The organism is Paraburkholderia lebeckiae, from assembly GCF_050436325.1.
In the GTDB taxonomy this organism is placed as follows: domain Bacteria; phylum Pseudomonadota; class Gammaproteobacteria; order Burkholderiales; family Burkholderiaceae; genus Paraburkholderia; species Paraburkholderia tuberum.
In genome coordinates this window covers 2,041,574-2,155,749 of sequence record NZ_JBNDLZ010000002.1, presented here as the reverse complement: position 1 = coordinate 2,155,749, position 114,176 = coordinate 2,041,574, and the positions used below count along the sequence as shown (strand labels likewise).

Sequence of the window (114,176 nt, the reverse complement as noted above, 5' to 3'; positions counted from 1 at the left end):
GGCCAGCAGCCCGGTTTCGAATGTGCCGAAACCGTATTGGCGGATGATCAGCGGCGCCCACAAGCCGAGCGTATAAAGTCCCGCCGAGGTGCCGAAATAGATCAGCGCGAGCGCGAGCACGCGCGGATCGCGCAACGCGCTGAGCGCGCCGGCCGTGTGGCCCGCGTGCGCGTGCCGGGCGTCGGCTTCGAGCTTCAGCTTCGCGATCAGCCAGTCGCGTTCTTCGGGCTGCAACCATTCGGCTTGCGCGGGTTTGTCGGTCAGATACTTGAGCACGAAGAAGCCGAGGATGATCGCGGGCAAGGCTTCCAGTATGTATAGCAATTGCCAGTCGGCAAGTCCGGCAATGGGTGGCAGCTTCATGATCGCGCCGGAAATCGGCGAGCCGATCGCAGTCGAGATCGGCGCGGCGGCCATGAACCATGCCGCCGCGACCGCACGCTGCCGCGCCGGAAACCACAGGCTCAGGTACAGGATGATGCCGGGAAAGAAGCCCGCTTCCGCGACGCCGAGAATGAAGCGCAGCGCGTAGAAACTGGTCGGCCCGACGACGAACGCCGACGCGAGCGACACGAGCCCCCACGACACCATCACGCGAGCAATCCAGAGCCGCGCGCCGACCTTGTGCAGAATCAGGTTCGACGGCACTTCGAACAGAAAATAGCCGATGAAAAAGAGCCCGCCGCCGAGACCGAACGCGGTCGGCGAAAGACCAATCGCCTTGTTCATCGACAACGCGGCAAAACCCACATTCACGCGATCGAGAAAGCTCACGAAGTACAACAGCATGACGAACGGGATGATCCGCAGCATCAGCTTGCGGGACACCCGGCTTTCGAGTTCCGAAGTCATTGTCTCCTCCTGCGGCGCGCGGCTGTTGACCGCGCGCGAGCCTCGCGCCGGCCGACGTTGGGCCGAGCTAATCGAGTCAAGGTTGTGTGCCGGCCACGTCGTGGCCGGGGCGTAGACCGCGCGCCTGAGTTGCGCGCGGTTCCGCTCAGTCCGGTTCAGTTCGCGCGAAGCCGGCGCTCAAGCCGCGTTCGCCGCGGGCGTCGCCGCCTGCTCGATGAACTCGCACACGGCCGCCGTCACCTGCGCGGTCGTGGCCGTGCCGCCGAGGTCGCGCGTGTGCAGCGCTTTGTTCGCGGTCACCGCTTCGACGGCCTGCATCACGCGCCAAGCCGCGTCGAATTCGCCGAGGTTTTCGAGCAGCATCACGACCGACCAGAACGTGCCGACCGGATTCGCGAGCCCCTTGCCCATGATGTCGAACGCGGAGCCGTGGATCGGCTCGAACATCGACGGATAGCGGCGCTCCGGATCGATGTTGCCGGTCGGCGCGATGCCGAGGCTGCCGGCGAGCGCGGCCGCGAGGTCGCTGAGAATATCGGCGTGCAGATTGGTGGCGACGATCGTGTCGAGCGTCGCGGGACGATTCACCATGCGCGCGGTCGCCGCGTCGACGAGTTCCTTGTCCCACGTGACGTCCGGAAACTCCTTCGAGATTTCGAGCGCGATCTCGTCCCACATCACCATCGCGTGACGCTGCGCGTTGCTCTTCGTGATCACGGTCAACAGCTTGCGCGGACGCGACTGCGCGAGGCGGAACGCGAAGCGCATGATGCGCTCGACGCCGGCGCGCGTCAGAATCGACACGTCGGTCGCGGCTTCGATCGGATGGCCCTGATGCACGCGGCCGCCGACGCCCGAATATTCACCCTCCGAATTTTCGCGGACGATCACCCAGTTCAGATCCTCGGGCTTGCAGTACTTCAGCGGTGCGTCGATGCCGGGCAGGATGCGCGTCGGGCGCACGTTCGCGTATTGGTCGAAGCCCTGGCAGATCTTCAGTCGCAGACCCCACAGCGTGATGTGATCGGGAATGTCCTTGTCGCCCGCCGAGCCGAACAGGATCGCATCTTTGTTGCGGATCGCGTCGAGCCCGTTGGCCGGCATCATCACGCCGTGCTGGCGGTAGTGGTCGCCGCCCCAGTCGAAGTTCTCGAACTCGAACATGAAGGCGCGCGTGGTCTTCGCGAGCGCCTCGAGCACCTGCGCGCCGGCCGGCACGACCTCCTTGCCGATGCCGTCGCCGGGGATGGTTGCGATGCGATAGGTCTTCATGTCTCCGTCCTGTGCTTGATGAATGGCGTGTGTGGACTCTAGCGCGATCCCACGGGTAAAAACCGGTGCTAAACTCAAAGCATCTTTAACTTGCATTCACAAATGCGAAGGCGCGGAAAAGACGATGCGCGACACCGTCCAGCCAGCCGATCTGGGCTTTTTCTCGACGCTTGCCGCGAGCGGCAGCCTCAGCGCGGCCGCGCGCGAACTGGGGCTGACCGCGGCAGCCGTCAGCAAGCGCCTCACCCAGATGGAGCAGCGCGCGGGCGTCGCGCTCGTGAACCGCACGACGCGCCGCATGATGCTGACGCCCGAAGGCGAGCTATACCTCGACCGCGCGCGGCGGATTCTCGACGAGATCGACGAACTGGCCGAACTGCTCGGCTCGGCGAAGAAGACACCGAAGGGTTTGCTGCGCGTGAACGCGACGCTCGGCTTCGGGCGCAGCCATATCGGGCCGGCGATCTCGCGCTTCGTCGCGCGGTATCCGCAGGTGTCGGTTCAACTACAGTTGTCGGTCACGCCCCCGCCGCTTACCGACGACAGCTTCGACGTCTGCATTCGCTTCGGCGAGCCGCCCGATACGCGCGTGGTCGCGCGCCGGCTTGCGCCGAACCGGCGTCTGCTGTGCGCGGCGCCGTCGTATCTCGCGGCGCACGGCATGCCGCTCACGGCGCACGATCTGACGCGCCACAACTGCATCGGCATTCGTCAGGGCGACGAAGCGTATGGCGTGTGGCGGCTGACCTCGGGACGCGGCGCCGCGCGCAAGACCGAGGCGGTGCGGATCAAGGGCACGCTGACCACCAACGACGGCGAGATCGCCGTCAAATGGGCGCTCGAAGGACACGGCATCCTGATGCGCGCGGAATGGGACATCCGGCAGTATCTGGCGGAGGGTTCGCTCGTCCAGTTGCTGCCCGATCACGACACACCGAATGCGGATATCTTCGCGGTGTATTCGCCGCGGCATCAGATGTCGAATCGTATTCGCGCGTTTGTCGAGTTCATTGCGCGGGAGTTGGGGGGTGAGGTGGGGGCGGGGGCGTAGTGCTGCACAGCGATTGTGCGCACCCGTGATGTCATCAAAGAGCGAGCAGCACATCGGCCCAATTTTGCCTCGCTTTCCGAGTCGTCTGATTGAGCATGGTTCCGTCTTCGCCGGAGCTGACGGTGTCACGAACGTTACCTCGAGTCACCTGTCTTCTCGCTTCCGTCGTCACCCCGGAGTGAACGCCTTTTCGATCACGGGCGTAGAGATGACCGCACAACACGAACAGGTTCGCCTCTCTTTTGCCAGGGTCAAGCAGGAGTACATCGTTCAAAATGCCAGAGGCGGCAGCAACGGCGTAGTTACTGGAATCTTCGACATCAGGGCCAACCGACCTGTGTCCCAATGACAGTGTCAGCCAGATCTTTTCAAGGCACATCACTGACTATCGAATAAAACCCCCTGATATCGTAAAGTTGAGGAAATAGAGACCGCCTCCCTCCCATTAGTCACCAAGGCCGGACCTGACCAAACCGGGTAACGATGCCGAGACCAGACCCCGCGCTGTACCGCAGCTCGACAACCCCGATGACGCGGCGGCGCAGGCGTCTTCTGATCGTCGGCGCGATCGTGCTCATCGCCGCATTCGGCTGGATGCTCGCGCTCGTGCTCGAGCCCGCGTTCCAGCGCACGATCGTCATCACCTCGGGGGCGGACGGTGGCATCTATCGCGGCTTTGCCGATCGCTACGCGCCGCTGCTCAAGCGTGAAGGCATCAAGCTCGACATCCGTAGCTCGTCGGGCTCGGTCGAAAACTACCAGCGGCTCGCGGACCCGGACAGCGCCTATCAGGTCGGCTTCATCCAGTCGGGCACGACCAGTCCGAAGGACACCGACAATCTGCAAACCATCGCCGCCGTGTCGTACGAACCGATCTGGGTGTTCTATCGCGGCGATGCGACGATCGACCGGCTGTCGCAACTGCGCGGCAAGCGCATTTCGATGGGCGTGCCAGGCAGCGGGTTGCTCAACGTCTCGCAGATGCTGCTCGGCTATAGCGGCGTCACGAGTCAGAACTCGACGCTGCTGCAGATGGACGCGAACGCCGCATACCAGGGGCTCGAAAGCGGTCAGGTCGACGCGGCGTTCTTCATTGGCCGGCCCGACGCCGACATGCAGCACACGCTGCTCACCAGCAACCTGAATCTGATGAGCTTCGCGCAGGCCGATGCACTGGCGCAAAAATTCCCGTCGCTGTCGAAGATCACCTTACCGCGTGCCTCGACGAGCGTCGCCGACGATCTGCCGCGCAGCGACATCACGCTGCTCGCGGCGACGGCGCTGCTCGTATCGAAGGACACGCTGCATCCGGCGCTCGTCTATCTGCTGCTCGACGCGGCGCGCACGGTGCACGGCGGCGAGGACTACTTCACGCCGCTCGGCACGTTCCCCAATCTGAACACCGAAGAATTCCCGATCTCCGACGAAAGCGTGCGGTACTTCAAATCGGGCCGGCCGTTTCTGTATCGCTACCTGCCGTTCTGGCTCGCGAGTCTGATCGAACGTCGGCTGCTGATTCTGGTGCCGTTCCTCGCGCTGCTGATCGGCCTCGCGCAGGCGCTGCCGCGCATGCTCGAAACGCGTATGAAGAAACGCCTGTTCGTGTGGTACCGCGCGATCAAGGCGCTCGAGGACGAAGTGTGGAAGAACGCCGAGCCGTCTCGCGCGCAAATCGCGCAATGGAGTGAGGAGATTGAAAGCATCGACGCGAACGCTAGCCAGATCCGAATTCCGTACCGCTACTTTCAGGATGTTTACGCGCTGAAGCAGGCGATCGGCGTCGTGCGCGACCGGATCGCGCATGTCGCGCAGAAAGTGCAGAGGTAGAGACGGCGGTCGCTTAGCCCTGTGCGTTTCGCGGGTATTCACCACCGCGCGACCCGTTGTTTTTCCGCACGGTCTCACCGCATGGTCGCTTGCCGCAGCGCAAGAAAAAAATCTCTGTGAAATCAGTCGAACGATAGGTCGATTCAATTGGCGCGCTCGCGATTCGCATCCTGTAATGGACTCCTACCCCGCGTACCGTCCATCCAGCCTGCCGTCCTACCCGGAGAGACCATGTCCCAGCCTGAGCCGAATGTAGACGAAGTGGTCCGAAGCATCGCCGAGGAAACCGACACGCCGGCAGAAACGGTGTCGCGCATGTACGCCGATACGCTCGCCGAATTCCGGAACGAGGCGCGCGTGTTCGACTACGTGCCGCTGTTCGCCGCGAAGAAGGTCCGCAACGAGTTGCGTCACAAGCAACATCGCCGGCACTGACTCGCGGCATGCGGTGATGCATCGGCTCACCGCACTGTCGCACGCGTCGTGGCTCCAGATTTTGCGAGCACGGTGGAGCTAACAATCGCGTCGCAAATTTTTTATGCTGGCGGTTCCACAGCTTTCCAAAGGAACCGTCCAGATGTCCGCCCCGCTGCAGATTCGCGCCGTCACCCGTGACGATTTCGATGCATGGCTCCCGCTATGGGACGCCTACAACGCGTTTTATGGCCGCTCGGGCGAGACCGCGTTGCCGCGCGAGATCACGCAAATCACGTGGAATCGCTTTTTCGACGGCTACGAGCCGATGCATGCATTCGTCGCGGAACGCGCCGGGCAGTTGCAGGGCATCGTGCATTTTCTCTATCACCGTCATACGACGATGGCGGGGCCGATCTGCTATCTGCAGGACCTATACACGCTCGATAGCGAGCGCGGCAAGGGTGTCGGCCGTGCGCTGATCGAGGCCGTCTATGCGCGCGCAAAAGCCGACGGTGCGCAACGCGTCTACTGGCAGACGCACGAGACGAATCACACCGCGATGCAGCTCTATGACAAGGTCGCGGATAAGTCCGGCTTCGTGGTATATCGCAAAGCGCTCTAACGCACAGCGCTTCATCGGAGAGGCCTATCAACGGCGAAAGGCGCAGCACCGTCATGCGACGCAAAAACGTCATCCGATCGACGCACGGCACTGGCTACTATTGGCCGTCGACGCCACGCATCACAGCTGGCGCGCGAAGCGTCGGCTGCCGTAAAGCCGCGAGGCCTGCCGGCCTCGGCGGAACCCGTAACCGGTGTCGCGCGCGCCGCTTCGAGCGGCGCCGATGCGACCGTCACGTCTCCTTCGGAACTCACCGATGACCGACCACGATCCTCACCTGCCGCCGAAACTGGACAACCCCGATTCAATCGATAACACCAACGACGCCCCCGACGATCCCGAACGCCGGCGCGTCCTAACCGGTCTCGCGGCGGTCGGCCTCGGCCTTGCGCTGACCGGCTGCAAAACAGGCGAGGGACTCGCGGGCAACGGGCCGCCGCGCAGCGCCGCCGACTTGCGGCTCGACGCTGCGCTGCACGATCAGGTGAAGAACATCGTGGTGATCTACGCGGAGAATCGCAGCTTCGCGAACCTGTACGGCAACTACCCGGGCGTCCAGCATCCGCTCGACGCGGTCACCGCCGAGCAATACCTCCAGCTCGACCGCGATGGCAAGACGCCGCTGCCGCGGCTGCCGGCGATCTGGGGCGGGCTCGTGCCGCAGGCGCAGGAAGTGGACGGCAAGCGCTACATGATCGGCGAAAACGATCTCGATCATCTGCACAACCGGCCGTTCCGCATCGTCGATGCGCACGGCGCGCCGCTGCCGACCGGCGTGATCACGCGCGACCTCATCCATCGCTTCTATCAGAACCAGATGCAGATCAACGCGGGGCGCAACAACCAGTTCGCCGCGTGGGGCGATTCGGGCGGCCTTGTGATGGGGCACTACCGCAATTCCGCCGACACGCTGCGTCTGTGGAATCTCGCGCAGCAGTACACCCTGTGCGACAACTTCTTCATGGCCGCCTTCGGCGGCTCGTGGCTGAACCATATCTTCCTGATCTCGGCGCAGGCGCCCTACTATCCGGACATCCACACCAGTCCGGCGCAGAAGATGGTGTCGGTCGTGGAAGGCGACGATCCGACCGGCACCCGTTTGAAGCTCGCGCCCAATTCGCCTGCGTCGGCGCTCGACGGTCCGCCGAAGTTCGTCAATGACGGCGCTTTCACCGCCGACGGCTACGCAGTCAACACGATGGCGCCGCCGTATCAGCCGAGCAGCGTGCGTCCGGCCGAAGGCGGCGACCCGGCTTTCGCGGATCCGTCGAACCCGCGGGTGATGCCGCCGCAGAATTACGCGACGATCGGCGACCGGCTGACCGGCAAGGGCATCGACTGGGCGTGGTACAGCGGCGCGTGGCAATTCGCGCTCGATCATCGCGATACCGGGTCGATGCCCGACTTCCAGTACCACCATCAGCCGTTTAACTACTTCGCCAATTACGCGCCGGGCACCGCCGCGCGCCGCCGCTATCTGCGCGACGGCGGCATGGGCAACGACGCGTCGACCAATCGCCTGATTGCCGACATCGACGCGGGACGTTTGCCGACCGTGACGTTCTATAAACCGCAGGGCGACCTGAATATGCACGCGGGCTATGCGGACGTCGCCTCGGGCGACCGTCACATCGCGACGCTGATCGAGCACATCCAGCGCGGCCCGCAATGGGAGAACACAGTCGTGATCGTCACCGTCGACGAGAACGGCGGTTGGTGGGACCACGTCGCGCCGCCGATCGGCGATCGCTGGGGGCCGGGTTCGCGCGTTCCCGCGCTCGTGATCTCGCCGCTGGCGAAGAAGGGTTATGTCGATCACACGGTGTACGACACGAATTCGATTCTGCGTTTCATTAGCCGTGTGCATGGACTCGCGCCGCTCGATGGCGTGGTCGCCCGCGACAACGCTTTCGCAAGCAACGGACTCGCGCCGCTCGGCGATCTGACCGCTTCGCTCGATCTCGCTTGAGCGCCTCCCGGCTGCGTTGATTTGCCGCGGCTCGCGGTCTGCATGTGGTCGTTACTGCATGCATATCGCGTACCCCGCGGCGCGGGAGCATGCCACCGTACCCCGCCACACTTTTTGGCGACTTGATTTTCCATTCGCATGTCATGCCTTTGTCTTGCATAAAGCGCCGCGCCGCCTAGACTGGTAAAGCGCTTCGCAATTTATGAACGGAACTGATATGCGACTGACCATCCTGATTAACGGTTCCGATCCCACCGTAAGCCATGATTACGCTGTGCTCTGGCTCGATACCGATGAACATCGGTGGTCGAGAGAAGCGCATCAAGGGATCGACTTGCCCCCATGGGGCGAACTGCGCGACGAAAACGGCGTGACCACGCTGTGCGCACCGAGCGCCGACGCGCCGCTCTGTACGTTGCGCGGTCTGCACGTCGATCGCAAGGAGCGAGTGAGCGCCGCGCAAGGGGCCGCTGCATGGACCGCGCTGCGAACACGCAAGGCGACTAGCGGCTTCTGGCGTTTGCAGGCGGTGGATCGTCAAAAAGTGCGCGCTGAAAACAGCGTGTTCGGTAATTAAGTTCTGGCGCGATTCGTCGCGCTTCTCTTTTCCGGTCGAAACTTCCGGCTCATTGCGCGAGCCCTGTTCGGACGCGTAAATCTGTTCGTGCGCAATCGAACATAACGTGCCGCGATAGCGCACGCCTTAAGACCTTCTTAAGATTGCGTGCGTAGATTCGGAAGTCCACGCATTCGGGTCGCTGCAAAGCGGCCCATTTTTTTGTCCGGCGCACGCCGCCTCTGCCGTTTCAAATTCCCTTCCTTCGATTCGCATTTCGCAGCCGCTCGATGCGGGCCACGACGCTATACTTGCGTCCCCGTTCATCGAACCACCAACACATGAAGAAGTGGCTTGCCTGTCTGTTACTCGCCGTCGCCGCTCATGCGAGCGCGGCGCCTTCCTGCGCCGGATTCACGCCGAATGCGCAATGGCCCGTCCTCACCAATCAGAAGATGGCGCCAAAAACGCGCCTGCTTTGTTATAGCGATTTCGCGGTGCTGCATTCGGGTATCACGCACGGTCCGCTGTGGTCTGCCGAGCATCTGACGCGTGAGCACATCGAAGAAGCGAAGGACATGGTGCGCACCAACAAGTTCTTCGAAGACGCGCGTCTTCCCGAAGGCGAAGGCGCGACACTCGCCGACTACAAACGCAGCGGCTTCGATCGCGGTCATATGAGTCCGGCGGGTAATCGGTGGAACGACGAGGCGATGGCGCAATCGTTCTCGCTCGCGAACATCGTGCCGCAAAATCGTCAGAACAACCAACGATTGTGGGCACGCATCGAAACAGCCGTGCGCAAGTTCGCACTCGCCTACGACGACACGTACGTCGTCACCGGACCGCTGTTCACCGGCCAGCAATTGCAGACGATCGGACCGACGCGCGTGTTCGTGCCCACCCAGTTGTACAAGGTCGTCTACGTGCCGTCGCGTCAACTGGCTTTCGCAGTCGTGGTTGATAATGTAGCGACCAACCGCTACGACATCCGCACGATTCACGAACTCGAAGCGATGTCGGGCATCCGCTTTCCGGGCATTCCGGACAACCTCAAGGACCAGCGGCCAGGAGGACTGAAAGGTGTTTAAGCCCTATTCGAACGATGACGACGTACTCAACATTCAAGGCGATGCGCTCACGCTCAGCAATGGCACGACGCGTGTCGTGCTGAACGGCACGCTCGAATTGACGCGCGATCAACGCGGACTGAAGGCGGCGCTCGCGCTGAAGGAAGCGCTCGATGCGATCGTCGCGAGCCTGCAGGCGCAGAAGGATTTACCGGCAAAGGTGCAGGACGAGCCGGATGCTAAAGCGGGTACCGTGCAGAACCCGTTTCAATAACGGATTCGGCGGCGTTGCATTTGCGCAACCTCGCAGATCGCAAGTTTTACTCATGTCGGTCACGCAAACCTTTGCGTGACCGACAGTTTTCTAATCTCGCGCCAATAGAGCGGATCGCCTCCTCTCTGTCACATAATGTACATAGAGAAACCTTAGCGTGCGAGGTTTCCTCATACATCGACTGGCGTCGCCATGCATGCTGCGTTCTCGAGATTTCGCCGTTCTTCCGCACAGGGTAATCCGCGCACTGCCGGAGACTTGTGCCAGGAAGTTCCATCCGTAGACGTTGAAGATCCCAACTCCGTGGTCATGGAGATCTTCTCGGCGCGCCGCGACATGCAGAGTCTCGCTGTCATCGATGACCAGCGTCCCATCGGCCTGATCAACCGCGATATCTTCATGTCGCAAATGAGCAAGCCGTTCCATCGAGAGCTTTACGACAAGAAGAGTTGCATCGCGTTCATGGACAAGGAACCGCTCATCGTCGACGCCGACGTGAGCATCGAAGCGCTGACGTTCAGGACCGTCGAGGCCGGAGAAAAAGCGCTGGTCGATGGTTTCATCGTGACGCGTGACGGACTCTTCTCGGGTCTCGGCAGTGGTCTGCAGCTTATCAGTGCGGTCGCGGAAATGCAGGCGGAGAAGAACCGCCAGATCATGCAGAGTATCGAGTACGCCAGCGTGATACAGCGCGCCATGTTGCGTGCTTCCAGCGAGACCCTGTCGATGAAGCTGCGCGACGCGGCGATGGTCTGGGAACCTCGCGACGTCGTCGGCGGCGACTTCTATCATTTCGCGGCCTTTCCGAACGGCTGGTTTGGCGCTGTTGCCGATTGCACCGGACATGGCGTGCCGGGCGCCTTCATGACCTTGCTTGCTTCGGCGTCACTGTCGAAGGCGCTCGAACAGATCGGTCCGCGCGACCCCGCCGCGCTACTGGCGGCCGTCAATCGAAACGTCAAGGGCTTGCTTGGGCAAGTGAACAGTGCCGACGAAGGAACCCAATCCAACGACGGTCTGGATACCGCATTCTTCTGGTTCGACGCCACGGAGAGCATGCTGCATTTTGCCGGCGCGAGGATCGCTCTGCACATCCTGTCGCCCGATGCCGCGGAGTTCGAAACGATCGGCGCCGACCGCATGGGTGTCGGTTATGTGGACAGTCGCGCCGACTATGCGTGGACCTTGCGCTCGAATCCGGTCACGGCGGGTAGCCTGCTGTTCATCTATACCGACGGCCTCGCCGATCAGATCGGCGGCCCGCGCAACATTTCTTTCGGCCGGCGCCGTGCGCTCGACCTGATACTCGAAAACCGCGCCGAAACCCCGGCGACGATTTGCGAGCGCGTCCGGCTCGCGCTCGCGGAGTGGCAAGGCAAGCAACCGCGCCGTGATGACGTCACGCTTTTCTGTGCCCGCATTTAACGAATTCCCAGAATGTCCCAACTACTAGAACAAGACAGCGCCTTTTTCGAACTCGCGCAGCGGCGCAACGTGCTCTTCTATCACAAGGGCTACTTCTCCCATAACATCGTCGCGTCGATGGGCGAAGTCGTGAAACTGCAGCTCGAAGTCGCCGGCGTCAGCGGTCCTACTCGCCGCAAACTCTTCTCGTCCTTTATCGAACTGGCACAGAACATCGTTCATTACTCGTCGAACGCGCTGGAGCCCGGTGGCGAACGGGCAGGCGAGATACGCGAGGGCGCGGTCTGCATCTCCAGGCACAGCGAACATCACGTAATGTTGTGCGTCAATCCCATCGCGACCGCCGAAGTCGAGGACCTGCGAAGCAGGTTGGAGCCTCTGCGCAACATGTCACTCGAAGAAATCAAGCAAGCGTACAAGGTTTCATTGCGCACCGATGCTCCGAAAGACAGCAAGGGCGCCGGGCTCGGTTTCCTGACGATGGCGCGCGATGCGAGCGCGCCGCTTGAATTCGCTTTTCATCCGCGTGCCGACGAACCGGGCACCACGCTGTTTTGCCTCATGGCCATCATCTGAGCAGGAAGGCACACGAACAATGGAAAACCTACACATCCCCGCGACGACGACGTCGCCCGAAGTCGATTTTCGCTTCGACCAACACGCGTTGTCGATCAGGGGAGAGTCCTACCCCGAAAACGCAGCCGCCTTTTACGCGCCGATCATCGAGCAGATGCGCAAATACCTCGCCGCGAACGCCGGGGCCGAGATCACTATCGACGTCGCGCTGACGTACTTCAATAGCTCGAGTACGAAAATGCTGTTCAGCATCTTCGACGCGCTCGATCAGGCGGCGGAATCGGGAACCCGCGTGTCGATGAACTGGTATCGCGACGAGGAAGACGAGACCATTGCCGAATTCGGCGAAGAACTGAAAGCCGATTTCCGCGCGATCGAGTTCACCGATCGTCCCATTGCGCAGCAGGGAAAGTAAAGTGCGTTCGACCTCTTCCCTTGACGTGTCCTCGGGCGGCGCACCCGATCTGTTCCAGAACGAGAGCACCGCGCTGGCAAAGGCTCGGGCCATGCATTCGATCATCGATGCGGACCCCGCGCAGTATCGCCAGTCGTTGGGCGAACTCATCGAGCACTTCCAGCGCCTGATGCGCGAGACACGGCGCCTGATCGGCCACAGCGACCGGGCTGAACGCGAGATGCAGGTGCTGGCCCAGCAGTTGGCGTATCGCGCATCGCACGACGCGTTGACGGGCGTACTTAACCGCAGTGCCGTGATCGAACGGACCACCAAGATCTTGCGCATCAGTAGCGCGGTGATGATCATCCTCGACATCGACGAATTCAAGCGGATCAACGACGAGTACGGCCACCCGACCGGAGACGCGGTCATTTCGGGGGTCGTCGATTGTCTGCGCAGAATCGTCGGGGAACAAGGCTTCATCGGCCGAGTGGGCGGTGAGGAGTTCACCGTGCTGCTGCCCGGTCATGAACCGGCCAGCGGTGCCATTCTTGCCGAGCGCATGCGAGAAGCCATCAGTGACTCGCTGGTCGTTCCATCCGTCGAGCGCCGCATCACGGCCAGCTTTGGCGTCAGCATCAACGAAGTTGGAACCTGTTTCGACACCGCATATGGCCTCGCCGATGCGGCTCTGTACCGCGCCAAGCGAAGCGGGCGCAACCGCGTGGAATTTGCCGATCGATAGGTGGATAAGCAGACCCATAGCGCGCCGTTACAGGCAGATCCGGAGCGCCCTAAGGCAAGTCATGCAGCCACCTAAACATTCACTATCCGGGCGGGTCGGTGTTCGCCCGCGCCGGGTTGACGGAAAGGGAAGGGCCTTGGGACAGGAAGCAACGCGCAAAGCCGGTACTGTCATAGCCGTACTTGCCATTCTCGCTGTCATTGCGACGAGTACCTTCCTCGCAATCCGCCAGAGCAGCGAGCAGGACAGTTCGCTTCGGACGATCCAGGCTTCCGGGCGGCTGCGCCACGACCTCGACCAGGTTCAGCAAGTCATGCTCGATGAGCATGCGACGCTCTACACCTCGATCGCAACGGTGCCGCTCTACAAACGCGCCGCTTATAGCTTTCCGATGCTGGAACTGCTCGCGTTGACGCGCGACGCGCGCGAGAGCTGCAGCGAGAATCACGAATGCATATCGAGGCTGTCGGATCTGGACGACATGATCGGCAGACTTAGCGAGCTGAGCTTTGGTCTTGCGCGCAAGATCGCGGAACAACCCGGCAGTGTGGCAGTGGGCGACCCCAGACTCGAACAAATCGACGCCTATTTCTATAGCGTTCTCGAGCGGGTCGTCGACGTACGACTCGCGGCCGACGCCAAGGTCGCTTTAGTCGTCAGCCAATCCTCGTTGGATGGGAAGTGGTTTACGCGCATGCTGTTGAGCTGCGGCGTCGCTTCGGCCTTGTTGCTGCTTTCGCTGATTCACTGGAACGGGCGCATCGGAGCGCATCTTCGTCGTTCGCTCACAAGACTCGAGCATCAAGCCAGATACGACGCACTGACCGATCTGCCGAATCGGGTGCTGCTCGGCGAACATCTTTCAGAGTCGCTCGTACGCGCGGCAGCGACAGGTCAGAACGTTTCCGTCCTGTTCCTCGATCTCGATCGTTTCAAGGACGTCAACGATTCGCTCGGACACCGCATTGGCGATTTGTTGCTACAGGCCGTGGCGCGAAGGCTTCAGCGTCTGCTGCGCGCGACGGATTTCGTCGCGCGTTACGGGGGCGATGAATTCGTCATCGTCGCGGAACGGGCCGACGCGAAGCAACTCACCGAAATGCTGGACACGCTGATTCACGAGATGAGCGAGCCGTATCGCATCGGCGAGCACGAGCTTTATCTCGAAGCAAGCATCGGCGTCAGTACTTTTCCACAAGACGGCGCCCAGCCGGAACTGCTCACGCGAAATGCCGATGCCGCGTTGTACGTGGCGAAATCGCGCGGGAGAAACGGCTATCAATTCTACGAACCGGAACTGAGCCGGGCGGCCGCCGAGAAGTTACGGCTCACGACGCGACTGCGGCGCGCCGCGAAAGCCAATGAGTTGTATCTGGCGTATCAGCCGCAAATCGACATGAAAAGCGGATGCATCGTCGGTGCCGAGGCACTTTTGCGGTGGCACGACGACGAACTCGGTGAAGTCTCGCCGGCCGTCTTCATCCCGCTTGCCGAAGAAACCGGTCTGATCCAGAGCATCGGCACGTGGGTATTGCGGCAAGCGTGTCTGCAGGCGAGCGCATGGGTACGCTCGGGGCTTCCGCCCGTGCGCATATCGGTCAATGTTTCGCCACTTCAACTCGAACGCGCGGACCTTCCAGGCGTAGTGCACTCGGCACTCGACGATGCCCATTGGCCCGCCGAACTGCTGGAGCTCGAAGTCACCGAGGGCACGTTGATGCGCAACGCTGAAGAAGCGCAACGGGCTTTTGCCGAACTGCGCGAACTCGGTGTGTCCATCGCTATCGACGACTTCGGCACGGGTTATTCGAGCCTCAGCTATCTGAAACGCTTTAGCGTCGACCGCATCAAGATCGATCGCGCCTTCGTTTGCGAAATCGGCAGAGACAAGGAACTCGAAGCTCTGTCGCTTGCCATCATCGCGATTGCTGAAACGCTGAGCTTCGATGTCGTCGCTGAAGGGGTCGAGCTCGAGGTCCAGCGCGAGTTTCTGGTCCGTCACGGATGCACGGTGGCCCAGGGGTTCCTGTTTAGCCCAGCGGTCTCGCCGGAAGCTTTAGCGCAATTGCTCGGCAAGACCGCGGTCGCGTCTTCATTGAGCCTGGCGCCTTTGCGGGGATTCGCATTGTGAGTCGCAATGTATCCGCGCTGACGCACTACTTACGTTTTGTCACCAGCGCAGCGTCAACTCCTGTATTCCGCCCTACGTTAAACCGGCAGCGCTGAAATGATTCAGCCGCGACAAACGAATCCACCGATTCAATCAGGAGTCACATCATGAAGACGCTTTTCGCCGCTGTTGCTTCCGCACTGCTCGTGTCGAGCGCATTTGCTCAAACGGCCGCACCGTCTGCCGCACAACCCGCGCAAACCACGCAGCTGCCGACCGCCGGCCAGGCGAATCTGAAGGCGAGCACCGCGGTACAAGCCGGCGCGACGGACGACAGCGCGACCGCAACGAAAGCGCCCGCCGAAGGCGCTACGCAAAAGCACGTGAAAAAGACTTCCACCCATACGAAGAAGGTCCACAAATCCACGGGCAAACACACCGTGGAAACGAGCGCCGCGAAGACTAAAACGCAAAGTGCGAAGGAGGCCAGCACTGCCCCGGCGAAAGCCGACGGCGCACAAGCCGACACGACCAAAACGCAATAACGCGTGATCGGTTTCGGGGCTGACCGGCCATGCAGGTGCTGTTCAAATAGAAGTTGATCGAAGCCGGACTGTGCCGTTCAGGGAGGGCGAGTCTTACGACTCGCCTTTTTTTCTATGCGGCGTGTCATTCCCCGTCGTATCTTTTTGCCGACAGACGCGCGAATTTTTGCACCGTCTTTACTCGCGGACGACTACTCTCGAATTGTTCCAATTCACCGTCGCGTCGCACGAACGCCGCATCACATGGCTCTTACCCAATCGCTCGACAAGCTATCGCCGCAACCTGCCAGCAAGCGGGTTCAACACAGCACCGTCATTCCGTTTCCGTCGGCGCGCGCGCTTCTACTCGTGACGCTGACGCACGCTCACTTGCGCGCACTGCTTCATTCGCCGCTCGGCGTCTACGTAGTCAACACGGAAACCGTGCGCGAAGAAGACCGCGTGCAACTCGACATCGCGCGCGAAGATCTCCACTTCACGTTGCACATGCTGCTCACCACGTTGCCCGCCGCGACGATCGGTCCATTGAAACGTCGCGTCAGCCACCCGAGCGCGCGTTAAATGCGCTCGACGAGAGACTGTTCACGCAGCATGTCGGCATCGACGATTTCGATCTCCGCATAGCGCAGCTTCAACGCGCCCTGCGTCTCGAAGTGCTTGAGCACCTGATTGATCGTCTGCCGCGACAACGCGAGCATCATCGCCAGGTCTTCCTGCGGGACCTTCAGCACGCAGCGCAATGCGCCGGGTTCGCCATAGCCGCCCGCCATCAGCAACAGGCGCCGCGCGACACGCGGTGCGGCCGGCAATAGCGCGGCTTCCTCGATCGCCTCGAACGCAGCGCGTGGTTTCGCGCCGCGTTCGAGCAGCCCGGCAAGCTCCTTCGATGAAAAACGCGCTGTCATGGACGGTATCCGTGGACGATCGTTGCTGATTGTCGGCTACCCGATGGTTTGAAAATCCGCTGCCCTCGATTATGCTGACTTTGACACAGGAGCGGCCCTGATGAGAACGCTGACGCAGCAACTGACGCAATACGCGGCCTACCATCGCGACCGGCGCAATATCGCCACGCACTTCGTCGGCATTCCGATGATCGTGCTCGCGCTCGCGGTGTTGCTGAGCCGCCCGTCGTTTGGCGCCGGGATGTTCCCGGTCACGTTGTCGCCCGCGTGGTTGCTGTTCGTGGCGGCGACCGTCTACTACCTCGCGCTCGACGTGCCGCTCGGCGTGCTGATGGCCTGCGTCTCGGCGCTCTGCGTCGCGTTCGGCAAGTGGATCGCCGTGCAAACGACGCTCGCGTGGCTCGCGACCGGCATTGGGCTGTTCGTGGTCGGCTGGGTGTTCCAGTTTGTAGGCCACGTGGCCTACGAACATCGCAAGCCGGCATTCGTCGACGACGTGATCGGCCTGTTGATCGGCCCGCTATTCGTGCTCGCCGAAGCGCTGTTCGGTGTCGGCTGGCGTCCCGAGCTGCGCGACGCGATCGAGGCACAGGTAGGCCCGACGCGCATCGCTGAGCGAGCGCCGTAGTTCAGTTCGACGCGAACCGAACGAAGCGCACGCTGTGCAGCGCCGTCAGCGCGACGGCGATCCAGATCGGGACATAGGTCGCGAGTTGCGCGACGCTCAGCGTTTCGCGCAGCAGCGTGATCGACACGAACACGAGCAGCACCGGCTCGACGTAGCCGAGGATGCCGAACAACGCGACCGGCAGCAGTCGGCTCGCCTTCAGATACGAAGCGAGCGCGAGCGTGCTCAACGCACCGAGGCCCGGCAATAGCAGACACCACATTTCGGCGCGTCCGGCGATTGCTTGCAGCGAGCCGCCGCGGAGAATGCACACGGCGGCCACCGGCAGCAGCAATGCCATTTCGACGGTGAACATCGCAAGCGAATCCTGATTGATCTGACGACGCAGCACGAAATAAGGCGGATAACCGAGCGCGACGACGAGCGTCGGCCACGAGAACGCGCCCGTCACCCACAGCTCGTGGGCGACGCCAGCCGCCGCGCACGCGACCGCGAGCCACTGCAACGCGTCGAGCCGCTCGCGATAGTGGAAGCGCCCGACCAGCACCATCACGAGCGGCAGCAGGAAATAGCCGAGCGACACTTCGAGCATGCGCCCATGCAGCGGCGCCCACAGAAACAGCCATAGCTGCGCGCCCAGCAAGCCCGCGGCCACGATCATCGCGGCACCGAGCTTCGGCTGCGTCATCATTTGGACAACCAGCGCGCGCAGAATCGGCAGGCGCTTGCGCAGCGCGACGAGCAGCAGCGCGCCAGGCACGGTCCACACGATGCGCCACGCGAAGATGTCGAGGCCCGACAGCGGTTTCAGCAGCGTCGCGTAAGCGGACAGCAATGCGAACATCGCCGACGCGCCGACCGACAATGCGATCCCGCGCCTGAAGTCGTTGTGATTCATTGCGCGGTCGGGGATCGGTGTGACGCGTGGGCTTGCGGCGCGCGACGCAGGCTCGCGGCGTTCGTTGTAGTCATGAATATGATGTCTCGTGAGCAGGCGGCCACGCGGGCAAAGCGGCAGACGCTGCGTTGTTGTTCTGAAGCGGCGGTGCAAAACCGTAGGAAAACGGGCATTCTAGACGGGTTATTCGCCGACGGGATTGCGCTTTTTCGTCAGTCGGCTGCAATTAGTCGTGCGCGTCGCGCGTCGATGCACTAGAACATAACTTCGTGCGCCGCGGCCGGCGAAGCCATTTCCGGTTCGTCCTCGCCTCGCGCGAATCTTGCTACCCAAGATTTGCACGCTGTGGCCGCACCACTCGCGACAACGACGTCTACAGCGGCACGCAACGAGCAGCACCCACGAGCCGGGTCGGCGAATGCAGCCTCGAGCGCAGTCTGTCAGGCCGCCACGAATCACCGCCCGCGCATCTCGCCCACGGCATGCCTCAACTGCGTTTCATCGCGCATGCCACCGCCCGGCAGCAATCCCGCTCATCGAATGTGACTACTGGAGCCAGCATGACCCAGCCAGCCCTATCGCTCAGCAACTCGCCTTCCGAACTGCGTCGCGCCTTCGCCGCCGACGTGTACGCCGGCCTCACCCATACGCCGCAAAAAGAGCTGCCGTCGAAGTATCTGTACGACGAGGTCGGTTCCGCACTTTTTGAAGTGATTACCGTATTACCCGAATATGGCGTCACGCGCGCCGAAGAACGTCTGCTCGCGAAGCACGCGGCCGATATCGTCGAGCATTTGCCGCATGACGTAACGGTCGCCGAACTCGGCAGCGGCAGCGGCCGTAAAACGAGGCGCATTCTCGAGGCGCTGTGTAAAAAACGCCCTACTTCCTACTGCCCGATTGAAATTTCGCGCAGCGCGTTGCAGTTGTGCCGGCGCGAACTCGGTGACATCGAGCGGATTTCGATCGTCGGTTATGAGCGCGACTATCTGGCCGGTCTCGCCGAAGTGAGCCGGCAGCGCGCGCCCGGCGACCGCTTGCTCGTGCTGTTTCTCGGCAGCACGATCGGCAACTTCGGCAGGCTCGCGGCGACGCGCTTTCTGCGCGAGATCCGCAACATGCTCGCGCCCGGCGACGCGCTGCTGCTCGGCACCGATCTGATCAAACCCACGCCGGTGCTGGTCGCAGCCTACGACGACGCGATCGGCGTAACCGCGTCATTCAATCTGAACCTGCTCGCGCGGATCAACCGCGAACTCGACGGCGACTTTCCGCTCGATGAATTCGAGCACGTGGCGCGCTTCAATCCGGACGCGCGCAGCATCGAGATGCATCTGCGCGCGAAGCGCGATATCACCGCTCACGTGCGCGCCGCAAAGCTGACGGTGTCGCTGAAGGAAGGCGAGACGATCTGGACCGAAAGCAGCCACAAGTATCGCGCGGAAGAATTGCCCGCGATCGTCGATGGCGCCGGCTTCGTGTGCAGCCATCAATGGATCGAGGATGAGTGGGGATTCGCGGAGAGTTTATTGGTGGCCCGGTAGGCGCTGACCACGCGGCAAATAACGACCGATAAAGGCATAAACGAAAAAGCGGCGCGCCCTCCTCTGGTCGGCGCGCCGCTTTTTTAACTCGCGCGGCTCGAGCTCAATGCTGCTCGAAGCGGTCGTAACGCCTGTCCGTGGGGCGCTCCTCGCCTCTCACTTCGGTCACGCGCGCCGCCGGCGGTCCGTGACGCAGCCACGACAACATCCGGTCGATCTGATTGGCCGGTCCCTGCAACATCGCCTCGACCGAACCGTCGTCGCGATTCGCGACCCATCCCTTGATGCCGAGCGCGTGCGCCTGGCGCACCGTCGCAAGCCGAAAGCCAACGCCCTGCACGGTGCCGCGCACCCGCGCGTAGTACGTTTCGATCCGCTCATCCAGATCCGGGGCCATGCCGCTACCTCCTTTTAATGCCTGACAGTCTTTCAAGCCGGCATTCTAGTCGCGTCGCGGCGAGCGTGCTGGAGAACGCCCATCCTTTGCGCGCGCCACGTACAATCCGTCGACCGTCACGCAGGAAATGGAAACAGAATGACCGAACAGCATCGCGATCTCGTGCTCGTGACCGGCGCGTCCGGCTTCGTCGGCTCGTCGGTGGCGCGCATCGCGCAGAGCAAGGGCTTTCGCGTACGAGTGCTGGTGCGCGCAACGAGTCCGCGCAAGAACGTCGAATCGCTCGACGCGGAAATCGTCGTCGGCGACATGCGCGACGAAGCATCGATGCGCAACGCGCTGCGCGGCGTGCGCTATCTGCTGCACGTGGCCGCCGATTATCGGCTGTGGGCGCCGGACCCCGGCGAGATCGAGCGCGCGAATCTCGAAGGCACCGAGGCGACGATGCGCGCGGCGTTGAAGGAAGGTGTGGAACGCATCGTGTATACGAGCAGCGTCGCCACGCTGAAGGTGACGAGCTCCGGCCAGTCCGCCGACGAAACCTCGCCGCTTCGGGCCGACCAGGCGATCGGCGTCTACAAGCGCAGCAAGGTGCTCGCCGAGCGCGCGGTCGAGCGCATGATCGCCGAGGACGGTCTGCCCGCGGTGATCGTCAATCCATCGACGCCGATCGGCCCGCGCGACGTGAAACCGACGCCCACCGGACGCATCATTCTGGAGGCGGCGCTCGGCAAGATTCCCGCATTCGTCGATACGGGGCTGAACCTCGTGCACGTCGACGACGTCGCCGCCGGTCATTTCCTTGCGCTCGAACGCGGCAAGATCGGCGAGCGCTATATTCTGGGCGGCGAAAATCTGCCCTTGCAGCAGATGCTCGCCGATATCGCGGCGTTGACAGGCCGCAAGGCACCAACACTGAGCCTGCCGCGCTGGCCGTTGTATCCGCTCGCGATGGGCGCGGAAGCGGTCGCCAAATTCACGAAGCGCGAACCTTTCGTCACCGTCGACGGACTGAAGATGTCGAAGAACAAGATGTATTTCGCGTCGGCGAAGGCGGAACGCGAGCTGGGGTATCGGGCGCGGCCTTATCGCGAGGGGCTCGCCGATGCGCTCGAATGGTTCCGGCAGGCGGGGTATCTGAAGCGGTGATCAAGGGATAAGTGAAGGGCTGAACAGCGGCCGTAAGCATTTTGTTACAAGTCCCGCGCCGGCGACGGGTCCAAGCCCGCGCGCAGCAGGTAAAATCGCGGGTCCTACCTGAGAAACCTCGCATGAATCTTCACGAACAGCTCGGCGCGCTGGAAATGGGCGTCGACCAGCTCATTCAGGCTGTCGTGGCCACGCAGGCCGAGAACACTCCCGAGACAAGCGCTGACGCTGCGGCATCGCCCGCAGCGGTGGAGCATGCCGCGCACGAAGCAGCGGCGCAAGCGGCAGCGGAACAGCACGCGAGCACCGAAGCAAACGCAGAAGCAAACGCAGAAACGAACGCCGAAGCGATCGATAAGCCGGCCGCCCCGCAATTCCAGCCGACGCTCGAAATCAACCGCCCCGCGCGCGACGAAATCACGATGACGATCGGCAACCAGACCGTCGCGCTACGCCCGGACCAGATCAGCCGGCTGATCGAGGAACTGTCGAACGCACGGGCGTCGATGACGCCGGAGCAGCCGCAAGGCATCCCGCCGGGCTGGCAATTCGTCTCGACGAAGAATCCGATGATGGCCGTGCAGAAGCAGTCGAACGGCGACCGCTTGCTGGTGATGCGCCACACCGGCCACGGCTGGGTGCCGTTCACGTTCTCGCCGGACATCGTGATCCAGATGTACATGATGCTGACGAACGCGTGATGAAACGCGCTACGTAGAAAAAGCGGCCTGGAGCCGCTTTTTTTACGTCTGCCTTCTGCATCCGACGAGCGCTTCGGCCATCGCCAGACATCAGCGCTCCTGCACTGGTGCCTGCACGCGCGCCTTCCACTGCCCACCCTTGCCACGCCAGTAGCGCACCGCCGATGCGAACGTTGCGCCGACATAGAACAGCGCCACGAGCGGCAGAAACGGCGCCCACAGCGGTGAGCGCCGGTAGTAGACGAGCATCGGCGCATACGCGCAGCACATCGCCGCCCACGCGATCCAGGCCGGCCAGCCGAGCGGCCCGAGGATCAACGCCGCGACCGGCGGCAACAGATAGATGATCGCCATGCCGACGAGCGTGCCCGCGAGCAGTAGCGGCGAGTAGCGCAGCTGCGTGAACGCGGTGCGCGCGATCATGTTCCAGATGTCGCGCCAGCTGTCGTAGGGACGCAGCGAGACGCTCTTCGCCGCCACATCGAGCCGGATCGGATGACGTCCGGTGCCACGATGCTTGACGCGCGCGGCAAGACTGCAATCGTCGATCAGCTCGGCGCGAATCGATTCGATGCCGCCCGCTTCCTCCAGCGCCGCGCGGCGCACCAGCATGCAGCCGCCCGCCGCGGCCGCGGTGCGGTTGCGTGGATTGTTGACCCACGCGAACGGATACAGCTTCGCGAAGAAGAACACGAAGGCCGGAATCAGCGCCTTTTCCCAGAGCGAATCGCAGCGCAGCCGGACCATCAGCGAGACGAGGTCGCGCTTTTCGGCATCCGCGCGCGCGACGAGCTGCGTCAACGCCTCGGCGGGATGGCCGATGTCGGCATCGGTCAGCAACAGGAATTCGGCCGGCAGATCGAGCGTGCGCACCGCCTCGACGCCCTGCGACTGCGCCCACACCTTGCCGGACCAGCCCGCGGGCAACGGCTTCGCGCTCAGCACGGTGAGGCGTTCCGGACATTGCAGCCGCAGCGCTGCGGCACGCGCGGCGTCGGCGGTGCCGTCGGTGCTGTGATCGTCGACGACGATCACGTGGAACGCGCCTGCATAGTCCTGCGTGAGCAGCGACGTGACCGCCTCGGCGATCACGTCGACTTCATTGCGCGCCGGTACGACGGCCGCGACGGCCGGCCATGCGTCGCGTGCCGCGATGGCCAGCGGCGCGGCTGGGCGCGCGCGCCAGAAGCCGCCACGCGCGAATAGCAGCACGCACCAGATCAGCAGGGAAACACACGAAAGAATGAACAGGACCGCCGCCATTAAGCATTACCCTCGATTGAGCGCGCCGCCATGCCGACGCGTCTGGATAGTCGCATTTTCAGGGTGCGCGCCGCCACCACGCACCAGTCGAACAGATTGAGGACCGGGCGCGCGCGGAACACATCGTAATCCGCGCGCTCGATGCGCTCGAGAAACCGAAAGCCTGCATGCACCGCGCCGCACAGCTCGATGCCGAGCCGCCCCGGCATGCGCAGCGCGAGCGGTGCGCCGCGGACCAGCGTGGCGCGCACGAACGCGATTTCATACGCCATCAGCGCGCGCCACGCATCGTCGACGACACCATCGGCAATCTGCGCCTCGGTCACGCCGAAGCGGCGCAAATCGGCTTGCGGCAGGTACATGTGCTGTCGTTGCCAGTCGGCGGCGACGTCGAGCCAGAAGCTGATCAGCTGCGACGCCGTGCAGATCGCGTCGGCGTCGGCAAGATTGTGCGGCGTCGCCGCGCCAACCAGATGCAGCAGCAGATGCCCGACCGGATGCGCCGAGCGGCGGCAATAGTCGACGAGCGCGGCGCGATCCGCATAGCGATTGGTATCGATGTCCTGCGCGCAGCCCTCGAGCAGATCGTAGAACGGTTCGAGCGGCAGCTCGTATTGCGCGATCACGCCAGCGAGCTTGCCGAACAACAGCGCATGCACGGGCGCGGTGCGCCGTTGCGCGATCGCTTCGAGCCCGGCGCGGAAATCGGCCAGCCGGGCATGCCGCTCGGCGGCGCTCCACTGGCCTTCGGCGGAGATATCGGCCGCAGTGCGCACGACCTGATAGATAATACCGACAGGCGCGCGTAGGGCCTTAGGCAGCAACACGCTCGCGATCGGAAAGTTTTCGTGCTGATCGACGTCCATCCAGCGAGCCTCGAAACTATTCTGTAATGCAGCGCGATGTCCGCGCCGCGGCAAGGATCGGTAGTTTAAGGGTTCCGCCGTGACGGTGCAGTGTGCGGTCATGGTCGGGCGCGTTACGAGGCAATCCCGCGCTGGCTCCTTACATCTTCGTAACGCTCGCCGCCCCGGTCGTCCGCGCGGCCCAGCGGCTGCGGCAAGCGGCCAACACACGGGCCACAGCAAAAAGCAAAGTGGCCCCGATAGCGTTAGAATGCGCGTTTGGTTTTGCTGTACCGGCCGGTCGCCGGGGCTCAAGACGTCAACTAATCAAGATGGGCGCGGCGATAAAGTCGGTTTCACGACTTCTTCGAAACCCGCGTTAGTCGGAGTTCGCCAACTTATGCGAGTCATCCTTGCTCAGCCGCGCGGCTTTTGTGCGGGCGTTGTCCGCGCAATCGAAATCGTCGATCGTGCGTTACAGCAACACGGCGCACCGGTGTATGTCCGCCACGAGATTGTCCATAACCGTCACGTGGTCGACAATCTGCGCCAGAAGGGCGCGCGTTTCGTCGAGGAACTCGATGAAGTGCCGCAAGGTGCCGTCGCGATATTCAGCGCGCATGGTGTTGCGCAAACCGTCGAACGTGATGCCGAAGCGCGCGGCCTCGACGTGCTCGACGCGACCTGCCCGCTCGTGACCAAGGTGCACGTACAGGGTCGTCAGTACGTGGCCGCCGGCCGCACGCTGATCCTGATCGGCCACGCCGGCCATCCCGAAGTGGAAGGCACGATCGGCCAGATTCCCGGCCGGGTGTTGCTCGTGCAGAGCGAGGCAGAAGTCGCGAAACTCGAGTTGCCGGTCGATGCGCCGCTCGCCTACGTGACGCAAACCACGTTGTCGGTCGATGACACGCGCGGCATCATCGACGCGCTGCTACGCCGCTTTACCGACATGGTCGGTCCCGACACGCGCGACATCTGCTATGCAACGCAGAACCGCCAGGCGGCGGTGCGCGAGTTGAGCAAAGAGGTCGACGTGCTGCTGGTGGTAGGCGCGACCAACAGCTCGAACTCGAACCGGCTACGCGAAATCGGCAGCGAGAGCGGCGTGGCGAGCTACCTCGTCGCCGACGGCTCCGAAGTGAAGCCCGAATGGTTCGCCAACGTGCACACGGTCGGCATCACGGCCGGCGCGTCGGCGCCCGAAGAAATGGTCGAAAACGTAATCGATGCGCTACGCGCATGGGGGCCCGTCGATGTCACGACGATGGCGGGCCGTGAAGAAAAAGTCGAATTCAAGTTGCCATCGAAGCTGATGCAACCACTCGCTGCACGCGAAGTTTAAGGAGGACGCCTTGTCTATTCCGCTGCTACAGAAAGTCCGCGTCGGCGCATACATCATGCGCCAGCATCTCTCCGGCAACAAACGCTATCCGCTCGCCCTGATGCTGGAGCCGCTGTTTCGCTGCAATCTCGCCTGCAATGGCTGCGGCAAGATCGACTATCCGGATCCGATTCTGAACCAGCGTCTGTCGCTGGAAGAATGCCTGCAGGCCGTCGACGAATGCGGTGCGCCGGTCGTGTCGATCGCGGGTGGCGAGCCGCTGCTGCACAAGGAAATGCCGCAGATCGTCAAGGGCATCATGGCGCGCAAGAAGTTCGTGTACCTGTGCACGAACGCGCTGCTGATGGAAAAGAAGATGGACGACTACGAGCCAAATCCGTACTTCGTGTGGTCGGTTCATCTTGACGGCGACAAGGAAGCGCACGATCACTCGGTGTCGCAGGAAGGCGTGTACGAGAAGGCCGTGGCCGCGATCCGCGAAGCGAAGCGCCGCGGCTTCCGCGTGAACATCAACTGCACGCTGTTCAACGACGCGCAGCCGGAACGCGTGGCGAAGTTCTTCGACACGTTGGGCCCGATGGGCGTCGACGGCATCACGGTATCGCCGGGTTATGCGTATGAGCGGGCGCCGGATCAGCAGCACTTCCTGAACCGCGACAAGACCAAGCAACTGTTCCGCGAAATCTTCAAGCGCGGCAACAACGGCAAGAACTGGTCGTTCAGCCAGTCGGCGATGTTCCTCGACTTCCTCGCGGGCAACCAGACCTACGAATGCACGCCGTGGGGCAACCCGGCGCGTACCGTGTTCGGCTGGCAAAAACCGTGCTATCTGGTCGGCGAAGGCTACGTGAAGACCTTCAAGGAACTGATGGAAACCACGGACTGGGACAAGTACGGCACCGGCAACTACGAGAAGTGCGCGGACTGCATGGTCCATTGCGGTTTCGAAGCGACAGCCGTGATGGACACGGTTGCGCATCCGCTGAAGGCGCTGAAGGTCAGCATGCGCGGCCCGAAAACCACGGGCGCGTTCGCGCAGGACATTCCGCTCGACAAGCAGCGTCCCGCCGAGTACGTGTTCTCGCGTCACGTCGAGATCAAGCTCGAAGAAATCACGCGCGCCGGCAAGGGCAAGAAGGTGGAGACCGCGACGGCCGCGCACTGAGGCGTTCGACAGGAGAGCGGCCGCGCGCCGCCTCTGTATTGCGCATGATCGTTAAGCGCAAGCAGCTCGAAAAAAGAGCGCGGTGGCCAATCAAGGCCACCGCGCTTTTCTTTTACCGATTAAAACCTCCGTCGACCGACCCGCTTACGCGCCGCGCGCATTATGCGCAGTCAGGAATTTGATCAGCCCGTCGATGCCGCCTTTGGCGATCTGGTCGGCGAACTGCGTCTGATACACCTGGATCAGCCACGCGCCCATCATGTTGATGTCGTAGATCTTCCAGCCCGACGGCCCCTTGGTGAGCCGGTAGTCGATCGCGTCATCGCCGCCGTTGCTGATCACGTGCGATTGCACGACGATGTCGGTCGCGCCGCCTTCGCTGACCGGCGCAAACTGGAACTTCACGTCCTGGTCGCGCAGTTGTGACAGCGATGCGGCATAGGTACGCGTGAGCAGCAGCGTAAACTGCTCGTACAGTTGTTTCTGCTGCTCCGGCGTCGCGGTCGCCCACGGCTTGCCTACCGCGATACGTGTGGTGCGCTGAAAGTCGGTGGCGGGCAGGAAGTGCGTCTGGACGACCTGGGTGATCTTCGCCATGTCGCCGCCCCGCGCCTGCGGGTCAGCCTTCATTGCGCTCACCGTGCCCTGGACTGCACTTTTTACCACCGCGTCGGGTGCGCTCTGCGCAAACGCCGCCGTGGACACCACGGCCGCAGCCACAAAAGCAGTCAGATATCGTTTCATACGCTTGTCACGACTCGAAAGAAGTAGCGCCGACGGGCCGCAGCCCCGCGGCTAAAGAGGGGTACACCAGTATAGCGGGGATTACGTTCCCATCCGGACGAAGCCGTCAGGAGCCGTACTTGCTACCGAAGTCGGGCTTGCTTGCCCGGGCTCTGTATACTTATGCACCTTCGTCAAAAACAACATCCGTGATAAGGCCACGTCCGCCTACATGCTGAAGTCATCTATCGTCCGTCTCGTCGCGTATTCGGTGCGTCATCCGCTGAGGATCATCGCGCTGTCGATCGTGCTCGCTGTCCTGAGCGGCATATACGTCGCGCATAACTTCAAGATCAACACGGACATCAGCCGTCTCATCGAGACCGACAAGCAATGGGCGGCAGTCCAGAACGCGCTCGACGCCGCCTTCCCCGACCGTGGCGACACCGTGCTGGTGGTGGTCGAGGCGCGCGCGCCCGAATTCGCCGACGCCGCCGCCAACGCGCTGACCGCCGCGCTCAGAGCCGATCCGAAGGAGTTCACGTCGGTCTCGCAGCCCGCCGGCGGCCCGTTCTTCGAACACAACGGCCTGCTGTTTCCGTCCACCGACGAGGTGATGTCCACCACCTCGCAACTCGTGCAGTCGCGCCCGCTCGTCAATCAACTTGCGCATGATCCGAGCCTGACCGGTCTCGCCGGCACGCTGAATACGACCCTGCTGCTGCCGCTGCAACTCGGCCAGGTCAAACTCCCTGACATGAGCCGGCTGCTTGCGCAAAGCGCGAACACGCTCGATCGCGTGCTGGCCGGCCAGCCCGCCGCGTTCTCGTGGCGCGCGCTCGTCGATAAAAGCGCCGCCACCGATCCGGCGCGTTCGTTTGTCGTCGTGCATCCGGTCGTCAACTACGACGCGCTGGAGCCGGGCGCGAGCGCGTCGAGGGCGATTCGCGCAACCGCAGTCTCGCTGCATCTCCAGGAGCGCTACGGCGCGACGGTCCGCCTGACCGGCGAGCAGCCGCTCGCCGACGAGGAGTTCGCGTCAGTGCAGGACGGCGCGGTGCTGAACGGCATCGGCACTTTCATCGTCGTCCTGATCATTCTGTGGCTCGCGCTGCGCTCGGGCCGCATGATCGCGGCCGTGTTCATCACGCTGTTCGTCGGCCTCGCGATCACGGCTGCGCTCGGCCTGTTGATGGTCGGCGCGCTCAACATGATTTCGGTCGCGTTCATGGTGCTGTTCGTCGGGCTCGGCGTCGATTTCGGCGTGCAGTTCGGCGTCAAGTATCGCGAGGAGCGCAACCGCGACGACCGGCTGTCGGCCGCGCTGATGCACACCGCGCACAGCATCGGCGTGCCGCTCACGCTCGCGGCCGTGGCAGTCGCGCTGAGCTTCTTCTCGTTCCTGCCGACCGCTTATCGCGGCGTGTCGGAGCTTGGCCAGATCGCGGGCGTCGGCATGTTCGTCGCGTACTTCACCAACATGACCTTGCTGCCAGCGCTGCTGAAGCTCTTCAATCCGCCGGGCGAAGTCGCCTCGCCCGGTTTCAAGCAGCTCGAGCCCGTCGACGACTTCCTCGACCGCCATCGCAAGCCGGTGTTGATCGGCACGCTGCTCGTCGTGATCGGCGCGACACCGCTGCTCACGCACCTGCGTTTCGACTTCAATCCGCTGCATCTGAAGGACCCGCATACCGAGTCGTTGGCAACGTTGCTGTCGCTGAAGGATTCGCCCGAAGCCGCGGTGAACAACGTGCAGGCGCTGGCGCCGTCGCTTGCCGACGCCGACGCGATGGCCGAGCGACTGCGCAAGCTGCCGGAAGTGGGCCGCGTCAACACGCTGAGCACCTTCGTGCCGGCCGACCAGCAGCAGAAGATGATGCTGATCGCGAGCGCCGCGCAACAGCTGCTGCCGGCGCTGCAACAGCAGCCCGCGCCGCAAGCCACCGACGAGTTGCGCGTCGCCGCATTGAAGCGCGCGGCGAATCAGTTGTCGCTCGCGGCCGAGGACCATCCGGGCCCGGGCGCGGCGGACGCGCAGCACCTGTCCGCGACCTTGCAAAAGCTCGCCGCCGCCGACGTCGCCACGCGCGATCGCGCCGAAGTCGCGATGTCCGACACGCTGCGCATCGCCTTGAAGCAGCTTGAGAACCTTCTGCAGCCGACCGAAATAACCCAGCAGACCCTGCCGCCAGGCATCACCGCGATGTGGATCGGCAAGGGCGGTCATGCGCTCGTCGATATCGCGCCGAAGGTGCCCCCCGGCGTCGATCCAAACGACGACCAGATGCTCGCGCGCTTCGCGCACGCGGTGAAGAGGGCGGAGCCGGGCGCGATCGGCGGACCGATCTCGATCCTGCATTCGGCCAACACGATCATCAAGGCGTTCCTGCAGGCGGCCGTCTATGCGCTGCTGTCGATCGCCGTGCTGCTATGGATCGCGCTGCGCCGTGTCGGCGACGTGCTGCGCACGCTGGTGCCGCTGCTGGTGTCCGCGATCGTCACGCTCGAGCTGTGCGTGGTATTCGGCATGCCGCTGAACTTCGCGAACATCATCGCGCTGCCGCTGATGCTCGGCGTCGGCGTCGCGTTCAAGATCTACTTCGTGATGGCGTGGCGCCACGGCCAGACCGGCCTGTTGCAGTCGAGCCTCACGCATGCGGTGCTGTTCAGCGCCGCCACAACGGCCACCGCGTTTGGTAGCCTGTGGCTGTCGCACCATCCGGGCACGTCCAGCATGGGGAGGCTGCTCGTGCTATCGCTGTTCTGCACGCTGGTCGGCGCGGTGGTTTTCCAGCCGGTACTGATGGGCAAGCCGCGTCAACGTCGCGGGAAGCAAAAAGGAATATAAGCATGAAGCTGCGTAACACCGCGCTGGCGCTCACCGCCGCGGGTCTCATTTCCGGCTGCGCGACCGCTCCGGACCGCAAGCCGGGCGATCCGTTCGAGCCGGTGAACCGGGTGATCTTCAATTTCAACGATGGAGTCGATCGCTATATCGCGGTGCCGGTCGCGAAGGGCTACCAGAAAGTGACGCCGCAGCCGCTGCGCACCGCCGTCAGCAATTTCTTCTCGAATCTGGGCGACCTCACCAACGCCGCAAACGCGCTGCTGCAATTGAAGATCACCGATGCGACCGAAGACATCATGCGCTTCGCGTTCAACTCGGTGTTTGGGATTGGCGGCCTGCTCGACTGGGCGACGCCGGCCGGTCTGCCCAAGCACCATCAGGACTTCGGTCTGACGCTCGGGCATTGGGGCATTCCGTCGGGTCCGTATCTGGTGCTGCCGCTGTTCGGGCCGAGCACGGTGCGCGACAGCATGGGGCTCGTCGTCGATGTGAAGTTCAATCCGCTGAACTATATCGAACCCGCGACCCGCAATCCGCTGTACGTGCTGCAGTTCGTGAGCACACGTTCGGATCTGCTCGGCGCGACCAGCCTTCTGGAGCAGGCCGCGCTCGACAAGTACTCGTTCGTTCGTGATGCCTATGTGCAGCAGCGCCTCGCGCGGCTGCGGGGCACGAGCAATAACCCTCCGCCGCTGCCGAACTACGACGATCACGGTGATACGGGCCCGGCTGCTGCCCCAGCGGCAGGCGCGCCGGCGGGCGGCCTGCCGAATTTCTCCGATCCGGGCGATGTGGGCGAGACGCCCAATGGCGCTTCGGGAGCGGGCGGCGCGGCCAAGGGCGCGCCCGGCGCGCTGCCGAATTACAACGATCCGGGTGAGTCCTCGCCGGCGCCCAATGGGGCTTCCGGCGGAGCGACCAGCGCGCCCAGCGGGGATCTGCCGAACTACACCGATCCGGGTGACAGTGGCGCGGGCGCTACCGCAGCCGTGCCTGCTGAGCCGGCGTCGGCCCCGCAATAGCGCTCCAGGAGATCTGGGAACCGGCCGCCGCGCCGGCCGTGTCCTGGCGCTTCAGTCCCGCACTACAAGGCACAGCGGACGCCTTCGATGGGTGCCCCGCGTGGAAGTACAGCCAAACGTCGCCCGACCGAGCCCGCGGGCATCGCTGCAACCCGCTCAGTGCAGGCTCTCGACCTCGCTGCGCTCCGCGACCCGATCTTCCTCGACCGCCGCGACTGGTGCCGTTTGCGGCACTGGCTTGGAGTTCGCGCGATAGTGAGCGAACTGCTCGTCCGCATAACGGATACGCGTGCGGCCATGTGGCACCGGATCGCCGTTTTCGTCGAGATTGACGAATACCATTTTCTCGACCGTCAGAATGCTCTTGCGTGTGATCTTGTTGCGCACTTCGCAGCGCAGCGTGATCGACGTGCGGCCGAAATGCGTGGCGGTCATGCCCAGTTCGATGATGTCGCCCTGGCGCGCCGAACTGACGAAGTTAATCTCTGACATGAACTTGGTCACGACGCGCTGATTGTCCAGCTGAGAGATCGCGTAGATCGCGGCTTCTTCGTCGATCCAGCGTAGCAGGCTGCCGCCGAACAATGTCCCGTTGGGATTCAGGTCTTCGGGCTTGACCCATTTTCTCGTGTGGAAATTCATTTGGTACTCCGTGTCTGCGGCTCCGGGGAGGGCGCGTCATGCGCCGGAACCTAAGGGTTAACACTAGCATACCAAAAGTAGGGTTTTCCCTGATATTTCAGAATTGCATAATTAATCGTGCTGATAGTCTTGGGGCCCACGATGGACCACCGCTAGTGGTCAACCGCTTCGGGCGATGGCTACGACTCGAGTCGTCGCTCCAGGGGCGGGTCACGCACACGCTAGCGACTGGGTGCCGGCCCCGGACGCGGTCGGAATGGCTAACCGCCATTTCCCGTCGCGCAATTGTTGACGCCAGCGATCCGCAGCGCGCCGCCCTTCCCCAAGGCCTCCCGCGCCTCGACCAGCGTAGTCCGCGCGGCGCGCGCATCACCCGCGAGTCGCAGCAGCGCGCCGAGTTGCGACGGTTGCCGCAGCAGTTCACGCAGAATCGGCCCCAGCGCCGTGGTGCCGTCGTCGCGCAAGCCCGCCGTCGCGGCGGGCGGAAGCGTACGCCAGGCCGGATCGACGATCGCGCGACACACGGCGAACGGCAGACCGTGCGCGGCAGCGGTCGCGCCAGCGATGTGCGATTCCATGTCGACCGCGAGCGCGCCGGTCGATTCGTGCAGCGCGCGTTTGTCTTCGGCGGTGATCAGCGGCGCGGCGACCGCCGCCATCGCGCCACGGCGCAGACGTCCCGCGAGCCCTTCGGCCGTCCTGACGTTGGTCACGGCGGCGGCAATCCGCTCCGCCCATTGCCGATCCGTATCGATACGCCCGAACGGCCCATGCACGGCATCCGCGACAATCAGCGCCCCCGGCTGCAGATCCGGCGCGAGCCCACCCGCCGTGCCGAAACTGACGATCCCCGCCGCGCCGCGAGCGACCGCGGCGTTCAGCGCGCGCTCGAGCAGATCGGCGCGCGCCGCGTACACGACCTCGACGCGCTCGCTGCCGTCGCCGCGCGCGATGCGCGCTTCGAACGCCATGCCCGTCACGACGATCACCGGCAAGCCGCTATCGCCCGTCCCCACGGACGGCGTCATCGACACGGACATCTATCACATCCCGACCGTGACGCGCGTGAGCCCATTGCGCTTCAGATGACGGAAGCGCGCGAGCGCCCACAGCGGGAAGAACTTGCGATAGCCGTGGTAGCGCAGATAAAACACGCGCGGAAAGCCGGTCGCGGTAAAGCGCGTTTCGTCCCACAGCCCATGCTCGCGCTGCTCACGCTGCAGATAGTCGATACCGCGCGCCACCGCCTCGTGATCGACCTCCCCCGCCGCCATCAGCCCGAGCAGCGCCCAGGCTGTCTGCGACGCGGTGCTCGGCGCACGCTCGTAGCCGCGATAGTCGAGCTTGTAGCTCTCGCCGCCCTCGCCCCAACCGCCGTCGTCGTTCTGGATCGACACGAGCCATTGCACCGCGCGCCGCATGCGCGGGTCGTCGTGTGGCATGCCGGCCGCGTTCAGCGAGCACAGCGCGGTCCATGTGCCGTAGATGTAGTTCAGGCCCCAGCGGCCGTACCAGCTGCCGTCCGACTCCTGCTCCTGCAGCATGTAGTCGAACGCGCGGCGCGCCGGCTCGCTGCTTTGCGGCAGCTCGCCGAGCTGCGCGAACATCGACAGACAGCGGCCCGACACGTCCGCGGTCGGCGGATCGAGCAGCGCGCCGTGGTCCGAGAACGGAATGTTGTTCAGGTAGTACTGCGTGTTTTCCGGTTCGAACGCGCCCCAGCCGCCGTCGCTGCTTTGCATGCCGACCACCCATTCGCGCGCGCGGGCAATTGCTTCGCGATCCACATCGGACTGCGTGAGCGCCGCCGAGCGGTGCATCGCTATCGCGACCACCGCGGTATCGTCGACATCCGGGAAATGCGCGTTGTTGTACTGGAACGCCCAGCCGCCCGGCCGCACGTTGGGGCGGCGCGAAATCCAGTCGCCGCGCACGTCGAGAATCTGCAACGGACGCAGCCACGCGAGCCCGCGTTCGGCCGCCTGTTCGGCGCGCGCTTCGCCGGTTTCGAGCAAAGCGTGCGCGGCGAGCGACGTATCCCACACCGGCGACAGACACGGCTGGCAATAGGCTTCGTCGTCCTTGATGACGAGCAGCTTGTCGAGAGATTTGCGAGCGATCGCGCGATGCGGATGATCGGCCGGATAGCTGAGCACGTCGTACATCATCACCGAGTTGGCCATCGCCGGGAAAATCGCGCCGAGGCCGTCCTCGCCGTTCAGCCGTTCGTCGACGAACGCGACCGCCGCGCGGATCGCGCGCTCGCGGGTCGCCTTCGGCAACAGGCCATCGACCGCGCGCAGCACCGAATCGACACAACGGAACAGGCCGAACCAGCCCGCGTGCTGATGCGGTGCGCGCTCGTTCATGCCGGTGTTCACCGGCGCGCCGCGGAACAGCTCGTCGATGCGCACCTTGCGCGGATTACGCGCGAGCGGCCGCTTCGCGTTGAGCACCAGCAGCGGCACGATCACCGTGCGCGCCCAGTACGACACCTTCGACAGATGGAACGGGAACCACACCGGCAGCAGCATGATCTCGACCGGCATCATCGGCACCGCGCGCCACGACACCACCCCAAAGAGGGCGAGCAGGATTCGCGTGAACACGTTCGCGTGCTCCGCGCCGCCGTGCGCGAGGATCGCGTCGCGCGCACGCACCATGTGCTCGGCATCGACCGGGTCGCCGATCATCTTCAGCGCGAAGTACGCCTTCACGCTCGCGCTGATGTCGAGCGCGCCGTCGGTGAAGAGCGGCCAGCCGCCGGTCGGCAACTGGATGCGGCGCAGATAACGCGCGATCTTCTGTTCGAGTTCGAGGTTCGGCGTTTCGCCGAGATAGTGGACCAGCAACACATATTCGGCCGGAATCGTCGCGTCGGCTTCAAGTTCGTAGACCCAATGGCCGTCCGGCTGCTGCGCGGCCAGGATTGCATCGGTCGCGCGCGTGATCGATGCGTCGAGCGGGCTCGCGCCCCGCACGGGCGGCGGCGTTGCGGTTGCCAATGCGTCCGCCACGGCGGGCGCGTTGGCAACCACGGCAGCTTCGGCCAGGTTCGGCGCCGCATCGGCGGCTTCGGGCAGCGCCGCGTCGAGCGGCTGGGTGTGAGATAAGTCGTTCATCTGCGTTCCATCGGTTGATTCAGCAGCGTATCCGCGGCCTTCTGGCCGGAGCGGATCGCGCCTTCGAGCATCGCGGGCAGGCCGGTGGCCGTCCAGTCGCCCGCGAGCACCAAATTGTTCCAGCGAGTGCGCGTGCCCGCCCGCAATGTCTCCTGCGCGGGCAGCGCGGCAAACGTCGCGCGCGATTCCATCACCACCTGCCAGCGCGGCAGCGGCGCGACCGGCAGATTGACCGCCTGCGCGACTTCGGCCCAGACGGTCGCCGCCAGCACGTCATGCGGCGCGTCGAAGAGCCGCTCGGCGCCGTTGAGCGTCACCGACAGGCGGTCGTCGAACGCAAACAACCATTCGGCCGTTCCGTTCAGCAGCGCGGTGATCTGCGGCAGGCCGAACGGCGGCTCGACCGCGAAATGCACGTTGAGCACGGCCGCGAAACGCGTCGGCGCGCGCAGGCCCGGCACGAGAGCCACCGCGGCTTCGGGCGGCAGCGCGAGAATCACCGCCTCGTTCGCGCCGAGCGCGATGCTCTCATCGTCGAAATGCAGCGCCTGCACACGGGCCGGGTCGGCCGCGAACGTGATGTCGCGCAGACGCGAACCGAGCCGGATCGTCGCGCCGCCATGTTGCAGCAGACGCAGCGCCGGATCGACGAACGCGCTGCCAAGACCATTACGCGCGACCAGCGGCCGGCACGCGAGCCCGCCCGCGAGCAGCGTTTCGCGCACGAGCGCGCCGGTCAGTTCGGCCGACGCGTCGCGCGGCTCCAGATTCAGCAGCAGATGCAGCAGCGGCCGCAGCAGCCGTTCCCACAGCGGACCGTGACAGCGCATCGTCTGCGCGACGCTGCGGCCCGGTTTCGCAAACAGCAGCGGCACGAGCGACAGGTAATCGGTCGGACCCGTGTTCGGCACGCGCGCGCGCGCATCGAAAATCCACCACGGCAAATTCCCCGGCGACAGACGCACGCTCCAGCGCGAACGCGTGGCCAGATCGACGAACGGATACTCGGGCTGCGCGGGGCCGACCAGCTCGTCGGCGGCGCCGATCGCGCGCACGTAGTTGAGCGTCGCCGCATTGGCCGACAGCACGATGTGATTGCCGCTGTCGAGCGTCGCACCAAGCTTCGCGTCGTAGTACGAACGGCAGCGGCCGCCCGCGTGATCCTGCGCTTCGTGCAGCACGACCCGCGCGCCCCGTCGCTGCAACTGCACAGAGGCTGCGAGCCCGGCCACGCCCGCGCCGACCACGTGGACGAGCTTCGGCATCAATTCAGAAAAGCGCGTAACGCGCGACGATCCACAGCAGGCGCAGTTTCGGCTTGCTGACCTTCGTGCGCGGAACGTCGAAGCCGCGCTCCAGCGTGCGCTCGAGCAGCACGCGATAGACGCCCGACATGATGCGCGGCGCGCGCACTCGAGCGCGCGGCTCGCGATCCATGATCGCGTCGGACTCGGCGAAGTGCTGCTTCGCGCGCTCGGCGAGCGTCGCGCAGACGCGCGGCAGCGTCGGATCGTCGGCGATCTGCCGCGGGTCCGTGGCCGCGATGCCTTCGCGCGCGAGCAGCTCGCGCGGCAGGTAGCAGCGGTTGATGACGGCGTCTTCGTCGATATCGCGCAGGATGTTGGTGAGCTGCAGCGCGCGGCCGAGATGGTGCGCGAGCAGCCGGCCCGGCTCGTCACGCATCCCGAATATCCTCACCGACAGACGGCCGGCCGCGCTCGCGACGCGGTCGCAATAGAGGTCGAGCGTGGCGTCGTCGGGCGCGCAGATGTCGGCGGCGGCATCCATCGCCATGCCGTCGATCATTGCGTGAAAATCCTCGCGTTGCAGATGAAACGTGTGAATGTGCCGCGTCAGCGCGCGCAGCGACACGCGCGGCTGGCCGGCGTAGCAAGCGTCGATGTCGGCACGCCATTGCTCGAGCCCGGCCGCGCGCTCGGCGCGCGGCAGGTCGCTGTCGGCGATGTCGTCGACGGCGCGGCAGAAGGCGTAGACCTGGTACATCGCATCGCGCTGCGCCGCCGGCAAGATGCGCATCGCAAGATAAAACGAGCTGCCGGACGTGGCGGTAGCGGCGTCGATATCAGTATCGTCCACGACAAGATTGGAAACAGCCAAGACGATCTCCGCTGGAGGCGCCCGCTGAAAGGCGTTCAAAAAGGTTTTTATGCCAACCCGCAGGGCAGTGGGCCCGCGCGCGCGGACACGCGCGAAACATCCGGCTGGGCGGCCGGAAACGGCGAAAAGTATAGCAATCTTTGCCGGTGACCGCAGTTTCGCCGGTCAAAAGGGGGACAGGAAGGAAGGCAGCCGGGCGCGGGGCGACGGGCTCGACCGCACCGCCCCCGCTAGCGAATCAGGCTCCCGCGAGCCGGAACGCGACCGCGCAGTTGCGGCCCTGACGCTTTGCGCTATACAGCGCCGCGTCGGCCTCGTTGATCAGCACGTCATAGGCGGGCACGCCGGCGCGCGCCGTCGCGCCGCCGAGGCTCGCCGTGACCGGCACGCTAGTGCCGATCAGCTCGACCGGCGTTTCCTCGATCACGCGACGGATCTTCTCCGCCACCAGCATCGCGTCGTCGAGCGGCGTGCACGGCAGCAGCAGCGCGAACTCCTCGCCGCCGAAGCGCCCGAACGTGTCCTGTGCGCGCACCACGCCGGCGACGCGCTGCGCCATCACACGCAGCACCGTATCGCCGACGCCATGACCGAACTGGTCGTTGATCTTCTTGAAGTGATCGAGGTCGAACAGCAACATCGACATGTCGCCGCCGTAGCGCTGCCAGCGCGTGAACTCGTCGCGCAGCCGCGTTTCGAAAAAGCGCCGGTTCGCGATACCGGTCAGTCCGTCGCGATTCGCGTACTCCTGCAGCTTCGCAACCGCCTCCTCGCGTTCGCGCTGCACGATGCTCACATGCGTCACGTCGGAGATCGTCACGCACACGGCCACCACCTCACGACCGCGCATCAGCGGCATGAACGTGCAGTCCTGCTGCATGAAGTCGACCCCACCGGTGATCGGCCGGTCGTGATCGAACTTGAACAGATACGGGCGCTGCTCCCAAGAGCTGAACGCAAAGCTGCCGAGCTGAAACACGCTCTCGATCTTGCGCGAGAGCCACACGCGCGGCAGCTCCGGAAAGTTCTGGTAGATCGAGTGGCCGACCACCTGCTCCGCTGACAGGCCGCTATGGTCTTGCATGAAGCGATTCCACATCAGCACGTTCAGTTCACGGTCGAGCACGAAGATGCCAAAACCGACCCGCTCGACCACGAGGTCGCTCAACGATTCCACGGAGACGTTCATATACTGGACAGCAGCGCATCGAGCGCTTCATTCATGTGTCGGATTGATTCTTCGGCCATCAGCATCACCAGATGCGCGCGAAAACTTTGATGTTCGAGCGCGAAATTCACTTCGACGAGCAGCGCCACCTGCCATTGCAGCACGCCGGGCTGGAACACTTCGTCGAGCGTCAGCGTGTCGCCGAGCATGCCCGGCGCGGAAAACACCGGCGTGCGGCCGAGCTGCTCGAGTATCGACGACACGCACGCGCCGGACAGCAGGTTCGCGACGTCGAGCATCAGTTCGCGCTCGCCGATCTCCTCGTAGCTCGAACGCGCGTACGGGTCGCCGACGAGCGAACACAGCTGCGCGATGCTGTCGCTGCGGCAGATCACCAGCACCTCGCCCTTGATGTCCGAGCGAAAGCCCTGACGCACCGCGCTGACCGTGTCGTCGATATGGGTCATCTCGCGCAGCGTGCGCGCCGCGTCGCTCACCTCGACCATCCGCACGCGCGGCACCGACAGCTCGATGAACGAATCGAGCAGGCCCGCGAGCCGCGTCGCGGCCCGGCCCATCGCGAGATTGGCGATTTCCTGTAGCGCGTCGCGCTGGTCTTCGGTGAAGGCGGGCTCAGACATACAAGCCGTACTCCTTGAGGATGGGCAGGACCGCCTCCGGCGTCACCGGCTTGGCGATGAACGCGATCGCGCCGAGCTCGCGCACGCGCTGCTGGGCGAGCGGCTGCACGTCGGCGGAAACGACGATCACGAAGGTGTTGAGGTCCTCGTGCTGCAACGCTTCGAGGACCTGGTAGCCGGTCATGTCGGGCATCGTCAGGTCGAGGAACATCACCGATGCCTTGCCCTCGCGATACAGCGCGAGCGCCTCGTGCCCGTTCGTCGCGTAGGACACGTCGACTGCCCAGTCGGGCGGCAGTGCCTTCGTGAGCAACTTGCGGGCGAGCAGCGAATCGTCGGCGATCACAATGGGCAGCATGGCAACGGTGGGTCGGGCGTTTTGGGCGGGTCGGATAAAGGAATCGGCTGGTTCGTCTGCGCGCTTTCCGCGCCTGGTTGTGTGCGTATTTCGTTCGTCACGACAGCGGAGGGTGGCACTCCTTCGCGTGATGCCGACCGATGCGCGACCAGGTACAGTGGCGCCTGTCGAATTGCTATTGCCTTTGGCGAGAGGGGTGCGAATGCAGCAGGACGCGTTTGGCGAACCTTGACGATCCGGCGCACAGAGGTGGCAACGGCTTTTTATCGTGGCGAGGATTGTCGAAGTAAAGTCGCGCAAAAGCAACTCGCCAGAATCGCTGACGGTAACGATCTGTTTCTCTGCTAGGCGAATTTCAGAAATAGATCTATCGTCGGGGCGGACATTCTTTTATCTTTATCCTTTTGTGTACGTTTGCGCTTCCCGATTCGTCGCTGTTTTAAAGCCGCTCTTAAAGAACGGCCGGCACGGCGGACGCCCATCCCCAACGCTTTGCGGCAAATTATTCCGTGCTGCGTCTATGCTTGTTCAGAAGGCGGCATGGTGCCGGCAACGGCCCGATACGGGGCTGCCACATCCGAACGACTTTTCGCGTCAACGACAATGACATCAGACCGGGTCGATTCCGCGCGCGCGGGCCGTCTTCCGCGTCGTCCTGCCCGCGAGCAGGACGACGCGTCGTTTCCCGCCGTGCCGGAACAGAATTTCCAGGTGCGTCGCATCACGCTGATCGCGCTGCTGGTCGCGGCGATCGTGCTGCCGTTCGTCTACGTCGCGGCGATGGCATTCGCCGATCTGCGCTCGCGCGAGGCCGACGCGACCGATCTGGCGCTGCGCACGGTGCGGGTCGCCGAAGAACACGCGTTGAAGGTGTTCGACATGAACGAGACGCTGAACTCGCGCATCGTCGATCTGACCGAAGGCCTCGACGACGACGGCATCCGCGCGCGCGAACACACGATTCACCACAAGCTGCGCACGATGGGCGGCGGCTATCCGCAGGTGGCCTCGATGTCGATCTTCGGCCAGCAGGGCGCGCTGCTCGTGAGCAGCCGCCTGTATCCGTCGCCGGAAATTTCGATCGGCCAGCGCGACGATTTCGTCGGCATCCGCGACGGCAACGTGCTCGAACGCGTGTCGAAAGTGATGACGGGGCATGTGAGCGGCGAACAGGTGTTCAACATGGGCGTCGAGCGCCAGGCGCCCAATGGCTCGTTCGCGGGCGTCGTGTCGATCGCGCTGCGGCCCAGCTATTTCGACGCGTTCTATCGCGAGTTGCTCGGCAGCAGCGACGCTACGCCAATCATCATGAGCCTCGTGCGCACCGACGGCGCGGTGCTCGCGCACTACCCGCGCGGCCCTCGCGAGCCGACCGCGCTTGCGTCCGATTCGCCGTTCGCCGAAGCGGTCAGGCAGGGGCAGCGCTCCGGCGTCGTGCGGATGCGCTCGAGCTTCGCCGGCGGCAACCTGATCGTCGCCTTCCGGCACATCGGCTCGTATCCGGTCTACGTGCTGTGCGGCTATCGCACGTCGGCGATCTGGGCCGCCTGGTACAAGCACCTGAGCGTGCTGGTCCTGTCGATGTTCACGCCGTCGATCGCGCTGTGGTGCGTGATCTGGCTGTCGCTGCGCCGCCTCGGCGCCGAAGAGGAAGCGTGGCAGCGTTGGCAGGCCGAGGCATCGATGCGCCGCTCGATTGAATCCGCGTACCGCCAGTCGCGCAAGATGGAAGCGCTCGGCACGCTGGTCGGCAGCGTCGCGCACGACTTCAACAACCTGCTGATGATCCTGTCGGCCAACGTGCAGATCGTGCGACGGCGCGGCGTCGGCGGACTGGAGCGAGAACTGTCGGCGATGGAACGCGCGCTGAAGAGCGGCCAGTCGCTGACGCGGCAGCTGCTCGGCGTCGCGCGCAAGCAGCCGCTGCGCACCGAGACGCTGTCGCTCGAACGCTGGCTGCCGTCGTGCCGCGAACTGCTGCGCGCGTCGCTCGGCGCGAAGGTGTCGCTCGTGATCAATAGCGGCATTGATACCTGGCCGGTGCGCGTCGACGTCGCCGAGCTCGAGCTCGCGTTGATCAACGTCGCCGTCAATGCGCGCGATGCGATGGCCAACGGCGGGCGCTTCACGGTGCGCGCGAGCAATGTCGTGTTCCGTCACGAGGACGGCTTTCCGCTGACCGGCGAGTTCGTGCAACTGTCGCTCGAGGACACCGGCGCCGGCATGGCGCCCGACGTGCTCGCGCGCGCGTTCGAGCCGCTTTTCACGACCAAGCCCAAAGGCATGGGTACGGGACTCGGATTGCCGCAGGTCTTCGCGTTCTGCGAGGGCTCGGGCGGGCTCGCGGCAATCGACAGCGCGATCGGCGCGGGCACCTCGGTGCGGCTCTATCTGCCGCGCGCGTCGAGCGAGCCGCACACGGCCGGACCTGCAGAAGCGCTAGCGACCGAAAGCGGCGTGCCGCAGGGTCTGCGCGTGCTGCTCGTCGAGGACAACGAAGAAGTCGCCGCCGGCACCGAGGCGCTGCTGCAGATGATGGCTCATCAGGTCACCTGCGTGTTCAACGCCGATACGGCGCTGCGTGTACTCGACGACGGCCGCGCGAAGCGCGCGAGCACCGGCGAGCCGCTGCCGTTCGATCTGGTGCTGTCGGACATCCACATGCCCGGCAAGATGAACGGCATCGATCTGGCCGAAGCGGTGCTCAGGTTCGACCCACGGCTGCCGGTCATCCTCGTCACCGGCTACGCGGAAGAGCTCGACCGCGCGCGGCACGCGAACGTGCGCGTGCTGTCCAAGCCGTTCGATATCGGACTGCTGGAGCAACTGCTCGAAACGATCCAGCACGACCCCGTGCAAACGAGCAACGATGCCGCCACGCATCCGGCCGATACCTGATGTCGACGACATGTCGGCGGCATTTACCAGGCCTTGTAAAAAGCGCGGCGCTTACACGCCGCGCTTTTTTCATCGTGAGCCCGCGTCATGCGTAGCACGCCGGGCAGCGCGGCGCCGCGCGTGGGACGCGGCGCCGCCGCGCGGCGATGCGGGGGCATGAAGGTTGCGTGCCCGCAGACGACAAGGGGACGACGCCGCGAGCGCCGCCCGTTCCAGCAGAACATGTCGGGAGACAACCATGCAACATACCGTGATTGGTTTATTCGACACTTACATGCAGGCCGAAACCGCCCGCGACACGCTCGTGCAAACCGGCTTTGCGCGCGAGAAGATCGAGTTGCAGGCGAACGCCGAACCTTCGGTTGGCTCGGCCACCAGCGAAGTCGCCAACGCGGGCGTGCTCGCGAATATCGAGCGCTTTCTTGCCAGCCTGTTCTCGACCGGTCCGCGCTCATCGGACACTGCGCGTTACGCCGAGGCGATGCGGCGCGGTGCGGTGCTCGTGTGCGTCCACGCGGCGAGCGAGTCGCATGCGGAGCTGGCGCGCAATACGCTCGTGCGGCTCGGCGCGACGGATATCGGCGACCGCCCGCCCGAAGCGGACACGCCGGTCGCCACCGCCCGCGATCACTCGATACTCGATGAGCTGGGCATCGGCGCGGTGATGCCGGGAACGCCGCGCACGTCGAGCGTAACGACCGAGGCGGGTGCGACGCCCGGGATGCGCGACACCACCGCGACACCAGGGGCGGCGGGCGTGAGTTCGAGCAGCGGCGCAACGGGCGCGGCGGCCATGACCGAATCGACCGGAATCGCCGGCGCGACGGGCGCCACTTCGGCGACCGGTACGAGCGCACCCGACACCATGCCCCCTCCCGCCAACCCGCGCCCTGATCCGCTGACCGCCATGCCGCCGCCGGACATCGGCGCCGCCGCCAAGCCGTTCGCGCCGCCGCCGATCAGCGAACGGCCGATGAGCGATCCGGTCAACGAACCCATCGCCGATCCGCTCGCCGGCGATGCGGGACGCAGCGCAATCGCCGCCGGCTCGGTACCAGGTTCGGGCGCGGTGATGCAGCCGCCGTCCGACATCGTCCCCGAAGGCGGGCAGCCGGGCACCGGTCCCGGCGCCCAGATGCCGAACGAATATCTGGAATACGAAGAAGATTTCCGCGCGCACTACGACGAGCAGTACGCCGCCGCGAACGCGCGCTATGAAGACTATGTGCCGGCCTATCGCTACGGCGCGGAGATCGCTCGCGACGCGCGATTCCGCAATCGTCCGTGGGATGAGATCGAGCCCGAAGCACGCCGCCATTGGGAAACCACGTCGCCGGACAGCACGTGGGACCGCTTCAAGCTCGCGGTGCGTCACGGCTGGGAGCGGGTGACCGGCCATCACCACGTGTAGGCGATGCGCCGAGCGACACGAGCGCGGCCGCCTTACGCGGCGCGCGCTGTGTTCGCGTTGCTTCGGCGGATGGTCAGGACGCGGTCAGCGGCGCGAGGCTCGGCTACACCGCCCCGTGCCGCTTGATCCATGTGACGTAGCGGTCCATGAACGTCTGCAGAAACTTGCGCGTGCCGTCGTTGACGATCTCGCCTTTTTCATTGATCACCGCTGGATCGTGCTTGATGAACACCTCGGGCTGCCCCATCGTCGCGACGTCGAGATAGGCGAGCACGTTGCGCAGATGCTGTTGAGCGAGCGCGCTACCGGTCGCACCGACCGAGGTGCCGATCACCGCGCCGGGCTTGTTGGCCCACGAGTTGGTGCCCCACGGCCGCGAACCCCAGTCGATCGCATTTTTCAGCACGCCCGGTATCGAGCGGTTGTATTCGGGAGTCACGAACAGCAGACCGTCCGCGGCTTGCACACGCTCCTTGAGCTTCTTGCCGGCCTCGGGATAGTCGGCGTCGTAGTCCTGGGAGTACAGTGGCAAGGAGCCGATATCGATGTATTCGAAGGTGAAATCGGCTGGAGCAAGGGAAATCACCGCCTGAGCCAACTGGCGATTGAACGAATCCCGCCGCAGGCTGCCGACGACCACTGCAATGTGATAGGCCATGTTCGCTTCCTCAGGTAAGGCGCTCGACGCGCAGAGAGTACGAACTGTCCATCATAGGCAAAAGCCGCGCGAAACGCCCAGGCCCTGGCGGATTTGGCCAGGTAATAGCGGATCGGGAAGGGTTTTTGCGGTACCTGTCGGTGGATAACCTCGCGGCTCGAAAAGTTATCCACAGATTCGCTGAATAACCTTGTGGATAAGTGGGACTTTTGCCTTGTCAATCAAGCATGCCTTCGGGCCAGGGCGATCTGAGGCAAATGGACACCATCGACATTCTGGAGGACCGGATCATGAGTCTCGACTACGCAGGAAAATCCCACGACGAAGCGGTCGCCGCGCGCAAGAAAGCGCGGCAGCGCGCGCAGGAGCCGGCGGGCGGCGAGATGGCCGTCGACGGCGTCGAAGCCGATGCCACGCATAGCTGCGGCGAGTTGTCGGAACGAGGCAAACAGGTGTGGCGCACGGGCGCCGGACTCGATGGCGGAGGGAAGGCGCCGAGCCGCTAGCACTCGCGCGTTTGTCCGTCGGCCGTAGCTAGAACGGGCCGCTTGACGCCGCCGTATCCCCATGCAGGCCGAATGTTGAATACTTGAATACGAAAGGGCGCCCTGCCGGCGCCCTTTTCTCATGCTTCCTTGCTGCGCATTTCGACGTGGCGATCAGTTGCCAAAAAATACGTTGCAGTACGACGCCGGGCCGTTGCAGGTCGAAGCCGGAGCGTCGGCGTGAGCGACACCCGAGGCCGCTGCGAACAGCGCGGCCGAAGCGATCAGGGCGGAGAAAATGCGTTTCATGGTGTGCGTCCTCGTTTGTGTGTTGGTTGCGCGATCTGATGCGATCGATGGCGTGAAGAATAGCGAGCGGGCCCGCGTCCACCAACAGCGAAGATGAGAAGACATTATTTTATAAATTGAAATAATCGCTATTGTGCGGTTGCGTTGAATTGGTGGTCGACCGCGACGCGTTGACCGGCCCGTATGGCGATCCAACAGCCTTGTCGCGCGCAGGCTCGAAATATCATTTCTTGCAACAATTAATTTCCGGTGTCATAAGCGGCCGCGCCGCGCGACGAAGCTCCTCAGGCATCGATTGCCAAGGGGCATATGTTCGATACCGATTCGCTAGGGCAGGAACGTGAGGGAGAATGGCGCACGCATCCGCAAACCGTGCGAGGACGACCATCTGCTCATGAATCACGACGTTTCAGGAAGACACGCGCAGCGCAGCCCGCGGCCGACAGCCCAGCGACGGAGCATGCCGTGACGCAGCCAGGCGCTCCCTCGCTGGACGATCCCATCTATCTCGCCCAATTGCGGCGTGATCTCGTGCGCTTCGCCCGTCTGCAATTGCGCGATGCCGCGGCCGCCGAGGACGCCGTGCAGGAAGCGCTGACCGCCGCGTGGACTCAGGCCACGCGTTTCGCCGCGCAGTCGGAGCACAAGACCTGGGTGTTCGGCATCCTGCGCCATAAGCTCGTCGACACGCTGCGCGCGCGCCAGCGCACGGTCAATCTGTCGGCGCTCGAAGCCGAACTCGACGGCGAGGCGCTGCTCGATCGCGAGCTCTTCAAGGACAACGGCCACTGGTCGCGCGAAACCAAACCGCGTCCGTGGCCGACACCCGAAACCGCATTTCGCCAGCAGCAATTCTGGACGCTGTTCGAGATGTGCCTCGAGCATTTGCCCGAGCACATTGGACGCGTGTTCATGATGCGGGAGTTTCTCGACCTCGACATCGCGGCGATCTGCGCCGAACTGCAGATCAACGCGAATCATTGCAGCGTGCTGATCTATCGCGCGCGGCTGCGGCTGCGCACGTGCCTGAGCGAAAAAGGCCTATCCAGCGAGGATGCGAATGGGGAAATGTAAGGACATCACGCGGCTGCTATCCGATGCGCTCGACCGCTCCCTGTCGACTGGCGAATGGCTCGCGATCCGCCTGCATCTGCCGACCTGCAGCGGGTGCCGGAACTATCGCAAACAGATCCGCCTGCTGCGGGTCGCCGCGCATGTGGCGGGCGGAGTGGCGAACGTGGATGGAAAGGTGAGCGGCGACGAGTGATTTGCCGCTCTGCCACACCGCAGTTCAGCGCTCGCCGATCGGCACGTCGCGATAGCGTTCGAAAAAGCGAGCATGCGATGCTTCATCGATGCCGACAGGATGCGCATCGGCACGCGCCGGATGTTTGGCGAGTTGCGCACGGGCGCGAATCGGCCGATGCGCGAAATTGCCGCCGCAATTCGGACACACGTTGCGCAGCCTCGTCAGCGCGCAGACCTCGCAGAACGTGGTTCTGCGCGCGCGTTCCTCTGCGCGCGCGTCGATACGCAGCCCAAGTGAGTGAGGCTGTCGCGCGCGCCGTGCTCACGTCAACGCGCTCCATAGCACGAGCGTCAACGCGAGACCGACGACCGATACGATCGTCTGCAAGACCGACCACACCAGTACAGTCTGTTTAAGCTGGAGTCCGAAATATTCGCGGACCATCCAGAAGCCGGCGTCGTTCACGTGGCAGAAGAACACCGAACCGGCGCCGATCGCGAGCGCCATCAGCGAATTGTGCGTCGTGCTGAGGCCCGCAACGACCGGCGCGACGATGCCGGCCGTCGTCGTCGTGGCGACCGTCGCCGAGCCGGTGGCCTGGCGCAGCGCGACGGCGATCAACCACGCGAGCAGAATCAGCGGCATATGCGCGCCGACCGCGATCTTGCCGATCGTCGTGCTGATGCCCGCGACGACGAGCGCCTGCTTCAGGCCGCCGCCCGCGCCGATCGTCAGCAGCAGCGCGGCGATCGGCGGCAGGCTTTTGCGCAGAATGCCGCCGACGCGCTCGCGCGCCATGCCGCGCGACCAGCCCAGTGCGACCACCGCGAACAGTACGGTGAGGCCTAGCGCGATCAGCGGCTCGCCAAGAAAATTCAGCGTATTGAAGTGGAACGTTTCGGGCTGAAGCAGAAGCTTCGCGACCGTGCGCCCGAGCATCAGAATGACAGGCAGCAGGATCGTGATCAGAGAGATCGCGAAGCCCGGCGGCTCGAAGCCGTTCTGCTCGGCGGTGAACAGCTTGCCCATTTCTTCGGGCTCGACGACGTGCATGCGTTTCGACAGCCAGATGCCATACAGCGGACCGGCGAGGATCACCGCCGGAAGCGCGACGATCAGGCCGAGGCCGAGCGTCAAACCGAGATCGGCATGCAACGCGCTCACCGCGATCAGTGGACCCGGATGCGGCGGCAGCAGCGCGTGCAGCGTGGTCATACCGGCGAGCGCGGGAATCGCGATGCGCAGAATCGGCTGCTGCGCGCGACGCGCCATGACGAAGATAATCGGCACCATCATCACGAGGCCGACTTCGAAGAACAGCGGCAGGCCGATGAGCAGCGCGACGACGGCCATCATCCACGGCAGCGTGCGTGGGGTCGAGTGCGCGAGGATCGTCGACACGAGCCGGTCGGCGGCGCCCGATTCGGCCATCAACGCACCGAGCATCGCGCCCAGCGCAATGATGATGCCGACGTCGCCGAGCAACGCGCCGGCGCCTTTGCTGAACGCGCTCGCGACTGCTTCGAGCGGCAGGCCGGCCGTGAAGCCCGCCGCGAAGGTGCCGACCAGGATCGACAGGAACGGCGCGAGCTTCAGCACGCTGATGAAGATGATGATCAGTGCTAGTCCAAGCGCGCACGACAGGATCAGTTGGGTGTCGTGGGCGGCCCACGGTGTCAGCGTTGTCGTTACAGGCACGGCGGTTTTTTTCCTCTCTTCGTTTGCAGTCGATCGATGCAGCCGCGAGCTGGTGGTCGCGGCCGCTTGTTTTTGCCGGTCGATTGTAGCGGGAGGGGAAAGGTTGGGCTTTGGGCAATGCTTCGCGACTGCCGCATGATTTGCTTATGCGAATTTATCGGTTCGTCCAGGCCCGCAGACGAATTATCGTCGGAGCCAATCGGACCATATTTTGGCGTCCGTTAAATTCTTTTTCGACGAGTATTCTCATGTCCCGTGATCCGCTGCTGACGCGCCGTACGTTTCTGGCCGGCGTAGGCGCAACGCTGGCCGCCGCCGCGTTGCCGGTCTTCTCCACCGCCGCATTTGCCGCCAATGAACATGCAAAAGAACTTCGCATCGGATATCAGAAAGCCGCAAGCACCCTGGTATTGCTGAAGGCGCACGGCACGCTCGAAAAGCGGCTCGCGCCACTTGGCATCACGGTCGAATGGACCGAGTTTCCGGCTGGGCCGCAATTGCTGGAAGGGCTGAACGTCGGCGCGATCGATTTCGGCTATGTGGGCGAAGCGCCGCCCGTCTTCGCGCAGGCCGCGGGTGCCAATTTCGTCTACACGGCGTATGAAATTCCGACGCCGCACGCCGAAGGCATCCTCGTGCATCCGGACGCGCCAATCAAAACCTTGGCCGATTTGAAGGAAAGAGGATTGCGCTGAACAAGGGCTCGGATGTGCACTGGTTTCTCGTCGCCGCGTTGCGGAAGAACGGCGTGAAGTTCAGCGAGATCCAACCCGTGTATCTGCCGCCCGCCGATGCACGCGCGGCCTTCGAGCGCGGTGCGGTCGATGCGTGGGCGATCTGGGATCCGTTCCTCGAAGCCGCCAGGCGGCAAACGAACGCGCGGCAGCTCGCCGATGCCGAGGGTATCGTGAGTCACCACCAGTTCTTTCTGAGCGCGCGGCCCTTCGCGCAACGGAACGGCGACGTCCTTGCGATCGTGATCGATGAAGTCGGCAAGGAAGGGGAGTGGGTGCGCGGCCATTACAGCGAGGCCGCCGCCCAACTCGCGCCAATTCAAGGGCTCGACGCGAGCGTGATCGAATCAGGCTTGCGGCATTACGCGCATATCTACAAGCCCGTCGACGCGAACGTACTTGCGGAACAACAGCGCATCGCGGATACGTTCACCGAACTGCATCTGATCCCGACGAAGATCGTGACCAAGGATGCCGCGCTGTCCGGTAAAGCCTAGCGCAGCAGTTCGAGTCCGCATTGCCCACATCGTTTTACTTCGACGGTTGCGCGATCAGGCGAAAAGCGCGGCGACATTTTCCGGCGGTCGGCCGATGACAGCCCGTCCGTTTCTGACGACGATCGGTCGTTGCAACAGAATCGGATGCTTCGCCAATGCTTCATAGAGTTGGGCGTCCGTCAGCGACGTGTCGGCAAGATTGAGCTCTTTATATTCAGCCTCGGTATCGCGGATCATTTCGCGGACGGGACAGCCGAGTTGAGCATTGAGCTTCTCAAGCTCTGCGACGGTGAGTGGCTTCTTCAGATATTCGACGATTTCCGTCGCTTCGTTTGCGGGGTTGTAGGTGTTCGCGAGGAGTTCGCAGGTGGTGCGAGATTTGGAGCAGCGCGGGTTGTGGTAGATGGTGATCATGGCTGGATGCGGGGCTTACGCCGTTGAAGGTTGCTGTGACGGTTAGAAGGGTTCGGGAATTTTAGCGGGTGACTTGATGACGTGGCGCGGGATGACTGCGCGGCATCCGCGTTGTTTGAACCATCGGCGAGGTGGGTCGGTTTATGCGCATAAACCCACGCCGCCTTCGGGGCGAGTGGGAACCGTTTAATGCTGACCCTGAGTTCTAGTCGCGCCTGCGATTCGCTCGCGCGGGCGCGATTCAAGCGACAACCTATATCCCCCGCTGATGAAGCACCGGACGCACGCTTGACGCTTGCCGCCATGTCTGCGGAGAATCGGTGTCGGACGAATTCACGACGAATCGTCCCTCCGGGCCAATTGGCACGTGAACTTTATGCGCATAAAGTCTGGCGCCTCTCACCCCTTTGGCCGCTCAGATGCGTGCGCTCCTTTTCCCAGCACATCGGCCCGAGAATAATCGCGAACAGTCACCGACGACTGTGCACGCAGTACGCGAGCACTCGTTACTTTCCCTTTGCCGCCGCAAGACAGCGATCAGCAACCCTTAAGCCCCAATCCACGCTTGCTCTGATATCCCGCAAGACCCGGGCACACGTCCGGTGCCTCTTTATGCGCATAAACCCTTTGCCGAATGGCCAATTTAAGAACCGCGCTTACGCAAATCATTTGAAATAGCAATTCAACCAGGTAAAATCCATTTGCGTCTAAAAAAGGAGGTGAAATTTGGCGGCAGAAATCATCGCGGTAACACAGCAGAAAGGCGGGGTCGGGAAGAGCACCATCGCGATGCATCTCGGCGCTGCATTTCACGAGAAAGGCAAACGCGTTCTCGTCGTCGACGCGGATGGCCAAAACACTCTGATTCACTGGGCCAGTGCTGCCTCCGACGGCGACATCGGTATTCCATTCGCCGTCGTCAACCTATCCGAAGCAGGCAGCCAGATCCATCGCGAGATCAAGAAGTTTGTGGCTGACTACGACATCATCGTCGTCGACTGCCCGCCGTCCATCACCGAAAAAGTCTCCGGCGTCGTTCTGCTCGCGGCGAGTGTCGCGGTGATCCCAACTTCCTCGTCCCCTGCCGATTACTGGTCGAGCATCGGCCTCGTCAAGCTGGTCCAGCAAGCGCAGGTCATGAACGAAGACCTGCGAGCCGTGTTCCTGCTCAACAAGACTGAAGAGAAACGGATGCTGACGCGCGAACTGAAGCGCGCGCTCGAAGAACTCGGCTTCCCTCTCCTCAAGACCCAGATTCCCACGCGCGAAGCCTACAAGCAGGCAATGGCGTTAGGGCAAACGGTGCTTCAGATGAACGACCGCGGCGCGAAACTCGCCGCACTCGAAGTACGGGCGTGCGCCAACGAGATCGCCGCCTTGCTCCCGTGAATTTATGCGCATAAAGGACCCTGAATGAAACCGTCCCAGTTCGCCAAAGGCTTTCAAGCACGTCCTGACACGTCCAGCAGCGAAAAGCGCACCGCGCTCGACCGTCTGAATGCGATCGACGGCCTCGTCAGAAACGAGCCGAAAACTCCCGTGATCGCCGGGCGTCCGATTCCGGGCGTCTTGCCGTCGCGTCTGCAAGACGCGGAGATTCCTGATCCGGACAACGAATCGGCGGCCTACCGCGCCTGGAGGCTCGAGCACGGCTATCGTCCCGGCCAGATCGTCGAACTGGCGCTCAAAACGATCAAGCCGAGCCCGTTCAATCCACGGCACTTCTATGTGAAGTCGTCGATTGCGGAGCTTGCCGTCAATCTGGCGAAGCAGGGGCAGCAGCAGGCGATTCACGTCATTCCCGACTATGACAACCCTGGCACCTACTTCGTCAGTGACGGCGGCAGACGCGTGCGCGCGCTGAAAGAAGCGAACAAGGAGTCGGTGAAAGCGATCGTCATCGATCTGCCGATCGGCATCCAAAGCTACAAGCTCGGTTACGACCTCAACGTGCAGCGCGACTCGCAGACGGTGTTCGACAACGCGGTCGTGTGGCGACGCTTTCTCGACGAGCGACATTTCCAGAGCCAGAAGGAACTGGCCGAACATCTCGGCCTCGACGAATCGACGGTCGCAGTCGCGCTGTCCATCGCCAAACTCCCGGAAACCGTGATGCAGGAGATGGTCGCGCGCCCTGACCGCTTCGGCTCGAACATGGCGTATCAGGTGGGCCGCTACCACACGGCTCGCGGCGCGGAGGCGACACTGCGACTGATCAACCGGATCCTTTCCGACGATCTGAGCACACGCCAGGTCGCCGACATCGTCAAAGGCCGAGCGACCTCGCAGGAAAGCGCCAAACCGGCGGGCCGGCAGCGCTACGCGCAACGTCTGGAAATCAAGCTTGGTGGTGTGTCGGTCGGCGATCTGAAGTCGTATGGGGACGACCGGCTCGAGTTGCGCCTGAAAGGCCTCACGCGTGAAAAGCGCGACGACATCCTGCGGCAGATCGAGAAGATGCTGAAGTAAGACGTGAGGGCGGTGCGCATGCACCGCCGCCTGGATTTCAAAGGCAGTTATCGACCCATCAGGCCGCGCGCGACTGGCTCAGTGTAAAGGCGAGCAGATCGCCGTCGGTCGGTTCGCCCCAGGTCCTGCGCGCGAGCCAGTCGAAGAACGCCGTTTCGACGATCTTCGACTCGAGCCCGCGACGCCGCCAGTCGTCGCGCATGTGCGTGCCGAGCCCCGGCAATTCTTCTTCCTCGAACGACTGTCGCGCGATATCGCGCTCCGACTCGCCCTGTTCGTTGTACAACTCGTAGGCCTGCTTGCGACGGTAAGCAGAGTATTCGCCGAGCAGACGCGCCTTCAGATCGTCGGCCGGCGACGCCGCGGCCTTGCTGGTGCCGCCACCCGCGGGCAGCGCCTCGACCGGCGGCGCATAGCCTTTCTTCAACGCATCCTTGAACAGCGCCGGCGCACTGCGCACCGGCGGCAGTGACGTGCTGCGCATACGCTGCTCGGTCATCTGCAGCGCCGCGCGGATCCGGTTCTCCTCGCTGTCCGCGTAAAGCGTTTGCGCCTCCTTGAGCGGAATGCCGATCTTCACCATCCGGTCGACCAGCGTGCTGTCGAACACGTTCGGATGTTCGTCGAGCGCGAGCATCGGCTGCTTGCGCTCGGTCACGCGGAACTGGATTTCAGCGACGCGCCGACCCTCGCGATGCTCGATCAGCTCGACAAAAATGTTCGTGACCGCGTTGACCTCGGCGATGGCCGGGCGCAGGTAGTCGCGCTTGAAATACTTGTACTCGCGCTTCGCCTCGTCGCCGGCTTCGGTATCCGGCGTGCCCGACAGAATCGGCCGCCACCATTCCCAGGTCTCGCGCATCGTCAGGTGGCTGGGGTTGGTCAGGTAGCGCACGCAGATCTCGTAGAGTGCGAGGCCCGCGCTGCTGCGCAGCTGACTCTGGAACTGCAGACTCAGCCGCGCATACTGAACCGGATCGAGCAGTTTCTTCTTGATCTTCGGCGCAAACGAAAACTCGACCCAGACGCGACGCGTGGTCGGATCTTCGAGAATTTCAGCGTCCGCGATCAGCGTCGAAATACCCCATTTGCGGCCAGGCTTCTGACTCGACGTGCCGGTGCTCCACTCAACCTGCACCGACACCATGCGGCGCAGATGCTCCTTGACGAGCGCGGTGTCATTGGAATCGAACGCGGAATTGGCGACGATGTCGGACAGAAGCGCCCGATAGGTGTCGCCCGACTCATCCGCTTGCTGGGCCACCGCGAGTAACACGTTAAAAAGCTTGCGCGTGAGCAGCGTGATCTTGCCGCTCTTGGGCTGGATCGCGATCGCCTCGACGGCTTTGCGCAGCTCAGCCGAGCTCGGGCTGACAACATCGGTCTTTTTCGCGCGCTTCGTAGCCATGCGTCGAGGTGAGGAGGGGATTTCGCGAGAGCATACCGGCTGTGGTGATATGCGTCTATAGCGCCCATCTCACCATTGCCGGTGAAGCGAGTTTACGAAGCGCAACTCACCTCGAGCAACTCCCGAAAACCCTCACCTCGTGTGCGTGCCGCCAGGATCGGGCTCTCCTTGCCGGTCGCGGCGTTTGCGAAGCCGGCTCGTTTCGCCGCGTGCGGCAACTGGGAGCATGTGATCCCGAATCTCCTCACCTCGAAAATTTTCGCGGATTTTTTCGAGAACCTCGTGCAAACGGATGGTGTCCGGGGCGGGTGAAGACTTTGTCGTGCGGCCTCGCGATCGTTTCGTCGATCGTCGCGTGCTGCTGGCCGACGCACAGTCCGGATCAATAGATGGAATGCCCGCACGGTATTGGACCCGCAAGGCGGCGTGGGCCAGCGACAGGCGCCCCGTCAGCCCTGCTGTCGCTGCATCAAGCTTCCTGTCGTCGGGCGCGCCATTCGATTGCTTGGTGCCTCCGCTGACGATTCAGCCTTCACCGCCGAGAACCTGCCAGCATTAACCACCCAGTTTCGACCTCGAGCTTCGTCCGAAGCTGCCGAAAAAGGGGAGATCCAACCACAGGCAAATCATCACCGCTCCGATGCTCCCGAAAAACCTCACCGTAGCACCGCGGAACGGCACAACACGACACGCGCTCATGCCGCGCCAGTACCGCATTTCTCCAATGCAATCTCCTGAAAAGCCTCACCTTTGACGTTTACGGAGGCCACGGCGCCCCCTCCCAAAGAACTCCTGAAAACTCTCACCTTTGCTGGCGGACAGGCAAAAAACCAATGATTTCCGTGACTTGCGATAATCCCACCTAGCATTTGAACCACCGGGTGTCCCCGTAAAACCTCACCTTAAGCCCGTTTTTTCGCACCGCAGCACTTTCATTGTGTCCCGTGGATCTCCCGGAAAAACTCACCTCTGCAATCAGAGACTCGGTATACCTACGCTCGCAAATCGCCAGTTGCCGGGCATCTCCGGCCGATAACCCGCGTTTCAGTCCCGAATCTCCTCACCGTAACGCGCAGAACCCTATCCAGACCTTCCCGAAAAGCCTCACCTTTGACGAAATCACCGGCCAAATCAGCTCGCGGATCTAGCTGATAAGCCAGCTCCCCCGAATCCCCTCACCTTTCCACTCGCCAGCGGTTCCCGCCGACCAGTCTTTCGGGCAATCGATGTGTCGAAATCCATCCTGGCTCCCGTAAAACCTCACCTCAGCAGTCTGGATGCTCAAAAACAAAGCAAAATTGGACCCCGCGTCCCGAAAAATCTCACCTTCGTTTCACGTTTTCTCCCGCCACGGCTCACCAAAGCGGTTATCCACCCCAAAAAACCGGCAAAAAACCACGCTCGCGAGCCTCCCGAAAGCCCTCACCTTGCTGCTGGCCATACCGAACGGGCACTTTCGAGGGCTGTCGGGTGCTTCGCGGCTGCGAAGTCCCGCAAAACCTCACCTTTGCCCAGACCCCACGTATACGGCGTTTCCTGAACCCGCTCACGTTCCCTCCCGGAGCCGCTCACCGAGCTTCCCGAACCCCATCACTCGAGTTTCCCGCAGACCCTCACCACGTCTCCCGCAAAGCTTCACCTCGCTGGGCTGAAAGCCCCGCCAGATAAGGGTTTGCCGAGTCGTTAACGGTTTTAACAAGGGTTCAAAGGTGTTTATTTTTATTACTCTCAAGCCTTGCACCCGCGAGCCCCGTGAAACACGGGCCCAACACCCCACAGCCATTGCCGATCAATCGTGAAACAGTGCGCGATCATGCGAGAACCAAACAAAATTCTTCTAATACAAGGGCTTATTAGCTATTCTTCGTTTTGTTTCACGGAGAAAAACGGTCCGCGCGTGTTTACCATTGCAATTTGCACGCAAACGCCTGTCGGTATGCGCCAATCCCTTCGCCACCGATAAATCGGTAGCAAACACTACGTAAATTGTTATGATCTATCCAATTCGAGCCACATCGAGGTAAACATGAATCTGGATCAGGAGCGGCAAGCCATTCGCGACGAGCTTGAATCAATGCGTGCGCAGGGCGTGCGCCGCCAGGATCTGTCGCTGCATGCATGCAAACGGCTCTTTTTCGATCTCGGCATCCGACCATCGATGGCGGCCGTTCGCGATCTCACGCAAACCGGCAGCGCGAGCGACATCCCGAAGGACATCGATCATTTCTGGGAGCGCATCCGCAGCGTGTCGCGGGTCAAGGTCGGAGCGGGTGCGATACCAAAGGCACTCGAAGATCGCGCCGGCGAACTGCTGGGCGCGCTATTCGAAGAAGCGGTCGTGCAGGCCAAAGCGTCGCTCGATGGCGAACGTGAGGAGATCCGCGCGCAGATCAGCGCCGCAGATCTGCGCGTACGCGAGGCGGAAATTCGTCGGGATGCGGCCGACGACTCCATCAGGCGCAGCGAAGCGCGCGCCGAAGCCGCGTGGGAGCGGGTTCGCGCACTTGAAACCCAGTTATCGAGCGCGACTACGCACGGCAGCGTTCACCTCGAAGGCATGCAGGCAACCACGCGCCGGCTCGACCAGGAGAACGAGGCGCTGCGGCAACGGCTCGAAAACGAACAGACCACCAATGCTGCGTTGCGCGACCGGGTCGACGCGTTGCACGTCGAATTACGGCAAAGCACGGAGCACTATGCACAGCAGATCAAGGATGCGGTCGCGGAAGCCGAGCGGCGCGTCAAGCCGATGCTGGTCGAACTCGACTCGCTGCGTAGCATGGCCGCGACGTATCAGTCCGGCGTGCGTGACGCGAGCCGCAAGGAATTCGAGTTCATTCAGCAGATTGCCGCCGCCAAGGCACGCGCCGATCGGCTCGACGCGCAGCTGCGCGAGCAGTCGGACGAAGTCGACGCGCTGACGAAAGAAGTCGCCACGCTGCGTGGCCAGCAGGGCATCGATCCGGCCATCGCCGTACTGCTGTGCTCGCTGGTTACTGAGGGGCGGCTCACGAGCAAAGAGTTGAGCCTGATCGGCACCGCGGCTGACGGCCACGTGACGCTGCCCGCGAAATGCCCGAAATGCGAGGAAGGTGAGCCGGAGCTGTCGCAGGTCGATCACCGTTTCGAACTGTTGTGCCCGGAATGCGAGCACTCTTCCGGCCTCGGCGAATCGAGGCTCGCGGCGGTGAACCAGTTCCTGTCGAACGATGGCTCCACCGCGCCGTCGTCCCGCTCTGTCCACGCGATGCGTTAACCAGAGGCGGCCAATCCAACGGAAAAAACTCAAAGGTGAGGAAATTCGGGACCGCGACGGTGAGGTTCTTCAGGGCTCGCCGGCTCCCGCTTTCCGCGTCAAACGCCCGTCACGGCGGGGCTCGGCCAACGGCGCCGAAGCTGGATCCGGCTCCTCTGTCGCGGGCGAATCCTGCTGATCGATCCACGTTTGCCACGCGCGATATAGCCGGTTCGCGGACACCGCCTGCACGAAGCCGAGCCATTGTCCGACCTGTTCGGCCTCCACCCCGCTTTCGAAAAGATCCGCCGCAAACGTGTTGCGCAAGGTCTGCGGACTCGCGCGCGATTGGCGCGATGTGGCAATCCCCGCTGCATCGACGAGCGCATCCACCGCGCGCAGCATCGTGGCCTTATGCATCGGCCTGCCCGACGGCGATGCGGGAAACACAAGCTTGCCGGCCAGTTGCATCAGCTGGCGTTCGGCTAGCCAGGCGTCGAGAATCGCCGTTGCGAACGGCGCGAGTCGCGTGCGCCGCGTCAGCACTGGATTCGCGGACTCGATCGTGACCCACGGCGAGCCCTCTCTCACGCAACTAACCGTAAGCGCTCCCGCTTCGCCCGTCTTCAGTCCTGCGCCCAGAAACACCGCGATCAACGCGCGATCGCGTCGCTCTCTCCAGCGCTGCGCGGTCGACAAAGCCGGCAACGGCGCGAACAGCCGCGCGATCAACGCAGTGCGTTCCGCATGCGTGAGAAACCCCGTCGGCTCATTGTCGCGCGCATTGCGCCACGCGGCTTCCCCGTCCTGAGCGATGAAGCGAGCCGGGTTGGTCGACGCCGATTCGATCTCGCGCACGTGATCGAGCACGCGCTCGATAAGCCGCAAATAGCGGATCCGCTGCGTTCTGCGAATCTCGAGGCTGGCGACGAATTCGGCGATCGCGGGCGTGTCGACCGTCGCGAGGCTTTGTTGCCGCGCGCCAAGCCAATCGAGAAACTGCCCCCACTGCGCCTGATAGACCAACGCCGAAGAGCGACGGAAGTGCTGCTTCGCGAGCCACGCATCGAACGCGACCTGCGGGTCGCGACGCCAGTCTTCGCGTTGCTGATCGAACAGATCGGTAGAGGGCGCGGGACGGGGAACGGGGTCGGACAGATGAGGAGGTGACATGAGCAATCCTTCCGTTAGTTGCACCGTTTGGTCCGCGTATTGTAGGCGCTGACCGCCGCAAGGCCGACCGCGAGGAATGGATGAGGATCGGAGCCATCCCGAGGTGGCGCCGCCATTAGCCGCCCCACGCCCGGGCGCGCTTTAAGGGCGCATCGGCCGGCCGTGGCAGCGCCGCCCGGCGCGCCGCTTCCTCGTACGCATTGACGGCAAACGCAAAGACGGCGGGCAATGCATTGGAGGTGCCGAAATCCACGCCGTCATCGGTTTCTGGATAAGGCAGATCCGACGGGCGCTGGAACAGCCCGAGCATCAGCGCGTCGTGCCGGCCGGCAAAACCGAGATCGGCCAGCGCCTCGGCTTCGATGGCATGGAGCAGACGCCACGTGAGCGGCACCTGCTTGACGATGTAGCGCGCGGCGATGCTGCGCACGATATGTTCGAGATCGCGCGCGGCGGTCTGGAAGCGCAGCGCGGCGAGAGTTTGATCGGTAGGGTCGGTTTTCAGGTTGTTCATTCTCGGCTCCAATCGACACCTGATACTGTACAAACATACAGTATCGAGCGCAACCTGGCCGAACGGCCTAGCCGTGAATCACAACCAGCAGCGCTTTCGCCTCGCTCTTGCCGACGTTGCGGATCGCATGCGGTTCATCCGCGACGTAGCGCGCGGTGTCTGCGACCTTGAGCCGCTTCGTCGCGCCGGCCGCCTCGATTTCGATCGAGCCGTGCAGTACGGTCAGATGCTCGCGCGTGCCTGGCTCGTGCGCGTTCGACACGAGGGCCCCGCCTGGCCGCAGCGTCAATTCGTACCACTCGAACTTGCCGGCCAGCTCGATCGGTCCCCACACACGCAACTGGTATTTCGCTTCATGACCGCTTAGCGTAGGAATATCGTGCGGTCCGGAAACGGCGATTGCCTCGGGCGACTTCGGCGCCGCAAACAGCGAATCGAGGCTTACGCCGAGCGCATTGGTCAGCCGCCATGCAACCGCGATCGTCGGATTGGCCTTGTCGCGCTCGATTTCCGACAGCATCGATTTCGACACGCCGGCCGCGCGCGACAGATCGTCGAGCGTCATGCGCCGCCCGGCGCGCAGCCGTTGAATCTGTTCGCCGACGCGCGGCGGCGCAGCAATCGCCGCATTCGGCGGTAATGCCGCGCTGGCGGAGGTGGGCGCCGTATTGGCCGCGGCGCGGCGTGTACCCGAACTTGCCATTTCCTGACCCATCGTTTAGAGTTGTTCGATATACCGGATTTTAGTTCGGAAAAACGAAAATATCCGATAAAGCTGACAACCGACTATAACAGGCCGCCCTTCCCGCGCGCATGCGAATGCGGGCGCCATCACTCTCAGGAGTCCCGTTCATGCGTGACCAATACCTTGCCCATTTGCGCGGCACCCTCGACCAGATCCGCGCCGACGGCTTCTACAAGAGCGAGCGCGTGATCGCGAGTCCGCAGTCGGCCGACGTGCGTCTTGCCGACGGCAGCGACGTGCTGAACTTCTGCGCAAACAACTATCTCGGTCTCGCCGACGACGCGCGGTTGATCGAAGCCGCCAAGCAAGGCCTCGACAGCGACGGCTTCGGGATGGCGTCGGTGCGCTTCATCTGCGGCACGCAAACCGTGCACAAGCAACTCGAAGCGGCGCTCGCCGCGTTCCTGCAAACCGACGACTGCATTCTCTACTCGAGCTGCTTCGACGCGAACGGCGGCCTGTTCGAAACGCTGCTCGACGAAAACGACGCGATCATCAGCGACGAGCTGAATCACGCGAGCATCATCGACGGCGTGCGGCTGTCCAAGGCGAAGCGCTTTCGCTACAGGAACAACGACCTCGGCGATCTCGAAGCGCGCCTGCAGGAAGCCGATGCGGCGGGCGCGCGCTTCAAACTGATCGCGACCGACGGCGTGTTCTCGATGGACGGCATCATCGCGAACCTCGCCGGCATCTGCGATCTGGCCGACAGGTACGGCGCATTGGTGATGGTCGACGACTCGCACGCGGTCGGCTTCATCGGTGAACACGGTCGCGGCACGCCCGAGCATTGCGGAGTGATGGCGCGCGTCGACATCATTACCGGCACGCTCGGCAAGGCGCTCGGCGGCGCATCGGGCGGCTACGTCGCGGCGCGCAAGGAAGTCGTCGAGCTGTTGCGCCAGCGCTCCCGCCCGTATCTGTTCTCGAACACGCTGACGCCGAGCATCGCGGCGGCGTCGCTGAAGGTACTCGAATTGCTCGCCAGCGATGAAGGCGCGCAGCTGCGCGCACGCGTGCGCGAAAACGGCGCGCATTTCCGCCGCGCGATGAGCGCGCTCGGCTTCACGCTCGTGCCGGGCGAACATCCGATCATTCCGGTGATGCTCGGCGACGCGCAACTCGCGGGAAAGATGGCCGATGCGCTGCTGAAGCAAGGCGTCTACGTGATCGGTTTTTCGTTCCCGGTGGTGCCGCGTGGCCGCGCGCGCATCCGCACGCAGATGAGCGCCGCGCACACGCCGGAGCAGATCGACCGTGCCGTCGAGGCGTTCGCGCGCGTCGGTCGCGAGCTCGGCGTCATCACCGCGTGATCGCGCGTGATTCGAATGGAGAAGCAGATGAAAGCATTGGCAAAACTCGAACGCGGGCGGGGCCTCACGCTGACCGACGTGAAGAAGCCCGAAGTCGGTCATAACGACGTGATGATCCGCATCACGCGCACCGCGATTTGCGGCACCGACATTCATATCTGGAAGTGGGACGACTGGGCGCAGAAGACGATTCCGGTGCCGATGCACGTCGGCCATGAATACGTCGGCGAAATCGTCGAGATGGGGCAGGAAGTGCGCGGCTTTGCGATCGGCGATCGGGTGTCGGGCGAAGGACACATCACCTGCGGCTTCTGCCGCAACTGTCGCGCGGGCCGCCGGCATCTGTGCCGCAACACGATCGGCGTCGGCGTGAATCGCGAGGGCGCGTTTGCCGAATACTTGGTGATTCCGGCCTTCAACGCGTTCAAGATCCCGCCTGAAATCTCCGACGATCTCGCCGCGATCTTCGATCCGTTCGGCAACGCGACGCATACGGCGCTGTCGTTCAACCTCGTCGGCGAAGACGTGCTGATTACCGGCGCTGGGCCGATCGGCATCATGGCGGTGGCGATCGCCAGGCACGTCGGCGCGCGCAACGTCGTGATCACCGATGTCAACGACTATCGCCTCGAACTCGCGCGCAAGATGGGCGCGACGCGCGCGGTGAACGTGTCTCGCGAATCGTTGCGCGACGTCATGCACGATCTGCACATGACCGAGGGCTTCGACGTCGGACTCGAAATGTCGGGCGTGCCGAGTGCTTTTACGGGCATGCTCGAAGCGATGAACCACGGCGGCAAGATCGCGCTGCTCGGCATTCCACCCGCGCAAACCGCGATCGACTGGACCCAGGTGATCTTCAAAGGCCTTGAAATCAAGGGCATTTATGGGCGCGAGATGTTCGAGACCTGGTACAAGATGGTCGCGATGCTGCAAAGCGGCCTCGATCTGTCGCCGATCCTCACCCACCATTTCAAGGTCGACGACTATCAGGAAGCCTTCGCGACGATGCTCTCCGGCGAAAGCGGCAAGGTGATTCTCGACTGGACCTCTGCCTGAGTCGGCACCTCACCGTCTGAACGCTGACGCCCGCAGCGCGCTTACGCGCCTGCGGGCGTTTTCACGAACTCGGCCTGGATGCGCACGTGAATATCGTCGCCGACGGCCGGATACCAGGTAGATAGACCGAACTTCGCGCGGCTGAAATGACCGTCCGCGGAAAAGCCAAGCGTGTCCTTTTTCGTCAGCGGGTCGGGCGCGAAGCCGTTGAACGTGACGTCGAGCGTGACCGGCTGCGTGACGCCGCGGATCGTCAGATCGCCGCTCAGCGTGCCGCGCGCTTCGCCGGTGCGCTCGAAACGCGTGCTCGCGAAGCGGATCTGCGGATAGCGCGCGACGTCGAGCATGCTGTCGCTTTTCACCATCTTGTCGAGCAGCGGCACGTTCGTGTCGATGCTCGCGGCGTCGATCGCGACCGACGCCGTGCTGCGGTCGAGGCCGCCGTCGTTCCAGTCGAGTTCCCCCTGCTTGCGATCGAAACGCATCGTAAAGCGCGTGTATTTGAAGTGATCGATATCGAACGTGATGCTCGTATGGTCCTGATCGATGTCGTAGCGTCCGGGCGGCACGCGCGCCTCGTTCTGACTGACCGAATGCGTGAGCACCTGGATCGGCGTGCAGGCCACCGCGCCCAGCAGCGTTGCGCCGAGCAGCGCGCGTACCCACGCGGTGCGAACGGAGGATGGTTTCATCGAAGCGATTCCGGTTGAACGATGATCAAGCGATCGCCATCAAGATAGCAGCAAGCGCACCCACAGTGCCGCAGGGCGAAGAAAAACTTGACGAGGGAGAATGATCGTTCTACCTTTTCGTCCATGACACACGAAACGATTCCGACTGCCCCGAACGACGCGGCCCAGCCCGGCACGGCGCGCGAACGCCTGCTCGATGCCGCCGAGGCGCTTATCTACGTCGGCGGCATCCATGCAACAGGCGTCGATGCGATCGTGCGGCAGTCCGGCACCGCGCGCAAAAGCTTTTACACGCATTTCGAGTCGAAAGATGCGCTAATCGCGGCCGCGCTCGAACGGCGCGACGAGCGCTGGATGAACTGGTTTATCGCCGGCACGCAACGGCGCGGCAAGGGCGCGCGCAGACGCCTGCTCGGCATGTTCGACGTGCTGCGCGAGTGGTTCGCATCGGCGGATTTTCATGGCTGCGCGTTTCTGAACGCGGCCGGCGAAATCGAATCCGCCGACGATCCGATCCGCGTCGTCGCGCGCAAACACAAGGCACGGCTGCTCGGTTTCGTGCGTGCCGAATGCGACGCGTTCGTCGTGGAAGCCGAAATCGATGCGCGTCGCGCGGCGCCGCTCGCGCGGCAATGGCTCGTGCTGCTCGACGGCGCGATCGCGGTGGCGCTCGTGAGCGGCGAAGCCGATGCGGCGCTCGACGCGCAGGCGGTTGGCAAGACCTTGCTCGATACGGCAGCGAAACCCGCCGCAACCAAACGGCCGCCATCGCGGCGCACCATAACCTGACCGAGGAACCATCATGGCCGATACGATCGAAGCCCGCCCGCCGCTGCCGCCATTCACTCGCGATACCGCGATCCAGAAAGTGCGGGCCGCGGAAGATGCCTGGAACACCCGCGAACCCGAGCGCGTATCGCTCGCGTACGCGACGGATAGCGTGTGGCGCAACCGCGCCGAATTCGTGCATGGCCGCGCGGAGATCGTCGGCTTTCTGCGCCGCAAGTGGGCGAAGGAGCTCGACTATCGGCTGATCAAGGAACTGTGGGCGTTCACCGACAATCGCATCGCGGTGCGCTTCGCGTACGAATGGCACGACGATTCGAACAACTGGTTCCGCTCGTATGGCAACGAGAACTGGGAGTTCAACGAGCATGGTCTGATGGCGCATCGTCACGCAAGCATCAATGATCTGCCGATCCGCGAAGCCGACCGCTTGTATCGCTGGCCGCTCGGCCGGCGGCCCGACGATCACCCCAGCCTGTCCGATCTCGGTCTGTAGACGTTCCCACCACATTCATCGACGGCGGCGCACCCGATGCGCGCCGCGAACTTCTTCACCGCTTGTTCATCACGGCGCCATCGGTTCTCCGTTATCGTGGCGGTTCCGGCTGCGGGGGCACGTCGCGTGCCCGGCCGGCCGAGCGAGTCTCAACATCGACCGCACGGCTTCAGGTACAGTGCGCGACGGGCGGCACGCGGATCGCCAGAACACCATGACACCGGCGCTCGACCGGTGACGGAGAAGAAATGCACTTCAGGCAGATGAACAAGAATATCCGGCGCGCCGCGGTGGCGCTTTTCGCCAGCTTCGCGGCGGTCTCCGCGGCGCACGCGGGCAACTGGTGTGACGGCGGTGTATGGGTCGACGCGATGCTCGGCTCGTATCACATCAACCCCGATCCCGATACGCACTTCGAGCAGTTCAATCCCGGGCTTGGCGTCGAATGCTGGCTGAACAACCAGTGGGCGCTGACGGTCGGCGGCTTTCGCAACTCGCTGCGTCGGCCGTCCTACTACGGCGGCGGCGTGTGGGCGCCGGAGTTCGCGCATTGGGGCATCGTTCGGATCGCGGCGATCGGCGGGATCATCTCTGGCTATAACTACGGCAACTGGGGTCTCGGTAGCAATCACACGATCGGCCCGGTGGTCGCGCCGATCGTGATGCTCGAATACAAGCGCGTCGGCGCGAACTTCATCGTCATTCCGCCGATCCCATCGGACAATCTGCCCTTTACGATTGGTTTTCAGCTGAAGGTAAAGTTCTGACGGAGCCCCAAGCAACGTGGGCGATCGCCCTCAGGTGAGGTTTTTCGGGAGCCAAAGGCTTCCGTTCTACCCGGATTGAGCAATTGCCGCGAGCGCGAGGTCTCGAATGCGGGGCCGACCTCCTGGAACTCCTCACCATGGCGCACAAAGCGTCGTTCTCTCGACTCCTGGAAATCCTCACCATCCTGCAAGACCTCACCTCAACAGGCTCGCTTCAACTTTTAGCCCTGCATTCCAGCGTGTTTTTCGCGCACTGGACACCGACGCGCTCCGCGCTCGCTGGTCCGAAACGCAATCGTTCACCGCAACGCTGAAGCCAGCGAAGCACGTGCTGCGCGCTTCGACGCACCTCATCCCCATCGCCGTTCCGACGCACACCGCGTGAGCCGTCGCGCATCCCGCCCACTGCTCCCGAAAACCCTCACCGTAGTGCCACCTCCTGGAACTCCTCACCATTCGCGCGTCGGTCGATCCGGGCCTCGCCCATGCACGCCATTCATATCGACCATTTTTGGCCCGAATTTGACCGCGTTTATCGCCGCTCATATCGTGCAGCCATGTCGTCCGGATGTGATTCGCCCCGCTGCGTAGAGCCATCGTCATGCGGGAACCTCAATCTTCGTTCTCCCTGAGCCATGAACTCTGACGCCGTGAATTCCGATCTGAGCGCCCCGCTCGCATCACGCCGATCCGCCGCCGCGACGAGCGGCGTACGACGCGCGGTCACGACCGCCGTGCTGGGTCAAATCCTCGAATGGTATGACTTCTTCCTGTATGGAACGGCCGCGGCGCTGGTATTCGGCAAGCTGTTCTTCCCCGTGGGCAGCGATCCGCTCACCGGCACCATCGCCGCGTTCGGCGGCTTCACGGTCGGCTTCATCGCGCGGCCGATCGGCGGCGTGCTGTGCGGACATCTCGGTGACCGCTACGGGCGCAAGCTCGTGACGATGCTGACGCTGTTCGCGATGGGCACGGCGACTATGTTGATGGGCGTGCTGCCCACTTACCAGCAGATCGGCCTCGCCGCGCCGGCGCTGCTCGTGTGTCTGCGCATCGTGCAGGGGCTCGCCGCGGGCGGCGAATGGAGCGGCAGCATCCTGCTGATCCATGAGAACGCGCCGCAATCGAAGCGCGGCGCGCTCGCCGCATGGAGTCCGTGCGGCGCGGCGCTCGGCTTCGTGCTGTCGACCGGGGCGTTCCTGCTGGTGCAGAACCTGTCGTCTGCCGATTTCCTGAGCTGGGGCTGGCGCATTCCGTTCCTCTGCAGCGCCGCGCTCGTCGCACTGGGCTTGTGGATGCGCCGCTCGGTCGGCGAAAGCGCCGCGTTCGTTCGAGCGAAGGCAACGCGTCGCGACACCCGCATGCCAGTGATCGAAGTGTTGCGGCAATGTCCTCGTGAAGTGCTGACGATCTTCGGTTTGCGCTTTGGCGAAGGCGGTGCGTCGTACATCTTCTTCGCGTTCTCGATCGCGTATGGCCAGTTCCTCGGCATCAAATCGAGCTGGATCCTCGGCGGCCTGACTCTTTCGATGCTGCTGATGATTCCGTTCTCGCTGTTCTTCGGCTACCTGACCGACAAGGTCGGACGCAAGCCCGTGTATCTCGCCGGCTCGATTGCGTTGGTGCTCGTCGCATGGCCGTATTTTGCGCTGCTCGGCTCCGGCGAATACTGGAAAGTGATCACGGCCCTCGTGCTGGCGAACAGCCTCACGCTCGGCATCCTCGAAGGCGCGCAGCCCGCGTTCATCAGCGAACTGTTGCCGGTACATCTGCGCTTCTCGGGGCTTGGCATCGGGCGCGAAATCTCCTCGGTGCTCGGCGGCGGCCTGTCGCCGATGATCGCCACGGCGCTGCTCGCGCACTATCGCAGCGCGACGCCGGTCGCTCTGTACCTCGGCGTGCTCGGCGTGATCACCGTGATCGCGACGCTGCTCGCCCGGGAGACCTATCCGAAAGCGATGCGCATCGAAGCGCATCAGGAAACCGAATGACATCGTTCACATCACTGACTCAAGAGGTAACGCGCATGCACGCCGTTCATACCGCCAGCGCCCGCGCTTGCACTGCCGACGCACCCATCATCGACACGCAGGAGGACTACCCCGAATACACGGGCCCGCTGTCGCTCGATGACCTGATCACCGAAGTCGAGCGTCGCCGCGACGAGTTCGATGCGGTTTCACACGTCCCGCGCGACATGATCGTGAAGATGAAGCTCGCGGGCATCTTCCGCGCGAGCACGCCGAAACGCTTCGGCGGCGACGCGCTGCCGCCGCCACAGTTTCTGGCGATGCTCGAACGCATCGCGATCGCCGATGGTTCGGCCGCATGGGTCGCGGCCTTTGGCTCCGCGAACACGTATCTTGCGTCGCTGCCGGTCGAGACTCAGGCCCGCATCTACGCGTCCGGTCCAGACCAGGTTTTCGCGGGCGGCCTGTATCCCCTGCAACCGGCCGAGCGTGCGCCCGGCGGCTACGTCGTGTCGGGTCAATGGCGTTTCGCGAGCGGCTGCAAGGGCGCGGACTGGATCGGCGTCGGCATCGGTGGCGCGCCGGGCCAGGTCGGCGACGCGAACGCGGGCAAGCCGTTCACGGCCGTGTTTCCGGCGAGCGAAGTCGAGATCGTCGACAACTGGAACGTGGTCGGCATGCAAGGCACCGGGAGCCACGATCTGCGCCTGAAAAACAAGTTCGTCGACGAGCAATGGACCTTCGTGCGCGGCGGTGCGCCGCTGATCGACGAGCCGCTCTACCGCTACCCCGCCGTCGCATATCAGGCGCAGGTGCATGCGGCGGTGAACCTCGGGCTCGCGCGCGCGGCGCTCGACCTGCTGGCCGGTATGTCCGGCGTAACCAGAACGACGACCGGCGCGCCGCGTCTTGCCGACCGCGCGTACTATCGCTCGGGTCTCGCGCAGGCGGAAGCGAATCTGCGCAGCGCGCGCGCGTTCTTCTTCGAGTCGGCGCAAACTTCGTGGCGCACGGTCATGGCGGGCGACCCCGTGTCGCCCAGCGAGGCCAATCTGCTGCGGCTCTCCGCGACGCATGCCGCGCATACGTGCGCCGAGGTGGTCATGCAGGCGTACAAGATGGCTGGCATCGGTGCGATCTATCGCGAGAGCCGCATGCAGCGGATGGTGCGCGATTCGATCGTCGTCACGCAGCACGCGTTTCTCGGCGAAGGCACCTACGACGCGTCGGGCGCGCTGTTCGTCGGCATACCGCCGGTCACGCCCTATCCCTGAGCGACGTAGGAGCGACTGTCATGACACACGACGAAACGCGCACGCACTTCCGCGACGCGATGGCTTGCCTCGGCGCGGCCGTCAACATCATCACGACCGATGGTCCGCGCGGGCGCTGCGGCATCACCGCGAGCGCGGTCTGTTCGGTGACCGATACGCCACCGACCATGCTGGTGTGCATCAATCAATCGAGCTATGTGCATGACGTGATGCACGAAAACGCGAACCTGTGCATCAACATCCTTGGCGCGCACTGCCAGGACCTGGCGCGCGTGTTCGCGGGCATGACGGGTTGTTCGATGGACGCGCGTTTCGATCAATGCGCGTGGCAGCCGGGAGCGCTCGGCGCTCCGGTGCTTGGCGACGCGCTCGCGAGCCTCGAAGGACAGATCGTCGACAGCAGGACAGTGGGCTCGCACTCGGTGATGTTCGTGCGGATCGACCGGATCGCCACGCGCGATGACGGCGATGGCCTCGTGTACTTCGGCAGGCAGTTCCACCGGCTTGTGCGTGCCGGTGTCGCGGCTTGCGAGGCGGCATGACGATGCAGGTCTGTCTCTTTCTGATCGGCACGAGCGACGCGCGGCAGTCGCTCACGGACCCGCCCGCGCTGCTGCGGGCCGCCACGCAAGTCGCGGGGCTGCGCAAGCTGATCGTGCACGAGCCGATCGCGGGACAGGTCGATGCGCGTATCGCGCCGGCGGCCGATGCGCCGTCGTGCGTGCTGCAGTGGTACTTCGACGAACTCGAGCCGCTTGAAGCCGCGCTCGAACCTGACGGCGCGATCGCGCACGCGTTGCATTCGGCCATGCGCGCCGAATTCAGCCCGCGAAGCTTCTCGCAGCAGGTGATGGCCGTGCGCATCTTCGCGCCACCGCAGGCTGCGTCGGTCGAAGACAACGCGCAACGCTGCACCTATCTGGTCGCATACGAAGGCGTCGCGCAAGACTTCAACGCGTGGCTTACGCACTATCTAGCGCATCATCCGCCGTTGATGCTGCAATTGCCGGCGCTGCGCGAAATGGAGATCTACACGCGCATCGACAGCCGCAGCGGTTTGCCGTTTGCGCGCGCGAGCGCGATGCAACGCAACAAGGTCGTGTTCGACGATGCGAGCGCGCTCACCGATGCGCTCGCGTCGCCGGTGCGCGATGCGATGCACCGCGACTTCCACGCGCTGCCGCCGTACAGCGGGGCGACGCCGCATTTTGCAATGCGCAGCATCTACGGTAACCTCGCCGCATATTGAGCGGCGCGTCGCGCGGCCAGCGACATGCCTTGGTTTGCGAGAGCTGCCCATGAACAAGCTGAATCCCGGCATCGCCGATCTGAATCTTCTGCGCGTGTTCCTCGCGATCTGGGACCTGCGCAGTCTGACGGCGGCCGGCGATCGGCTCGGTCTCACGCAACCGGCGGTCAGTCATGCGCTGCGCCGCCTGCGCACTCTGTTCGAAGACCCGCTGTTTTCGCGCACGCCCAACGGCATGGTCCCCACCGATGCCGCGTACCGCCTTTATCCGCCGCTCGCGCAAGCGTTCGCGATCATCAACGAAGCCGTGCAGCAGCTGGCGAAGTTCGAGCCGTCGACCGCGCGACGGGTGTTTCGCGTGTCGATGTCGGACATGTCGGAGTTCTACTTCTTGCCCCCGCTCGTCGCGCTGCTCGATCGCGAAGCTCGCGGCATCCGCATCGAGGTTGCCAATGTGCCGGTCGAGTCGGTCAGCGCGGCGATGCGCGTCGGCGAAGTCGATCTCGCGCTCGGCTATGTGCCGGGTCTCGACGCGGGCTGCGTGAGCCAGACGCTGTTCGTCGACGAGCACGTGTGCGTGGTGCGCGCCGGTCATCCGTTGCGCAAGACGAGGCCGAGCCGCGAAGATCTGACCGCGCTACGCTACGTGTACGCAAGCACCAATGCGACCGGGCATCGGATGGTCGAGCAATGGCTCGACGAGCTGAACCTGAAGCGCGAGGTCGTGCTGCGGCTGCCGCATTTCGTCGTCGCGCCCGAGATCGTGATGAATACCGATCTTGCCGTGATCTTTCCGAAAAGCATCGCGAAGCGCTTCAACCGCGGCAAGGCGTTCCGGATTCTGCCGCTGCCGTTTCCGCTGCCGCCGATCGAAATCCAGGTGCACTCCCACTCGCAGTTCGCGGCGGACCCCGGCATCGCGTGGCTGCGCGAGACCATCCATACGATGTTTCATCAGCCGGCACGCTGAGCGCCCGTGACCTTGCCCGCGGGTGCCCGGGAACGCCGGGCATATTAGCTGTACTGATACCCGCCCTGCTTTTCGGCTAATTTGACGCCACTACCTGTCGCCTCGACACTGCGTATCGTGCGAAGCCTTTTCTGAAAGGCCGCACTCCCCCCATTCAGATGCGAGCAGACATGTCCTCAGTTCAATCCCCGATCACGGCCGAGCGCGCCACGGCAGAGTCGAATCGCGCACTCAGGAAAATCATCATTGCGTCGGTGGCCGGCAACGCGATGGAGTGGTACGACTTTTTCGTGTACGGCACCGCGGCTGCGCTCGTGCTCGGCCAACTGTTCTTTCCCGCGCACGCGGACCCGCTGATCGGCACGATCGGGGCGTTTGCCGCGTTTGCGATCGGCTTCGTCGCGCGTCCGCTGGGCGGCATCGTGTTCGGGCATATCGGCGACCGCTATGGACGCCGCGCGTCGCTCGTCTGGACGCTGCTGATCATGGGCTTTGCGACCTTCGGCATCGGTTTGTTGCCGACCTATGAGCACGTCGGTCTGGCCGCCCCCGCGGCGCTCGCGGGCTTGCGCTTGCTGCAAGGCATCGCATCAGGTGGCGAATGGGGCGGCGGCGTGCTGATGATCAGCGAGAACGCTCCGCCCGAAAAACGCGGCTATTTCGCGGCGTGGAGTCAGCTCGGCGTGGGCGGCGGTTTCGTGCTGTCGGCGGGCGCGTTCCTCGCGGCGCAAGCGCTGCCTCACGATCAGTTCATGTCATGGGGATGGCGTCTGCCGTTTCTCGCGAGCATCGTGATTTTCGCGCTCGGCGTGTACATCCGTCACAACCTGCCGGAGAGCCGCGACTTCGAGAACGCGGAGAAAGCCGGCAAGACCGCGCATATGCCGGTGCTCGAAGCGATCAAGCGTCACCCGAAAGAGATCCTGATGGCGATGGGTCTGCGGGTCGCGGAAAACGGCGGCGCCTATATCTTTCTCGCGTTCTCGCTCGTGTACGGCAAGTTCGTCGGCATTTCGAATTCGGTGATGCTGACCGGCGTGATGCTCGCGATGGTGGTCGAAATGGGCGCGATGCTCGCGTGGGGCAAGCTGTCGGACCGCGTCGGGCGCAAGCCGGTGTATATGATCGGCGCGGTGTCGCTCGCGGTGATGGCGTTTCCGTTCTTCTGGCTGCTCAACACGCAATCCACGCCGCTGATCTGGCTCGCGCTCGTGCTCGGCACGGCCGTCTGCCACGGCGCGATGATCGGCACGCTGCCCGCGCTCGTCGGCGAACTGTTCAGCACCGAAGTCCGCTATTCGGGCGTGGCGCTCGGTCACGAGGTCGCGTCGATCTTCGCGGGCGGCCTGTCGCCGCTGATCGCGACCGCGCTGCTCGCGCACTACCAGGCCTACTGGCCGGTTGCCGTGTTCCTGATCTTGCTCGGTCTCGTTACCGTCGTCACGCTGAAGTTCACGCACGAAACGCGTCAGCCGTAATGCTTCGCCTGCCTGGCGTGCAAGCCTTCGCGCGGTGACGTGTATCGCGCGAAGGCTTCGCTTTGGCCCGCGCAGTCTGAGGTAAAGGAGTGCGGTAACATGGCACTCCCCCAAGACCCGGTCCTCATGTCAGCGCATGAAAGTCGACACCACCACCGTTCGTCTCGTCGTCGCGATGGTCGAAGAGGGCAGCATCTCGCGGGCGGCCAACCGGCTGGGGCTCGCGGTGGCGGCGGCGTCGCGGCGCGTGTCGGATCTCGAGGAGCAACTCGGCACGAAGCTCTTCAGGCGCGTACCGCACGGCGTGGAAATGACCGAGTCGGGTGGCAAGCTGCTCGGCTATCTGCAGCAGGTCGACACGCTGGTGGACCGGCTCGCGAGCGAGGCGCAGGCACTCGTGAGCGGGTTCGACGGACGCATCGTGATCGGCGCGCCGAAAGCCGTGATCATCGAGTTTCTCGCCGCGGATATCGCCGCGATCCGGAATGCCTATCCGGGCATTTCGCTGAAGATCGTCGAAGAGAACAGCCGCATCGTGCAGCAGATGTTGCGCGACAAGATGATCGACATCGGCATCTACGAAAAGAAGAGCGGCTTTCTCGATCTGCCGCAAATGCGCTATCGCGAGGACCGGCTGGTGCTCGTTTATAGCCGCGCACATTTCCATCTTGATCCGCAGCCGGTCACGCTCGACGCCTTGCTCGAGCTTCCGCTCGTCAGCCTCGGCAAGGGCTCGGCAATCCTTGCCGCCGTGCAGCGCGCGTTTCACAGCCGCGGCCGCCGCTTCGATTGCGACTATCTCGTCAATGGTTTCGACACGATGCTCGCCGTCGTGCGGCACGGGCTCGGCGTGGGTCTGATGCCGCCCGACGTGTTGCGCAGCTTCCATCCCGAGGACGGCCTCGGCATCGTCGAGCTCGCGGGTGACTGGCATCAACGTAGCTACGTACTGTCTTGCGTGGAAGGACATGCGCAGGCGCAGACGCTGCGCAACGTCGAAGCCGCGCTCACGGCCGGACGGCGCGTGGCCGGCCGCTGAAGCGCGGGCGCAGCAGTTCCTGCGCTCGACGCCCTCAATTGCAAAGCACCCCCTTCGTCTTTTGCGAAACCAGGTATGACCGTCGCATTCTTGCGGCGGCACCCTCGCGTGCGCGACAGTTGACGCACGCCAACACGGTGCTGCAACGGCCGGCCGCGCGACAGCGGCCCGGCAGGAAAAACAGGAGACGACATGACGCAAAGCCACGCCCAAACACCATCCAGCGACGACGCGGAAACGAACGACTGGCCTTTGCCGCTACAAGGCATCCGCGTGCTCGACGTCAGCCAGGTGATGGCCGGCCCGTTCGCCTGCATGATGCTCGCCGATCTCGGCGCGGACGTCATCAAGGTCGAACCCCTCGAAGGCGACCAGACGCGCGGCGCCATGGGCTTCAAGATGAAAGGCCCGGACAGCATGGGATTTCTCAACATGAACCGCAACAAGCGCTCGGTCGCGCTGGACCTGAAGACCGATGAGGGGCGCGAGTTTTTCTACAAGCTGGCCAGGACCGCCGACGTGATCGTCGAGAACTATCGGCCCGGCGTGGTCCAGCGGCTGCGGATCGACTACGAGACGATCCGTGAAATCAATCCGAAGATCGTCTATGCGAGCATTTCGGGCTTCGGTCAGAGCGGCCCGTGGTCGCAACGTCCCGGCTTCGACTTGATGGCACAGGCGATGTCCGGCGTGATGAGCGTGACCGGTTACAAAGGCGGCAAGCCCGTGAAAGCCGGCGTGCCGGTGGCCGACATCGGCTGCGCGCTGTTCGCCGTGTACGGCGTGCTTTCCGCCTATATCGGCGCACAGAAAACCGGGCAGGGGCAGCACGTCGACGCGTCGCTGTTCGATTCGGCGATGGCCTTCTCGATCTGGGACATGTCGGATTACTGGGGAACGGGTGTCGAGCCGACACCGCTTGGGACCAGCAACAAGATGAGCGCGCCGTACCAGGCCGTGAAGGCTCGCGACGGTTACTTCGTGATGGGCGCAACCAACCAGAAGCTGTGGTCGCGTCTTTGCGTACTGCTGGAGCGGACCGATCTGCTGACGAATCCCGAGTTCGAGACCGTTTCGCTGCGCCTGAAGAACCGCGAGGCGCTGATCGAATCGCTCGAGAAGTCGTTCGGCCAGCGCGACTGCGAGGCATGGATCGAGACGATGCTGGCCGCGGGCATTCCCGCCGGACCGATCCTGTCATATCCGCAAGCCTTCGGCAGCGAACATGCGCAGTATCGCCGCATGTGCATGGAGATCGACCATCCGGTTGAAGGCAAGGTCAAGAACATCGGCTTTCCGGTCAAGATGCTCGGTACGCCGCAGCGCGTGCGACGCCATCCGCCGCGGTTGGGCGAGCACAACGACGAGCTGTACGCAGAGATCAACGGGGCCGCGAAATGAGCGAAGCGACGAGTGAGAAAGTCAGGCTCGAACGTCTGACGGAGTCGGTCGCGCAGATCGTGATCGACCGCCCCGAGCGGCACAACGCGATGTCGATTCCGATGTACGAGACCTTGCTGGCATTGATCGACCGATGCCGCGCGGACGAAACCGCAGGTTGCATCGTTCTACGCGGCGCGGGCGGCAAGTCCTTTATCTCGGGCACCGACATCGACTACTTCCGCGACTTTACGGCGGGCTCGCAGGGCGTCGAATACGAAGCGCTCGTCGAGCAGGTGATCGACGCGGTCGAACGCATTGCGGTGCCCACCGTCGCCGCGATCGACGGTTGGGCCGTGGGTGGCGGACTCGCCATCGCTACCGCGTGTGACTTCCGCATCTGTGCGGAGGGCTCGCGCTTCGGCGCGCCGATCGCAAAGACGTTATCGAACACGCTGTCGTCACGCAATCTCGCGCGGCTCGTGGCGGCATTCGGCGTGCCGCGCGTGAAGAAGATGCTGCTGCTCTCCGATTTCCTCAGTGCCGCCGAAGCGCACGCGTGCGGCTATGTGTATGACGTCACGGCGAAGGAACAGGTCGGCAACGCGGCGTGCGCGCTCGCCGAGCGGCTCGTTGCGCTATCGCCCGTGACGCAGCATGCGGTCAAGGAGAGCTTGCGGCGCATCGTGATCGATCAAAGCCTCGCAGACGAGGATCTCGTCGAGCAGGTGTACGGCAGCCAGCGGTTCCGCGACGCCGTCGCGGCCTTCGGCTCGGGAACGCCGAAAGGCTGAGCGTCCCGGATCGCACGCGCAATCGCGTGGCTTCACCACAAAAAATAAACCGCGTCTGGAGGACGACACATGAAACGCCTGTCGCTGAAGGCCACCACCACCGTGCTGGTGATGCTGTGCCTGATGTATTTCATCACCTATGTGGATCGCGTCAACATCAGTACGGCAGCGGGGCAGTTCAAGAGCGAGCTCGGCCTCAGCAATACGCAGCTCGGCATCATTTTTTCGGCATTCGCGTATCCGTACGTGATCTTCCAGTTTGTCGGCGGATGGGTCAGCGACCGCTTCGGCGCGCGCCGCACGCTGCTTGCATGTGCCGCAATCTGGGCCGTGGCGACCGCGCTGACCGGCATGGCGGGCGGTTTCACTTCGCTGATCGCGGCGCGCCTGCTGCTGGGTCTCGGCGAAGGCGCGACGTTTCCGGCCTCGACCAGCGCGATGGCCTCGTGGATCGCCCGTGACAAGCGCGGCATGGCACAGGGCATCACGCACTCGTCCGCGCGGCTGGGCAACGCCATCGCACCGATGCTGGTCCTCACGCTGATGACCGCGTTCAACTGGCGCCTTTCGTTCTATCTGCTCGGTGCAATGAGCGCCGTCTGGCTGGTCCTCTGGTATCTGACCTACACGGAGCGTCCCGTCGATCACCCGCGCATCACGCGCGCCGAACTCGATAAACTGCCGCCTCCCAAGACGCGTCCGGTCGATCCGCGCGGCACGTGGATGCGCCTGTATAAACGCATGGCACCGATCTCGGCGGTGTACTTCTGCTACAACTGGATCCTGTGGCTGATGCTCGACTGGATGCCGCTGTACTTCATGCATTCGTTCCACCTGAACATCAAGAAGGCCGTGGTGTTCACCTCGGGCGTATTCGTGGCGGGCGTGATCGGCGATCTCGTCGGCGGCATGGTGAGCGACCGCCTGTTGCGCAGGACCGGCAACGTCAAGCTTGCGCGCAGCTATCTGGTGGCCTCGTGCATGGCGTTGACCGCGCTGTCGCTGGTTCCCGTCGTGCTGCTGCACGATCCGATGATTTCGCTGATCTTCCTTGGCGCGGCGATGTTCTTCAACGAAATGAACATCGGCCCGATGTGGGCGATCCCGATGGACGTCGCCTACGACCGCTCCGGCACGGCCAGCGGCATCATGAGCGGCACCGGCTTCACTGCGGCGATCGTGAGCCCAGTCATCGCCGGGTTGGTCGCCGACCGGTTGCACAGCTGGGATCTGACGTTCGTACTGTCGATCGGCGTGATGCTCTTCGGCATCGTGCTGAGCTTCTTCATGAAACCGAACATACCGTTTTCGAATGACGCGACGCAGCCGCGCAGCGAATCGCAACGCAAGGAGGACGCGCTGTCGGGCGCTTGACACTTCAGCATAAAATAAATCGTATTGATGCAAGCACGGTTTTTTAATCTATTTTGCTTATCCGATGCGGGGCGCTAGTCTCGGCATATCGTCCCCCAGGAATACATCGGAAGGCAATCATGCAAGCTTCAACCCTGAAAGTCCGCGTCGACGCCTTGTGCGAAGAAGCGCACGGGGTCCGCTCGTTCAGCATTTCGCGGCTCGATGGGCTGCCGTTCGAGCGCTACGAACCCGGCGCCCATATCGACGTCACGAGTCCTTCGGGCGTCACGCGGCAATACTCGTTGTGCGGCGACCCGGAATGTATCGAGTCGCAGATTTTCGCGGTGAAGAAGGAGGAGCAATCGCGCGGCGGCTCGCGCTCGCTTCATGAAGAGGTGAGCGTCGGCACCGAGCTGTCGGTCGGCGCGCCGCGCAACCTTTTTCGTCTCGAAGAAAGTGCGGACGAGCACATCCTGATCGGCGCGGGCATCGGCATTACGCCGTTGCTGTCGATGGCTTATCGGCTCGCCGCGCGGCACGCGCGCTTCACGCTGCACTATTTCGCCCGCAGCGAGGCGCACGCGGCCTTCATGACGCTGCTCACGCGCGAGCCGTTCGCACGGCACGTGAAGCTGCATTTCGGCGTGCAGCCCGAGGAGCTGAAACCCGCGCTCGATGCGTGCCTGCTCGATGCAGGCGCGAACGCGCATGTCTACACGTGCGGTCCCTCGCCGTTCATGGATTTTGTCGTAGCGAGCGCTCAGCAACGCTTGCCCGCGGAGGCGATTCATCTCGAACGTTTCAAGGCGGAGCCGGCTCCCGTGGCCGAAGCATCGCTCGATAGCTTCGACGTGCAATTGGCGAGCAGCGGTCAGACAGTGCGAGTCGATGCGAACACGTCGATCGTCGACGCGCTCGCGTCGATCGGTATCGAAGTGGACACGTCATGCGGCGAAGGCGTGTGCGGTACCTGCATGGTCGATGTGGTCAGCGGCGAGCCCGAGCATCGCGATCACTGCCTGAGCAAGGCCGAGCGTGCAAGCAATAGCGTGATCTGCTGCTGCGTGTCGCGCTCGCGAACCCCCGTGCTCGTGCTCGACCTCTGATTCACCTGCGCGCCATCACATTTTCTCGAATCCCGCGAGGATCTCGGTGATGAGGCCGCGCATCCACGCGATGCCTTCGTCTTCGTGGAAGTGCTCGTGCCAGTGCATCGTCACGGCGGCCTTCGGCAGTGGCACGGGCAGTGCATAGATCCGGAACGCGTCGCCGCGGTTGAGGATATGCGCGAGCCGTTCGGGCAGCGTCGCGAGCAGATCCGTCGCGGCCAGCACGCCAGGCACCGCGACGAAGTGCGGCAACGCGAACGCGATATTGCGGCCGACGCCTTGCGCGCGCAGCGCATCGTCGAGCGCATGGTGGCTATGTTCGAGCGAGCGCACCTGGATGTGCGACGCGGTCAGAAACCGGTCGAGCTTCAGCGTGTCACCGCTCGGCAGGTCGCGGCGCTTGCGCGTCATGCACACATACGATTCCTCGAACAGCAGGCTATGCCGCGTGCGCGGCAGCAGCGACGGCAGATTGCCGATCGCGAAGTCGAGCCGGCTCGAACGCAGCGCCTCCTCGATCTCCTCCACAGGCAATGGCTCGACGACCAGCTTCACGCGCGGCGCGGACTTCTGCAGCGCCGCGCACAGCGCGGGCAGATACGCCATTTCGCCCGCATCCGATAGCGACAGACGAAACGTGCGCGTGCTCGTCGTCGGATCGAAACGTTCCGCGTAACGCAGCGCCTGACGCACGGTGTCGAGCGCGTGGCCAACGATTTCCGCGAGCTCGAGCGCGACGGGGGTCGGCTGCATACCCGCGCGCGTGCGGATAAAGAGCGGATCGTCGAACATCGTGCGCAGACGGCCGAGCGAGTAGCTAACCGCGGGCTGCGACAGCGCGAGGCGTTCGCCCGCTTTCGTCAGGCTGCGCTCCTCGACGATCGCCTGAAACACTCTCAGCAGATTGAGATCGACGTGGTCGATGGAGGTCATGGGGTCTCTTGTGATATCAGCCGAACTTATTCGGCAACCTGTTTTTAATCGATTTGACGCATGATCGTCGCAAAGCGAGACTGATGTCAACGAGAGGATGCGCTGATGTGTTGCACGCGACTCGTCGCGTCGATGTGCGTCTTCATTCCAACCACGCAACCGTCCCCCGCATACGATGAGTACGCCGACCTATCAAACCATCGACACCAGCGCTTTAGCCAGGCGCGCCGAGGCCGATCGCATCGCGCCTTCCCTGTACTACGATCCCGAGCTGTTCGAAGTCGAACTGGAGCGCGTTTTCTACAAGACGTGGATCTGGGTCGCGCATGACAGCGAGCTGCCGAAGCCTGGCGATTTCATCACGACGACGATCGGCCGGCAGCCGGTGATCGTCGTGCGCGACAGGAGCGGCGCGGTCAACGTGCTGCAAAACCGCTGCCGGCATCGCGGCGCGACCGTGTGCGAAGAGCACAAGGGCAATGCGAAGGGCTTCACGTGCCCGTATCACAGCTGGTCTTATGCGCTCGACGGCACGCTGCGCGCTCTGCCGTACGGCGACGGTTACGAAGGCGTATGCGAAAAGGGCGATCTGCCGCTGAAAAAGCTGCGCGTGGGCGTCTATCAAGGCCTCATTTTCGCGAGCTTCAACGAAGCGATCGAACCGCTCGAAGACTTCCTCGGCGGCGCGAAGCCGTGGATCGACCTGTTCATGAAGCAGGGCGCGGGCTATCCGATCAAGGCCAACGGCGAGCACAAGTTCAAGTTCAAGGGCAACTGGAAGATCCAGCTCGAAAACACGACGGATCTGTACCACTTCCCGGTCGTGCACAAGTCGTGGATGAAGTCGATCGACGACGAGACCGCCGCCGCGATCACCAGCTTCATGACGAGCGACCAGGCATTCTGCCGCTCGCTCGGCAACGGTCATAGCCTCGCGGTGCTGATGCCCGAGATCGTTGATCTGGACCGCGACGATGGCGCGCCGCTGCCCGAGCGCTTCAGCGAACTCGCCGCGCAACTTGCGCAAAAGCACCCGCCGGAAGAAGTGCGCCGCATCGTTCGCTCGCTGATGGGCGTCGGCTTCAACCTGAACCTGTTCCCGAATCTCGCGCTGTCGATGGCGTTCTTCCGCGTGCTGCGGCCGATTTCCGCCGAGGAAACGGAGATTCGCCACGTCGCGCTCGCGATGGACGGCGGTCCTGAAGAAGCGAACCGCGTGCGACTGCGCATTCACGAGCACTTCCAGGGCCCGTTCGGCTTCGGCAGTCCCGACGACGCCGAAGCGTGGGAGCGCGTGCAGCGCGGCTCGCATGCGGGACCGGACGTACCGATCCTCGTCAATCGCGGTCTGAATCGCGAAACGACCGCCGCGAACGGCGAGAAAACCGCCCACGCAACCGATGAAACCGGCATGCGCGAAGCCTACAGGCAATGGCGCGCAATGATGGAGCAGGCATGATGGACGACAGAAACGCACTCTTTTCCCACCAGACGTTTGCGCGCGCCGATCGAGTTCATCTGGCGCGAAGCCGAATTGCTCGATCGACGCGACTATCGCGAGTGGCTCGAGTTATGGGACCCGGCGGGCCACTACGTGGTGCCGATCGATCCGAACACGACCGATTACGCGGCAACGCTGAACTACGCATACGATGATCAGCACATGCGCGAGCTGCGCGTGCAGCGCATGACATCGGGCTATTCGGCATCCGCGTCGGATGCCGCGCGCACGGTGCGCACGGTGTCGCGCTTCACGCTCGCGAGCGATAGCGCGGACGTGGTCGAAGTGAAGTCGTCGCAGATCATCATCGCGTACAAGCGCGGCACGTCGACGATCTTCGCCGCCGATCTGACGCACAAGATCAGCATGGCGAGCGGCGAGCCGCGTCTCGTCGAGAAAGTGATCCGCCTGATCGATTCCACCGATGCGCTGAGCGCGATCGGCTTCCTGCTCTGACCGGTCATCATGCCGACACTCGAAGTCTATTTGCCGAACCAAGGAATGTTCCCATGAGCGACAACCGAAACCTGCCTTTGCGTGTGCTGTTCTGCTGCGGCGTCTCGCAGAACTTCTTCGACTTGCCGCGCGAACAGATCGGCGAAGTGTGGCAAGCGTACGGCAAGATGCTGAACGCTATCGAAGCGATGGAAAACGTGCGCGTGCTGGGCGTGATGGACGACGATCGGCTCGTGGTCGGCAACGCCGATGGCGCGCCGTGGACGTTCTACATCATGGCCGACGTCGCCGACTTCGATACCGCGGTGGCCGTGTGCAATCTGTATCGGACGACGCCGGTCGGCGACTACAACCTGTGGCGCTACGGCAAGATCGAGGCGCGCGTGGGCCGTGCGCTGACGGTGCCGCCAGCGGTCTCCAACCATGCGTGACGCGATGACCGATCCGGCTATCGACGGGCTGCTCGCGCGCGTCAAAGCGCTAGAAGCACAGAACGCGGTGCGTAGGACGATCGCGCGCTACATGGCGCTGTGCGATGTGCCCATGCGCGCGCTCGAAGGCGAGGCGCTCGCCGCGCTGTTCGACGAAGACGCGATCTGGGAAGGCATCGGCCCGCAGTACGCGAACAAGTTCGGGCGTCTCGAAGGGCCGGCGCAGATCGTCGCGATGCTGCAGCGTTATCTGCCGCCCACGCCGCACTTCGCGACCAATGTGCACTTTCTGACTGCGGAGCATATCGAGGTGAACGGCGACACGGCGAAGGGTCGCTGGATCATGTTGCAGGCTTCGGGTTATGTCGATGCGAACGCGGAACTGATCGCGGCGCGCCTCGAAATCGACTTCGTGCCCGCCGCTCACGATGCGGGCGCGACATGGCTGATCCGCCATTTCCGTACCGAACGTCTTTTCGATGCACCGTGGCAAGTCAACCCGGCCCAGGGAGTTTCGGCATGAGCGCATTTCTGCAGACATTCGATCTGAGCGCGACGGACAACGCCGACGCGCCGACGATCGCGATCAAGGACAGCATCGACGTCGCCGGCTACGCGACGACAGCGGCAAGCCGCGCGCTTGCCGACGCACCGCTTGCATCGGAGCACGCCGAAGTCGTGCGGCGTTTGCTCGACGCCGGCTGGCGCGTCACTGGCAAAACCAACATGCACGAACTCGCGTTTGGCATGACCGGCATCAACGACTTTTCCGGCACGCCGGTCAATCCGCAGGACGCGGCACGCATTCCGGGCGGATCGTCGAGCGGGTCCGCGTCGGCGGTCGGGCAGAAGTTCGTGGACGCCGCGCTCGGTACCGACACCGGTGGCTCGGTCCGCGGTCCCGCCGCATGCTGCGGCGTTATCGGCCTGAAGCCGACGTTCGGCCGCGTGTCGCGGCACGGCGTGGCGCCGCGCGTCACGACACTCGACTGCGTTGGACCATTCACACGCGAGACGGACACGCTGATTCGCGTGATGACGGCGATCGATCCTTCGTTTCGCGCTGACGATGCGCGTCGAGACGTTTCGCAGTTGCGCATTGGCATGGTCGCAGTCGACGCGGATGACGACATCGCCAAAGCAATCGCCGACGCTATCGGAAAGTCCGAACTCGCCACGCAAGCGATCCAACTCGCGTCCCTGAAGGACGCATTCACGGCCGGCCTCGCGGTGATCAACGCGGAGACATCGCGCGCATTCGGCCATCTGGTGGCAAGCGGCAAGCTCGGCGCCGATATCGAAGCGCGCCTGCGCGCGGCCGCGGCCACGAGCGCCGTCGATCTCGATGCGGCGGAACGCGTGCGCCGCACGTTCACCGACGAAGTGGACCGCGCGCTCGACCGGGCCGACGTACTCGTGCTGCCGACGCTGCCTGCATTGCCGATCACGCTCGAAGCAGCACGCGCCGGCACGTCGGTGATCGGCATGTCGTCGTTGATCCGGCCGTTCAACCTGAGCGGGCATCCGGCGCTGAGCCTGCCCGTTCCCATCGAACGCTCGACGCTGAAGGCGGGCCTGCAGATCATCGGTCGCAAGCACGACGACGAAACGGTGTGCGCGGTCGCCGCGCACCTCGAAGCGCGCCTCGCGCAATCCGTCTGAGCGCAATCAAGGAGTCAGCAACATGTCGAACAGAATCGCGCTCGTGACGGGCGCCGCGCGCGGACTTGGCGCCGTTGTCGCGCGTCGTTTTCACGAGGCAGGCTACAGGGTCGCGCTTGCCGATATCGCGATCGAACCCGCGCAAGCACTCGCGCATGACCTGAGCAGCGACGGCTCGAGCGCCTGCGCAATCCGGCTCGACGTCACGCGCAAGGCGGACTTCGAGGCGGCGCGCGACGCGTTGCTGGAACGTTGGGGCGGCGTGGACGCGCTCGTCAACAATGCGGGCGCCTCGAAGGTCGTGCCCGTGATGGACATTACCGCCGAGCAGTTCGATCAGGTCATCAACGTGAATCTGCGCAGCGTGCTGTTCGGCTGCCAGGTATTCGGGCAGTACTTCGCGCAGCGCGGCGTGGGCCGCATCGTCAATATCGCGTCGCTGGCGGGGCAGAATGGCGGCTCGGCAACGGGCGCGCACTATGCGGCCGCGAAGGGCGGCGTGCTGACGCTGACCAAGGTCTTCGCGCGCGATCTCGCCGCGCGCGGTGTGACAGTCAACGCGATCTCGCCGGGGCCGCTCGATTTGCCGATCGTTCACGAGAGCGTGCCGGCGGACAAGCTGGCAAAAGTGATCGAAGCGATACCGGTCGGCAAGCTCGGGGCCGCGTCGTATGTTGCCGATGTCGCGGTGATGCTCGCTTCCGGTGACGCTTATTTTGCCAACGGCGCGTGCTGGGACGTCAACGGAGGCCTGTACATGCGCTGATGCGTCTGCAAGGGCCGAGGCGGCCGCGTCATTCCGGCCGCTCGTCCGGCGGGCTCCACACTTCGAGCACGCCGCGCACGAGGGTCGGAATCGACGAAGCGCCGAGCTTTTCCCTGATGCTCGCGCGATGCACGTCCACGGTTTTCACACGGATCGACAGGTCCGCCGCTATGACCTTGCTCGGCTCCCCCTCGATCAAACCGTGCAGCACTTACTTCTCGCGCGACGTGAGCGAGTTGATCCGCTCACGCAGTTCGAGTTGGCGCATATGTTTCGCGTGACGCTGGGACGCGAGTTTCATCGCGCGTTGAATGCGCTCGAGCATCTGCTGCGAGTTGTACGGCTTCTCGACGAAGTCGATCGCACCGCGCTCGCGAGCTTGCAGGGGAAGATCGTGGAAGCGAAGGAAGTCGGCTCGCACTCGGTCATGTTCGTGGAGACCACGCAGATTCGCGTGCGCACCGACGGCGACAGGCTGATTTACTTCGACCGGAATTTTCACCGGGTGCCGCGCGCGTGGAAGGGGCAATGAGTCATTTGAAGCGCTGCCGGCCAGTTCAGGCTCCGGCAGCGCTTACGTTGTCGCCCCGGACATGGCTCCCGTAAAACCTCACCATTGCCCGGACCTCCTGGAACTCCTCACCATTCGCACTACTTCAGCAACGCCATCTGCACGACCTTGACGATCACGAGCGCGATCGCGAGCAGCAGATAGCCGCGCAGCACGCCCATCCATACGCGTTTGGCGAGCGTCAGACGCGGCGGTGGCAGTTCGTCGAGCGGCGGCATGCGCCACGTGTTGCGCGCGTCCTTCGCATAGACCGGAGCCGGCTCGGCCGCGGACTCGCCGCGCAGCTTGCGCATCCCGAAGCTCGCCACATACCCGACGACCGCGAGCAACGTGCCGCCCGCCAGCACTTCGATGATCGTTTCCGCCGCGATGTCCGGATAGATCACCGACGCGGTCAGGATGATCGACAGCATCACGAGCACCCAGATCACCGCGCCGGTAAACAGATTGAGCTTCTTCGAATTGGCCCACGGACCGAGCACCGCGCGATCGTTGCACAGCAGCAGCAGGAACACGGTCGCGCTCGGCAGCAATACGCCGGCGAGCGTCTGCACCGCTTCGGTCAAGAGACCGAGCGGGCTGCCTGGAATCAGCACCAATGCCGCGGCGGCCGCGACGATCGCGAAGTACACGACGTAGAAGCCCTTCGCATCCGACACGCTACGGTGCAGCGAATGGCGGATCTTGAACACGTCGCCGATCGCATAGGCGGTCGATAGCGACACAGCCGCCGCGCCGATCACGCACGCGTCGAACAGCGCGATCGCGAACAGCACGGCCGAGGTACGTCCCGCGTATCTCTCGAGACCAGCGATCACACCGCCCGCGTCCGTGAAGTTGCCGAACCCGGGCCGTCCGTCGAACAGCGCCGCGCTGAACGAGATCATCGCGACCGCGCCGATCAGTACGAACACGATGCCGATCCACAGGTCGGCTTTTTCGTAGTTCATGAAGCGCGGCGTGATGCGCTTGTCGACCACATAGCTCTGCTGGAAGAACAGCTGCCACGGAGCTACCGTCGTGCCGACGATGCCGATTACGAGCAACATCACGTCGGACAGCTTCGAGTGCGCGGGCCAGTTCGGAATGAAGAAGTCGCGCGCGATCTGGCCGACCGGCGGATGAATCGACACGAGCACCGGCACGAGCAGCAGGCTCAACACGCACAGCGCGACCGCGAAACGCTCGAAGCGGCGGAAGTCGCCGGTGCTGACGGCGGCCATCGTCAGCGCCGCGGCGATGCACACGCCCGCGATCTTCGAGACGCCGAAGAAGTCGAGCACGAACGTGATGCCGATGAATTCCGTCACGATGGTTAGCGCGTTCAGCAGGAACAGATCGACGACGCTGAACGCGCCCCAGAACTTGCCGAAGCGCTCGAAAATAAGCCGCGCGTGGCCCACGCCCGTGACCGCGCCGAGCCGCAACACCATCTCCTGATTGACGAACAGCACCGGCACCAGCAACAGCATGGTCCACAGCAACGTGGTGCCGTAGTTCTGGCCGGCCTGCGTGTAGATGCCGAATGCGCCCGCGTCGTTGTCGCCGACCATCACGATCAGACCGGGGCCGAGGATAGCGAGCAGCGTGCGCAGGCGCGCCCACCAGCTCGTGCGTGGCGCGATGTCATGGTGAGCGATCGTGCCGAGCGCGCCCTTGATATCGCCGACGTGTGCCGAATCGAGCACGGCACTGCGCGCGGAGGAAATGTTCGTCGGAGTAGACATGTCGTTCTCTCCTGGTTGTATTTGTCGAAGGTCGGATCGCGAAACGCTATGCCACGCGCGACATCACGCGACGGCAGAAGGCGATGAACGGATGCGGTGCGTGCAGCACGAGCATGCCGTCGTAATGGGCGCGCGATTCCTGCACACGCGGGAACTGCGAAAGAAGAAGGCCGAATTGCATGAGGGATCTCCGTGCGCCGGTTTCGACGCGCTGGTGGAAAGCCAGCAGACACGGAGGCCGCGTATGTTCAGGCGCGGCGGTGGAGGTCTACTCGCTTTCCTCAGTTGATAGAACGGGGAAGCGGCATAAGTGATAACTGTCACTGTCGGGCATGGCGGCTCCTTATCGGTGTGTAGCGGGGGGCTGCGTTCGAGCGTCTGAAGCGTTGGCTACGCACGTTCGCTACGCACGTTTGCTACGCACGTGTTTATCCACACGTTCGCGCGCATTGCGTTGAACTGATTGCGTTGACTGAAAACGCGCGCGCAAACGCGACCGCAAGCGCAAAGCTCGCGATGCGACGCCGTATCGGCGCGGGAACGCGCTTGAACGCGGCGTTCCTGTCGTGCGGATACGACGTTACTTTAGGTGCACGGGAAGAAACTGCGGCGCGCACCGTCTGCCAGCTGGCAAGACGGCGGCTGATGAAGAGAGCGCGGACGTCCTGCCGGTCAGGCAGCGAATCTGTTCGAAAGTCGGCTACTGCAGGTGTCCAAGGCGTAAGCCCCATTGGTGATGATTTTTGAATTTTAGGGTTCGCCTTCCGCCGAGGTCAACCTGTTTCTTAAGCAGAGCAGAAAAAATGTGCGGCGCGCGACGGTGGGCACTTTGAATGACATGCGGGTCGAGGCCGATATGGGAGGAGGTCGAACAGGGCACCGATCCGTCCGGCCGATGCCACCACGCCGTGCTCACTGATTGGCGCGCCGTCGCTCGGTCAGCCGGTTATGCACGCTCGTGACGCCGCGAACCGATCGCGCGGCGTTGCCGGCTCGCGCGATTTGCGATTGCCGCGGCACGGTGCCGGTCAGCGTAACGATGCCGTGACGCGCTTCGACACGGATGTTCGCCGAATTGAGGTTCGTGGTGCGCGTGAATGCGCGGCGGACGTCGCGGACGATCGCGCTGTCGGACCGGTTGTTGTTCCGGTTCGAAGCCGCGGGGACCGACTGGCTTTGCATCGACGCATCGTTGGGCATCTCGCGCGTCTGTGCGTTTGCATAGGTCGCGCAAGTCGCGATGGCCACCGCGAACATTGCACCGATGATTCTGCTCGCGCCGTTTGTTTTCATTCTTCCTCCTTTGCCGGTTTGTCAGGAACTGCCGTTCGAGCCGCGTGCTGCCAGCGGGGAAGAGGCGGCGCAACGCACTACCGCCTCGCGACGAGTCATCGACCGTCGGCCCCGATTATATTCTGCGGCGCACGCGCCGATACTGATAGGTGAGAAGATTCGGGAGCCGCCGAGGTGAGAATGTGCGCACCTGTACGCGCACTTCAAATGAAGGTGAGGGAATTCGGGAGTCGCCTGGACGGTGCTACAAATTGCGAATGGTTTCCTCTGAAACTAATATCGCATTCCCAACCTTGCTTCCTTCTCGTCAGGTTCGCCCACGTCGATGCAACGTTTCCGTTTGAGGCGTCATGCGGTCAGGCCGTCTCGCCGGAAGCCGGCGAAGGCGGCGCGCACAAGAGACAAAGGCGCTGCTCGAACGCGAGAAGGTCGACGAAGACCGTCGCAATCATCTGATCCGGTTAAGCGATGCCGCACAGGCGCTCGTTCCCGAACTCGCGCAATTGGACGATCAGAACGCCGACGAAATTTGCGGCCATCTGCCCGCGCAGGTTAGAACGGCGATCTTCGACGCGATGAAGAATGTCGTCGCGGTGCATGGGCTGAAGAACGCGCCGATTGAATGAACGTGGCGCGTGCATCGCGTCAAAGGTGAGGACTTTCGGGAGTCGTGCGCGGCGGTTCTTTTGCAACTAACCGGCCGGGCCAGGAACGGCACAAACCGCGCGGCAAGAGGCTCGCGGGAATGCGCGCATTTATGCCTGTCAGCAATAGGTGAGGATATTCGGGAGCCGTCGATGCTGTATCGGGCGACGGCACGTCGTGCTGACGTGCAAAACGCGCTTCATGCAGTCGCCAATCATGGCATCCGTCGCGGTGACCGTGCGCCGGTTGTGTAACGTAAGTCGTTGAATGTCCAGGCGATCTGCCGCGTACGCGGCCGGCATCGGCGATGCGAACCGGCTGCGTTCGATCAAAGGTGAGGGTTTTCGGGACCGGTGTGTGAGCGCCGCAATGCGCTCGCTGAAATGCCCCTTCGAGTCCTCTTTTCACCTCAAAGGTGAGGCATTTCGGGAGCAATGCCGACGGTAACTGACGTCGATCCGCCACCGCTCCGTGCTTGAGGTGAGGATTTTCGGGAGCGCAAATACCCGGCAGCTATAGGCCGTTCAGGCCGATTTCGCGATCTCGCGAATGTCCGCGACCGGCGTCTGCCCGAACGCATCGCTGAGCGCATAGTCGATCAGCTGCGCCGCGCATTGCTCGGGCGTCGACAGTTGGCCCTTGCGTTTCAGCTCGTCGAAGCGCTGGCGCATCGGGAACTGCTCTTCGCCGCTACCGCGAATTTGCGCCTGCATGTCCGTATCGATCACACCCGGCGCGAGGCTGCAGATGCGCAGGGCGCGATTCGCGTCGAGCGCAACGGCGCGCGCGTGATGATCGAGCGCGGCCTTGGTCGCGCAATAGATGCTCCAGCCTGGATACGCGTTGCGCGCCGCGCCGCTCGAAATGTGCACGATGCGGCGGTCGGTTGCGTCGACGGCCGTGGCGGCGAGCGCGCTCGCGAGCATCAGCGGCGTCGCGACGTTCAGGCTCACCGCGTCCGCGACGCTCGCGGCGTCCTGTCCTTCGATGGGCCCGACCGGCTGCATCATGCCCGCGTTGTTGATCAGCAGCACCGTCTGCGCGCCGCGCACGAAGTTGCTCAGTGCGTCGGTGGCGATCCATTGCGCGACGCGTGCGGGCTCCGCCAGCGGCAGCTCGATCTCTTCGAGTTGCGCGGCAAAGCGCGCCTTCAGCGCCGCATGCCGCGAGCGCGACAGACCCAGCACCGTGACGTTGCGCGCGAGCAGTTGTTCGGCGAGCGCTGCGCCCAGGCCGCGCGTATGGCCGGTGACGATCGCGCGAATCGGAGAAGAGGAGGTCATGTCGTTCCTGGTGATCGTTGACGTGCAGAGTCGACGATTTTCTCACGCCGTATTCACACCGGGCGAAAGCGCTCGCGATACTGCATCGACGTCACGCCAAGCCGCTTCGTAAACACGATGCGCATGCGGTCGGCGGTGCCGAAGCCGCAATCGTAGGCGATCGTCTTCAGCGCCGCGGCGCTGCTTTCGAGCAGCTTGCGTGCGGCATCCACGCGCGTGCGTTCGACGAATTCATGCGGCGTCACGTTTTCCACGCACAAGGCTGAGTCGTTCGTCCAACTGCTCGCGGCGCTTGTGATCGGCCATATGGACGGCGTGCTCGGCATGTCCGGTTGGCACTGGCTGTTCCTGCTCGGCGGCTTGCCGTGCGTCGTGCTCGGTCTGCTGGTGCTGAAGCTGCTGAAGGATCGCATCGACGACGCGGGCTGGCTGTCGTCGGTGGAAAAGAGCCTGCTCGCTGGGCAGATCGCGCAGCAAAGCCGCCCGGCAGAGACGGCCATTCGCTGCTGGGCGCGCTGAAAACGCCGGACTTCCTGACGCTTGGGCTCGTGTACTTCCTGATTCAGGTCGCGTCGTACGGCCTGAATTTCTGGGCACCGCATCTGATTCACGTGGCGGGCACGAAGAATCCCACCGTGGTCGCGTCGATCCCGGCATTCTGGGCGCTGCCGCCAAAGCTGCTGACGGGCGCGGGCGCCGCGCTGTATCGCGTTGATCAACACGCTGGGGCAACTCGGCGGGATCGTGAGCCCGGTGATGGTCGGACGCGTGAAGAATCTGAGCGGCAGCACGACGCCGGCGCTGTGTGTGATCGGCGCGATGAGCGTGGTGTGCGCGCTGATCGTGCTGTATGGGTTGCCGGAGTCGTTGCGCAGTCGTGAGACGACGCAGTGAAATCGAGGGTGGTGGGCGCGGACGTTGGCTTGCATCGCGTGAGGTGTCGCGCCGCTGCCCGCTCCCGCATCCGCGCACGATAGGCCTGCCGCATCAAACACTTGGCAGGCCTGTGCGCAGGTTGTCCACAAGCTTGTTCCCAAATTATGTGGACAACTGGACTTCGAGGTCGGCGCGAGCGATACGGCATCCTTGCTAAGCGCATTCGCCAGTATCACGGACTCCATAGCGACGCTCACTGCCTACGCGTGCACCGCGCGCGGATTGTTCTCATGCTTCAAGTACTTAAGCTCGCTGTGCGAAGGTTGTCCACAGGCTTGCCAACAATTTAGGTGGACAAGTTTTGTTTGCCGACGGAGTGGCGAGGAGCGGGATTCGGCATCAGTTGTCCGCATCACGCCTTCAACACGGAGGCCGAAGCGACCACCTCCTCCGGCACCTGCACCTGCAAAACCGCATCTCGCTTATCAAGCAGATGCTGCCGCAAAATCGCGCTGAGCTTCTTGCCGTCGCGAGCCTCGAGCGCCTTCAGCATTTCATCGTGATCGTGAATCGCGCGGTCCCACTTCGGCGTCTGATAGTTCGAGCGAAAGCGCAGCGCCTGCAGCCGCCGGTTGACCGACACATACGTCTGCCGCAGCGCCGAATTTCTCGCCGCTTCGTTGATCTTGTCGTGGATCGCCTGGTTGCGACTGTAGTAGCCCGGCAGATCGTTCTGCGCGCGGCACGCCAGCATCGCGTAATGCAGCGCCTTGATCTCTGCGAGTTCGGCCGCCGTTATGCGCTCGGCCGCGAGTTCGCCGGAAAACGCTTCGAGGCCGCTCATCAATTCGAAGGTTTCGCGCACTTCCGCTTCCGACATCTTCGATACCGACGCGCCCCGGTTCGGCGAAATCTCGATCAGACCTTCGGCAGCCAGCACCTTCAGCGCCTCGCGCAGCGGCGTGCGCGAAATGCCGAGCGTTTCGCACAACTCCCGCTCGTTCAGTTTCTTGCCGGGCTCCAACGCTCCCTCGACGATAAAGCGGCGGATGTGCTCCACCACCGTGTCGTGCAGGCGCTGACGCTCGACCTTCGGCATTAGCGGGCCAGCGGTTAGACCCGCATCGAGATCCGAATTTTGCATACAAAAACCCTCAGCTTCATATGGATAGGATTTTATCGGAACCGCATCGATTAGTTAATCTGTAGCCACACGCGGGTAAACACGGGCCTGAACGGCCAATTTTCGTCTTGGAAGCGTCACGGTTCATCTGATATAGTTTTTTGCATGCAAAATTCAATTGGAGGAGTCTGATGCTGAAGCTAGATTTTCATCCCGCTGGCCGTCATTTCCTGCAGATTCCGGGGCCGAGTCCGGTGCCCGATCGCATTCTCCGCGCGATGAGCTATCCGACCATCGACCATCGCGGACCCGAATTCGGCGAGCTGGGTCTCAAGGTGCTCGACGGTATCAAGAAGATCTTCAAGACGCAGCAGCCGGTCGTCATCTATCCGGCGTCCGGCACGGGCGCATGGGAAGCCGCATTGTCGAATACGCTGAGCCCCGGCGATCACGTGCTGATGTTCGAGACCGGCCATTTCGCGACGTTGTGGAAAAAAATGGCCGAGAAGCTCGGCCTGATGCCCGAATTCCTGGGGCTGCCAGGCATCGAAGGCTGGCGGCGCGGCGTGCAACCGCAGATGATCGAAGAGCGCCTGCGCGCCGACACGCAGCATGCGATCAAGGCGGTCTGCGTCGTGCACAACGAAACCTCGACCGGCGTCACGTCCGACATCGCCGCCGTGCGTCGCGCGATCGACGCCGCGGGTCATCCGGCGCTGCTGCTCGTCGACACGATCTCCGGTCTCGCGTGCGCTGATTATCGTCATGACGAATGGGGTGTCGACGTGACCGTGTCGGGCTCGCAAAAGGGCTTGATGCTGCCGCCGGGCATCAGCTTCAACGCGATTTCGCCGAAGGCGATGGCCGCCAACCAGCACGCGAAGCTGCCGCGCAGCTTCTGGGACTGGGCGGAAATCGTCGACATGAACAAATCCGGCTACTGGCCGTACACGCCGAACACGAACCTGCTGTACGGGCTGCATGAAGCGATCGAAATGATTCTCGGCGAAGGGCTCGACAACGTATTCGCGCGTCACGAGCGGCTCGCCGAAGCGACGCGCCGCGCGGTGCGCGCGTGGGGGCTCGAAATCCAGTGCGCCGATCCCGCCGTCTATAGCCCGGTGCTTACGGGCGTGATGACGCCCGACGGTGTCGATGCCGATGAGGTGCGCAAGCTGATCTACGAACGCTTCGACATGTCGCTCGGCACGGGCCTCGGCAAGATGAAAGGCCGCATGTTCCGCATCGGCCATCTTGGCGATTGCAACGATCTGATGCTGCTCGCGACATTGGCTGGCTGCGAAATGGGTCTGCGGCTTGCTGGCGTGCCGCTCAAGGAAAGCGGCATGCCGGCCGCGATGGAGTGGCTGAGCCAGGCACCGAAGACGCCGGGGTTGAAGGCCGCGGCTTGATTGTCGGGCGCAGGGAGCGCTTCCCTCATCGAGCCGCGCGCAGAACGCGGCCAGAACAACATGCAATGCGTCCATAGCGGCTCTCGCGGCCGACGGGCGACGGACGCAGCGCGCCACTTCAGGCGCGCCGTCGACACATGCCATGGAGAGAGACGATGAAGCGGTTTCGTTTGACCAGTGCGACCAGTATCGTTCTAGTGATGCTCTGCATCATGTACTTCATCACGTACCTCGATCGCGTAAACGTCAGCACTGCGGCGGCGGGTTTCGGCAAGGAATTCAATCTCACGCATACGCAGGTCGGCCTCGTGTTCTCGGCCTTCGCGTATCCGTATCTGGTGTTTCAGGTGATCGGCGGCTGGGTAAGCGATCGCTTCGGCGCGCGACGCACGCTGCTGTTCTGTGGCGCGATCTGGGGTCTCGCGACGGTGTTCACGGGCTTCGCGGGCGGGCTCGCTTCGTTGCTCGCCGCGCGCCTCGTGCTCGGTTTCGGTGAAGGCGCGACGTTCCCGGCTGCAACGTCGGCGATGTCGCGCTGGGTCGCGAAGGAAAAGCGCGGCTTCGCGCAGGGCATCACGCACGCGGCGTCGCGAGTCGGCAATGCGGTCGCGCCGGCGCTCATCGTGATCGTGATGACCAACTGGGGCTGGCGCGAATCGTTCTTTATCTGCGGCGGGCTAAGTCTGGTGTGGGTCGTCATGTGGGCGCTCACGTTCACCGAGCATCCGAAAGATCATCCGCGCATCACGGCCGAGGAACTCGCGGTGCTGCCCACGCCGAAGCCGAAGGTCTCCGGCCTGCCGTGGGGCAAGCTGTTTCGCCGTATGACGCCTGTCACGATCGTCTACTTCTGCTACGGCTGGACGCTGTGGCTGTTCCTGAGCTGGATTCCGCTGTACTTCCTGCATAACCACCATCTGGAATTGAAGAAGTCGGCGATCTTCGCGTCGGTCGTGTTCTTCGCGGGCGTGATTGGCGACACGCTCGGCGGCATTGTCACCGATGCGATCTTCAAGCGCACCGGCAGCCTCAAACGCGCGCGCAGTTGGATGGTGTCGGTGTGCATGCTGTTCTGCCTGCTGTCGCTGATTCCTCTGATGTTCACGCATGACCTGACGCTGTCGATTGCCTGTCTCGCGTCGGGCTTCTTCTTCGCCGAGATGACGATCGGCCCGATGTGGGCAATCCCGATGGATATCGCGCCGGAATTCGCCGGCACCGCGAGCGGCATGATGAACACGGGCTCGGCGCTCGCCGCGATCATCTCGCCGGTGATGGGCGGCTTTCTGATCGACCACTTTGGCAACTGGGATCTGCCGTTCGTGGGCAGCATGTTGCTGATGGGCATCGGCGTCGTGCTCGCGTTCCGCATGCAGCCGGAGAGCCGCTTCGAAGTTGGCGCGTCGGAGAAGGCGCACGTTTCCACCCGGATGGGCGTGTAACACATGACTTCATCATTTAGCCAGCTGCTTGCCGATGCGCGTCGCAATCGCACGGTGCTCGATACGTTGCCGCCGGAGCTGCTTCCTTCCGATGCCGACGCGGCCTACGCAATCCAGCACGAAATCTTGAGCGCGTGCGGCGCGCGAATCGGCGGCTGGAAGATCGGCGCGAAATCGGCGAGCGGACCGATTCAAGGCGCGCCATTGCCCGACACCGATCTGCACGCCGACGGCGCGCGTCTATCGCGCGAAGGCTTCGCGCCGCTCGGTCTCGAACTCGAAGTCGCGTTCCGTTTCGGCCAGCGTTTCGAGCCGTCCACTAAACCGTACCGCGAGGACGAAGTGCTCGCGGGCATCGGCTCGATCGGCGCGACCATCGAGATCGTCGCGAGCCGCCATGCCGCGTGGCCCGCCATCGACAAACTCGCGCAGCTCGCGGACCTGCAGAATCATGGCGCGCTAATCGTCGGTGAATTCACACGGTATCGCGAGGATTTTCCGTTCGTCGCGCCGTCGCTGCGCTTCGCGTTCAACGGAGGCAATGTCGTCGAAACGACGCCCGCGAATCCTGCCGGCGATCCGCGGCGGCTGTTGACGTGGCTCGTCAATCACGCGAGTTCGCGCGGCATTGCGGTGACGCCGGAGATGGTGATCACCGCCGGTTCGTACACCGGTATGTTCTTTCCGCGCGAGGCGGGCACCGTGAGCGGACATATCGAAGGACTCGCGCCGGTGCATCTGACGCTGTACTAGGTAATTCGAGCCGTGCGGTTCAGGCGCGCTCCTCACAGGCCGACGAAATGACGAATCCCACTGCGGGCTTGCTCGTCAAGCCGATCCATCTGGTCCCCTCCGCCGCGCGCGCAACGAGTCCGCTCGCGCAGCATCTGCGCAAAGCGCTGCGCGGCGACGTGCTGTTCGATCTCGCCAGCCGCGGCCGCTACGCGACCGATGCGTCGATCTATCAGATCACGCCGGTCGGCGTCGTGATGCCGCGCGATCAGGACGACCTGCGCATCGCGCTCGAGATCGCGCGCAGCGAGAAAGTACCGCTGCTCGCGCGCGGCGCGGGCACGAGCCAGTGCGGGCAGACGGTCGGCGAAGCGCTGGTGGTCGATACGAGCAAGTGGCTCAACAACATCGTCGCGTTCGATGCCGACGCGCGCACCGTGACGGTCGAACCCGGCGTCGTGCTCGATCATCTCAACGCGTGGCTGAAACCGCATGGACTGTGGTTTCCGGTGGATGTATCGACGGCTGCCCAGTGCACGATCGGCGGCATGGCCGGCAACAACTCATGCGGCTCGCGCTCGATAGAATACGGCAACATGGTGCACAACGTCGACGCCATCGACGCGATTCTCGCCGACGGCAGCGAAGCGCGCTTCGCGTCGCTGCGCGAGCGGCCGCAAGGCGAGCGCTTGCAGCAGATCGTCGCGGGCGTCACGCGGATCGCGCAGCGCGAGCGTGACGAAATCGTCGCGCGCGTGCCGAAGGTGCTGCGCCGCGTCGCGGGCTACAACATCGATCTGTTCGACTGCCAGAATCCGCGCGCCTATACCGATGACGGCAGCGCGAACCTCGCGCATCTGCTGGTCGGCTCGGAAGGCACGCTCGCATTCAGCCGGCAGATCACGCTGAAGCTTGCGCCGCTGCCCGCGCACAAGGCGCTTGGCGTGGTCAACTTTCCGACCTTCCGGCAGTCGATGGCGCTCACGCAGCACATCGTCAAGCTGAAGCCGGTCGCTGTCGAACTCGTCGATCGCACGATGATCGATCTCGCGTTGACCAATCCCGCGTTTCGTCCGGTGATCGAGAAGGCGCTGGTCGGCGAGCCGCAGGCGATTCTGCTCGTCGAGTTCGCGGGCGAGGATCGCGACGCGCAGCTCGCGTCGCTGAAGCAGCTCACGGAGTTGATGGGCGAGTTGGGCCTGCCCGATGCGGTCGTCGAGATGCCGGACGCAAATGCGCAAAAAGCGCTGTGGGAAGTGCGCAAGGCCGGTCTCAACATCATGATGAGCATGAAGGGCGACGGCAAACCGGTGTCCTTCATCGAAGATTGCGCGGTGCCGCTCGAACATCTGGCCGACTACACGAGCCGGCTGACCGACGTGTTTCATCGCCACGGCACCGAAGGCACGTGGTACGCGCATGCAAGCGTCGGTACGCTGCACGTGCGGCCGATTCTCGACATGCGCCGCGACGGGGCGACGAAAATGCGCGCAATCGCCGAGGAAGCGGCCGCGCTCGTGCGCGAGTACAAGGGCGCGTATTCCGGCGAGCATGGCGACGGGCTATGCCGTGGCGAATGGGTTGCGTGGCAATACGGGCCGCGGCTCAACGAGGCGTTCAGCGAGATCAAGGCGTTGTTCGATCCGGACAACCGCTTCAATCCCGACAAGATCGTGCGTCCGCCGAAGATGGACGACGCGCGCAATTTCCGCTTTGCGCCGGGCTATCGCGAACAGCGCATCGAAACGGTGCTCGACTGGTCGACGTGGAACGTGAAGCGCGATCCGCTGACGGGCGCAGAAAGCGCGCCGGGCAGCGGCGACGATCTGAGCGGCGGCCTCGCGAAAGCGGTCGAGATGTGCAACAACAACGGCCACTGTCGCAAGTTCGACGCGGGCACGATGTGCCCGAGCTATCGCGTGACGAAGGACGAGCAACATTTGACGCGCGGGCGGGCCAACACGTTGCGGCTCGCGATTTCGGGGCAGCTCGGCGAAAGCGGGCTCGCGAGCGATGACGTGAAGGAGACGCTCGACCTGTGCGTATCGTGCAAGGGCTGCAAGCGCGATTGCCCGACCGGCGTCGATATGGCGAAGTTCAAGATCGAGGCGCGGGCGGCGCGTGTCAAGACGCATGGGGTGCGGCTGCGCGACAGGCTCGTCGCGTTCATGCCGCGCTATGCGGGCGCGGCGAGCCGCATGCCGAGGCTGCTGGCGCTCGCGGACAACGTGCCGGTGCTGTCGGCGTGGTTCAAGCGCTCGGTCGGATTCGCGACCGAGCGGAGTTTGCCGCGGTTCAAGAAGGCGTTTCTGGCCGATGCGGTGTCCGTGAAGCCTGCACGCAACGCCGCCCAGGCGTCCGCGCTGAAAGAAGTCCTGCTGTTCGTCGATACCTTCAACAACCACCTCGAGCCCGACAACGCGCGCGCCGCGCAACAGGTGCTCGAAGCGGCGGGCTACACGGTCCACTTCAATGCACGCCCGGGAGAGCGTCCCGTGTGTTGCGGCCGCACGTTTCTCGCGGCGGGTCTCGTCGACGAAGCGAAAGAGGAAGCGCGGCGCATGCTCGAGCTGTTCAGGCCGTTCGTCGAAGGTGGCGTGCCGGTGGTGGGGTTGGAGCCATCGTGTCTGCTGTCGTTGCGCGATGAATTTCTGCAGTACGGTTTCGGCGAAGAGGCGCAGCGCCTCGCGCAGCACGCGTTTCTGTTCGAGGAATTCCTCGTGCGCGAAGAAAAGGCCGGACGATTGCAGCTCGAATTGAAGCCGCTGCCGATGCAGCAGGCACTCGTGCACGGCCACTGCCATCAGAAGGCGTTTGACGCATTCACGCCGGTGCAGACCGTGCTGAAGTGGATTCCCGAGTTGAAGGTATCTACGGTCGAATCGTCGTGCTGCGGCATGGCCGGCAGCTTCGGCTATGAAGCGGAGCACTACGCGAGCTCGCAGGCGATGGCCGAGCTGTCGCTGCTACCCGCAGTGCGCAAGCTGGACGCGGCCACGGTGATGGTCGCCGACGGCACTAGCTGCCGGCATCAGATTCACGACGGCGCGGGCGTCGACGCGATCCACGTCGCGCGTGTGCTGGCGATGGCGCTGCGATGACACGGAGCTAACCGCAAAGCGAAACTCGAACGCGAATCTCAAACACCGATAGCCTGCCGGAAGCCACTCGGCGTCACCCCTACAGCCTCGCGAAACCGGTGACTAAAGTGACTCGCGTTCGCATAGCCACACTGCCCGGCGATCTGCGCGAGCGGCAACGTCGTCGTGCGCAGCAGCGTGCGCGCGCGATCGAGCCGCTGCCGCGCGACCCAGGCGGCGGGCGGCAACCCGAACGACTCGCGAAACATCCGCGCAAGATGAAACTCCGACAGCGCCGCGACACCCGACAACTCCCCGAGCGTCAACGGCTGCGCAAGATGACTGTCGATATAGTCGCGCAGGCGGCGCCGCGTCGCGGCCGACAGCCCGCCTTTCAGCGCCACGTTCGCGCGCCGTACGCCTTGGCCGCGCAATAGCAGGCTCAGCACTTCGTGCGCGGTCTCGTTGGTGCGCAGCAGACCGTCGGGACTTTCCCACTCCTCGTTGACGAGCGACTGACACAGACTCGCAATGCGCGGGTCCTCGAAATAGGTGCGATCGGCGAGCGTCAGTTCGCGCGGTTCGCGGTCGAGCTCCTGCACCGCGCGTCGCGTGAAGTGCTCGGGCAGGAAGTACAGATGCATGAAGTGCATGTGGCCGCGCACCCACCAGCGCGATTCGTGATCGCCGGGCAGTGCACACAGCCGCGACGGCGCGCCGTAGTGGCCCGGCATTTTCTGGCGCTCGGTGCGATAGCCGCCGTCCAGATAGCACGACAGCGTGTGATGGCCGGGCCGTTCGTAGACGGTCTCGTCCTCCTTCGTGTCGCGAGTCCATAGCGCGATCGCGAGTCCGTCGCCGAGCCACGCGAAGCGGTCCAGATGCGCGTTCGCACTGGCGAGCGTGTGACAGACCGACTGCAGGCCAAAAGGCGTGCCGGCGGTGGATATCACGGGGACGGACGGGGTGGGGTTCACGGCGGCGCGCGGAAGTTTTCGGTGTAGGGTGCTGGTTGAGCGGCCAGTATACGGCGGGGTCCCGTCTGCCTGCGCATCGGCGTGAAAAAGTGCGCAATTTTGGACAATTGCGGTCGGCGGCGCGGTTGCATAGTCGGGCTTTCTTCCATGCTGCACGTCATCGCAGTCCGTCATTGCAGTCTGAGGCCCGACCATGAATCTCCTCCTTTATGCCATCACCGTGCTGATCTGGGGCACCACGTGGATCGCAATCAAATGGCAACTCGGCGCGGTGCCGCCACCGGTATCGATTGCGTGGCGTTTCTGGATCGCCGCGCTGCTGATGTTCGCACTGGCGCGCATCATGCGCCGCCCGATCTGGCCGCCGCGCGACGCCTGGCGCTACCTCGCCGCGCAGGGTCTCGCGCTGTTCTGCCTGAATTTCCTGTGCTTCTACTACGCAGAACAGCTCGTGCCGAGCGGGCTCGTCGCGGTGGTGTTCTCGACCGCGCCGCTGCTGAACTCGATCAACGGGCGGCTGTTCATGGGCCGGCCTCTGCAGCCGAGCGCGATTGCGGGTGCGTTGCTCGGGCTCGTCGGCATTGTCTGCCTGTTCGTGCAGCAGATGGCCGGGCATCTCGGCGACCACACCGCATGGCTCGGGCTCGGCGTCGCGTTTCTCGGCACGCTGTGCTTCTCGGCCGGCAACCTGCTGTCGAGCCGCATGCAGTCGATGGGCCTGCATCCGTTCGCGACCAACAGCTGGGCGATGCTGATCGGCGCTGCCGTCCTGACGCTCGGTAGTCTGTTCGCCGGCTATTCGTTCGCGGTGGAACCGTCGGCGCGCTATCTCGGTGCACTCGCGTATCTCGCGGTGTTCGGCTCGGTGATCGGCTTTACGGCGTACTTGATGCTCGTCGGCCGTATGGGCCCGGAGCGGGCCGCCTATTGCACGGTATTGTTTCCGATCGTCGCCCTCGCGGCATCGACGCTGTTCGAGGGCTATCGGTGGTCAGCGCTCGCGGTGGTCGGTCTAATGCTCGTGGTGGCCGGCAATCTGGTGGCGTTCGATCTGACGCGGCGGATTTTCGAGCGTCGCCGGGCGGCGCGGACATGATGAGCGTCTCGCTCAAGGTGAGGATTTACAGAAGCAGAAAAAGCGACTGAATCTCTGATCGGTGAGTCTTTACGGGAACCGGTATTTACCGGTTTCGTGGAGGAAAGATTTTGTCTGAAACATGATTCTATGCAAATGGAATGAATTCGATGAATCGGCATTCAATAATCATTTTTCATCAATAAATTTACTATTTTTATGTGAGAGGATAAAAGGCACAAATCTGATGTGCGCGTCTCGCGCCTAGCAAGGACCGACTGCCGTGAAGCCTTTCTCCCGCCTTGGCTTGGCCGTGGTATTAATCCACAGCCTGTTCTCGCCGAATGTTTCCGCGCAATCCCAATTGAATTACACGACCTCATGGATCGGTAATAGTTTCGGATTCGGCGACGGCAAATGGATGCAGCAGGATATTCAGGCCATTAGCGTCGGCGCCAATGGCACCGTTTATACGAATGCACCGTGGGACGAAAGCGGCAGTGAAATCGCCGCCTATCAGGGGGGCGACAAGCTCGCGGTCGCCGGTTCGACGCATGGCTGGGGTGCGGCCGGCGGCGACGCGGTGGCCGTCAACCAGACGTACCTCTATGCGGCGATGTCGATCGGCAACGAGAACAATGCGCTGGTCGGCGCCGACTATCCGCCGGCCAATCAGACCTGGTACGGCATCACGCGACGCACGCTTGCGAATCTCGCGACCGGCGCGCCGTTTTCCGGCGGCATCGGCAATAGCGCGAACGCGACGAAGAACAGTTTCGTCGCGGTCGATACGGTGAAGACTGGCACCGACGCGAGCATTCGCGGCCTCGCCGCAACCGACAGCGAGCTCTACGTGGCCGACACGTACGGCAACCGGATCGCCGTGTACGACGCGCAGTCCATGCAGCCGCTGCGTTCGTGGAGCGTCGCGTCGCCGGCCCGCATCGCGATCGACACCGACTCGACGCTGTGGATCATCAGCGGCTTCGGCACGGGCAATCTGAGCATCCTGCACTACCGCGCCGACGGCACCGCGCTCGCCGGGCCATTGACGTTGCCCGCCGGCACCGTGCCGAGCGACCTCACAGTGACGCCATCCGGCCAACTGCTGGTCGCCGACAACGGCGTTTCGCAGCAGATCCTCGTGTTCAACAAGGGCGCGGGCGGCCAGATGCAGGCGGGCACGTCGATCGGCACGCGCAACGGCATTTTCCACCCGGTGCGCGGCGTGCCCGGCGATACGCGTTTCAACGGCATCACCGGCATCGGCGTCGACGCGGCCGGCAATCTGTACGTCGCGCAAAACGGCGAGGGACCGCGCGCGCTCGGCTCGGCATCCGTAGGGCAGGGCGCAGTGCTGGAGAGCTACGTGTACGGCACGCGCGTGCTCAACTGGCGGCTCTACGGTCTGAGCTTCGTCGATAGCGGCGCGTTCGACCCGGCCACGCCCGCTTCCATCTACACGGGCTCGAAGCGCTTCACGCTCGATTACAGGCAACCGGTCGGCCTCGAATGGTCGTATGCGGCGTTCACGCTCGATCGCTTCGATTACCCTGACGATCCCGCCTTTCACGAGCCGCGCGGCGTGCGTGGCGAACCGATGGTGCGCAGATTCGATGGCCAGCGCTTTCTCTATACGCTCGATCCGGGCGCGCACTATCTGAACGTCTATCGCTTCGATGCCGCGCATGGCGAGATCGCGATACCGTCGGGGATGCTCGCGCAGAATCCGCTGCCGGGCGCATGGCCCGCTGCGCAACCGACCTACGGCGAATGGCTGTGGCGCGACAGCAATGGCAATGGGGCCGTCGACGCGAGCGAGGTCAGCGGCAATCCGTCGACCGGCAGCACGGTCGGCGACGGCTTCTGGTGGGTCGACGAACCCGGTAACGTGTGGCTTGCCACGCCATTGAGCGGCGTGCGCGAGATGCCGCTGCAAGGTCTCGACTCCGCCGGCAATCCGATCTACACGTACGCGAGTGCGAAGATGTTCGCGATGCCCGCGCCATTCACGCGGCTCGTGCGGCTCGTCTACGTCGCAGCGACCGACACGATGTATCTGTCCGGTTTCACGAGCGCGATTCCGTGGGACTCGACGCACTGGAAGGAAGCGGGCCCGGTGCTTGCGCGCTATGACAACTGGAGCAGCGGCACACCGACCCTGGTGTATACGGTCTCGCTGCCGTGGAATACGCAAAGCGATCCGCAGACCACCACGGTCGGCGTCGCGGTGGCGGGCAACTATATCTTCGTTGCGGAGCTGTACACCGATCGCATCGACGTCTACGACGCGCGCAATGGCACGGCGGTGGGTTACATGACGCCGGGCGCGAGCGTCGGCGGCACGAGCGGCTGGGTCGACGTGTATCTCGGCATCAGCGCGGTGCAGCGCGATAACGGCGAGTATGTGGTGCTGGTCGAAGACGACGCGCGCGCGAAGCTGCTGATGTATCGCTGGACGCCTTGACGTGGATCGCTGTCGCGCCGAACACGAATAGACGGCGGCGCACGATCGGTATATAACAACTTTACCAATGCACTCAATGGAGCGATGTTCGATCATGACGCAAGACGTTTCCCCCAAGCCGCCCTCCGACGATCGTCCCGAGATCGAGCAGCTCGACGCGGCGCTCAGTCACGTCGATCAGCAGGTGTCGTCAGGCGGCATTGCGTCGGGCGCCGCGAAAGGCATTGTGTACAGTCTGATCGAAACGCTCGGCGCGCTGGTCGGCGATCCCGATCTGCCGGAGCACGCGCGTTCGGGTTACGAAGGACTGCTGGAGGCCGCGCGCGAGTTGCGCGCGAAGTTGGACCGCTGAGTGGACCGCTGAACGCGCGGGTCCGCTCCGGCGCAGCCATCGTGCCGTCTGTTATACAAAAGCGCACTGTGTAACTCACCGTGCGCTTTTTTTCATGCTCTTTGAGGCTCACGCCCCGAGCGCCACCTCTTCACCGCTCGTCTGCGCCAGCAACTGGTGAATCTGCGCGACCACGGCCGCGCCTTCGCCGACCGCCGCGGCCACGCGTTTCGTCGACCCGGCACGCGCATCGCCGATCGCATAGACGCCTTCGACCGTGGTCCCGAGATCGCACGCGGTGGCCGAGCCATCCGCGCTGATGCCAGTCAGCACGAAGCCTTTCGCGTCGAGCTGCACGCCGCAGGTACGCAGCCATTCAGTGTTCGGGTCCGCGCCGGTGAACAGAAACAGATGCCGGGTGTCGAAGTGATCGACGCCGCCGGGCAGCGGCCGCTTCAGCGCGACCGACACGAGCCCGTCCTCATCGCCTTCGAGCCGGCCGACTTCCGAATTCGGATGCACGAACACGTTCGGCAGCGAGCGGATGCGGTCGATCAGATAGCGCGACATCGTCGCCTCGAAACCGCTGCGGCGGATCAGTACGTGAACCTTGGCCGCGTGCGTCGCCAGATAGACGATTGCCTGGCCGGCCGAATTGCCGCCGCCAACCAGCACGACCTCCTGGCGCTTGCACAGCTTCGCCTCGACCGGCGACGCCCAGTAGTAGACGCCGCGTCCGTCGAAGCGCTCGAGCCCGTCGAGCGCCGGGCGCCGGTACACGGCGCCGCTCGCGATCACGATCGCCTGCGCGCTGATGTGGCCGCCGCATTTCAGCTCGAGCCGATACGGCGACTGCCCGCAATGCAGCGCTTTCACGTTGACTGGGATCGCGACGTGCGCGCCGAACTTCTGCGCCTGCACGAACGCGCGGCCGGCGAGCGCCTGGCCCGAGATGCCGGTCGGAAAGCCGAGGTAGTTTTCGATGCGCGAGCTCGCGCCCGCCTGGCCGCCCGGCGCGCGGCTGTCGAGCACGATCACCGAAAGCCCTTCGGAGGCCGCGTACACTGCGGCGGCAAGTCCCGCCGGCCCCGCGCCGACGATCGCGACGTCGTACACGTACGTGTCGTCGAGATCGGGCAGCATACCTAAGCGAGTGGCAAGCTCCGGCATGCTCGGATGACGCAGCACCGAGCCGTCCGGGCAGATCACGAGCGGCAGGTCCTCGCGCTGCGCGGCGAACTGCTCGATCAGACGCAGCGCGTCTTCGTCGCGTTCATCGATCACCGAATGCGGATGACCGTTGCGCGACAGGAAGCCTTGCAGCGTCACGAGCCGTGCGTCGCTGCTATTGCCGATCAGGATTGGCCCGCCCGCGCCCTTTTCGATCAGCGCCACGCGCCGCAGAATCAGCGCGCGCATGATGCGCTCGCCGAGTTCCGCTTCGGCGACGATCAGCGCGCGCAGGCGCTCGGGCGAAATCAGCAGCGCTTGGACGGGGACGATCGCGAGGCCGTTCACCAGCGAAGGCTTGCCCGACAACTGCCCGACCTCGGCCAGGAAATGCCCGGCGCCGCGCTCGCTGATCACGTGCTCGCGGCCGATGCCGTCACGCTGATAGACCTTCACGCGCCCTTCGAGCAGCACGAACATGCCGGGGCCGGTGTGACCGGTCTCGAACAGCAGCTCGCCGGACTTCCAGTGACCGATCTCGCCGAAGCGGCGCAGCCGGTCGATCTCGGCGCAACTGAGCTCCGGAAACATCTGGTGCATGCGCGTCGATAGCGACGAAAACGGCGCGTCGGCGACGACCCCCTGCTGTCCTTCCACCTCTTGAGTCGAAACGTCCTGAGTCGAAAGCATCGAACCGCTCCTTCGATATTCATTGCACGATTGAACGCAAGGCAACGCGATGCGCGCTCCACGCCGGGACGAGCCGTGCCGCGCGCGTCAGGCGGACGCTGCCGCCGCTAATTCCAGCTAGACGGCTTTGGGCGCGATGTCGTCGACCGCGACTTCCGGCGGCGGCATCTCGGGCAGCGAGTCGACCGGCTTGCCCGAGTCACGCCAGGCTTCCATGCCGCCGCGCAGCGGCAGCACGTCGGAGAAGCCGGCTTCGTTGAGCTGCTTGGCCATCCATGCCGCGGAAATCTCGTTCGGGCAGGAGCAGTAGATCACGAGCTTCTGATCGTGCGCGTAGGTGGCGACGATGTCGTCGAGTTGCCGTTCATCGGCGAATTGCGCGCCGGGGATCACGAACGGATCGAGCTTGCGCTTCTCCTCCGAACGGATGTCGAACACGACCGGCGCCCGGTCAGCCGCGAACAGCTTCGCGAGTTCGTCGACCTCGATGCGCGCGGACGCGAGCTTCGCGATCAACTGACGGCGCCTGATCCACCGGTATGCCGCGTACAGCACCAGCAACGCGACGACGACGAGCGCCGCCGTGCGCCCGAGCCGCCCGGCGATCGCGAACAGCATGTCGATCTGCCGCGCGAACAGCGCGCCGATGATCAGCCCGGTGCCGGACCACAGCGCGGCGCCGACGCCGTCATAGGTGAGGAAGGTGCGGTAGCGCGTGCGCATCGCGCCGGCCATCGGGATCGACACGATCGACAGCCCCGGCACGAACTTCGCGACCGCGAGCACGCGCACGCCCCAGCGGCCGAAGAAGCGCTCGGTCTTTTTCACGCAGGTGTCACGCGACAGCGACAGCCGGCAGATCGTCTTCAGCGTATTGCCGCCGTAGATGCGGCCCGCGACGTACCACGCGCTGTCGCCGATCAGCGTCGCGAAGATCGACAGCACGAGGACCGGCAGCAGTTGCGTGCCGACCGAGCCGGGGTGCATCGCGGCCATCGCGCCGAACAGCACGAGCGACGGCATGGCCGGCACCGGCAGCCCGAGCGCGGCGGCCAGCACGTTGAGGAAGACGAGCGCCGGTCCATATTGCGCGACGAGGTCATGTAGCATCGGTTTAACATCCGCGGCCCTTGCGGGCGCAGCGTGGTAAGGAATGCACAGGGGAATTCAACGATTATGGACGTATTTTCGAGACGTGCAACCGGCCCGTCATCTGGCTGCGATCGGGCCGGCATGCGTGGTCGCATGTCCCGAGGCACAAGCGTGGCAACCGCTTGTGACAAGTTGCTGAAGGCTGGGAAAGCGTGCTCGACGAGACGCGCGAAAGCGCTTGCAAAAAACCGTAGGAACGCGGGGATTGACGGCGTGAGCGGAACAAACGGAAGCACGGCGACGCGCGCAGGCGCGCCCAATGCCAATAATCCCGCGCTGACGCGTCGAAGTGCGACGCAACCGGCGCGAGAGGCTGACGAGTCACGCGACGGTCACCCCCGCCGCGCGCCTGCTTCACTGACGATGATTGTGCTGCTCGCCCGGCAACTCGGCGCCATGCGCGCGGATCGCGGCGATCAGCTCCGCGGGCGTGATTTCGTAGCGCACTTCGCGATGTATGCCCGGCTTGCGCTCATCGACCTCGATCAGCAGGATGCCTTTGCCGTCTTCGGTCGATTCGAGGCGCAGCGAGCGAAGTTCGCGCGCCGTTGCGTCGTCGTATTCGGTGAGCAGGGCCATTGACCCGGAGGACCCGGTGATGCGCATCGAAGTTGTCCTTGTTGCGTTGGTGATGGAACCATTGTACGGGGCGGACGGCGTGCCGTCTGCCGCGTCCGCGTGCCGTGTTGCGTCTGCCTCTGTCTCGCCGGGGTTTTAGTCGAGTGTGACGCTGCCGCTAGCGGATTCGCGGTTGCGGAGCGAGCAACCAGTTTAACGCGACTCCTCGTCGCGACGGACGCATTTTTCATGCCCCATCGTGGCGCGACGTGCGTTCGGATTTTGTCATGCGGGTGACGCGGGGGCGGGCTAGGAAACATTGGGCCCGCGCAAAAAAATAGCCCGTCCGGACAGGGACGGGCCGTTAAACGCCGTTGTTACTCGGGTCAGCCTGCCCTTGCAACATTGGGCGCTGACGACTCCATCCTGGTGCTTCGTTGGCGGGCTGTCGAGGTGGGGGTAATGCGGATCTATCAGATCAAAGTACTGTTTTCCGGTTCGGCGTTCACACGAGGCCGGTCGCGTAATACACCGCGATCACGAAGAACACCGCGAGCGTCTTGATCACGGTGACCGCGAAGATGTCGCGATACGACTGCCGGTGCGTGAGACCTGTCACGGCGAGCAGCGTGATCACCGCGCCGTTGTGCGGTAGCGTATCCATGCCGCCGCTCGCCATCGCGACCACGCGATGCAGTACTTCGAGCGGAATATGCGCGGCTTCCGCACCCTTGATGAACGTATCCGACATCGCGGCGAGCGCAATGCTCATACCGCCCGATGCCGAGCCCGTGATGCCCGCCAACGTGCTCACCGACACCGCGGCGTTGACGAGCGGATTCGGGATGCTTTTCAGCGCATTGCTGACGACGAGAAAGCCCGGCAGCGCCGCGATCACACCGCCGAAGCCATATTCCGACGCGGTGTTGAGCGACGCCAGCAGCGCGCCCGCCACTGCCGCCTTGGTGCCCACCGCGAAGCGCTGGCTGACGCGACTGAACGCCGTCACGACGACCATCACGATGCCGAGCAGCAGCGCGCCCAGCACGGCCCAAATCCCCACGAGAGCCTTGACGCTCGTTTCGACCGGTGCATGCAGCCCCGGCAGGATGTCCGGGGTGACAGTGAAGGACGGGCCGTACCAGGTCGGAATCCAGCGCGTCAGCAGGAAGTTCGCGACGCCGACCATGACGAGCGGCGCGACCGCCAGCAGCGGATGCGGCAGCTGCTTCGACTCGACGCGCTCCGGCTCGTTGACGAGGTCGGTGCCGTAACCCTCGCCGGTCGCCATCGCGGCGCGGCGGCGCCATTCCAGATACGACAGACCGACCACGATGATGAACAGCGAGCCGAGCACGCCGAGCGTCGGCGCGGCCCACGAGGTGGTCTTGAAGAACGTCGTCGGGATGATGTTCTGGATCTGCGGCGTGCCGGGCAGCGAGTCCATCGTGAACGAGAACGCGCCGAGCGCGATCGCGCCGGGCATCAGCCGCTTCGGAATGTTGCTCTGGCGATACAGTTCGGCCGCGAACGGATAGACCGCGAACACGACGACGAACAGCGACACGCCGCCGTAGGTGAGCAGCGCGCACACCGCGACGATCACCGCGTTCGCGCGCGAGCGGCCGATATAGCGGATCGCGGCCGCGACGATGGACTCCGAGAAGCCCGACAGCTCGATCACCTTGCCGAATACGGCGCCGAGCAGAAACACCGGGAAGTACAGCTTTACGAAGCCGACCATCTTGTCCATGAAGATGCTCGTGAAGACCGGCGCGACGGCGGCGGGCTCGGTGAGCAGGACGGCGGCGAGCGCCGCGATGGGCGCGAACAGGATCACGCTGTAGCCGCGATACGCAGCAAACATCAGAAACGCCAGCGCGGCGATAACGATGAGAAAGGTCATTGAGTCTCCATAGCCTGTTTGTTCTACATGTTTGCCGTCCTCATCAAGCGACGGCGCGGCGCGGTCGGAATGCAGGTTCCATGCCATGCCTGCCGTTTTGCTGCCGGCGCGCCGTGGCGCATGGCGCGGCCGCGCAGCGGCGGGCCGAGGCATCGTTGGCGGATTGTACCCAAGCGTCTCCGAAACGGGACTTCTACTCGGTGAAGATCCCCTGAAACCAGGGTAAGTCATGATGCATAAGGCCTGACGTGTGTCTCATTTTGGAGATAAATTCGTCCACAGATTGAGATCGATGCCATCAAAAACGATAAGCGGAGACAACGACAGCATGATGACCGACTGGACGGGCCTGCCCGCCACCTATGACGACGTGCTTCGTCGGGCGATGGATTCTCTGTTTCGCACGTTCGAAAACTTCAGCGAAGGCACCTTCATCGTCGATGGGCAGGCGCGCGTCGTCTGGATCAACAAGCGGTATGCGGCGCGCTTCGGCTTTGCCGACCCGCAGCAGGCGATCGGCCGCGATTGCGAAGCGGTGATTCCAAACAGTCTTATGCGCGAGGTGGTCAACACCGGCAAGCCGATCCTGCTCGACATCATGGAGACCGATCGCGAGCCGCTCGTCGTCACGCGCCTGCCGCTCAAGGACGATGCCGGCGTGACGATCGGTGCGGTCGGCTTCGCGCTGTTCGACGAGCTGAAAGCGCTGTCGCCCCTCTTTTCGCAGTACTCGCGGTTGCAGCAGGAGCTGATCGCGACGCGCCAGTCGCTTGCGCAGGCGCGCCGCGCGCGCTATACGTTCGGCAGCTTCGTCGGCACGAGCGCGGTGTCGCTCGAAGTGAAGCGCCAGGCGCGGCGCGCGGCGCAACTCGAAGCGCCGGTGCTGCTGCTGGGTGAAACCGGCACCGGCAAGGAGCTGCTCGCGCATGCGATTCACGGCGGCTCGGCGCGCGCGCACAAGCCGCTCGTCAGCGTCAACGTCGCGGCGATTCCCGACACGCTGCTCGAAGTCGAGTTCTTCGGCGCCGCACCCGGCGCGTACACCGGCGCGGATCGCAAGGGGCGGGTCGGCAAGTTCGAGCTCGCCAACGGCGGCACGCTGTTTCTCGACGAGATCGGCGACATGCCGCTGCCGTTGCAGGGCAAGCTGCTGCGCGTGCTGCAGGACAAGGAATTCGAGCCGCTCGGCTCGAATCGGATCGTGCGCGCGGATGTGCGGATCATCGCGGCGACATCGGCCGATCTGCCCGCGCTCGTCGCGGCCGGGCGTTTTCGCGCGGACCTGTTCTACCGGCTCAACGTGCTGACGATCCATGCGCCGGCGCTGCGCGAGCGTCCGTCCGACATCGAGGCGCTTGCCTACGCGATGCTCGAGGATCTGGCCGCGCAGGCAGGCGGCGGCAGCCACTTCGAATTGCACGACGACGCGTTGCGCCTGCTGTGCGCGTACGACTGGCCCGGCAACGTGCGCGAACTGCGCAACACCTTGGAGCGCGCCGTGATGCTGTCCGACAGCGAGCGCATCGACGCGCGTGTGCTCGCGCCGTTCATCGGCTCGGGGCAGGGCGGCGCGGTGGCACCGGCGCGGACCCCGTCTGTCGCGGCCACCAGCGCGGACGTGGCCGCCACCGCCGAACCCACCGCGTGGAGCGACGCGATGGCCGCGTTCGAAAAGCGCTTTCTCTGCGACGCGTTGCGCGCGAACGGCGGCCGCGTCATTGACACTGCGAAACAGATCGGCATGGGCCGCGCGACGCTGTACAAGAAGATCGCCGCGCACGGCATCGACGTTTGACTCGCCGCGCCCGTCCAGCCGCGCCGCGCCAACTGACGCAGCACGAGAGCAGCGTGGCACAATCGCGAGATCGAAAAACAAGACGCGACCGGGGTCTCCATGAAATGGCTTTCTTTCTTTGCGCGCCGCTCGAGCGGCATACTGGCCGTCGCCGCGATCGTCGCGCTTGGCGGTTGCAGCAGCAGTGCGCCGCTGTTCCTGCCGGACGGCCGTGCGACCACGCTCGTGCAATGCCCGGTCGGTTCCGACTCGTGCTCGCAACAGGCGGCCGCCAGTTGCAATGGCGCGTTCGACGTCGTGCGCCAGTCGAGCGAGGGCGGCACGTTGAGCCTGATCTACGCCTGCCGCGCGACCGCGAAGTAAGCACCTGATGCCGTGCCGGTGCAATGCCGGCGCGCGCGGCTGGCCGATCCGTTGGCGGCCTTCGGTTTTTTTCACCCGTTCCCAGTTATTCCCTGCCGATTCCCGATACGCTCGCTGACCACGCTCGTGTCATTCCGGTCACCACATGGCCGTCATAAATTCATGCGCCTAATGTGTGCCCGATAAGCGGTTAGCATGCGAATTGGGATAAGTAAGCCGCATGCGGCATTTTTACAACGTTGAGTCACCGCGCAGCGATTATCCTTTGCGCCCGGACCACGATTTATCTTTACCTTCGGGGCGTCGAACGAAGTCAGTGCGCCAGGCAACGGAACGTGAAATTTGACAGCGGTATTCTTTTTTTAAACCGTTGGGGATTTAACCCCGGCGAGCAGAAATTGCCGGTTTTTTCCGACACAGGAGAAGTTCAGGAAGGTTTTTCGCTACTGGCGGGCATTACATTGGCCGCGCGGGCCAACGCGGCTTCATGCTTTCGATTTTTTTGCTTCAACACTAATTCAATAAAATCCGGGGAAAGCAATGAATCACCAGCAACTCGAAAAAGACATCGAGCATCTCGAGCACATAATTTCCCATATTTCCGCAGAAGACCGCATTCCTTTGTCTTACTGGCGTAACCGCCTTCAGCACGTCTCCGGCGCGGTTCTCGTGCCGGCGCAGGCAACCCGCGTCAAACGCCTCGATGCCGCGCTTTGCGCGTTGGAAAAACGGCAGAAAGCCTAATGTCGTCATGGTGTCCGCCAATCGGGATCGGCAGTTAGGAAAGCCGTCGTGTGCGCTTTCGCCGGAGAGGTTTTATCTTTCGGTTTGATCGCCCAAAGCGACCGGGTTCGCGCACGGTTTCTTTTACCGACACAGGATGAACATGCAGATAGCAGGACTTGCCGCGACCCGGCTCGCGACGCTGACCAACGCGATGCAGGGCTACGTGGAGCGGGGCGAAGTGGCGCGGGCGGTGTCGCTCGTATGGCGGCGTGGCGAAATCGGCTACTTCGAACCGGCGGGCCTACGCGACGAAGCCGCGCAATTGCCGATGGAGCGCGACACGCTGTTTCGCATCGCGTCGATGACGAAGCCCGTGACGAGCGCCGCGATCATGATGCTGATCGAGGAAGACCGCCTCGCGCTCGATGCGCCCATCTCGCGGTGGCTGCCCGAGCTTGCGGCGCCGCGCGTGCTGCGTGACCCGACCGGCCCGCTCGACCAGACCGATCCGGTACGCGCGCCGATTACGGTGCTCGACCTGCTCACGCATCGCGCGGGCTTCGCGTATGACTTCACGGCGTCGGGTCCGCTCGCCGAAGCCTACGCAGCCGCGTTCAACGGCTTCGAGGCGAGCGGCGGCAACAGCGCGTGCCTTGCGCGCATCGCCGCGTTGCCGCTGATGTTCCAGCCCGGCTCGCGCTGGCACTACGGCGTGGCGACCGACGTGCTCGGCGTGCTGATAGAACGCGTGAGCGGCATGACCCTTGGGGAGTTTTTCCGCACGCGCATTTTCGCGCCTCTCGGCATGCGCGACACCGCGTTCTGGGTGCCCGACGCACAGCTTGCGCGCCTCGCCACCGCATACAACATCGATCCCGGCACGCGGCGACGTGTGGTCGAGGATCATGCGGCGGCGAGCCGCTGGGCCAATCCGCAACGCTTTCAGAGCGGCGGCGGCGGGTTGGTCTCGACCGCCGAGGATTATCTGCAATTCGCGCAACTGCTGCTCGGGCGCGGCCGCGTCGGCGACACACGGCTGCTGTCGCATCGCTCGGTCGACCTGATGCGCAGCAATTTCCTGAGCCGCGAGCAGCGCCGCCTGCCTGCCTTCGGTCACGTGATCTAGGCGGGGCAAGGCTTCGGACTCGGCCTGTCGATCGTCGATGATCCGGCGCAGCAATTGCCGCTCGGCTACCGCTCGCTCGGCTCGTTCGGTTGGCCCGGCGCGTACGGCACGAGTTGGTTCGCCGATCCGGTCGAGAACATGATCGGCCTGATGCTGATCCAGCGCCGCTCGATCGACCCCTTCCCGATGGCCGTCGACTTCGAACGCCGCGTCTACGATGCGATCGACGATTGAGCGCGGCCGCCGCGCCTGCGCTCGGCCGCGCGATTCACTATCCTGTGATTTATTCGTCTGATAGTGTCCGTCGACCATTCATCGCGATTCATCGTAGTGCGTCCAACCGAGGGGGAACACCGGCATGGCCTCTTACAAACAGCTGACTGCGCAACTCGAAAAACTCCACAAGGAAGTCGCAGCCGCGCGCGAAAAAGAAGTCTCGCAAGCTATCGCCGATATCAAGCAGAAGATTGCCGAATACGACCTGACCGCCGAAGAACTCGGCTTGACGAGCGCCTCGCCGAAGCCGCGCCGAAAGTCGTCGACGACGTCGGTCGCCAAGTACCGCAATCCGAAGACCGGCGAAACCTGGAGCGGCCGTGGGCGCTCGCCGGCCTGGCTCGTCGGGAAAAATCGCGAGCGGTTTCTGATCGAAGGTTGAGCTTCGTCATGGACGCCGATGCGTCCGGATTCTCTGAAGTGATGCGTGGTTTGATCCGTATCGCACCGTTGCAAAGGTCCCGAAAACGCTCACCTTTGCGTGACGCCTGACCGTACACAGCGATATTCACCGAACATTCGAACCTCGCGGGATGCTTCGGTGAGCCAGGCTTTGTCGCGCGACGCACCTCCGCGGGTGCGAATCGCCATCGTGCCGCCCCGCCCCGCGCCGCTCGTCGCAAACCCGCGGCAGCCTTTGCTGGCGGGCGTTTCCAGGCGTCGAGCCGGAACCTGTTCATAGCGGTGCGAAGCTTTATCGCCGTTTTCCCGCGCATCGCGTTGGTGGCGCCCGGGCCCTGACAGGTGCGTGCATGCGCTTCGCGATCCTCACCTTTGACCGCAAATCGATATTCGCCGCCGCAAGTCCCGAAAACGCTCACCTTTGCGAGAAGTATGCGCGGCGCGCCGACGCTCGCGCCGTCGCCCCGTCCGGCGCCCGGGCCCTTTCCCCCGGCCGTCGCGCCGGACGTGTATCATTCGCACCTTGCGCCGTTTCTGCGCCAGCGATTCCCGCATTGTCGAACGCTGGGTCGTGACCCGTTCGCCACCCGTTTTCGGACGCGGCGCGAGCGCCGGCCGATCCGGGCCCGCGCCCGATTCTCGCAGCTCGACGCCGCCGCGCCACGCGCGGCATACCGGCCGCCCACGGCCGCCGGGAACCGCCTGAACCCCTTTCCGTGACCGCCAGACCCGATGTCAGTCTCCGAACTCAAACGCCGCCGCACGTTCGCGGTCATTTCCCACCCGGACGCGGGTAAAACCACGCTCACCGAAAAACTGCTGCTGTTCTCGGGCGCGATCCAGATCGCCGGCACCGTGAAGGGCCGCAAGAGCAACCGCTACGCGACGTCCGACTGGATGGAAATCGAAAAGCAACGCGGCATTTCGGTCGCGAGCTCGGTGATGCAGTTCGAGTACGGCGATTGCGTGATCAACCTGCTCGACACGCCGGGCCACGAAGACTTCTCCGAGGACACCTACCGTGTGCTGACCGCGGTCGACGCCGCCGTGATGGTGATCGACGGCGCGAACGGCGTCGAAGCGCAGACGCTGAAGCTGCTGGAAGTCTGCCGCAGCCGCAAGACGCCGATCGTCACGTTCATCAACAAGCTCGACCGCGAAGTGCGCGAGCCGCTCGAACTGCTCGACGAGATCGAGCAGCACCTCGGCGTGGCAGCGGTGCCTTTCACATGGCCGATCGGCATGGGCAAGGATTTCCAGGGCGTCTACGACGTCCAGCGCGATCAGGTGCGCGTGTTCCGCGCCGGTCAGGACACGGCCGGCGGCGCGGTCGAAACGCTGCAGGCACTGAGCAACGAGGAAGGCGAGCGCCGTTTCGGCCACGCATGGGTGCGTGCGAAGGAAGAAATCGATCTGATCACCGGCGCGACGCCCGAGTTCGACCGTGAGCAGTTCCTCGCCGGCCAGCAGTCGCCGGTGCTGTTCGGTTCGGCGATCAACAACTTCGGCGTGAAGGAGATTCTCGACGCGCTGGTCGACCTCGCGCCGCCGCCGTCAATGCGAATGACCGTGCAGCGTCCGGTGCAGCCGGAAGAGTCGAAGTTCACCGGCGTCGTGTTCAAGGTGCAGGCGAACATGGACCTCGCGCACCGCGACCGCGTCGCGTTCATCCGCGTGTGCTCGGGACGTTTCGAGCGCGGCATGGCGGTGAAGGTCACGCGCTCGAACAAGACGTTCCGCGCGAACAACGTGGTCACGTTCCTGTCGCAGCGTCGCGAGACGGTGAGCGAGGCGTATCCGGGCGACATCATCGGTATTCCGAACCATGGCACGCTGAGTCTCGGCGATACGCTGACCGAAGGCGAGCAGCTGCAGTTCGTCGGCCTGCCGTTCTTCGCGCCGGAAATTTTTCAGACCGTCGAAGTGGTCGATCCGATGCGCGCCAAGCAGCTCGGCGAAGCGCTGAGGCAGCTCGGCGAGGAAGGCGCGATCCAGGTGTTCCGTCCCGAAGCGGGCGGTCTGATGATTCTCGGCGCGGTCGGGCAGCTGCAGTTCGAAGTGGTGTCGCACCGTCTGTCGACGGAATACAAGGTCGACGTGCGCATGGCGCCGGCGCGTTACCGCCTGTCGCGCTGGGTGACCTGCGACGATCCGGGCGAGCTGCGCCGCTTCACCGACTCGTACTCGGCGCGAATCGCGCTCGATGCGTCCGAGGCGCCGACCTATCTGGCCTCGCACGTGTCGGAGATCGAAGTCGCGCAGAAGGCGTGGCCGAAGATCGTGTTCAACGAGTTGCGCGAGCACTCGGGAGCGCCGTTCAGAAAGGCGATGTAAAACCGCGAGTCCGCTGGTTTCGAAGCAAAAAAGCCGCGTCGTTCGACGCGGCTTTTTACTTTTCCGCCGCAACAAC

General features: G+C 63.8%; 103 protein-coding genes and 8 pseudogenes (1 of these 111 cut by a window edge). 71 read left to right on the top strand and 40 right to left on the bottom strand.

All coding sequences use genetic code 11. The features are described 5' to 3' along the window. Positions 1–852: the 5' portion of an MFS transporter gene (locus tag OKW44_RS13060; RefSeq protein ID WP_018423968.1), read on the bottom strand. Its footprint begins 459 nt before the window's first position; 852 of the gene's 1,311 nt are visible here — the first part of the coding sequence; it begins with the start codon at positions 850–852; its stop codon lies off the left edge, out of view. 177 nt (positions 853–1,029) lie between these two features. After that, on the bottom strand, positions 1,030–2,124 hold the full coding sequence (locus tag OKW44_RS13055; protein WP_018423969.1) for a tartrate dehydrogenase: 1,095 nt from the start codon (positions 2,122–2,124) through the stop codon (positions 1,030–1,032). A gap of 124 nt (positions 2,125–2,248) precedes the next feature. On the opposite strand from OKW44_RS13055, the gene OKW44_RS13050 reads away from it, so the two are divergent. The 13 genes and pseudogenes from OKW44_RS13050 to OKW44_RS12990 all read left to right on the top strand — a co-directional run bounded on the left by OKW44_RS13050 (position 2,249) and on the right by OKW44_RS12990 (position 13,053). Continuing rightward, complete coding sequence (locus OKW44_RS13050) at positions 2,249–3,175, top strand: LysR family transcriptional regulator (protein WP_018423970.1); 927 nt, start codon at positions 2,249–2,251, stop codon at positions 3,173–3,175. A gap of 223 nt (positions 3,176–3,398) precedes the next feature. Further along, a pseudogene (locus OKW44_RS13045) lies at positions 3,399–3,524 on the top strand (Hcp family type VI secretion system effector); the annotation flags it as partial. A gap of 179 nt (positions 3,525–3,703) precedes the next feature. Then, positions 3,704–5,002: a TAXI family TRAP transporter solute-binding subunit gene (locus OKW44_RS13040; protein ID WP_018423972.1), complete on the top strand. Its 1,299-nt coding sequence runs from the start codon at positions 3,704–3,706 to the stop codon at positions 5,000–5,002. A 231-nt stretch (positions 5,003–5,233) separates the two neighbouring features. Beyond that, the gene (locus tag OKW44_RS13035; protein ID WP_018423973.1) at positions 5,234–5,437 is read left to right on the top strand and encodes a DUF3562 domain-containing protein; all 204 of its coding nucleotides are present in this window, start codon (positions 5,234–5,236) and stop codon (positions 5,435–5,437) included. 142 nt (positions 5,438–5,579) lie between these two features. Continuing rightward, complete coding sequence (locus tag OKW44_RS13030; RefSeq protein ID WP_018423974.1) at positions 5,580–6,041, top strand: GNAT family N-acetyltransferase; 462 nt, start codon at positions 5,580–5,582, stop codon at positions 6,039–6,041. A 256-nt stretch (positions 6,042–6,297) separates the two neighbouring features. Beyond that, complete coding sequence (locus OKW44_RS13025; RefSeq protein WP_018423975.1) at positions 6,298–8,010, top strand: acid phosphatase; 1,713 nt, start codon at positions 6,298–6,300, stop codon at positions 8,008–8,010. A gap of 217 nt (positions 8,011–8,227) precedes the next feature. Further along, positions 8,228–8,587 carry a DUF3564 domain-containing protein gene (locus OKW44_RS13020; protein WP_018423976.1) on the top strand — a complete coding sequence of 120 codons (360 nt, stop codon included), beginning with the start codon at positions 8,228–8,230 and terminating at the stop codon, positions 8,585–8,587. Positions 8,588–8,907: 320 nt separating this feature from the next. Beyond that, positions 8,908–9,657, top strand: a complete 750-nt coding sequence (locus OKW44_RS13015; RefSeq protein WP_018423977.1) for a DNA/RNA non-specific endonuclease — start codon at positions 8,908–8,910, stop codon at positions 9,655–9,657. Further along, positions 9,650–9,910: a hypothetical protein gene (locus OKW44_RS13010; RefSeq protein WP_018423978.1), complete on the top strand. Its 261-nt coding sequence runs from the start codon at positions 9,650–9,652 to the stop codon at positions 9,908–9,910. Before OKW44_RS13015 ends, OKW44_RS13010 begins: the two co-directional genes overlap by 8 nt. A gap of 309 nt (positions 9,911–10,219) precedes the next feature. Further along, complete coding sequence (locus tag OKW44_RS13005; RefSeq protein ID WP_018423979.1) at positions 10,220–11,335, top strand: SpoIIE family protein phosphatase; 1,116 nt, start codon at positions 10,220–10,222, stop codon at positions 11,333–11,335. A gap of 12 nt (positions 11,336–11,347) precedes the next feature. After that, positions 11,348–11,911: a SiaB family protein kinase gene (locus OKW44_RS13000; protein WP_018423980.1), complete on the top strand. Its 564-nt coding sequence runs from the start codon at positions 11,348–11,350 to the stop codon at positions 11,909–11,911. A 19-nt stretch (positions 11,912–11,930) separates the two neighbouring features. Further along, positions 11,931–12,326: a DUF1987 domain-containing protein gene (locus tag OKW44_RS12995; protein ID WP_018423981.1), complete on the top strand. Its 396-nt coding sequence runs from the start codon at positions 11,931–11,933 to the stop codon at positions 12,324–12,326. A 1-nt stretch (position 12,327) separates the two neighbouring features. After that, positions 12,328–13,053, top strand: coding sequence for a GGDEF domain-containing protein (locus OKW44_RS12990; protein ID WP_026226442.1), 726 nt, complete (start codon positions 12,328–12,330; stop codon positions 13,051–13,053). Positions 13,054–13,135: 82 nt separating this feature from the next. Here the strand turns inward: OKW44_RS12990 and OKW44_RS12985 are convergent, their stop codons facing one another. Further along, on the bottom strand, positions 13,136–13,381 hold the full coding sequence (locus tag OKW44_RS12985) for a hypothetical protein (protein WP_239499235.1): 246 nt from the start codon (positions 13,379–13,381) through the stop codon (positions 13,136–13,138). Between OKW44_RS12985 and OKW44_RS12980 the strand changes: the two genes are divergently transcribed. The 3 genes from OKW44_RS12980 to OKW44_RS12970 all read left to right on the top strand — a co-directional run bounded on the left by OKW44_RS12980 (position 13,367) and on the right by OKW44_RS12970 (position 16,269). Continuing rightward, on the top strand, positions 13,367–15,184 hold the full coding sequence (locus tag OKW44_RS12980) for a putative bifunctional diguanylate cyclase/phosphodiesterase (protein ID WP_239499236.1): 1,818 nt from the start codon (positions 13,367–13,369) through the stop codon (positions 15,182–15,184). The genes OKW44_RS12985 and OKW44_RS12980 overlap by 15 nt on opposite strands. A gap of 146 nt (positions 15,185–15,330) precedes the next feature. Continuing rightward, the gene (locus OKW44_RS12975; protein WP_018423984.1) at positions 15,331–15,708 is read left to right on the top strand and encodes a hypothetical protein; all 378 of its coding nucleotides are present in this window, start codon (positions 15,331–15,333) and stop codon (positions 15,706–15,708) included. Between the two features lie 243 nt (positions 15,709–15,951). Next, the gene (locus OKW44_RS12970) at positions 15,952–16,269 is read left to right on the top strand and encodes a hypothetical protein (RefSeq protein ID WP_018423985.1); all 318 of its coding nucleotides are present in this window, start codon (positions 15,952–15,954) and stop codon (positions 16,267–16,269) included. On the opposite strand, the pseudogene OKW44_RS12965 reads toward OKW44_RS12970, so the two are convergent. Then, a pseudogene (locus OKW44_RS12965) lies at positions 16,266–16,559 on the bottom strand (helix-turn-helix domain-containing protein); the annotation flags it as partial. The gene OKW44_RS12970 and the pseudogene OKW44_RS12965 overlap by 4 nt on opposite strands. A gap of 154 nt (positions 16,560–16,713) precedes the next feature. Between OKW44_RS12965 and OKW44_RS12960 the strand changes: the two are divergent. Further along, entirely contained in the window at positions 16,714–17,241 is a 528-nt protein-coding gene (locus OKW44_RS12960; protein ID WP_018423987.1) for an Mpo1 family 2-hydroxy fatty acid dioxygenase, read from the top strand. A gap of 1 nt (position 17,242) precedes the next feature. On the opposite strand, the gene rarD is transcribed toward OKW44_RS12960, so the two are convergent. Then, positions 17,243–18,139, bottom strand: a complete 897-nt coding sequence (gene rarD / locus OKW44_RS12955; RefSeq protein ID WP_018423988.1) for an EamA family transporter RarD — start codon at positions 18,137–18,139, stop codon at positions 17,243–17,245. A gap of 560 nt (positions 18,140–18,699) precedes the next feature. Here rarD and egtD point away from each other — a divergent pair. Further along, the gene (egtD, locus tag OKW44_RS12950; RefSeq protein WP_018423989.1) at positions 18,700–19,683 is read left to right on the top strand and encodes an L-histidine N(alpha)-methyltransferase; all 984 of its coding nucleotides are present in this window, start codon (positions 18,700–18,702) and stop codon (positions 19,681–19,683) included. Positions 19,684–19,786: 103 nt separating this feature from the next. Here the strand turns inward: egtD and OKW44_RS12945 are convergent, their stop codons facing one another. Further along, positions 19,787–20,080 (bottom strand): acylphosphatase, encoded by a 294-nt coding sequence (locus tag OKW44_RS12945; RefSeq protein ID WP_018423990.1) that lies wholly within the window; start codon positions 20,078–20,080, stop codon positions 19,787–19,789. 138 nt (positions 20,081–20,218) lie between these two features. Between OKW44_RS12945 and hpnA the strand changes: the two genes are divergently transcribed. Together hpnA and OKW44_RS12935 are read left to right on the top strand one after the other, a co-directional pair. Further along, the gene (gene hpnA, locus OKW44_RS12940; RefSeq protein ID WP_018423991.1) at positions 20,219–21,229 is read left to right on the top strand and encodes a hopanoid-associated sugar epimerase; all 1,011 of its coding nucleotides are present in this window, start codon (positions 20,219–20,221) and stop codon (positions 21,227–21,229) included. Positions 21,230–21,351: 122 nt separating this feature from the next. Then, on the top strand, positions 21,352–21,930 hold the full coding sequence (locus tag OKW44_RS12935; RefSeq protein WP_018423992.1) for a hypothetical protein: 579 nt from the start codon (positions 21,352–21,354) through the stop codon (positions 21,928–21,930). 90 nt (positions 21,931–22,020) lie between these two features. Here OKW44_RS12935 and OKW44_RS12930 read toward each other — a convergent pair whose 3' ends face one another. Further along, positions 22,021–23,193 carry a glycosyltransferase gene (locus OKW44_RS12930; RefSeq protein ID WP_018423993.1) on the bottom strand — a complete coding sequence of 391 codons (1,173 nt, stop codon included), beginning with the start codon at positions 23,191–23,193 and terminating at the stop codon, positions 22,021–22,023. Continuing rightward, positions 23,193–24,059, bottom strand: coding sequence for a squalene synthase HpnC (gene hpnC, locus OKW44_RS12925; RefSeq protein WP_018423994.1), 867 nt, complete (start codon positions 24,057–24,059; stop codon positions 23,193–23,195). The genes OKW44_RS12930 and hpnC overlap by 1 nt, the downstream gene beginning before the upstream one ends. A 379-nt stretch (positions 24,060–24,438) precedes the next feature. On the opposite strand from hpnC, the gene ispH reads away from it, so the two are divergent. Beyond that, positions 24,439–25,383, top strand: a complete 945-nt coding sequence (gene ispH, locus OKW44_RS12920; RefSeq protein ID WP_018423995.1) for a 4-hydroxy-3-methylbut-2-enyl diphosphate reductase — start codon at positions 24,439–24,441, stop codon at positions 25,381–25,383. Positions 25,384–25,393: 10 nt separating this feature from the next. Then, complete coding sequence (gene hpnH / locus OKW44_RS12915; RefSeq protein ID WP_018423996.1) at positions 25,394–26,548, top strand: adenosyl-hopene transferase HpnH; 1,155 nt, start codon at positions 25,394–25,396, stop codon at positions 26,546–26,548. Positions 26,549–26,692: 144 nt separating this feature from the next. Here the strand turns inward: hpnH and OKW44_RS12910 are convergent, their stop codons facing one another. After that, a complete protein-coding gene (locus tag OKW44_RS12910; RefSeq protein ID WP_018423997.1) occupies positions 26,693–27,292 on the bottom strand; it encodes an MlaC/ttg2D family ABC transporter substrate-binding protein in 600 nt (199 codons plus the stop codon). 211 nt (positions 27,293–27,503) lie between these two features. Here OKW44_RS12910 and hpnN point away from each other — a divergent pair, with 211 nt between their 5' ends. Beyond that, positions 27,504–30,119 carry a hopanoid transporter HpnN gene (gene hpnN / locus OKW44_RS12905; RefSeq protein ID WP_018423998.1) on the top strand — a complete coding sequence of 872 codons (2,616 nt, stop codon included), beginning with the start codon at positions 27,504–27,506 and terminating at the stop codon, positions 30,117–30,119. A 2-nt stretch (positions 30,120–30,121) separates the two neighbouring features. Next, entirely contained in the window at positions 30,122–31,141 is a 1,020-nt protein-coding gene (locus OKW44_RS12900; RefSeq protein ID WP_018423999.1) for an MlaA family lipoprotein, read from the top strand. A gap of 156 nt (positions 31,142–31,297) precedes the next feature. On the opposite strand, the gene OKW44_RS12895 is transcribed toward OKW44_RS12900, so the two are convergent. From OKW44_RS12895 to OKW44_RS12860, 8 genes are all read right to left on the bottom strand, one after another. Continuing rightward, the gene (locus OKW44_RS12895; RefSeq protein WP_018424000.1) at positions 31,298–31,783 is read right to left on the bottom strand and encodes an acyl-CoA thioesterase; all 486 of its coding nucleotides are present in this window, start codon (positions 31,781–31,783) and stop codon (positions 31,298–31,300) included. A gap of 260 nt (positions 31,784–32,043) precedes the next feature. Further along, on the bottom strand, positions 32,044–32,823 hold the full coding sequence (locus OKW44_RS12890; protein ID WP_018424001.1) for a phosphorylase: 780 nt from the start codon (positions 32,821–32,823) through the stop codon (positions 32,044–32,046). A 3-nt stretch (positions 32,824–32,826) separates the two neighbouring features. Further along, a complete protein-coding gene (shc, locus tag OKW44_RS12885; protein WP_018424002.1) occupies positions 32,827–34,905 on the bottom strand; it encodes a squalene--hopene cyclase in 2,079 nt (692 codons plus the stop codon). Further along, positions 34,902–36,170 carry a hydroxysqualene dehydroxylase HpnE gene (gene hpnE, locus OKW44_RS12880; RefSeq protein WP_018424003.1) on the bottom strand — a complete coding sequence of 423 codons (1,269 nt, stop codon included), beginning with the start codon at positions 36,168–36,170 and terminating at the stop codon, positions 34,902–34,904. Before hpnE ends, shc begins: the two co-directional genes overlap by 4 nt. Positions 36,171–36,174: 4 nt before the next feature. Continuing rightward, the gene (hpnD, locus tag OKW44_RS12875; RefSeq protein ID WP_026226444.1) at positions 36,175–37,023 is read right to left on the bottom strand and encodes a presqualene diphosphate synthase HpnD; all 849 of its coding nucleotides are present in this window, start codon (positions 37,021–37,023) and stop codon (positions 36,175–36,177) included. Positions 37,024–37,261: 238 nt separating this feature from the next. Next, positions 37,262–38,212, bottom strand: coding sequence for a sensor domain-containing diguanylate cyclase (locus OKW44_RS12870; protein ID WP_018424005.1), 951 nt, complete (start codon positions 38,210–38,212; stop codon positions 37,262–37,264). Further along, the gene (locus tag OKW44_RS12865; RefSeq protein WP_018424006.1) at positions 38,209–38,832 is read right to left on the bottom strand and encodes a chemotaxis protein CheC; all 624 of its coding nucleotides are present in this window, start codon (positions 38,830–38,832) and stop codon (positions 38,209–38,211) included. The genes OKW44_RS12870 and OKW44_RS12865 overlap by 4 nt, the downstream gene beginning before the upstream one ends. Continuing rightward, positions 38,825–39,190, bottom strand: coding sequence for a response regulator (locus tag OKW44_RS12860; protein ID WP_018424007.1), 366 nt, complete (start codon positions 39,188–39,190; stop codon positions 38,825–38,827). The genes OKW44_RS12865 and OKW44_RS12860 overlap by 8 nt, the downstream gene beginning before the upstream one ends. 603 nt (positions 39,191–39,793) lie before the next feature. Between OKW44_RS12860 and OKW44_RS12855 the strand changes: the two genes are divergently transcribed. Then, positions 39,794–42,088 (top strand): hybrid sensor histidine kinase/response regulator family protein, encoded by a 2,295-nt coding sequence (locus OKW44_RS12855; protein WP_018424008.1) that lies wholly within the window; start codon positions 39,794–39,796, stop codon positions 42,086–42,088. A gap of 238 nt (positions 42,089–42,326) precedes the next feature. Beyond that, positions 42,327–43,499, top strand: coding sequence for a hypothetical protein (locus tag OKW44_RS12850; protein WP_018424010.1), 1,173 nt, complete (start codon positions 42,327–42,329; stop codon positions 43,497–43,499). A 103-nt stretch (positions 43,500–43,602) separates the two neighbouring features. Here OKW44_RS12850 and OKW44_RS12845 read toward each other — a convergent pair whose 3' ends face one another. Beyond that, complete coding sequence (locus OKW44_RS12845; protein ID WP_018424011.1) at positions 43,603–44,157, bottom strand: NADPH-dependent FMN reductase; 555 nt, start codon at positions 44,155–44,157, stop codon at positions 43,603–43,605. A gap of 290 nt (positions 44,158–44,447) precedes the next feature. On the opposite strand from OKW44_RS12845, the gene OKW44_RS12840 reads away from it, so the two are divergent. Further along, positions 44,448–44,663, top strand: a complete 216-nt coding sequence (locus tag OKW44_RS12840; protein ID WP_026226445.1) for a hypothetical protein — start codon at positions 44,448–44,450, stop codon at positions 44,661–44,663. 153 nt (positions 44,664–44,816) lie between these two features. Here the strand turns inward: OKW44_RS12840 and OKW44_RS12835 are convergent, their stop codons facing one another. Then, positions 44,817–44,951 (bottom strand): hypothetical protein, encoded by a 135-nt coding sequence (locus tag OKW44_RS12835; protein WP_018424013.1) that lies wholly within the window; start codon positions 44,949–44,951, stop codon positions 44,817–44,819. A 465-nt stretch (positions 44,952–45,416) separates the two neighbouring features. Between OKW44_RS12835 and OKW44_RS12830 the strand changes: the two genes are divergently transcribed. Further along, positions 45,417–46,025 carry an RNA polymerase factor sigma-70 gene (locus OKW44_RS12830; protein WP_018424014.1) on the top strand — a complete coding sequence of 203 codons (609 nt, stop codon included), beginning with the start codon at positions 45,417–45,419 and terminating at the stop codon, positions 46,023–46,025. After that, positions 46,006–46,218: a zf-HC2 domain-containing protein gene (locus OKW44_RS12825; RefSeq protein ID WP_184004605.1), complete on the top strand. Its 213-nt coding sequence runs from the start codon at positions 46,006–46,008 to the stop codon at positions 46,216–46,218. Before OKW44_RS12830 ends, OKW44_RS12825 begins: the two co-directional genes overlap by 20 nt. Before the next feature lie 24 nt (positions 46,219–46,242). On the opposite strand, the gene OKW44_RS12820 is transcribed toward OKW44_RS12825, so the two are convergent. Continuing rightward, a complete protein-coding gene (locus OKW44_RS12820) occupies positions 46,243–46,488 on the bottom strand; it encodes a DUF1272 domain-containing protein (RefSeq protein ID WP_051103840.1) in 246 nt (81 codons plus the stop codon). A 33-nt stretch (positions 46,489–46,521) separates the two neighbouring features. Next, entirely contained in the window at positions 46,522–47,898 is a 1,377-nt protein-coding gene (locus tag OKW44_RS12815) for a GntT/GntP/DsdX family permease (RefSeq protein ID WP_018424017.1), read from the bottom strand. Positions 47,899–48,146: 248 nt separating this feature from the next. On the opposite strand from OKW44_RS12815, the pseudogene OKW44_RS12810 reads away from it, so the two are divergent. Next, positions 48,147–49,129 (top strand): annotated as a pseudogene (locus tag OKW44_RS12810) (sulfonate ABC transporter substrate-binding protein). Positions 49,130–49,183: 54 nt separating this feature from the next. Here the strand turns inward: OKW44_RS12810 and arsC are convergent. Continuing rightward, positions 49,184–49,543 carry an arsenate reductase (glutaredoxin) gene (gene arsC, locus OKW44_RS12805; protein WP_018424018.1) on the bottom strand — a complete coding sequence of 120 codons (360 nt, stop codon included), beginning with the start codon at positions 49,541–49,543 and terminating at the stop codon, positions 49,184–49,186. A gap of 726 nt (positions 49,544–50,269) precedes the next feature. On the opposite strand from arsC, the gene parA reads away from it, so the two are divergent. Further along, a complete protein-coding gene (gene parA / locus OKW44_RS12800; RefSeq protein ID WP_013092840.1) occupies positions 50,270–50,932 on the top strand; it encodes a ParA family partition ATPase in 663 nt (220 codons plus the stop codon). A gap of 24 nt (positions 50,933–50,956) precedes the next feature. Continuing rightward, a complete protein-coding gene (locus OKW44_RS12795) occupies positions 50,957–52,012 on the top strand; it encodes a ParB/RepB/Spo0J family partition protein (RefSeq protein WP_018424019.1) in 1,056 nt (351 codons plus the stop codon). Between the two features lie 58 nt (positions 52,013–52,070). Here OKW44_RS12795 and OKW44_RS12790 read toward each other — a convergent pair whose 3' ends face one another. Beyond that, positions 52,071–53,420, bottom strand: a complete 1,350-nt coding sequence (locus OKW44_RS12790) for a replication initiation protein (protein WP_018424020.1) — start codon at positions 53,418–53,420, stop codon at positions 52,071–52,073. A 2,026-nt stretch (positions 53,421–55,446) separates the two neighbouring features. On the opposite strand from OKW44_RS12790, the gene OKW44_RS12785 reads away from it, so the two are divergent. Then, the gene (locus tag OKW44_RS12785; RefSeq protein WP_018424022.1) at positions 55,447–56,676 is read left to right on the top strand and encodes a DNA-binding protein; all 1,230 of its coding nucleotides are present in this window, start codon (positions 55,447–55,449) and stop codon (positions 56,674–56,676) included. A gap of 69 nt (positions 56,677–56,745) precedes the next feature. Here the strand turns inward: OKW44_RS12785 and OKW44_RS12780 are convergent, their stop codons facing one another. The 3 genes from OKW44_RS12780 to OKW44_RS12770 form a co-directional block, all read right to left on the bottom strand. Beyond that, on the bottom strand, positions 56,746–57,828 hold the full coding sequence (locus OKW44_RS12780) for a tyrosine-type recombinase/integrase (RefSeq protein WP_018424023.1): 1,083 nt from the start codon (positions 57,826–57,828) through the stop codon (positions 56,746–56,748). A gap of 115 nt (positions 57,829–57,943) precedes the next feature. Beyond that, positions 57,944–58,342: a DUF2471 family protein gene (locus OKW44_RS12775; RefSeq protein WP_018424024.1), complete on the bottom strand. Its 399-nt coding sequence runs from the start codon at positions 58,340–58,342 to the stop codon at positions 57,944–57,946. A 67-nt stretch (positions 58,343–58,409) separates the two neighbouring features. Next, on the bottom strand, positions 58,410–59,057 hold the full coding sequence (locus OKW44_RS12770) for a helix-turn-helix domain-containing protein (protein ID WP_018424025.1): 648 nt from the start codon (positions 59,055–59,057) through the stop codon (positions 58,410–58,412). 137 nt (positions 59,058–59,194) lie between these two features. Here OKW44_RS12770 and OKW44_RS12765 point away from each other — a divergent pair, with 137 nt between their 5' ends. Next, positions 59,195–60,400, top strand: coding sequence for a glycine C-acetyltransferase (locus OKW44_RS12765; RefSeq protein WP_018424026.1), 1,206 nt, complete (start codon positions 59,195–59,197; stop codon positions 60,398–60,400). Positions 60,401–60,427: 27 nt separating this feature from the next. Then, the gene (gene tdh / locus OKW44_RS12760; protein WP_026226446.1) at positions 60,428–61,459 is read left to right on the top strand and encodes an L-threonine 3-dehydrogenase; all 1,032 of its coding nucleotides are present in this window, start codon (positions 60,428–60,430) and stop codon (positions 61,457–61,459) included. Positions 61,460–61,500: 41 nt separating this feature from the next. Here the strand turns inward: tdh and OKW44_RS12755 are convergent, their stop codons facing one another. Continuing rightward, on the bottom strand, positions 61,501–62,151 hold the full coding sequence (locus OKW44_RS12755; protein WP_018424028.1) for a YceI family protein: 651 nt from the start codon (positions 62,149–62,151) through the stop codon (positions 61,501–61,503). A gap of 123 nt (positions 62,152–62,274) precedes the next feature. Between OKW44_RS12755 and OKW44_RS12750 the strand changes: the two genes are divergently transcribed. From OKW44_RS12750 to OKW44_RS12685, 14 genes are all read left to right on the top strand, one after another. Continuing rightward, a complete protein-coding gene (locus OKW44_RS12750) occupies positions 62,275–62,940 on the top strand; it encodes a TetR/AcrR family transcriptional regulator (RefSeq protein WP_018424029.1) in 666 nt (221 codons plus the stop codon). Positions 62,941–62,953: 13 nt separating this feature from the next. Further along, positions 62,954–63,433 (top strand): nuclear transport factor 2 family protein, encoded by a 480-nt coding sequence (locus tag OKW44_RS12745; RefSeq protein ID WP_018424030.1) that lies wholly within the window; start codon positions 62,954–62,956, stop codon positions 63,431–63,433. 248 nt (positions 63,434–63,681) lie between these two features. Further along, entirely contained in the window at positions 63,682–64,200 is a 519-nt protein-coding gene (locus OKW44_RS12740) for a hypothetical protein (protein WP_018424031.1), read from the top strand. 635 nt (positions 64,201–64,835) lie between these two features. Beyond that, positions 64,836–66,191, top strand: a complete 1,356-nt coding sequence (locus tag OKW44_RS12735) for an MFS transporter (RefSeq protein WP_018424032.1) — start codon at positions 64,836–64,838, stop codon at positions 66,189–66,191. Positions 66,192–66,226: 35 nt separating this feature from the next. Further along, complete coding sequence (locus OKW44_RS12730) at positions 66,227–67,444, top strand: acyl-CoA dehydrogenase family protein (RefSeq protein WP_035472151.1); 1,218 nt, start codon at positions 66,227–66,229, stop codon at positions 67,442–67,444. Between the two features lie 20 nt (positions 67,445–67,464). Further along, positions 67,465–67,986, top strand: coding sequence for a 4-hydroxyphenylacetate 3-monooxygenase, reductase component (gene hpaC, locus OKW44_RS12725; protein WP_018424034.1), 522 nt, complete (start codon positions 67,465–67,467; stop codon positions 67,984–67,986). A gap of 2 nt (positions 67,987–67,988) precedes the next feature. Beyond that, on the top strand, positions 67,989–68,693 hold the full coding sequence (locus OKW44_RS12720; protein ID WP_026226448.1) for an EthD family reductase: 705 nt from the start codon (positions 67,989–67,991) through the stop codon (positions 68,691–68,693). Positions 68,694–68,742: 49 nt separating this feature from the next. Continuing rightward, complete coding sequence (locus OKW44_RS12715) at positions 68,743–69,663, top strand: LysR family transcriptional regulator (RefSeq protein WP_018424036.1); 921 nt, start codon at positions 68,743–68,745, stop codon at positions 69,661–69,663. 170 nt (positions 69,664–69,833) lie between these two features. Next, positions 69,834–71,141, top strand: coding sequence for an MFS transporter (locus tag OKW44_RS12710; RefSeq protein ID WP_018424037.1), 1,308 nt, complete (start codon positions 69,834–69,836; stop codon positions 71,139–71,141). 136 nt (positions 71,142–71,277) lie between these two features. After that, positions 71,278–72,180 (top strand): LysR family transcriptional regulator, encoded by a 903-nt coding sequence (locus OKW44_RS12705; RefSeq protein ID WP_018424038.1) that lies wholly within the window; start codon positions 71,278–71,280, stop codon positions 72,178–72,180. Between the two features lie 192 nt (positions 72,181–72,372). Continuing rightward, positions 72,373–73,581: a CaiB/BaiF CoA transferase family protein gene (locus tag OKW44_RS12700; RefSeq protein WP_018424039.1), complete on the top strand. Its 1,209-nt coding sequence runs from the start codon at positions 72,373–72,375 to the stop codon at positions 73,579–73,581. Then, positions 73,578–74,354 carry an enoyl-CoA hydratase gene (locus OKW44_RS12695; RefSeq protein WP_018424040.1) on the top strand — a complete coding sequence of 259 codons (777 nt, stop codon included), beginning with the start codon at positions 73,578–73,580 and terminating at the stop codon, positions 74,352–74,354. The genes OKW44_RS12700 and OKW44_RS12695 overlap by 4 nt, the downstream gene beginning before the upstream one ends. A gap of 69 nt (positions 74,355–74,423) precedes the next feature. Further along, the gene (locus OKW44_RS12690; RefSeq protein WP_018424041.1) at positions 74,424–75,728 is read left to right on the top strand and encodes an MFS transporter; all 1,305 of its coding nucleotides are present in this window, start codon (positions 74,424–74,426) and stop codon (positions 75,726–75,728) included. Positions 75,729–75,847: 119 nt separating this feature from the next. Next, on the top strand, positions 75,848–76,816 hold the full coding sequence (locus OKW44_RS12685; protein WP_018424042.1) for a PDR/VanB family oxidoreductase: 969 nt from the start codon (positions 75,848–75,850) through the stop codon (positions 76,814–76,816). Positions 76,817–76,831: 15 nt separating this feature from the next. Here the strand turns inward: OKW44_RS12685 and OKW44_RS12680 are convergent, their stop codons facing one another. Continuing rightward, entirely contained in the window at positions 76,832–77,752 is a 921-nt protein-coding gene (locus tag OKW44_RS12680; protein WP_018424043.1) for a LysR family transcriptional regulator, read from the bottom strand. A gap of 175 nt (positions 77,753–77,927) precedes the next feature. Between OKW44_RS12680 and OKW44_RS12675 the strand changes: the two genes are divergently transcribed. From OKW44_RS12675 to OKW44_RS12650, 6 genes and pseudogenes are all read left to right on the top strand, one after another. Continuing rightward, positions 77,928–79,211, top strand: a complete 1,284-nt coding sequence (locus tag OKW44_RS12675) for an aromatic ring-hydroxylating oxygenase subunit alpha (protein WP_018424044.1) — start codon at positions 77,928–77,930, stop codon at positions 79,209–79,211. Continuing rightward, positions 79,208–79,709: pseudogene (locus tag OKW44_RS12670) on the top strand (aromatic-ring-hydroxylating dioxygenase subunit beta). The gene OKW44_RS12675 and the pseudogene OKW44_RS12670 overlap by 4 nt, the downstream one beginning before the upstream one ends. A gap of 53 nt (positions 79,710–79,762) precedes the next feature. Next, the gene (locus OKW44_RS12665; protein ID WP_018424046.1) at positions 79,763–80,140 is read left to right on the top strand and encodes a hypothetical protein; all 378 of its coding nucleotides are present in this window, start codon (positions 79,763–79,765) and stop codon (positions 80,138–80,140) included. A gap of 4 nt (positions 80,141–80,144) precedes the next feature. Continuing rightward, the gene (locus tag OKW44_RS12660) at positions 80,145–80,663 is read left to right on the top strand and encodes a nuclear transport factor 2 family protein (protein WP_018424047.1); all 519 of its coding nucleotides are present in this window, start codon (positions 80,145–80,147) and stop codon (positions 80,661–80,663) included. After that, a complete protein-coding gene (locus OKW44_RS12655; protein ID WP_018424048.1) occupies positions 80,660–81,802 on the top strand; it encodes an amidase in 1,143 nt (380 codons plus the stop codon). Before OKW44_RS12660 ends, OKW44_RS12655 begins: the two co-directional genes overlap by 4 nt. A 22-nt stretch (positions 81,803–81,824) precedes the next feature. Next, positions 81,825–82,568 carry an SDR family NAD(P)-dependent oxidoreductase gene (locus OKW44_RS12650; RefSeq protein WP_018424049.1) on the top strand — a complete coding sequence of 248 codons (744 nt, stop codon included), beginning with the start codon at positions 81,825–81,827 and terminating at the stop codon, positions 82,566–82,568. A 28-nt stretch (positions 82,569–82,596) separates the two neighbouring features. Here OKW44_RS12650 and OKW44_RS12645 read toward each other — a convergent pair whose 3' ends face one another. Further along, positions 82,597–82,779 (bottom strand): LuxR C-terminal-related transcriptional regulator, encoded by a 183-nt coding sequence (locus OKW44_RS12645; RefSeq protein WP_018424050.1) that lies wholly within the window; start codon positions 82,777–82,779, stop codon positions 82,597–82,599. 150 nt (positions 82,780–82,929) lie between these two features. Between OKW44_RS12645 and OKW44_RS12640 the strand changes: the two are divergent. Next, positions 82,930–83,100, top strand: a pseudogene (locus tag OKW44_RS12640) (flavin reductase); the annotation flags it as partial. Between the two features lie 119 nt (positions 83,101–83,219). On the opposite strand, the gene OKW44_RS12635 reads toward OKW44_RS12640, so the two are convergent. The 3 genes from OKW44_RS12635 to OKW44_RS12625 all read right to left on the bottom strand — a co-directional run bounded on the left by OKW44_RS12635 (position 83,220) and on the right by OKW44_RS12625 (position 86,159). Next, positions 83,220–84,866, bottom strand: coding sequence for an NRAMP family divalent metal transporter (locus OKW44_RS12635; RefSeq protein WP_018424052.1), 1,647 nt, complete (start codon positions 84,864–84,866; stop codon positions 83,220–83,222). A gap of 46 nt (positions 84,867–84,912) precedes the next feature. Further along, positions 84,913–85,047 carry a hypothetical protein gene (locus OKW44_RS12630; RefSeq protein WP_018424053.1) on the bottom strand — a complete coding sequence of 45 codons (135 nt, stop codon included), beginning with the start codon at positions 85,045–85,047 and terminating at the stop codon, positions 84,913–84,915. Positions 85,048–85,778: 731 nt separating this feature from the next. After that, positions 85,779–86,159, bottom strand: a complete 381-nt coding sequence (locus tag OKW44_RS12625) for a BON domain-containing protein (protein ID WP_018424054.1) — start codon at positions 86,157–86,159, stop codon at positions 85,779–85,781. A 350-nt stretch (positions 86,160–86,509) separates the two neighbouring features. Between OKW44_RS12625 and OKW44_RS12620 the strand changes: the two genes are divergently transcribed. Then, positions 86,510–86,785 (top strand): winged helix DNA-binding protein, encoded by a 276-nt coding sequence (locus tag OKW44_RS12620; RefSeq protein ID WP_018424055.1) that lies wholly within the window; start codon positions 86,510–86,512, stop codon positions 86,783–86,785. Between the two features lie 543 nt (positions 86,786–87,328). On the opposite strand, the gene OKW44_RS12615 is transcribed toward OKW44_RS12620, so the two are convergent. Next, complete coding sequence (locus tag OKW44_RS12615; RefSeq protein ID WP_018424057.1) at positions 87,329–88,087, bottom strand: SDR family oxidoreductase; 759 nt, start codon at positions 88,085–88,087, stop codon at positions 87,329–87,331. Positions 88,088–88,140: 53 nt separating this feature from the next. Then, a pseudogene (locus tag OKW44_RS12610) lies at positions 88,141–88,332 on the bottom strand (helix-turn-helix domain-containing protein); the annotation flags it as partial. Positions 88,333–88,369: 37 nt separating this feature from the next. Here OKW44_RS12610 and OKW44_RS12605 point away from each other — a divergent pair. Further along, positions 88,370–88,981 (top strand): annotated as a pseudogene (locus OKW44_RS12605) (MFS transporter); the annotation flags it as partial. 394 nt (positions 88,982–89,375) lie between these two features. Here OKW44_RS12605 and OKW44_RS12600 read toward each other — a convergent pair. Continuing rightward, positions 89,376–90,107: a GntR family transcriptional regulator gene (locus OKW44_RS12600; RefSeq protein ID WP_018424059.1), complete on the bottom strand. Its 732-nt coding sequence runs from the start codon at positions 90,105–90,107 to the stop codon at positions 89,376–89,378. Positions 90,108–90,277: 170 nt separating this feature from the next. Between OKW44_RS12600 and OKW44_RS12595 the strand changes: the two genes are divergently transcribed. The 4 genes from OKW44_RS12595 to OKW44_RS12580 all read left to right on the top strand — a co-directional run bounded on the left by OKW44_RS12595 (position 90,278) and on the right by OKW44_RS12580 (position 96,773). Beyond that, positions 90,278–91,498, top strand: coding sequence for a pyridoxal-phosphate-dependent aminotransferase family protein (locus OKW44_RS12595; RefSeq protein ID WP_018424060.1), 1,221 nt, complete (start codon positions 90,278–90,280; stop codon positions 91,496–91,498). 155 nt (positions 91,499–91,653) lie between these two features. Then, entirely contained in the window at positions 91,654–92,940 is a 1,287-nt protein-coding gene (locus tag OKW44_RS12590; protein WP_018424061.1) for an MFS transporter, read from the top strand. 3 nt (positions 92,941–92,943) lie between these two features. Next, entirely contained in the window at positions 92,944–93,693 is a 750-nt protein-coding gene (locus tag OKW44_RS12585; protein ID WP_018424062.1) for a 2-keto-4-pentenoate hydratase, read from the top strand. Between the two features lie 47 nt (positions 93,694–93,740). Next, positions 93,741–96,773: an FAD-binding and (Fe-S)-binding domain-containing protein gene (locus OKW44_RS12580; protein ID WP_018424063.1), complete on the top strand. Its 3,033-nt coding sequence runs from the start codon at positions 93,741–93,743 to the stop codon at positions 96,771–96,773. 38 nt (positions 96,774–96,811) lie between these two features. Here OKW44_RS12580 and OKW44_RS12575 read toward each other — a convergent pair whose 3' ends face one another. Beyond that, positions 96,812–97,729: a helix-turn-helix domain-containing protein gene (locus OKW44_RS12575; protein WP_051103866.1), complete on the bottom strand. Its 918-nt coding sequence runs from the start codon at positions 97,727–97,729 to the stop codon at positions 96,812–96,814. A gap of 193 nt (positions 97,730–97,922) precedes the next feature. Between OKW44_RS12575 and OKW44_RS12570 the strand changes: the two genes are divergently transcribed. From OKW44_RS12570 to OKW44_RS12560, 3 genes are all read left to right on the top strand, one after another. Beyond that, complete coding sequence (locus OKW44_RS12570; protein WP_018424065.1) at positions 97,923–98,825, top strand: DMT family transporter; 903 nt, start codon at positions 97,923–97,925, stop codon at positions 98,823–98,825. A 262-nt stretch (positions 98,826–99,087) separates the two neighbouring features. Further along, entirely contained in the window at positions 99,088–101,271 is a 2,184-nt protein-coding gene (locus OKW44_RS12565; RefSeq protein ID WP_026226453.1) for an NHL repeat-containing protein, read from the top strand. A 94-nt stretch (positions 101,272–101,365) separates the two neighbouring features. Next, complete coding sequence (locus OKW44_RS12560; protein ID WP_018424067.1) at positions 101,366–101,623, top strand: hypothetical protein; 258 nt, start codon at positions 101,366–101,368, stop codon at positions 101,621–101,623. Between the two features lie 108 nt (positions 101,624–101,731). Here OKW44_RS12560 and OKW44_RS12555 read toward each other — a convergent pair whose 3' ends face one another. The 4 genes from OKW44_RS12555 to OKW44_RS12540 form a co-directional block, all read right to left on the bottom strand. Further along, positions 101,732–103,462 (bottom strand): FAD-dependent oxidoreductase, encoded by a 1,731-nt coding sequence (locus OKW44_RS12555; RefSeq protein WP_026226454.1) that lies wholly within the window; start codon positions 103,460–103,462, stop codon positions 101,732–101,734. Positions 103,463–103,579: 117 nt separating this feature from the next. Beyond that, positions 103,580–104,572 (bottom strand): DedA family protein/thiosulfate sulfurtransferase GlpE, encoded by a 993-nt coding sequence (locus OKW44_RS12550; protein WP_018424070.1) that lies wholly within the window; start codon positions 104,570–104,572, stop codon positions 103,580–103,582. A 396-nt stretch (positions 104,573–104,968) separates the two neighbouring features. Beyond that, complete coding sequence (locus OKW44_RS12545) at positions 104,969–105,220, bottom strand: hypothetical protein (RefSeq protein WP_008921056.1); 252 nt, start codon at positions 105,218–105,220, stop codon at positions 104,969–104,971. Between the two features lie 457 nt (positions 105,221–105,677). Next, the gene (locus tag OKW44_RS12540; protein ID WP_018424071.1) at positions 105,678–107,078 is read right to left on the bottom strand and encodes a GntP family permease; all 1,401 of its coding nucleotides are present in this window, start codon (positions 107,076–107,078) and stop codon (positions 105,678–105,680) included. A 328-nt stretch (positions 107,079–107,406) separates the two neighbouring features. On the opposite strand from OKW44_RS12540, the gene OKW44_RS12535 reads away from it, so the two are divergent. The 6 genes and pseudogenes from OKW44_RS12535 to OKW44_RS12510 all read left to right on the top strand — a co-directional run bounded on the left by OKW44_RS12535 (position 107,407) and on the right by OKW44_RS12510 (position 114,100). Continuing rightward, entirely contained in the window at positions 107,407–108,873 is a 1,467-nt protein-coding gene (locus OKW44_RS12535) for a sigma-54 interaction domain-containing protein (RefSeq protein ID WP_018424072.1), read from the top strand. Positions 108,874–108,972: 99 nt separating this feature from the next. Beyond that, a complete protein-coding gene (locus OKW44_RS12530; RefSeq protein WP_018424073.1) occupies positions 108,973–109,236 on the top strand; it encodes a hypothetical protein in 264 nt (87 codons plus the stop codon). A gap of 540 nt (positions 109,237–109,776) precedes the next feature. Then, positions 109,777–109,980 (top strand): hypothetical protein, encoded by a 204-nt coding sequence (locus OKW44_RS12525; RefSeq protein ID WP_084754379.1) that lies wholly within the window; start codon positions 109,777–109,779, stop codon positions 109,978–109,980. Between the two features lie 142 nt (positions 109,981–110,122). Next, positions 110,123–111,322 (top strand): annotated as a pseudogene (locus OKW44_RS12520) (serine hydrolase domain-containing protein). 124 nt (positions 111,323–111,446) lie between these two features. Next, positions 111,447–111,746 (top strand): H-NS histone family protein, encoded by a 300-nt coding sequence (locus OKW44_RS12515; protein WP_018424077.1) that lies wholly within the window; start codon positions 111,447–111,449, stop codon positions 111,744–111,746. Between the two features lie 752 nt (positions 111,747–112,498). Further along, entirely contained in the window at positions 112,499–114,100 is a 1,602-nt protein-coding gene (locus OKW44_RS12510; protein ID WP_018424078.1) for a peptide chain release factor 3, read from the top strand. Positions 114,101–114,176 lie beyond the last annotated feature (76 nt).

Bases quoted from the DNA above. Each gene is read 5' to 3' on its own strand.
- OKW44_RS12975 (WP_018423984.1), top strand. From the start codon at position 15,331: ATGAAGACGCTTTTCGCCGCTGTTGCTTCCGCACTGCTCGTGTCGAGC.
- OKW44_RS12865 (WP_018424006.1), bottom strand. From the start codon at position 38,832: ATGTCTGAGCCCGCCTTCACCGAAGACCAGCGCGACGCGCTACAGGAA.
- OKW44_RS12790 (WP_018424020.1), bottom strand. From the start codon at position 53,420: ATGGCTACGAAGCGCGCGAAAAAGACCGATGTTGTCAGCCCGAGCTCG.
- hpnN (WP_018423998.1), top strand. From the start codon at position 27,504: ATGCTGAAGTCATCTATCGTCCGTCTCGTCGCGTATTCGGTGCGTCAT.
- OKW44_RS12935 (WP_018423992.1), top strand. From the start codon at position 21,352: ATGAATCTTCACGAACAGCTCGGCGCGCTGGAAATGGGCGTCGACCAG.
- OKW44_RS12705 (WP_018424038.1), top strand. From the start codon at position 71,278: ATGAAAGTCGACACCACCACCGTTCGTCTCGTCGTCGCGATGGTCGAA.
- OKW44_RS12960 (WP_018423987.1), top strand. From the start codon at position 16,714: ATGAGAACGCTGACGCAGCAACTGACGCAATACGCGGCCTACCATCGC.
- OKW44_RS12615 (WP_018424057.1), bottom strand. From the start codon at position 88,087: ATGACCTCCTCTTCTCCGATTCGCGCGATCGTCACCGGCCATACGCGC.
- OKW44_RS12980 (WP_239499236.1), top strand. From the start codon at position 13,367: ATGCTCGATGAGCATGCGACGCTCTACACCTCGATCGCAACGGTGCCG.
- OKW44_RS12740 (WP_018424031.1), top strand. From the start codon at position 63,682: ATGCACTTCAGGCAGATGAACAAGAATATCCGGCGCGCCGCGGTGGCG.
- OKW44_RS12685 (WP_018424042.1), top strand. From the start codon at position 75,848: ATGCAAGCTTCAACCCTGAAAGTCCGCGTCGACGCCTTGTGCGAAGAA.
- OKW44_RS12555 (WP_026226454.1), bottom strand. From the start codon at position 103,462: ATGCTTTCGACTCAGGACGTTTCGACTCAAGAGGTGGAAGGACAGCAG.
- OKW44_RS12775 (WP_018424024.1), bottom strand. From the start codon at position 58,342: ATGAACAACCTGAAAACCGACCCTACCGATCAAACTCTCGCCGCGCTG.
- OKW44_RS12735 (WP_018424032.1), top strand. From the start codon at position 64,836: ATGAACTCTGACGCCGTGAATTCCGATCTGAGCGCCCCGCTCGCATCA.
- OKW44_RS12835 (WP_018424013.1), bottom strand. From the start codon at position 44,951: ATGAAACGCATTTTCTCCGCCCTGATCGCTTCGGCCGCGCTGTTCGCA.
- hpaC (WP_018424034.1), top strand. From the start codon at position 67,465: ATGACACACGACGAAACGCGCACGCACTTCCGCGACGCGATGGCTTGC.
- OKW44_RS12825 (WP_184004605.1), top strand. From the start codon at position 46,006: ATGCGAATGGGGAAATGTAAGGACATCACGCGGCTGCTATCCGATGCG.
- OKW44_RS13030 (WP_018423974.1), top strand. From the start codon at position 5,580: ATGTCCGCCCCGCTGCAGATTCGCGCCGTCACCCGTGACGATTTCGAT.
- OKW44_RS12995 (WP_018423981.1), top strand. From the start codon at position 11,931: ATGGAAAACCTACACATCCCCGCGACGACGACGTCGCCCGAAGTCGAT.
- OKW44_RS12900 (WP_018423999.1), top strand. From the start codon at position 30,122: ATGAAGCTGCGTAACACCGCGCTGGCGCTCACCGCCGCGGGTCTCATT.
- OKW44_RS12715 (WP_018424036.1), top strand. From the start codon at position 68,743: ATGAACAAGCTGAATCCCGGCATCGCCGATCTGAATCTTCTGCGCGTG.
- OKW44_RS13015 (WP_018423977.1), top strand. From the start codon at position 8,908: ATGAAGAAGTGGCTTGCCTGTCTGTTACTCGCCGTCGCCGCTCATGCG.
- OKW44_RS12970 (WP_018423985.1), top strand. From the start codon at position 15,952: ATGGCTCTTACCCAATCGCTCGACAAGCTATCGCCGCAACCTGCCAGC.
- OKW44_RS12895 (WP_018424000.1), bottom strand. From the start codon at position 31,783: ATGAATTTCCACACGAGAAAATGGGTCAAGCCCGAAGACCTGAATCCC.
- shc (WP_018424002.1), bottom strand. From the start codon at position 34,905: ATGAACGACTTATCTCACACCCAGCCGCTCGACGCGGCGCTGCCCGAA.
- OKW44_RS13055 (WP_018423969.1), bottom strand. From the start codon at position 2,124: ATGAAGACCTATCGCATCGCAACCATCCCCGGCGACGGCATCGGCAAG.
- OKW44_RS12745 (WP_018424030.1), top strand. From the start codon at position 62,954: ATGGCCGATACGATCGAAGCCCGCCCGCCGCTGCCGCCATTCACTCGC.
- OKW44_RS13005 (WP_018423979.1), top strand. From the start codon at position 10,220: ATGGAGATCTTCTCGGCGCGCCGCGACATGCAGAGTCTCGCTGTCATC.
- rarD (WP_018423988.1), bottom strand. From the start codon at position 18,139: ATGAATCACAACGACTTCAGGCGCGGGATCGCATTGTCGGTCGGCGCG.
- OKW44_RS12625 (WP_018424054.1), bottom strand. From the start codon at position 86,159: ATGAAAACAAACGGCGCGAGCAGAATCATCGGTGCAATGTTCGCGGTG.
- OKW44_RS12675 (WP_018424044.1), top strand. From the start codon at position 77,928: ATGAGTACGCCGACCTATCAAACCATCGACACCAGCGCTTTAGCCAGG.
- OKW44_RS12765 (WP_018424026.1), top strand. From the start codon at position 59,195: ATGCGTGACCAATACCTTGCCCATTTGCGCGGCACCCTCGACCAGATC.
- tdh (WP_026226446.1), top strand. From the start codon at position 60,428: ATGAAAGCATTGGCAAAACTCGAACGCGGGCGGGGCCTCACGCTGACC.
- OKW44_RS12595 (WP_018424060.1), top strand. From the start codon at position 90,278: ATGCTGAAGCTAGATTTTCATCCCGCTGGCCGTCATTTCCTGCAGATT.
- OKW44_RS13035 (WP_018423973.1), top strand. From the start codon at position 5,234: ATGTCCCAGCCTGAGCCGAATGTAGACGAAGTGGTCCGAAGCATCGCC.
- OKW44_RS12530 (WP_018424073.1), top strand. From the start codon at position 108,973: ATGAAATGGCTTTCTTTCTTTGCGCGCCGCTCGAGCGGCATACTGGCC.
- OKW44_RS12730 (WP_035472151.1), top strand. From the start codon at position 66,227: ATGCACGCCGTTCATACCGCCAGCGCCCGCGCTTGCACTGCCGACGCA.
- OKW44_RS12550 (WP_018424070.1), bottom strand. From the start codon at position 104,572: ATGCTACATGACCTCGTCGCGCAATATGGACCGGCGCTCGTCTTCCTC.
- OKW44_RS12525 (WP_084754379.1), top strand. From the start codon at position 109,777: ATGAATCACCAGCAACTCGAAAAAGACATCGAGCATCTCGAGCACATA.
- OKW44_RS12695 (WP_018424040.1), top strand. From the start codon at position 73,578: ATGAGCGAAGCGACGAGTGAGAAAGTCAGGCTCGAACGTCTGACGGAG.
- OKW44_RS12780 (WP_018424023.1), bottom strand. From the start codon at position 57,828: ATGTCACCTCCTCATCTGTCCGACCCCGTTCCCCGTCCCGCGCCCTCT.
- OKW44_RS12570 (WP_018424065.1), top strand. From the start codon at position 97,923: ATGAATCTCCTCCTTTATGCCATCACCGTGCTGATCTGGGGCACCACG.
- OKW44_RS12650 (WP_018424049.1), top strand. From the start codon at position 81,825: ATGTCGAACAGAATCGCGCTCGTGACGGGCGCCGCGCGCGGACTTGGC.
- OKW44_RS12785 (WP_018424022.1), top strand. From the start codon at position 55,447: ATGAATCTGGATCAGGAGCGGCAAGCCATTCGCGACGAGCTTGAATCA.
- OKW44_RS12510 (WP_018424078.1), top strand. From the start codon at position 112,499: ATGTCAGTCTCCGAACTCAAACGCCGCCGCACGTTCGCGGTCATTTCC.
- ispH (WP_018423995.1), top strand. From the start codon at position 24,439: ATGCGAGTCATCCTTGCTCAGCCGCGCGGCTTTTGTGCGGGCGTTGTC.
- OKW44_RS12720 (WP_026226448.1), top strand. From the start codon at position 67,989: ATGCAGGTCTGTCTCTTTCTGATCGGCACGAGCGACGCGCGGCAGTCG.
- hpnC (WP_018423994.1), bottom strand. From the start codon at position 24,059: ATGGACGTCGATCAGCACGAAAACTTTCCGATCGCGAGCGTGTTGCTG.
- OKW44_RS12850 (WP_018424010.1), top strand. From the start codon at position 42,327: ATGCAACATACCGTGATTGGTTTATTCGACACTTACATGCAGGCCGAA.
- OKW44_RS12910 (WP_018423997.1), bottom strand. From the start codon at position 27,292: ATGAAACGATATCTGACTGCTTTTGTGGCTGCGGCCGTGGTGTCCACG.
- OKW44_RS12545 (WP_008921056.1), bottom strand. From the start codon at position 105,220: ATGCGCATCACCGGGTCCTCCGGGTCAATGGCCCTGCTCACCGAATAC.
- OKW44_RS12680 (WP_018424043.1), bottom strand. From the start codon at position 77,752: ATGACCTCCATCGACCACGTCGATCTCAATCTGCTGAGAGTGTTTCAG.
- OKW44_RS12860 (WP_018424007.1), bottom strand. From the start codon at position 39,190: ATGCTGCCCATTGTGATCGCCGACGATTCGCTGCTCGCCCGCAAGTTG.
- OKW44_RS12635 (WP_018424052.1), bottom strand. From the start codon at position 84,866: ATGTCTACTCCGACGAACATTTCCTCCGCGCGCAGTGCCGTGCTCGAT.
- OKW44_RS12700 (WP_018424039.1), top strand. From the start codon at position 72,373: ATGACGCAAAGCCACGCCCAAACACCATCCAGCGACGACGCGGAAACG.
- OKW44_RS13040 (WP_018423972.1), top strand. From the start codon at position 3,704: ATGACGCGGCGGCGCAGGCGTCTTCTGATCGTCGGCGCGATCGTGCTC.
- OKW44_RS12560 (WP_018424067.1), top strand. From the start codon at position 101,366: ATGACGCAAGACGTTTCCCCCAAGCCGCCCTCCGACGATCGTCCCGAG.
- OKW44_RS12840 (WP_026226445.1), top strand. From the start codon at position 44,448: ATGAGTCTCGACTACGCAGGAAAATCCCACGACGAAGCGGTCGCCGCG.
- OKW44_RS12985 (WP_239499235.1), bottom strand. From the start codon at position 13,381: ATGCTCATCGAGCATGACTTGCTGAACCTGGTCGAGGTCGTGGCGCAG.
- OKW44_RS12515 (WP_018424077.1), top strand. From the start codon at position 111,447: ATGGCCTCTTACAAACAGCTGACTGCGCAACTCGAAAAACTCCACAAG.
- OKW44_RS12795 (WP_018424019.1), top strand. From the start codon at position 50,957: ATGAAACCGTCCCAGTTCGCCAAAGGCTTTCAAGCACGTCCTGACACG.
- OKW44_RS12585 (WP_018424062.1), top strand. From the start codon at position 92,944: ATGACTTCATCATTTAGCCAGCTGCTTGCCGATGCGCGTCGCAATCGC.
- OKW44_RS12590 (WP_018424061.1), top strand. From the start codon at position 91,654: ATGAAGCGGTTTCGTTTGACCAGTGCGACCAGTATCGTTCTAGTGATG.
- OKW44_RS12945 (WP_018423990.1), bottom strand. From the start codon at position 20,080: ATGGCCCCGGATCTGGATGAGCGGATCGAAACGTACTACGCGCGGGTG.
- OKW44_RS12655 (WP_018424048.1), top strand. From the start codon at position 80,660: ATGAGCGCATTTCTGCAGACATTCGATCTGAGCGCGACGGACAACGCC.
- OKW44_RS12755 (WP_018424028.1), bottom strand. From the start codon at position 62,151: ATGAAACCATCCTCCGTTCGCACCGCGTGGGTACGCGCGCTGCTCGGC.
- OKW44_RS12665 (WP_018424046.1), top strand. From the start codon at position 79,763: ATGAGCGACAACCGAAACCTGCCTTTGCGTGTGCTGTTCTGCTGCGGC.
- hpnA (WP_018423991.1), top strand. From the start codon at position 20,219: ATGACCGAACAGCATCGCGATCTCGTGCTCGTGACCGGCGCGTCCGGC.
- OKW44_RS12600 (WP_018424059.1), bottom strand. From the start codon at position 90,107: ATGCAAAATTCGGATCTCGATGCGGGTCTAACCGCTGGCCCGCTAATG.
- OKW44_RS12580 (WP_018424063.1), top strand. From the start codon at position 93,741: ATGACGAATCCCACTGCGGGCTTGCTCGTCAAGCCGATCCATCTGGTC.
- OKW44_RS12535 (WP_018424072.1), top strand. From the start codon at position 107,407: ATGATGACCGACTGGACGGGCCTGCCCGCCACCTATGACGACGTGCTT.
- OKW44_RS12630 (WP_018424053.1), bottom strand. From the start codon at position 85,047: ATGCAATTCGGCCTTCTTCTTTCGCAGTTCCCGCGTGTGCAGGAATCG.
- OKW44_RS12750 (WP_018424029.1), top strand. From the start codon at position 62,275: ATGACACACGAAACGATTCCGACTGCCCCGAACGACGCGGCCCAGCCC.
- OKW44_RS12770 (WP_018424025.1), bottom strand. From the start codon at position 59,057: ATGGGTCAGGAAATGGCAAGTTCGGGTACACGCCGCGCCGCGGCCAAT.
- arsC (WP_018424018.1), bottom strand. From the start codon at position 49,543: ATGATCACCATCTACCACAACCCGCGCTGCTCCAAATCTCGCACCACC.
- OKW44_RS12690 (WP_018424041.1), top strand. From the start codon at position 74,424: ATGAAACGCCTGTCGCTGAAGGCCACCACCACCGTGCTGGTGATGCTG.
- OKW44_RS13000 (WP_018423980.1), top strand. From the start codon at position 11,348: ATGTCCCAACTACTAGAACAAGACAGCGCCTTTTTCGAACTCGCGCAG.
- OKW44_RS12620 (WP_018424055.1), top strand. From the start codon at position 86,510: ATGCGGTCAGGCCGTCTCGCCGGAAGCCGGCGAAGGCGGCGCGCACAA.
- OKW44_RS12540 (WP_018424071.1), bottom strand. From the start codon at position 107,078: ATGACCTTTCTCATCGTTATCGCCGCGCTGGCGTTTCTGATGTTTGCT.
- OKW44_RS13020 (WP_018423976.1), top strand. From the start codon at position 8,228: ATGCGACTGACCATCCTGATTAACGGTTCCGATCCCACCGTAAGCCAT.
- egtD (WP_018423989.1), top strand. From the start codon at position 18,700: ATGACCCAGCCAGCCCTATCGCTCAGCAACTCGCCTTCCGAACTGCGT.
- hpnE (WP_018424003.1), bottom strand. From the start codon at position 36,170: ATGCCGAAGCTCGTCCACGTGGTCGGCGCGGGCGTGGCCGGGCTCGCA.
- OKW44_RS13050 (WP_018423970.1), top strand. From the start codon at position 2,249: ATGCGCGACACCGTCCAGCCAGCCGATCTGGGCTTTTTCTCGACGCTT.
- OKW44_RS12855 (WP_018424008.1), top strand. From the start codon at position 39,794: ATGACATCAGACCGGGTCGATTCCGCGCGCGCGGGCCGTCTTCCGCGT.
- OKW44_RS12710 (WP_018424037.1), top strand. From the start codon at position 69,834: ATGTCCTCAGTTCAATCCCCGATCACGGCCGAGCGCGCCACGGCAGAG.
- OKW44_RS12890 (WP_018424001.1), bottom strand. From the start codon at position 32,823: ATGTCCGTGTCGATGACGCCGTCCGTGGGGACGGGCGATAGCGGCTTG.
- OKW44_RS13025 (WP_018423975.1), top strand. From the start codon at position 6,298: ATGACCGACCACGATCCTCACCTGCCGCCGAAACTGGACAACCCCGAT.
- OKW44_RS12845 (WP_018424011.1), bottom strand. From the start codon at position 44,157: ATGGCCTATCACATTGCAGTGGTCGTCGGCAGCCTGCGGCGGGATTCG.
- OKW44_RS12930 (WP_018423993.1), bottom strand. From the start codon at position 23,193: ATGGCGGCGGTCCTGTTCATTCTTTCGTGTGTTTCCCTGCTGATCTGG.
- OKW44_RS12870 (WP_018424005.1), bottom strand. From the start codon at position 38,212: ATGAACGTCTCCGTGGAATCGTTGAGCGACCTCGTGGTCGAGCGGGTC.
- OKW44_RS12660 (WP_018424047.1), top strand. From the start codon at position 80,145: ATGACCGATCCGGCTATCGACGGGCTGCTCGCGCGCGTCAAAGCGCTA.